This window comes from Nocardia sp. CA-135953 (genome assembly GCF_050955735.1).
GTDB lineage: Bacteria > Actinomycetota > Actinomycetes > Mycobacteriales > Mycobacteriaceae > Nocardia.
The window spans coordinates 1,026,917-1,142,259 of record NZ_CP192082.1; the positions used below are offsets into that span (position 1 = coordinate 1,026,917).

Here is a 115,343-nt window from a genome sequence, read left to right on the forward strand (position 1 = left end):
CTCGGGTTGGCGCGACACGAAGGCCGCGTACATCAACATCGCCGGGTTCGTGGCGATGCTTTTCAACCTCTTCATCATCAACATCGTGATCAGCGGCCTGCACTCGTACGCGGGGCTGAACTAAAGGGATTTAGCAGCGGAAATGGGGCGGTGCGCGACACGCCCCGCAGCCTGAACGCGCCGGGCCGGTATCCCACCTATGCTTGCCAGTTATTAGCTATGTGGGTCCGTTCATGCGATTTCGCCGCCGCTGATGTACATCCGATTCGAAACGGGATCAGATATGCGCCCTCGATTCGTCGTTATCGCGACCGGTGTGGTCGCGGCCGTCGTGGCTGTGTTCGTGTGGCCCGGCGCCGAGCCGAGCCGAGCCCAACCACCCGGTGCTGACGTATCCGGTGCCGGGATTCATGTGACGACATCGGTGGAGAACGTCAGAGTGGACCCCCCGGGCGACCGGATGCCGAACTTTCTCATGACGTTCGCGCATGCCGCGCAGCTATCCGGCAATTACGCGCTGAACGTGGAGGGCGATGGAGTAGTGTCCGGCCAGGCCGTCGCGGGGTTCCTCCTCGGCTGCGCGCTCACGCTGGACAACGGCTTCACCGTCGGAATCGATCCGAATCAAGGGCTGTTGGCGAGTATTTCCCCCCAATTCAGCCAGTCGAATGTTGCCGCCAGACTGCCGAGTACGGCAGCGAAGCCGGTGTCCACACCGCAGCTTGCCAGCACCACCTCCCGGAGCGCCGCGACGACCTCTCGGAGTGTCGCGCCCAGCTCTCACATTGCTGCGACGACCTCCCCGAGTGCCGTGCCCACCTCTCAGAGTGCTGCGACGACCTCACAGACTGTCGTGCCTACCTCTCAGAGTGCTGCGACGACCTCCCCGAGTGCCGTGCCCACCTCTCAGAGTGCTGCGACGACCTCACAGACTGTCGTGCCTACCTCTCAGAGTGCCGCCACGACCTCCCCGAGCGTCGAGCCCACGACTCCGAGCGTCGAGCCCACGACTCCGAGCGTCGAGCCCACGACTCCGAGCGTCGAGCCCACGACCCCGAGCGTCGAGCCCACGACCCCGAGTGCTCCCAGCGCGAGCCTCGGACCGACCGTCGGCGGGACCCTGGGCTTGACAGAGGTCCTGGAAGCCACCTTGGCGCCGGGCCAGATCACCACCGTCACGACAGTGACGACCAACCTGGACAACAAGACCGTGTTCCCGTACCACTTCATTTTCAACAACGCCGCGTTGAACGTCGGCCAGTGTGCCTCACCGGTATCGGCCGTCCCCTTCGTCACGGCCACGGTGAGTACCGCGTTGGAGACGGTGCAGACCTCCGCCTACGGCACCCAGTTCACCTTCTGATCCGACTACGGACCCTCGGCGCTCGATCGCCGAATGGTGCGACTTACAAGCGGTGCACGCAGACTACGAATTGGCGTTGCTGGTAGACGATTCCGCGGTCACTGGAGGAGCAGACGTTCACGTTTGTGGTGTTCAGTTTGACGTCCATGACGCGGACGGCGCTGGGGACGCCCTTGGTGTTGCATTCGAGGCGTTTGGGGCCGTCTTTGTTCGGGTCCATGCAGCCGCCGATCACCCAATCGATGTCCATGCAGAGGGCGGCGCGGTTGATGCCGTGCAGGGTGTCGTTGAGGGAGCGGTCGGCGTCGGTCGGGCAGGCGGCGTTCACGGGCGCCTTGTCGATGACCTTGTAGTTTGAGGTCGCGCTGCCGCAGGTGGCCTTGCCGAGGGTGGGATTGTCACCGCTGCCGCCGATTTCGACGCAGTCGCCGACCTCGACCTTCAGGCCGCCCGCGATTTTGTCGAAGGTGCTGCGGATGGCGGAGGTGGTCGGTGGGGCCTCGGGGGTGGTCACCGGCAGCTCGGGGAACGACGGTTCCGACGCGGTGGTCGGCGCGGCGTCGTTCTGGGCCGCGGGCGATGGGCTGCTCGTCGTGGACTTGTCGTTGCTGAGCGACATCGCCGCCACCGCCACGACGGCTGCGGCCAGCGCGGTTACAGCTATGAAGACGGTCAAGGTGAGACCCGCACGGATACGTTGACGCGACACCTGTGACGTCCTCCAGGGCTGTTCGAACTCGCGCGCCGAGATACGAAGTTGAAAGTTGCAATAGTGAGAGATCACGTCATGCCTACACCATCGGGTGTGTGCGCGTCGAGTCGCCTATTTTCGAGGATAAAAAGGATACTTGTGTGAAAAGATCATAGGTCGAATGGTGCAAATAACAATCGAATAACGATGGCTATTTGAGGTTTCCCAAATGTCGTGCGGGGCAACAAGCTACGTGGCGCTAGACGCGTCAACCGGCTACCGGGGCCGGTGCTTGTCAGAAGGAAACCTTGATGAAGTTCGGCACGTTCGCCGTCACTCTCGTGTCCATCGCCGCCGTGGGAATCGCCGCGGGAACCGCGAATGCGAAGCCAGCGGAAGTTGCCGAAGAGGTGTCGGCCTCCGGCGTCGAGCAGGGAATCGGTTACCACACAGTGGCTTCCGAAATCTCGGATGGGCACCGGGATCGCGTTCTCACCACCGAGGTCGACAGCGGCAAGTTCGAACTCGCCGACAATGGCACCAAGGTCTTGCTGAAGTCCGATGCCGGTGCCGTGGTGACGGAAGTCCCCTTGACCTACGAGCTCTCCGGCACGAAGGTCGCGGTCGACCAGACGATCTCCGATAACGGCCGAACCCTCGCTCTCACACCGAAATTGAGCGCGAAGAACATCGGCGAGATGCAGCCGGTCAATTCCATGGCCCGCCTGACCGACGAAATCAACAAGAACATCGTCGGCGTGGTCCTCGGCGGCGTCCTCGGCCTCATCATCGGCGCCATTGTCGGCGTCTTCTTCTTCAGCATCATCACCGGCCCGATCGGCGCGGTAATCGGCGCGATCGCCGGCGGCTACATCATGGGCGGCCAGTCGTTCATGGACGCCCTCATGGCCGTCATCAACGGCGAGCCGTGATCGTTTGAGTTCTCGCATCCCTGGCGACTACTTCGCACAGCTCTACCTTGTGCGAGGTAGTCGCTGAGCTGCGTGAACGCCACTGCTGGTGCGCGAGTGGGGATTCGGCCGGTCTCCCGGAAACCTCCCGGTGAACCGAGCGAACGCTCAGCGCTCGGCGGGCCCGTCACCGTCGCGATGCTGCCGCGAAAGGCGCCAGAGGAATTCGGGGTCGTCGTCGGGCCCCATGATGCGCTTGCGCTGCGGCGAACGCGTGGGCGGTCCGGCTGTCTTGTCGGGGCCGAACGCCTTCCAGCACAACACCGCGACTGCCACAACTGCGATGAGTGCCAACAGGTACGTCACGTCGCTCACCTCCTGCTAACGAGGGTAGTCGCGTGCGTAGCCTTCGAACACAGCAGACACGAAATTGGTGGGTGCGGGCCCCTAGACACGAAGATCGAACTCACGGCTACAGGCCCGCGGACCGGGCTCAGCGTGCGGTGGCCTCGGTGGTGAGCGACTGGAGCAGCTGAAGTACTTCGGATTCGCGGAACCGGCGATGCCCGCCCGGTGTGCGCAGTGATCCCAGGCGCCCGGCGTGGGCCCAGCGGGTAACGGTCTTCGGATCGACGTGGAACATGGCGGCGACTTGGCCCGGTGTCAGCAGGGTGTCCTGGCCGCCGACGGTGATCGCAGTCATAGCAAACCTCTCCGTTCTCGACAGTTCCCTCATCAGATGGCGCCATCGTTGCACTGCAACCCCTAGGTACTCGAACCACCTACAGTTGGTAAAGGGGAAGTAATAGACAAAACGGATATGAGCCCTGGTCAGGCGCGGTCGGACGTAGTCCGCCTCCTCGACCGGAGGTATCGCCGAGGGTGCGCCATAGCGTCGCATAGGCTGGACGACGTGAGTGACGCAACTGCACCGAAGGGTGAACCAGCACAGCAAACCGCTGGCGTCGGCGCGCGGCTGGCCCGCAATCTGGCGCTGTACACGCTCGCCAGGCTGGCGCTGGTCGTCGTCATCGCCGCAGCGATCATCGGCATCGCCCGGCTCGTCTCGGTGGATGTCCCGTGGTTGGTCGCCGCGCTGTTCGCGTTGATCATCGCGATGCCGCTGTCGCTGACGCTGTTCAAGAAATTGCGCGCTCGGGTCAACGAGGACATCGCGGTCGTCGATGCGAAGCGTCGCCAGGACAAGGCGCAGCTGCGCGCCCGGCTGCGTGGTGACGACGACCCGACCGGTGCTGCCTCGTGAAGTACTGCGACCGTAGTGCGCCGCGCGCTTGGGTAGACAATGCCGTGCGACTCATCGAGGCCGACACCCAGCGCAGCGCCGACACCCATCTGATCCGGTACCCGCTGCCCGCCGCCTGGCAGGTCCAGCTGTATCTGAAGGACGAGTCGACCCACATCACCGGTAGCCTCAAGCATCGGCTGGCGCGGTCGCTGTTCCTGTACGCGATCTGCAACGGCTGGGTCACCGAGGGCACCACGGTGGTCGAGGCGTCATCCGGTTCGACCGCGGTCAGCGAGGCGTATTTCGCCAAATTGCTCGGTCTGGATTTCGTCGCGGTGATGCCGGCGAGCACCTCGCCGCAGAAGATCGAGTTGATCGAAGCCCAGGGCGGCCGTTGCCATTTCGTGCAGCGTGCACCGGATATGTACACCGAGGCGGCGCGGCTGGCCGCCGAATGCGGCGGCCACTTCATGGATCAGTTCACCCATGCCGAGCGTGCCACCGACTGGCGCGGCAATAACAACATCGCCGAATCCATCTTCCAGCAAATGGAATTGGAGGCGCATCCGGTGCCGGACTGGGTCGTGGTCGGCGCGGGTACCGGCGGCACCAGTGCCACCATCGGCCGCTATATCCGCTATCACCGCTACCCGTCGAAACTGGCCGTGGTCGACCCGGAGAACTCCGCGTTCTACGGCGGCTACGAAACCGCCGATGTCGGATATCAGACCGAAATGCCTTCACGTATAGAGGGAATCGGCCGACCGCGCGTCGAGCCGTCGTTCATCGGTCAGGTGGTGGACCGGATGATCGAGGTGCCCGATGTCGCATCGATCGCCACCGCCCGGCTCGCGAGCCGGGTAATCGGCCGCCGCGTGGGCGGCTCCACCGGAACCAATCTATGGGGTGCGTTCGCACTCATCGCCGAAATGATCTCCGCTGGTCGTTCGGGCAGTGTGGTGACGCTGCTCTGTGACGGCGGAGATCGTTACGCCGGAACGTATTTCGATGACTCATGGGTCGAGGCGCAGGGCATGAACCTCGCCGAACCCGCCGCGATCCTGGAGAAGTTCGCCGCGACCGGAATCTGGTCCGGCTAGTACGCGATATCGCAACCCCGGCCGCGGCGCCGGGGTTTTCTCTTGCCACGAAACCTCGTCAATTTTCGTTGACAACTGCGGAGTTCGTCAATCAAAATTGACGACATGACTGAAGCGACCACACTGGCGGCCGCCGCAGGCAGTTCGGACCCCAAGGTCGGGCTGCGCGCGGTGCTCGCACTGCGTCGGCTGCTCGAACGGCTGGAGGCGATCCAGGTGACCAATGCCCGCGAACAGGGCTGGTCCTGGCAGGCGATCGCGGAGGCGCTCGAGGTCAGCAAGCAAGCGGTCCACCAGAAATACAACCGGAGAGGCGGGCACCGCTGATGTTCGAACGGTTCAGCAGGTCGGCGCGGACGGCGATCGTCATCGCTCAGGAAGACGCGCGGGAACTGCGCGCACCCAAGATCGAGGTGGAGCATGTCCTGCTCGGTCTGTTGGCACAGGGCGAGCCGGATTTGAAGTTACTGCTCGAGGAAGCGGGGCTCACCCACCGAGCGGTGCTCGATTCCCTCGGCCAAGAGGCCGAAGACCAGCCGCTCGGTGCGGAGGACGCCGAGGCGCTGCGCTCGATCGGCATCGATCTGGATGCGGTGCGCGAGAGTCTGGAGGCCACCTTCGGCGAGGATGCGTTGGAACGGGCCGTGCCCGAGGAACGATCCCGATTCGGCCACGGCCGCGATCGGAACTGGGGCCACATCCCGTTCACGAGGGAAGCCAAGAAGGTGTTGGAGCTGGGACTGCGCGAAGCACTGGCCCGTAAGGACAGGTCCATCGAATCCGGGCACCTGCTGCTCGGCATTCTGCGCGCGCCCAATGCGACCACCACCCGCATCCTCGGCGGTTCGGAAGCCATCGATGCGCTCCGGCCGAAGGTGCACGCGCTACTCGACCGTGCCGCGTGAGGGTCGGGCATGTGCGCCCACTCGATTCGGGTTTTGTGGCAGCACATGCCCGCCCATCAGGCCTAGCATTGGCGCATGCAGCTTCTGATTCGGTTGATCATCAACGCGGTGGCCATCTGGCTGGCCGCCGCTTGGGTCGACAAGATCGAAATTCTCAGTCCCGCGGACAAGGGCAACGGCGGCAAAGTCATTGTCATCCTGGTCGTCGCGGTGGTCTTCACCGTGGTGAACGCCGTGATCAAACCGATTGTGAAACTTCTATCGCTACCGCTGGTCATCGTGACCCTCGGCCTGTTCCTGCTGGTGATCAACGCGCTGATGCTGTGGATCACGGCGAAGATCAGCGAAACCACCGACTACGGCCTGCGCGTCGACGGCGTATGGGCCGCCGTCTGGGGCGGCATCATCGTCGCGGTGGTCAACTGGCTACTCGGCATCCTGGTCCTGGACGGCGACGACTGAAAACCGCGGCGCGGGCGACCCTCCTGGTCGCCCGCGCGCTACTAACCGGCGATACCCAGCGCCAACGCGGTGACCGCAGACCACGCCAACAGCGCCAACCCCGAATCGCGAAGCGCCGGAATCAATTCCAGCCCACCCTTACCGGAGCGCACCGGTGCATTGGCGCGCACCGCCAATGGCACGGCGACCAGTCCGACCAGCGCCCACGGTGTGCGGACGACCAACAGCAGAGTCGCGATGAACGGCACGGCGAGCAGCGCCAGGTGCAGTGTCCGAGTCCGCGGATCGCCGAGTTTGACCGCGAGGGTGACCTTTCCGGATTCGGTATCGGTCGGGATATCGCGCAGGTTATTGGCGACCAGCACCGCGCTGGAGAACGCTCCGACCCCGATCGCCAGCACCAGGCCCGCCCATTCGATCCGCTCGGCCTGCACGAATTCGGTGCCGAGCACCCCGATCAGACCGAAGAAGACGAAGACCGCGAACTCACCGAACCCGCTGTAGCCGTAGGGCTTGCTGCCGCCGGTATAGAACCAGGCACCGGCCAGGCAGGCCGCGCCGACCAGCAGCAACCACCACGCCGTAGCGATGACGAGCACCAGCCCGAAGACCGCGCCGATGGCCAGGCTGATGATCGCGGCATTCTTGACCGCGGCGGGCGAGGCGAGCTGCTGCCCGACCAGCCGCAGCGGGCCGATACGTACGTCATCGGTACCGCGGATGCCATCGGAGTAGTCGTTGGCGAAATTCACCCCGATGATCAAGGCCAGCGAAACCAGCAGCGCGAGAACCGCTTTCCACCACACCGTGCCATCGATGGAGGCGGCGGCGCCGGTTCCGGCGAGGACAGGGGCGATCGCGTTCGGCAGGGTACGGGGCCGTGCGCCCTCGATCCATTGCGCTGCAGTAGCCATGTCCGCAGCCTAATGCGCGGCCGCGGTTCGGACCGCTCGGGCGGTTCAGTTGGCTTCGGCGGCGGTTTTCAGTCGGTCCAGGCCCTTTTCGAAGTCCTTGCCGATCATATTGTCGATCGGGAACACCTTCCCGAGCACGCCCATCAGGCCCTTGTGCTCGCCTCTCATCCGCCAGACCACCTCGGTGCGGGGTTCTCCTCCTTCGAGGGCCGAGACCGGGTTCAGCTCGAAGGTCGTTTTATTGGTGGCCTTGAACGGCTTCTCGAAGGCGAGCCGGATACCGATTTCCTGTTCGTCACTGGAGGTGATCTCCATGCTGCCGCGACCGGCCTTGCGGTTGCCGTCCCAGGCGTACTTGGCGCCGACGCCGGCGTCCGGCCCGGAGTACTTCCGCTGCAGGTGCGGATCGACGTCCTCCCATGGCGACCACTTGGTCCACTCGTGGAAGTTATGGATCAACCCATGAATGCGCGCGGGCTCGGCCGTGATCACAGCCTGCCGAACGATTTCGAACTCAGCCATGCGCACAGCGTAGGCGATTTACCGGTCCGAACGGGGGCGAAAAACCATGTCAGCCTGGCAGGCGGTATTCGATTGCGGCACTCCCGGGTCCCTCCGCGGTCACGCTGCGCTACCGTCTCCGGACCCGTCGCTCGCGTCGGCGCTCGCATACGATAACCACGGAATGTTTCCCGATCAGAGCGGCCCGAACGGCCGAAGTCAAATCCTGACGACGCCCGCAGGCGAATCGGTCGTAGTGGCCCTGCTGGGCGAAATCGCGCTACGCCGAGACGGCACGCTCGCAGCGCTACCCGGGGCACGGTCGCGACTGCTGCTCGCCGCGCTGGCCCTGCGGCCCGGCCGCAGCCGCGGTGCCCAGGCGCTGATCGACGAGGTGTGGGGTGAGCAGCCGCCGCGCGCGCCGATGAACGCGCTGCACACCCAGGTGTCGCGACTGCGCGCGGCGCTGCCGGATGCGGCGCTGGAGATCGGTCCGGCGGGCTACCGTCTCATGCTGACCGCTGATCAGGTCGATTTGACCCTGGCGGACGACCTGGTGCGGTCGGCCCGCGCTAAACAAGGCAACGGCGACCATGCCGGATGTCTAGAGGTGTTGACCCAGGCCAGATCGCTCTGGCGTGGCGAGCCCGGTGCCGACCTCCCCGCGGGCGACCTCGCCGACGAATTGCGCGCCGCGGCCGCGCACCGCTGGTCCGAACTGGAGGCGATCGAGGTCGGCGCCCGGGTCGCCTGCGGTGATCTCGACGGTGCGGTGGCGATCACCCGCCGAACCGCGGCTGCCAAACCGCTCGACGAGGCCGCGCACGCCACCTTGATGCGGTTGCTCGCCGCGGCCGGTCGGCCCAACGAAGCACTCGATGTCTTCGCATCGATCCGTGGCCGACTCGTCGAAGAACTCGGCGCGGACCCGGGGCCGGTACTGGTCGAGCTGAATACCGCGATCCTGCGGGGTGATCCGGTGCCCGGATTCGCATCGCGGACCGATCATGGCAAGCCGACACCCGCCGTGAATTCGGTCACACCAGCTGATCCGACAGTATCGGCCGCGGTAGCGGATTCGGCCGCACGGGATTCCGCGGCGCGAGACGCGATGGCACTGGATTCGATTGGACGAGTTTCGGATTCGGCCGCTGCCGTGCCGCCGAGTGCCCGCTCCGCGATCGGCCTGCGCGCGGCTCCCAATGCCCTGCTCGGACGTGCCGCCGATCTGGACGCGCTCGAGCAACTGCTGTACCGCTCCCGGGTGACCACCGTCCTCGGCCCCGGCGGCACCGGAAAGACCAGGGTGGCCAACGAATTGGGCGCACGGGTCGCGCACAGCGGATCCGTGGTGCTGGTCGAGTTGGCGTCGGTGCGGGCCGATCCGGCCGCCGACGCCGATCCGCGCGCCGATGTCGAGGCCGCGATCAGCACCACGCTCGGTCTCGGCGAGATCGTCCGGGAGACGGCGTGGCGGCGCTCCACCGGCTACAGCGATGCCGGTCGCCGACTGCGCGATGCGCTCGCCGCTCGCCCGACGCTATTGATCTTGGACAACTGCGAGCATCTGATCGACGCGGTCGCCGAAGTGGTCGCCGATCTGGTCGGCAGCTGCGACCAGCTCAGCGTGCTCACCACCAGCCGAGCGCCGCTGGCGATCACCGCGGAAACGGTTTATCCGCTGGCGCCCTTGGCGATCGACGCGGCCGGATCGCCCGCCACCGAGCTGTTCATGGCCAGAGCCCGAGCAGTGCGGCCGACCGTCCGTCTGGATCCCGAGATGGTGGCCAGGCTGTGCACCACACTCGACGGGCTGCCGCTGGCCATCGAACTCGCGGCCGCACGGGTGCGGACCATGAGCGTCGAGGAAATCGAAACCCGCCTGGAACACCGATTCGCCTTGCTGCGCAGCGGAGATCGCTCCTCGCCGGAACGTCATCGGACCTTGCACGCGGTGATCGCATGGAGCTGGAATCTGCTCGAAGAGCCGCAACAGATCGCCTTGCGCAGGCTGTGCCGCTTTCCGGCCGGGTTCACCCTCGATGCCGCCGAAGTGGTGGCGGGCGGCCCCGATGTCGACGATGTCGCCACGGCCGTTGACGGACTGGTCGGCCAGTCCCTGCTGACCGTCCTGGACGACGATGAGGGCCTGATCGGCACCCGCTACCGAATGCTGGAAACCGTTCGCGAATTCGGGGAGGAACAGCTCGCGCTGACCGGATCCGATGCGGCGGCGGGTATTTCGGGAGCGGTCGACGAGCGTCCCGTTGTGATGGATCGCATGTCGCGCTGGGCCCGTGATTATTCGATCGCCGCGGTGCACCGCTATCTGTCCGACGAGCAGGTGGCCACCGTGCTCTCGGTCGGCGCGGAGCTCGACAACCTGGTCGCGGTGCTGCGATATGCGTTGGACCGCAGGGACGCCCGCACGGTGTACCGGGTCTTCCCGGTCGCAGGCACGCTATGGGTGATGCGCGGTGCGCATATGGAGCTGAGCGGTTGGGCGCGCCGGATTCTGACCCTGCCGCCCGAACCCGGTCCGGTGCGCGGTCCGGTCGCCGATCTGCAGATGCTCGCGCACCTGCAGATCGGCATGCACCTCGTGTTCCTCGGCGCCGACCCGCGCGAGGTGGCGACCACGCGGGTCAGGATCCGTCGATTGCTCAGCACCGCAATCGATCTCAATGGTGGAGCGCGCTTGCTCGGCGCGATGGCCTGCGGGAATGCCTCGGGCTCGGACATGCCGAGGCAGTTCGCGGACGGCGCCCGGTCGCCGGACCCCGTGGTGCGTGGCGCGGCGGTGTTCATGCGCGCGAATATCCGGGAGAACGCGGGCGATGTCTACGGTTCCAACCGGGACGCGAAGGCTGGCTTGCAGCTGATCGAGGGCCGCGATGTCTGGGGCACGGCGATGGTCACCCAGCACCTCGGGCAGCTCGCCGGACAGACGGCGCACTATGCCGATGCGGTGGAGTACTACCGCCGGGCGGCGGAGCTGTTGCGGGAGTTGCGCGCCCACGAAGAAGCCGTCGAAATATCCAGTTATCTCGCGGTGTCGTTGATCGGCGCAGGCCGGCTCGACGAGGCGCGGCGGGAGTTGGGCTTCGCGCTCGGCGCCGCGGATGGCGATCCGGCACACGGTACGCCGATCGATGACCCACACGTCCGACGTAACCACCGCCTGGCGCCGGTCGTCGTCGGAATGGCGGAACTCGAACTGGCCGAGGGCGATATCGACACCGGGCTGCGCTATTACCGGCGGGCCCTGGACCTGCACGGCTGGCCCGATGACGCCCCGATGGTCGGCCCGGGCGTGCTGATGACCGCGAGCGGGGTCGTGGACGCGTACGTGCTGCACGGGCGGGCGGAGGAGGCCGCCGATATCGCGTGGACGCTGCTGCGCATCGCGGCCGGTCGGCTCGGGCAGTTCCCCGACCTGCCGCAGATCGGGGCGGTCGGCAATGCCGTCGGAACATTCTGTCTCGCGGTCGGACGCGATTCGGAGGTCGGCTTGGAGTTGCTCTCGCTGTCTACCAAAGTGCTGGGGCGACAGGATAGTCCGTCGGCCGAATTGCGGCGGCATGCGGAACTGCACCGAACAACGGTGGGGGAAGAGCGCTTCGACGAAGCACTGACCCGTGCCGCAGGCATGCGTCGGCGGCGAGCGGCGGACAGGATCCTCGAACTCCTGCGGGAACTGTCCTGCGACAACGAAAATCGCGGTGGGTGACACACCCACCGCGATTTTCCGTGCATCACGCCCGGCGCATGTACGCCTTGATACTCAGCGGCGCGAAAATCATGATCACGATCACCGAGCCGATCAGCGACCAGGCCAGATCGGTGCCGTAGACATTGCCGTTCATCAGTGCTCGGGCCGCATTCACCATGTAGTACACCGGATTCACGTGATTGAGCCCCTGCATCCAGCCCGGCATGGTGCTCACCTGAGCGAACGCGCCGGACATGAAGGTCAGCGGGAACATCACCATCATCGAAATGCCCTGCACGCCTGCGGCACTCTTACCGGTGACGCCGACCAGCGCCCAGATCCAGCTCACCGCGAACGAGCAGACCACGATGACCAGACCGGCCACCACGACACCGGCCACACCGCCCTCGGGCCGGTAGCCGATGGCCAGGCCGACCACGATGGTCAGCGTCGTCGCCAGTGCGTAGCGCACCATGTCGGCGATCAACGCACCCGCCAGCACCGAAATGCGGGCGATGGGCAGGGATTTGAACCGGTCGAAGACGCCCTTGTCCATATCCTCGCGCAACTGGGTGCCGGTGACGACCGAGGTCAGGATCACGGTCTGCACCAGAATGCCGGGAATCAAGACCGGCAGATAGTTCGACACGCTCCCGCCGATCGCCCCGCCGAAGATGTAGGCGAACAGCGCGGTGAACAGGATCGGCTGAATCGTCACATCGAACAGTTGCTCGGGATTGTGCTTGATTTTCAGGATGCCCCGGTAGGCCATGGTGAGCGAGGTCGACACGGTCTGTCGCAGGCTGATCTTATTGGTGACGTCGGGAATCGAGGTCGGTGCCGCATGCCGCGCTGCGGTGCTTTCGGCGGTGATGGTCGTCATGCCGCGCTCCGTTCGGAATCGTTGTCGTCGGCCGGGTGGCCGGTGATGGTGAGGAAGACCTCGTCGAGGCTGGGTTTGGTGACGGTGATCTCGTCGATCGCGATCTCCCACTCGCGCAGGCGGATCAGCAGATCGGCCGTCATGCCCGCGTCCGCGAGCGGCGCGGTGAGCCGACCGGCCTCCGGCGTGATCTGGGCGTCGACGCCGAGGAAGTCACCGACAACCCGGCGGGCCTCCTCGAGCTGGGCCCGGTCGACCAGGGTCAGATGCAGTGAGGAGCCGCCGATCGACGCCTTGAGTTCGTCGGCGGTGCCGTCGGCGATCACCTTGCCGTGGTCGATGACGGCGATCCGGTCCGCGAGCTGATCGGCCTCGTCCAGGTACTGCGTGGTGAGCAGCACCGTCGCGCCCTCGCGGACCAGGCGGCGAATGGTCTCCCACATCTGCGCGCGGGTGCGCGGATCGAGGCCGGTCGTCGGCTCGTCCAGGAACAGCAGCGGCGGTGTCGCGATCAGGCTGGCGGCCAGATCGAGACGGCGTCGCATACCGCCGGAGAAGTTCTTCAGCGGCTTGTTCGCCGCCTCGGTGAGGTCGAACTCCTCCAGCAGTTCGACCGACTTGCGCCTGGCATCGATCTTGCTGAGGCCGAGCAGGCGGGAGAAGATGATCAGATTTTCGGTGGCCGTCAGGTCCTCGTCGACCGAGGCGTACTGCCCGGTGACGCCGACCAGCGACCGGACCGCCGTCGGTTCCGCGACGACGTCATGGCCGAAGATGCGGGCGCTGCCGCCGTCCGGGCGCAACAGGGTGGCCAACATGCGGATGGTCGTGGTCTTGCCCGCGCCGTTCGGCCCGAGCACACCGTAGACCGAGCCCTGCGGAACCGCCAGGCTCACACCGTCGACGGCGCGCTGTTCCCCGAACACCTTGACCAGGCTGTCCGCCTCGACGGCGAGCGCTGAAGTGGGTGTGTATGAAGTCATGCACAAGACTTTGGGGTCGCCGTCTTGCACGGCCCTTGCATCACGATGTCGCGCAATCTTGCATCACGATGTCGCGCAACCTTGCATCACGATCGCGTGCTCATACCGCTGGGTCAACGGGGAAACGTAACAACTGATTTCGGGAGAACATGGGTAATTCATCGGGTACGGGCTGACTCGGTAACGATGTCACCGCCGGTCGCCGACGCAACTGTGGTCGCGCCTGGGTCTGGCGCCTAAATACGCGGAGAGGCGGACAAGCGCTCGCGGAGTTTGGCGCGGTCCGGCTTGCCGGGGCCGCGCAGCGGAAGCTCGTTCAGCAGCGCCAGCTCGCGCGGTGCGGCGATGGAATCGAGTTCGCGTACGACGTGATCGCGCAGTTCCTCGAGGGTTGGGGTGGCACCAGGGGCGGGGACCACCGCGACCGCGACCCGCTGGCCGAGCCGATCGTCGGGCAGACCGAGCACCACGCATTCGCTGATGGTGGGGTGCGTGATGAGCACGGCCTCGACGACCTGCGGGATAACGAGCAGACCGCCGGTCATGATGGCCTCGTCGAGCCGTCCGCTGATGCTGAGCACGCCGTTCTCATAGGTGCCCGCGTCGTCGGTGCGGAACCAGCCGGGTTCGGCGAACGCAGGATGGTCGGGCTGGCCGCGGTAGCCGATGGCGATCATCGCGCCGCCGAGCAGCACGCGACCGTCCTCGATGCGAATCTCGGCGCCGTCGAGCGGAACTCCGTCGTACACGCAGCCACCGCAGGTTTCGCTCATGCCGTAGGTGCGAACGACGTTGATACCGGCCGCTTTCGCGCGTTCGTAGACCGGTGCCGGAGTGGCCGACCCGCCGACGAGCACGCCGTCCAACTGGGCAAGTGCTGCCGCGACGGTGGGCGCCTCCAGCGCCTTGATGAGCTGGGTCGGCACCAGCGCGGTATAGCGGCGCTCACCGCGCATACCGGAAATCGCGCCGACCAGCGCCTCGGGGAGGAAGCCGCCGGAAACGTCGAGCACACTGGGTTCGGTGCCGGCCAGAATGCTGCGCAGCAGCACCTGAATGCCCGCGATGTGATGGGTCGGCAGGGCCAGTAGCCAGGTGCCGGGACCACCGAGTCGATCGTGTGTCGCGGTCCCGCTGGCCCGCAGCGCGGCAGAGCTGAGCATGGCGCCCTTCGGCACACCGGTGGTGCCGGAGGTGGTCACGACCAGTGCCGCCTCGTCATCGATCAGTTCGCCGGGCGAGAGTGCATCGCTCAGTCGCCGGGCCTCCCGACGGTCGCTGGTCGGTATCGGCAACCACGCGGGGCCGTTGCCCTCCAACACTTCTCGCAGATGCGGCATGACATCGCCGAGCCCGGATCCGCTCGGCATCGGCAGCGTCCGCAGGGTGCGACTCACGATTTCGCCCCTGTCATGCGCGACCGCACGTCACTGGTGCTCGGCGCCGTCGTGCGCAGGCGCGCTGTGTTCATGGTTCGCTCGCTGCGCTCCCTCACGAGTCTGATCGTGTCATGTCGACACGACCGCGCGTGGCACGGGTCGGTTTGCTGGGGCGGCGCGCTGGGAGTTCGGCCGCGTCAGGGGGAAAGAAGTCGGGTACGCCGGACATCGAGACTGCGATTCACTCGGAGGACGGTACTCAGCGGTGCTCACCCGGACGTCGGCGGTCGGGCGGTCATCCGTGGTTATCGTCCTCGCCGGGGTCGGCATTGGCAACTCGAGCCGGAGCGGCCGCGCCGCCGCTGTCGGCGTGATCAGTCCGGTGACCAGCGCGAATCCCGCCGAATCGGATGCTCGGCGGGAACTTCGACCAGAACGATCGGCACACCGTCGGGATCGCGCACCCACATTTCGATCAGTCCCCACGGCTCGCGCACCGGCTCGCGCTCGATGCGGATCCCCTTCAGCGCGAGCTCCGCCGCCGCGTCCGAAATGTCGCGAACCTGCAGCCAGAGCGCGCCTTCGAAGGTGGTCGATTTGCCCGATCCGCCGTGCGCGGCCACCTCGACCAGCGACTGTCCAGCGAAGAAAACCGTGCCGCCCGGATACTCGCGCGCGATGGCCAAGCCGAGTCCGTCGCGGTAGAACGCGAGGGTCATCTGGTAGTCGGCGGGCCGCAGGATGACCCGGCTGCTGAGGATGTCCATGTCAGAAGTACCAGGGGTAGGGGGTCCAGTCCGGCTTGCGCTTTTCCAGGAAGGCGTCGCGGCCTTCGACCGCCTCATCGGTCATATACGCCATCCGGGTGGCCTCGCCCGCGAAGAGCTGCTGACCGACCAGACCATCGTCGAGCAGATTGAACGCGTACTTCAACATGCGCTGGGCCTGTGGGGATTTGCCGTTGATATCGGCGGTCCACTCCAGTGCGACACTTTCCAGTTCGGCGTGATCGACGACCTTGTTCACCGCGCCCATCTGATGCATTTCCTCGGCGGTGTAGGGGCGGCCGAGGAAGAAGATTTCCCGCGCGAATTTCTGGCCGACCATTTTCGCGAGATAGGCGCTGCCGTAACCGCCGTCGAAGCTGCCGACATCGGCGTCGGTCTGCTTGAACCTGGCATGCTCGCGGCTGGCCAGGGTCAGATCGCAGACCACGTGCAGACTGTGCCCGCCGCCCGCGGCCCAGCCGTTGACCAGTGCGATGACCACCTTCGGCATGAACCGGATCAGCCGCTGCACCTCGAGGATGTGCAGGCGGCCCGCGCGCGCCTGGTCGACAGTGTCCGCGGTGTCGCCATCGGCGTACTGGTAGCCGCTGCGGCCGCGAATGCGCTGGTCGCCGCCCGAGCAGAAGGCCCAGCCGCCGTCCTTGGGGCTGGGACCGTTGCCGGTGAGCAGCACCGCGCCGACGTCCGGGGTCATCCTGGCGTGATCGAGCGCGCGATAGAGCTCGTCGACCGTGTGCGGGCGGAACGCATTGCGCACCTCCGGCCGATCGAAGGCCACCCGGACGGTGCCCTGCTCGATATGCCGGTGATAGGTGATGTCGGTCAGGTTCTCGAACCCTGGAACGGGCCGCCACAGCTTCGGATTGAACGTCACCCCAGTGATTATCGCTCCCACTGATGTTTCGGATGCCAGCGACTTCCATGCGAACTTCTACGGTGCCGATTCCATTACTCGACGGTACGACTTGACGGTGTATAACAACGCGATACCGTGCAAGCATGGACAGAGCATCGCGTAGCGATTCGATGAGGGGCGGCGGTCCTGCGGCGGCCGGGCGTGAGGCAGTGAAACGGGTTCCAGAGCAGGTCGTCGGGCGGTCCGGTCCGCGTATCGACAACAGCGCGGTCGACGAATCCAGGTACGAGAAGCACGGCGGCTTCCCCAAGGTCTCCCGCGCGCGAGTCGGCGCCGACTTCGGCGCGTTCGTCGAGGCCATGCGCACGCTGCAGGATCTGGTCGTCTCCGTGGACGCCCCCGACGAGATCTACGGCGCGGCACTCGACCGGACGCGCGAACTCATCGATCTGCTCGAGCCGTATCGCGCACCCGAACTGCAGGGCCCGGCGGGCCGCGCGGTCGAATTGCCCGGGCGCGGCAGCCTTTTGCTGCTGCCGTGGCAGGTGATCGAGGCCGGACCCGACGGCATCGTGATGGCCGGTGAATTCCGTCGCTTCCATCTCGGCGGCAACGGCGCGGTACACGGCGGCGTGCTCCCACTGCTCTTCGACGATCTGCTCGGCATGATCGTGCATTACGCCGGAAGGCCGATCAGCCGCACCGCCTACCTCGATGTGAACTACCGCAAAATCACTCCGTTGCAGACACCGCTGACCGTGCGGGGGCGCGTCGATCGCATCGAAGGGCGCAAAACGTACATAACCGCGGAACTGGCCGATGAGCAGGGCAATGTCCTCGCCGATTGTGAAGGATTGATGGTCCAATTGCTGCCGTGGCAGCCGTAGCCGGACGAGTGCCGTGTGGCTCTGCGCACCAGTGCGTATAGTGACGTGCGCTCGTTCATCGACATCGATCCCGGAGGAACCTGAAAGTGGTTGCAGCACTGTCTGAATCCCTGCTCGACGACGCAAAGCGCACGGCCTTCCTTGCCGATGCCAAGGAAGTTCTGGACGCCGAGGTGTCGGACAAGGGTGGTGCGTCGGGTCTGGCCGTCAAGGGTGGCTACGCGGCGGTCAAGAAGATCAGCCCGTCCATCGTGCCGGACGCGCTGGAGTCCTTGGCGCCCAAGCTCGTCTCGCAGCTGGAGCCGTTCTGGCAGGAATACGCGGCGACGGGGTCCGGCCAGTTCGCCGACCTGCTGGTCGCCAAGTCGGACGAGGTCGCCGAGGCATTGCTCGCGGTGACCGACGCGCGTGCCGACGCCTCGACGCGTCCGGCACTGAGGAAGGTCTACTCGTCGATGCGTTCCTCGGCCAAGAAGAACGTCATCGAGGCCCTGCCCCGGCTGGGCGACCTCGTGCAGCGGCACGCCTGAGTTGGATTGCGGCGCCACGGCGCCGCTTATCGCGCTCATGCCTGCGCCTCGCTAGCGCTCGGCTACGGCATGACCGCATGGGCGGCTGTGTTTTTTGTCGCTCACTACGTTCGCGCATGGGACTCGCTCCGCGGTGGGTGCGCCGGCGACGCTCATTGTCGCGCACGGCGATTCGGCCGACCACGGGCGCTGAGCGCCCCGCGTCCGGTGGTGGACGCGGGGCGAGTTTTCCGCCGACCCGGACAGCGTGAGGGAGCGCAGCGAGCGAACCAACGGCACTGCGCCCTCTGGGCACACCCTCTCTGGGCACAATGGTGCCGAGCGCTAGCGAGGTGCCATTGTGAGCAGGGTGACGAAGACGTCGAAGCAACTGTTCTGAGAGGCTGGAGATGTGAATCCGTCTACAGCACAGGCGCAAGTGGTCGTCGACGAGCTCGCGCGCGGGGGTGTGCGGGACGTCGTTCTGTGCCCGGGGTCGAGAAACGCGCCCCTGGCATTCGCACTGCAGGCGGCTGATGCGGCAGGCCGACTCCGCCTGCATATGCGCATCGATGAGCGAACCGCGGGCTTTCTGGCCATCGGACTCGCCATCGCCAGTCGACTGCCGGTGCCGGTCGTGATGACCTCGGGTACCGCGGTCGCCAATCTCGGCCCCGCCGTGCTGGAGGCGAACTACGCCCGCGTACCGCTGGTGGTGCTGAGCGCCAACCGGCCCTACGAGATGCTCGGTTCCGGCGCCAATCAGACCGTCGAGCAGTTCGGGCTGTTCGGTAGCCAGGTCCGCGCCTCGATCAGCCTCGGACTCGCCGAGGAAGAGTCGGACACCGATGGCGGCATGCCCTACGGCCAGCAGAACAGTCAATGGCGTTCGGCCGTCTGCCGGGTACTCGCGGCGGCCCGTGGCACCCGTTCCGGCAATGCCGGCCCGGTGCATTTCGATATTCCGCTGCGCGAGCCGCTGGTGCCCGATCACACGCCGGACGAGTGGGCGCCGCAGGGCCGCCCCGGCGGCGAGGCGTGGACGTGCAGCCGGTACGCGACGCTCGATGTGCCGCTCGACCTCGACCTGACGCCCGATACGGTCGTCATCTCCGGCCATGGCGCCGGCTTGCGGCCGGAACTGGCCGAGCTGCCGACAGTGGCCGAACCCACCGCCCCGATGCACGGTCCCGCCCTGCATCCGCTGGCCCTGCCGCTGCTGAAGCCGCGGCAGGCGATCATCACCGGGCGGCCGACGCTGCATCGCCAGGTCGCGAAGGTGCTCGCGGATCCGGCAGTGACCGTCTACGCGCTCACCACCGGTCCGCGCTGGCCCGATGTCTCCGGCAATGTGGTCGGCACCGGAACCCGGGCGGTGACCACGGGTGCGCCGAGTGCGGACTGGCTCGCGTACTGCCGCGAACTCGATGCGAAGGCCGTTCAGGTCGTTCGCGCCGAACTGGCCAACCACCCGAAGCCGACCGGACTGCACGTCGCCGCGGTGGTGATGGACGCGTTGCGCGAGGGCGATCAGCTGCTGCTCGGGGCGTCCAATCCGGTGCGTGACGCGGCCCTGGTCTCGCCGCCGCGGCCGGGTGTCCGAGTGCTGTCCAATCGTGGCGTGGCCGGTATCGACGGCACCGTTTCCACGGCCCTCGGCGCGGCGCTGCACCACACCGGCCGCACCATCGCGCTGATCGGTGACCTCACCTTCCTACACGACGCCTCTGGCCTGCTCATCGGCCGCGGCGAACCCCGCCCCGCCGATCTGACCATCGTGGTCGCCAACGACGACGGCGGCGGCATCTTCGAACTCCTGGAACAGGGCGATCCGCAGTACGCCGGTGTTTTCGAGCGCGTCTTCGGCACGCCGCACGGAATGGATTTGGCCGCGTTGTGTGCCGCCTACCGGATTCCGCACAAGCAGGTCGATACCGAGCAGTTGACGGTCGAGTTGGCCGGGCACGCGCACGGGTTGCGGGTGCTCGAAGTCGCGACCGAGCGTTCCGGTCTGCGCGAGCTGCACGCGAGGGTGCGGGCCAAGATCGTGCCGTAAAGCCGACGGGCCGATCAGTACTCCGGCTCGGAATCGCGATCGTCGTCGAGCGGCACCGGGATCGACTGTTCCACGACATCGGCTGGATTGGCTTCGAAGGCATCTCGATCGACCGCTGCCGCGAGTTCGCGGTCGGAGCTGTCGTCGGTGTCATCGACGATCTCGGGATAGGCGGGGACGTTCTGCTCGACGTAGTCGGCTTCCGAAACCGGGGACGTGCTTGGATCGGTCATCGTTCATTCCTCTCCGCGCGTGCTTTTCGGCTGGGTACCCGATGCTCTGCCGAGCGAACTCCAGATGCTGCGGAAATCACAGCGCAGGCGGACAACCAGTCCAACACTGTCGAGAATGCTCCAAGTCCGTTCGCGCGGCAACCCACCCGCAATTCGCCCTCAACTGGCTGCTGCGCCGGCCAACGGTGTCGACCGTCATCGTCGGCGCACGTAATGCGGAGCAGTTGCGCCAGAACCTCGGCGCAGTCGGCTGGGAACTCGACGCCGAGCAGATCGCGCGTCTCGACAAGGCAGGCGCGACGACCCCGGCGTATCCCTACTACCCGTACTACCGGCTGCCGGACTTTGCGCGGCTGAGTGCTCCCGCGGTGTGAGAGGGATCAGCCACGGCGGCCATTCCTCCGCAGAACCCGCGGGATCGGGCGCTGAGGCAATCACCCTCAGTACACGTCGCGAACGTATCGCTTCTCGGCAACCAACTGCTTCCGGAACGCCAGCGCCCCGTCCTCGTCGAGTTTGCCGTGGATCCTGGCAATGGTCAGCAGGGTGTTATCGACATCCTTGGCCATGCGCGCCGCATCACCGCACACATAGACGTGCGCGCCGTCGCGCAGCCAGGACCACAGCTCGGCGCCGTGCTCGATCATCCGGTGCTGCACGTAGATCCGCTCGCGCTGGTCGCGGGAGAAGGCCAGATCGAGTCGGGTGAGGAAGCCCGAGCGGAACATATCCTCCAATTCCGCTCGGTAGTAGAAATTCTGGGCGGCATGCTGATCGCCGAAGAACAACCAATTGCGGCCGATGCAGCCGAGGGCACGGCGTTCCTGCAGGAAGCCGCGGAAGGGCGCGATGCCGGTGCCGGGGCCGATCATGATCATCGGTGTGGTCGGATCGAGCGGCGGCCGGAAGTGCGGTGCGCGCTGCAGGAAGATCGGCACCGCGGATTCGGCGGCGTCGGCGCGGTCGGCGAGGAAGGTCGAGCACACCCCACCGCGCCGCGCCACGGATCCGGTCGCGGCCGGATCGCCGTACCGGACGACACCCACGGTGAGCTGCACCTCGTCGGGACTGACCAGCGGACTCGACGAAATCGAATACTGGCGCGGCTGCAGCTTTTTCAGCGTGCCGAGCCATTCCACGAGATCGGCGCGCACCGGGAAATCGCGCAGCACATCGACCGCCTGCCGATCCCACAGGTAGTTGTCGAGTTCGTTGCGATTGTCGCGGCGCAGCAGTTTCGCCAGCCGGTTGTTGGGATTGCGTTCGGCGATGAAGGTGAGCAGATCGTGGCTGACCTTCGTGATGTCGAAGCGGGTCCGCAGCGCCTGGGCCAACGACAATTCCTGGTTGTCGAGTTCGATGATCCGACGGCCGTCCAAACCGGTCGCCCCGAGCCATTCGGCCACCATCGACTCGGCGTTCGTCGGCCAAACCCCGAGCGAATCACCGACCTCGTAATTCGCTTTCAGTCCGCGCAGGTCGAAGCCGAACTGGCGCACTTCCTTCGGCGATCCGGCATGCGACAGCGGCTCATTGCGCACCAGCGGTGCGGTCACCGGGGCATTGCGGGTGAACGACGCCGGTCCGGCGGTCTGGGTCCCGACGGCCGGTGCGGTGCGGGTCAGCACCATCGTGCCGCCGGAGGACCGTTCGGGCATCCGAGTTCCGCGGGGACCGGCAGGACTCGTCTCGGGCGCACCGCCGTCCAACGCGGCGAGCACCTCGTCGAGCCAGCGCGCCGCCGCTTCCTCGTAATCGGGCTCGCTGTCGACGCGTGCGAGCAGACGGGTGGCCCCGCGTTCGGTCAGTTTCGCGTCCAGTTTGCGACCGTGGCCGCAGAAGTCGTCATAGGAGGAGTCGCCCAGTGCGAACACCGCGTACCGCATGCCGGTCAAGCGGATCACGCTGTCGTCCAGGCGTTCCCAGAAGTCGGTGCCATTATCCGGCGGTCCGCCGTCGCCGAAGGTGCTGCTGATCACCAGCACATCGCCGGTGAGTTCGTGGAGTTCGCACGAGTCCATATCGAGCAGCCGCGGCGCGAAACCGGACTCGGCCAGGCGGGCGGCCGTCGTCGCCGCGAACTCTTCGGCCGTGCCGGTCTGTGAGGCCCAGAGTACGGTGACCGGCCGGGTCGGTTCGTCGGGAACATCGTCGGTGGACGCGGATTCTGTTGTCGCGCTTCGCGAATACATACCGGCGAGCAGTCCGTCGATCCACAGCCGACTGTTCTTGGCCAACGGCGCGGATTCGGGCAGCACCGGCTGGCCGGTCACCGGAAGGGATTGCAGCGCCGAGAGATATCCGGCGAGATAGATCCGTTCGGTCTCACCGAGCGTCGGCGCCGTGCCCGTGTCGAGCCCCAGCATGACCGCCAGCGGGTGCGAGCCATGGTTCGTGGCGGTTTCCGGCACTCCCGCCGAAGGGGTTTCGGCCGCTTTCGGCATCACCGCGACCCGCCGCAACGACACCGCGCACGCCTTGAATTCGGGCTGCAACGAGTCCGGATCCACCGCGTCATTGGTCACGGCATTGATCGTCAGATATTCGCCCTGCTCGTCGTTCCAATGGAACGGCGCGAAGCAATCACCGGGCCGCACCCGGTCGCTGATCTGCACCGGCAGCACCGCTCTACCGCGTCGGGAGGCGATTTCGAGCTGGTCACCGGCCTCGACTCCGAGCCGCTCGGCATCCTCGGGATGCACCTCGACGAACGGCCGGCCGGTCAATTTGGCCAGCTTGTCGATCTTGCCGGTCTTGGTCATGGTGTGCCACTGATGCTGCAGGCGGCCGGTATTGAGCATGAACGGGTAGTCGTCGTCGGGCATTTCCGCCGGCACCAGATGCGGGCGCGGCCAGAACACCGCGCGACGGCTCGGCGTCGCGAAGGCCAACCGGGGCTGGTGCCCGGCATCGTCGACGAAAAGTTCCTGGCTGACGCCGTCATTGCGGTAGCGGATCGGGTTGCGCGCGCGGTCGGGCTCGGCGCACGGCCACTGCATCGGCCTCTCGCGCAACCGCTCGTAGCTCATGCCACGCAGGTCGTATCCGGTGGCCGGATTGGCGAATTGCTTGATCTCGTCGAAAACCTCGGCACTGGAGGAGTATTCGAAACCCGCGAAGCCCATCGCGGTGGCGACCTGCGCGATCAGCAGCCAGTCCGGACGGGCGTCGCCGATCGGATCCACCGAGCGCTGCAGCAACGTGACATTGCGCTCCGAATTCACCATCACCGCATCGGCTTCGGCCCACAGCGTGGCGGGCAGCAGTATGTCGGCGTAGGAGTTGGTGGCCGTATCGGTGTAGGCGTCCTGCACGATGACCAGCTCGGCTGCCTCCAGGCCGCCGATCACCGTCTTCCGGTTGGCTACGGTGGCAACGGGATTGGTGCAGATGATCCAGGCCGCCTTGATCTGCCCCTCCGACAGCTCGCGGAACATCTCGATCGTGCCCGGTCCGGCTTCGGTGCGCAGCGTGCCCGGCTCGACGCCCCACGCGGTCTCCACGAAACTGCGGTCGGTGGGGGAGAGCAGACTGCGCTGCCCGGGCAGACCCGGACCCATATAACCCATTTCGCGCCCGCCCATGGCATTCGGCTGACCGGTCAGCGAGAACGGTCCGCTGCCAGGACGACAAACAGCCCCGGTGGCCAGGTGCAGGTTGCAGAGCGCGTTGGTGTTCCAGGTGCCGTGGGTGGACTGGTTGAGTCCCATGGTCCACAGCGACATCCATTCACCGGCTTCGCCGATCCAGCGCGCTGCGGTTCGGATATCGTCCTCGGCCAGCCCGGTGATCGCGGCGACCTGGTCCGGCGGGTAGTCGGCGAGGAATTCGGGCATCGCCGCCCACCCCTCGGTGTGCTCGGCGATGAAGTCCGCGTCGATAGCACCGTTTTCGACGAGCAGGTGCAGTAGCCCGTTCAGCAAGGCGAGATCGGTACCCGGCGCGATCTGCAGGAACAGATCGGCCCGCGCCGCGGTATCGGTGCGCCGCGGATCCACCACGATCAGCTTCGCCCCCGCCTTGACCCGGTCGATCATGCGCAGATAGAGGATCGGATGGCAGTCGGCCATATTCGCGCCGGTCACGAAGAACAGATCGGCATGTTCGAAGTCGTCGTAGGAGCCGGGCGGCCCGTCCGCGCCGAGCGACTGCTTGTAGCCGGTCCCGGCGCTGGCCATGCACAGCCGGGAATTGGCCTCGATGTGCTTGGTCCGCAGATACCCCTTGGCCAACTTGGTCGCCAGGTATTGCGCCTCGAGCGACATCTGCCCGGAGACATACAGCGCGATGGCGTCCGGTCCGTGTTCGTCCAGGATCGCCCGCAGCCGGGCGGCCACCTCGTGCACCGCCTCGTCGACGGGCACCGGCACCGGCACCTGCCCGCGCTCGGGCCGCCGGTACGCGGTCTCCATCCGCCCCGGCGCCGCCATCAATTCCTGGTGGGTCGCGCCCTTCGTGCACAGCCGGCCCGCATTCGTCGGATGCAGTTTGTCACCGCGAACCTTGGCGATGACCGGCGCCCCGTCCGCGCCCGGGCGGGTCTCGACGACGATGCCGCAGCCGACGCCGCAGTACGAGCACGCCGTTCTGGCGGTGCTCGCATGATCGGTGCCTGCATCGGTCATGCCACCGATCATGCGCACCGCCGATTGCGGCCGATTTACCCAACGTTATCGACAGATGACAATTGACCTCACCGCAGCAAATTGCCCCCGTGAGGTGTGGCGCACGCCACGAAAATCTGCCGCGACCAGGAGCTCCGTCCGATTTGCCGGTCAGCCCAATTTGTACGCGCGGTGTAGTGCGACGATGCCGCCGGTCAGATTGCGCCATTTCACCGACGACCAGCCCGCATCCGCGATCCGCAGCGCCAACTGCCGCTGATTCGGCCAGGCCCGGATGGATTCGGCGAGGTAGACGTAGGCATCCGGATTACTGCTCACCGCCACCGCGACCTTCGGCAGCGCCTTCATCAGGTACTCCAGATAGATGGTGCTGAAGATCGGCACGACCGGCGTGGAGAACTCGCAGATCACCATCCGCCCGCCCGGTTTGGTGACTCGCAGCATCTCGCGCAGCGCGGCATCGGTCTCGGAGATATTGCGCAGACCGTAGGAGATGGTCACCGCGTCGAACGAATCGTCGGCGAAGGGCAGTGCGGTCGCATCGGCGGCCACCATCGGCACATTGCGGAATTTGCCCGCGGCGAGCATGCCCTGGGAGAAGTCGGCCGCCAGGCACCAGGCACCGGATTTTGCCAGGTCCAGTGTCGAAATGCCGGTACCCGCTGCGAGGTCGAGCACGCGCTCACCCGGCCGCGGCGCCACTGCCTTGCGCACCGCCCAGCGCCAGTATCGATCCTGTCCCAAGGAGATGACGGTGTTGGTCAGGTCGTACCGCTTCGCGACCCCGTCGAACATCGACGCGACCTCGTGCGGCTGCTTGTCCAGCGAAGCCCGAACCGGTTCCCGCTGCTCTGTTTTCGCCACGTCCCCGAACCTACCGCGCGCAGCGCATACCCGGCGAGACTCCCGCGCCGAACTGGCCCAGACAATTCGCGTCGTTATCGGACGCGCCGGTCTTTTCCATGGTCACATCCCCGTAATCGGCATTCGGAGGTCGCGAAACTCACAAACGAGTTACGCCGTGTGCGGCAACTGGGTCCGAATCCCCGTGACGGCGGCGTAGTGACCCATCAGTTCGGTGCAGATGGCGGGCCAGGTCCGCTGCAGCACCGACTTGCGAGCAGCCGCGCCGAATCGCGCCCGCAGTACCGGATCACGAAGCGCCGCAACCGCACTGGGCAGGAGCTCGGTGAAGCGATCCACCGGTAGTAGGTAGCCGTTGCGGCAGTGCGCGATCAGATCGCGCGGTCCGCCCGCATCCGGACCGATCACCGGAACCCCGGCGGCCAGCGCCTCCTGCACCCCCTGACAGAAAGTCTCGTGCTCACCCGCGTGCACCATCACGTCCAGGCTCGCATACGCCTGCGCCAGCTCCTCGCCGCCGAGCTCACCGGTGAAGACCGCAGTGGGCATCATCCGAGCCAACCGACCCCGCTCCGGTCCGTCCCCGACGATCACCAGCTGAATCGCCGGATCGCTCGCCAGCACCGCCAGCCGGTCCACATGCTTCTCCGGGGCCAGCCGCCCGACGAACCCAACCAGCAGTTTGTCCTGCCCACGCAACCAGGACGCCCGCAGCTCCGGTCGCTTCGCCGACGGTGTGAACCGGGCGATATCGACACCGCGTCCCCAGCGGTGCACCCGGGGGATACCGTGCCGCTCCAGATCCTCGGCCGCCGCGCGCGACGGCGCCAGCGTCCGTGTCGCGCCCTCGTGAATCCGTCGCGTCCAGGCCCAGGCCGCCCGAGTGGCCAGCCGCAGCCCGTAACTCTTCGCGAACCCGGCCACATCGGTCTGATAGATCGCGACCGTCGGCAGATCCAACCGCATCGCCGCACCGAGACCACCCGCGCCGAGCAGGAAGGGCGAGGCCAGATGCACCACATCGGCGTCGAATTCATCGATCGCGGCGGTGATCCCGGGCTGCGGCAGGCCCACCGGCAGCGAACTGACCTTCGGCACCATCACCGCTGGTACCAGATGTACCGGGAATCTTTTGTAGACCCGTGGCGCGGCGGGCAGCCCGTGCGGCGTATCCGGCGCGATCACCAGCGCCTCGTGCCCGTGCTGGTCCAGGTGGTCCAGCACCCGGAGCACGGAATTGACGACGCCGTTCATATTCGGCAGGAACGACTCCGAAACGATGGCTACTCGCACCATCCCAGGTTGACCCGTGCAACGCGCCACGCCGTCACGTCGAAATGACCGATACGCAAAGATCCGGCGAACTGTCGGGGCCGCTCGGCTCAGGCGGCGCCGGCGGCCGCGCGGGATCCGTTCACCGGGCCAGGCGTACGGCGCTGTGCCCGCAGCAGCAGCCACATCGTGGGCAGCGCGACCGCCCACACCAGCAGAATCACCGACAGCGCGGGCTGAATCGCGACCCGCACGTCACGTCCGGCCACCCGGACCAGATCCGGATCCTTGCGGCTGTACTCCACATTGATCCGTTCGCCCGCGGTGAGGTTGGTCGGGTAGAGCACACCGACCTTCGGATTGTGCGTCTTCCCGTCCGGTGTGACATAGATGACCGCCGAGCGCAGCCGCCCGGCCGAGAGCACCTCGGCGGAGGTCACACCCTTGTCGGAGCTGATCAGACAGTCGTTGCGCCAAGCGGCCAGCACCAGCAGCACGACGAGGGCGCTGAGGAAGACGGCCGCCGTCAGCACCCCGACCCTGGCCCGCCGCAGGCGGTTCGAACGCCTTTCGGACTGGCTGGTTTCCGACACCACAACAGGCTACTTGCCGCCTCCGATACCGTTTGCGGCCATGTCCCGAAAATTCAGCTTCACCGTGCCCTACGCCGTCCCGGTCGAAGATCTTCACCGGGCACTCACCACCGACGACGTCTGGCAGTCCCGGTTCGCCGGCGCGCAGACCGCCACACTCGATCTCTCGCATCCGCAGGGTATGGGCACCATCCGTATACATATGACCGAAAAGGCAAGCGATGACAGGGTTCCCGGCATCGTGAGCAAGGTACTCGCGAGCGAACTGGTGCTCTCGCGCACCGACAACTGGCAGGCATTGGACGGCGAAATCGCCAAGGGCACCTTCGAGGGCGTCACCGGCGGCATCAGCAGCGAAATGTCGGGCACTTATGAACTGCGACCGACCGTGGAGGGGTCCGAGATCGAGGTCGTGGGCACCGTGCGGGTCAAGGTGCCGCTGGTCGGCGGTGCGATCGAACCGCTGGCCGAACAGCTGCATCATCGGGTGCTCGAGAGCGAGCGCAAACATATCGAGAAATGGGTCGCCGCGCAGCCGAGCGCCTGACCCGTTCCGAACGCCCCGGCGAAAACCGGGGCGTGCCGGGCTCATCGGCTAGGCGGAATCTCCCGGGCTGAATTCCTTGGGGCTGAATTCCTTGGGCTCCACCAGCACCAGCCAGTTGCCGGAGTTGTCCCGGATGATCGCCTCGGTGCCATAGGGCCGTTCGGCGGGCGGCTGGATGAACTCCACGCCCCTGGCGGTCAATTCCTCGAAGGTCTTCTGGCAGTCGTCGGTCTTCAGACCGAGCGCGCCGTTGGTGCCGTTGGCCAGGGCCCGGCGGATGGCGTCGGCGAGATTGTCATCCAGTGGCGGTCCCGGAATCATCAGGGTGATTTCGAGTTCGGGATGATCGGGATGTGCCACGCTGACCCAGCGGAATCCATTGTCGCCCATCGTCACATCGCTGGTCTCGACGAACCCCAGCTTTTCGGTGTACCACTGCTTGGCCGCGTCCTGGTCGGTGACGTACACGGTGACCAGCGAGACATTCGTAATAGTCATGCCCAAAGGCTAGGAGGGGCGTCGACCTGGGCGCTTCTCCGAAATTGCTGAGTTGCGCGAACCGCTGAGCACTCAGCCCCGCGGCTTGCGATCCGACAGCCCGTGCATGAACACATAACAGCCGGGAATCCGTGGCGCGCCGTCCGCGAATTTGGCCTGATACTCCGACGGCGTCACCCCGACCAATTGCCGGAACTTACTGCTGAACGACCCGAGACTGCTGTATCCGACAAGCATGCAGACCTCGGTCACGGTGAGGTTGGTGGCCCGCAGATAGTCCTGTGCCCGCTCGATTCGTCGCTCCGCCAGATACGCCGCGGGCGTCACGCCGTATACGGCCGCGAACGCGCGCAGGAAGTGATACTTCGAAACCCCTGCGGCGGCGGCCAATTCGTCCAGATTCAACGGCTCGGCATAGTTCCGGTCCGCAAGATCGCGCGCCCGTCGCAGATGCGGAAGTAGGTAGAGCGCGGGTAATCCGGTCATCTCAGGTGAAGGGTGCGAGTTCGTCGAAGCGGTAGGACGCCCGGCCCGCGGCCCGCCAGGCCCTTGCCGTCAGATCCAGATCCTCGTCGGTGACCAGATTGCCCATCACCCGAACCGCGGTGCGCTGCAGATACTTCGACCGCATCACCGGCGGGCCGCCCATCGGCACCATCCTGGGGTGAGTCGCCAGACCGGCGATCCGTCGCGCCACGGAGAACGTCCGACCGTAGCGGGTACGCAAGAGTTCCGGCCAGACCTTCGTGAGATCCGGTTCGTCCAGCAGTTCGGCGAGCATGTGCCCGCCCTCCAGTCCGTAATCGATGCCCTCGCCGTTGAGCGGATTCACACAGCCCGCGGCATCGCCGATCAATACCCAATTGCGCCCCGCGACATTCGACACCGCCCCACCCATCGGCAGCAGCGCGGACGCGACCGCCCGCAGCGAACCGTCGAACTGCCACTCCTCGCGGCGCAACGAGGTGTAGTGCGCCAGCAGCGGTTTCAGCGCGATATGCGAAGGCCGCCGCTCGGTGGCCAGCGAGCCGACGCCGATATTCACCTCGCCATTGCCCAGCGGGAACACCCAGCCGTAGCCGGGCACCAAGTCGCCGTCGGCGTTGCGCAGTTCCAGATGTGAAGTGATCCACTGGTCGTCGCTGCGCGCGGACTTGATGTAGGCGCGGGCCGCGGTGCCATAGGCGTACTGCCGATGCCACGTGCGCCCGAGCAGTTTGCCGATCGGGGAGCGGACACCGTCGGCGACGACGAGCGTCCTGCATCCGATCGCACGGGTGCCCTCCGCCGTCTGCACCGTCACACCCGTGACGCGAACACCCTCCCGGATGACATCGATCACTTTCGTGCCGTCCAGCATCCTGGCCCCGGACTTCACAGCTGTCTCACGCAGCTTGTCGTCGAGTTCGGTTCGGGGAACGGCACTTCCATACGTTGGGAAGGAGCCGCCCGGCCACGGCAACAGCGCCTCGCGGCCGAAACCCGTCAGCCGCAGGCCGTGGTTCACGGTGTGCGCGCGCAGCCAATCGCCGAGTCCGAGGTGCTCCAATTCGGCGGTCGCGCGCGGAGTGAGTCCGTCGCCGCAGGTCTTGTCACGTGGGAAGACAGCGGAATCGATGAGCAGGACATCGCGACCGGCCCGCGCGGCCCAGGTGGCGGCGGCCGATCCGGCCGGCCCGGCACCGACCACGAGCACTTCGGTCTGTGTGGGAATCGCGCTCTGCGTCTCCCCGTCCCCGCCGGCGGGGGTGACATCCGGTGAACCCATGCGCTCAATACTCGCAGGAGCATTCGGTTCGTGTCGATGGAGCCCGCCCCTGGCGCAGACCATGCGATCGATGAGGTCGGTAAACCATATGGAAAAGTGTCTGATACACCGCATAGTGACGGTGTTGATGGGCCGTGCGGCGGGGACACGCTAGGTTCTCTACCGTGGGGTCGGACGCATCGCTGGGAGAAGAGATGAGCACATCGGCTGTGAGTGATGAGAGCACGGTGGTGGCCGGAGTCGATCTCGGTGATACCGAGCTCGCGGAGACCGTGCGCAATGGCCTCATCGATGTCGAAAAACTCCTGATCGATGAGCTGTCCGACGGCGAGCTGTTCCTACAGGAGGCGGCGCTGCATCTGGCCAAGGCCGGAGGCAAGCGATTCCGCCCGCTGTTCACCATCCTCACCGGCCAGCTCGGTCCGCGCCCCACTGATCCGGCGCTGATCACTGCGGGCACCGTGGTCGAGCTGGTGCACCTGGCGACGCTGTACCACGACGACGTCATGGACGAGGCCACGATGCGCCGCGGCGCCCCGAGCGTGAATTCACGCTGGGGCAACAGCATCGCCATCCTCGCCGGCGACTATCTCTTCGCGCACGCGTCACGGCTGACCTCGACTCTCGGTCCCGATGCCGTGCGGATCATCGCCGAAACCTTCGCCGAACTGGTCACCGGCCAGATGCGGGAAACCATGGGCGCGCGCGAATCCCAGGATCCGGTCGAGCATTACCTGCGCGTGGTCTGGGAGAAGACCGGCTCGCTGATCGCCGCCGCCGGACGCTTCGGCGGCACCTTCTCCGGCGCCGATGCCGAACACGTCGAGCGGCTGGCTCGGCTCGGCGATGCGGTCGGCACGGCCTTCCAGATCTCCGACGACATCATCGACATCTCCTCGGCCGCCGAACAATCCGGTAAAACGCCGGGCACCGACCTGCGCGAGGGCGTGCACACCCTGCCGGTGCTGTACGCGCTGCGCGACGAGGGCGCCGAGGGCGACCGCCTGCGCAAACTGCTGGCCCACCCGCTGCAGACCGACGACGAGGTCGAGGAGGCGCTGTCCCTGCTCGCCCGCTCGCGCGGCATGGTGCTGGCCAAGGACAAGCTGCAGAGCTACGCCGATATCGCGCACGCCGAACTCTCCGTGCTGCCGTCGGGCCCGGCCAACGACGCCCTGGAGCACTTGGTCCGCTACACCATCGAACGCGTCGGTTAGGTGGCACGTAGCTCACATTTCGATCAGGAACCTTCGCTCGGCCCCCTGCGTTGACCTGGTGTAATCCAATCGGTGAGGTCGTGGCAACCGCGACGACCGATTTCGTGAGTACATCGGTAACCCGCCGGTACGCCCAGAACCCACCAGGCACTCGACACAGGACCGGTGACCGGGTCTCGCGGCACTGACTTGTACGGCCTGAATACGCGGAGAGGCGGACATGCACGGGTATGCGAATGGGCTGAAGACGTTCGGGCTCATGGTCGGCCTCTCGGCCCTGATCGTGTTCGTCGGGGCGATGTTCCGCAGCCCGATGATTCTCTTCCTGGCGATCCTGCTCGCCGTAGGCATGAATGCCTACGCCTATTTCTACAGCGATAAGATCGCGCTCGAGGCCATGCACGCCCAGCCGGTCAGCGAGCTGGAGGCCCCGGTCATCTATCGCATCGTGCGCGAGCTCGCGACCACGGCGCGTCAGCCGATGCCGCAGCTCTACATCAGCCCGACCAACGCCCCCAACGCCTTCGCGACCGGACGCAATCCGCGCCACGCCGCGGTCTGCTGCACCAGCGGTATCCTGCAGATCCTCGACGAACGCGAACTACGCGCGGTGCTCGGCCATGAGCTATCGCACGTCTACAACCGCGACATCCTGATCTCCTCGATCGCGGGCGCACTGGCCGCGGTCATCTCCGGCGTGGCCAACCTGGCCTTCTCCGCCTCGATATTCGGCGGCAACCGCAATGGTGAGGGCCCCAATATCCTCGGCGTGATCCTGGTGACGCTGCTCGGCCCGATCGCCGCGACCCTGGTCAAGTTGGCGGTCTCCCGCTCCCGTGAATATCAAGCCGACCAATCCGGCGCCGAACTCACCGGCGATCCGCTCGCCCTGGCCTCGGCGCTGCGCAAGCTGGAGCGCGGCGTGCAGGCCGCCCCGCTGCCCCCTGAGCCGCAGCTGACGGCCCAGTCGCACCTGATGATCGCCAACCCCTTCCGCGCCGGTGAGCGTGCGGCACGCCTGTTCTCCACTCACCCCCCGATGGCCGATCGCATCGCCCGTCTCGAGGAAATGGCGGGCGGGCCCCGCAACTACTGATCGGCGGACCCGACGCGCTCAATCGTGTTCGGTCGCGAGTTCCTGTTCGGGAACGCGCATCTTCTCGGCCCGCCCCACCACCCGTGGCATGAGCAGCAGCAGACTCCGAAAGCCTTCGTCCACCCGATGCCACGCGCACCCGCTGACATCCCGCACACCTCCACAAAGTATTTGTTTGCCAAGCAAAATCTAATCTCTGGCAAGGCTAGTGCCCGGCGCTCGGCGATCCGGAAGGACGCGGCAAATGCCCCGCGCGCCGCCACCGACGACCACCTGCGGACGGTGCACAAGCAATCGCGGCGCGATCTCGTGACGGTTCGCACGCAACTCGACCAGCTTCAGGATGGGGGTGAAATCCCAAGCCTGCCAATGGATCTGCGCGGCCACTGTGTCGCGTTCGGTGGCGCGCTGCATGAGCATCACACATTCGCGCTGCATGAGCATCACACATTGCGGACGGTGTCTTTCCGGCGCTGGTCCGCCGGCATCCCGAATCGGCTCCGGCGGTCGAGCGGCTGCGGCGTGAGCACGGTCTGGTCGCCACGCCAATCGCCGAATTGCAACAGTTGCCGAACAGCACCGCCGCGGCGAATGAGAAACCCCCGTCGATCATGATGATCGACGGGGGTTTTCGGTGGCAGGTGTAGGATTCGAACCTACGTAGGCTTTCACCGACAGATTTACAGTCTGCTCCCATTGGCCGCTCGGGCAACCTGCCGTCGCGCTTCTCGGCGCGCAGAGCAGCTTACAACGAACCTGCACCCTGAACGCAAACCGGCTGGCCATCGGCCATGTGGCGGGACTAGGGTCGCGCTCCGGGGTAGAACTGACGGTGACTGGATCATCTGGTCGCCGGCGACTGCTTGCAGGTCGCTCGAAAGGGTCAGCTGGGACCCGTTGGACCGCCAGGACAGGAGCGAAGTGTGGCCGATTCGTCTTTCGATGTTGTCAGCAAGGTCGACCGTCAGGAGGTCGACAACGCGCTGCATCAGGCGGAGAAGGAGCTGAACACCCGCTACGACTTCCGTGGCACCGGCGCGAGTATCGAATGGTCCGGCGAGGACAAGATCGTGCTCGGTGCCGAGGCCGAGGAGCGGGTCAAGGCGGCGCTCGACGTATTCAAGGAAAAGCTGATTCGCCGCGATATCTCGCTCAAGGCCTTCGATGCCGGTGAGCCCGTGGCCTCCGGCAAGACCTACAAAATCACCGGCACGCTGGTGCAGGGCATCGACGCCGAGCATGCGAAGAAAATTTCCAAGAAGATCCGCGACGAGGGGCCCAAGGGCGTCAAGGCGCAGATCCAGGGTGACGAACTACGCGTCTCCAGTAAGAAGCGCGACGATCTGCAGGCGGTGATCGCATTGCTGAAAGGTGAGGACTTCGGCATCGCGCTGCAGTTCGTCAATTACCGGTAGGTGTCGTGGCCGATCTTTTCGAGCGACCGGCGAGCGGTCGCTGGCGGCTCGCCGCGTGTGGCCGCAAAAACCGCTCTGACCACTCGGTTTGGAGGTGCGACCGGTGAGTGTGTAATCTCGTTCAAGACTTCGCCGCGCCGGAGTCCTGAAAGTGGGTCACGGTGCGGAGCTAGTCATGCCCCCTTAGCTCAGTCGGCAGAGCGTTTCCATGGTAAGGAAAAGGTCAACGGTTCGATTCCGTTAGGGGGCTCGCCGGATTGCCGGTGGTGACCGACTCGGCATCGCTACAACCTCCACTCTGTGGGGCCGGGCGCGGCATCACCAAGCAATGCGACCCCGTGGCGGTGTAGCTCAGTCGGTAGAGCAAACGACTCATAATCGTTGTGTCGCCGGTTCAAGTCCGGCCATCGCTACCAAAAACCGATCAGACCATCTGGTTGACCCGAAAGAAGGAATATCGTGGCCGCGAAGTCCACCGATGTCCGGCCAAAGATCACCTTGGCCTGCGAGCAGTGCAAGCACCGCAACTACATCACCAAGAAGAACCGGCGCAACGACCCGGATCGGCTGGAGCTGAAGAAGTTCTGCCCGAACTGTGGCACCCACCGGGCGCACCGCGAATCCCGCTAGTCCACCACGCGTGCCGCTGCCGCGTTGATTGGCTTCCGGGTCGGTCCCGGATTCTCGGGTCGTGACACTTGCGAGGGCCGGACATATGTCCGGCCCTATCGTGTTTTACGAATCGAGTGCGGTGGGCGTTGCGAGCGAAGCGAGTAACCGATCGACACAGCCGCCAAGCGGGCACGACGGAGCCGAGCGCTAGCGAGGCGCAGTCGTGAACGCTCCGTCGACTCCGGGGCTCGGGGTCAGATAGGTACAGTCCTCCCGTGACAATCAACACCGGTACAGACGAAGCGGTCGCAGCGGACGAAGAACTCGATCCCGCGGCGCACGCCGCGGCGATGGTCGGTCATCATTACCGCGTCGACGACTACTACGAGGTCGGCCGCGAGAAGGTGCGTGAATACGCGCGCGCTGTGCAGGATTATCACCCGGTGCACTGGGATGAAGACGCCGCGCAGGATTACGGCTACGACAGCCTGCTCGCCCCGGTCACCTTCATCTCCCTGGTCGGAATTCTGGCCCAGCGCAAACTCTTCGAGCAGATCGTCACGGGCTACGACCTGAGCCAGATCATGCAGACCGATCAGATCCTGGAATTCCACCGGCCGATCAAGGTCGGCGATCAGCTGGTCTGCGATGTCTACCTGCACTCGTTCCGGCAGGCCTTCGGTGGCGACATCATCGTCACCAAGAACATCGTCACCGCACAGGACGAGGTGGTGCTCACCACCTACACCACGCTGATCGGGCGCAGCGGCGGCGATATCGATCCGAACCTGCAGGGCGCGGTCCGCAATGTGCTCATGCACGGTATCGGCGAGGACGCGCCGAGCCACCGTCCGCGCACCGGTGCCGCCGCCGATGCACTCGCGGCGCCCGCACCCGTGGTGCCTGCGATCGTGCCGAGCAAGCACGCGATCGACTTCGAGGACGTCGCCGTCGGCGACGAGCTGCCCCCGCGTACCGTTCGGCTGACCCGCGGCGATCTGGTGAACTACGCGGGCGTCTCCGGCGACGCGAATCCGATCCACTGGAGTGACGAGGTCGTCAAGCTGGTCGGCCTGGACAACGTGGTCGCGCACGGCATGCTCACCATGGGCCTCGGCGGCGGTTTCGTCACCTCCTGGCTCGGCGATCCCGGCGCGGTCAAGGAGTACAACGTCCGCTTCACCAGCCCGGTCTACGTGGGCTCCGAGGAGCCTGCGGAGGTCGAGTTCACGGGTAAGGTGAAGTCGGTGGATCCGGAGACCCGGACCGCGGTCGTCGCCATCGTGGCGAAGTCGGCGGGCAAGAAGATCTTCGGACGCGCCACCGCGACGGTCCAACTGGCCTGACCTGGTCGAGCGACCCTGATTGGCATATGCCGCAGGCGGTAACGTACACTCAGATTTCTGGGGTCACCAGCCGCTGCGCGCTGCTCTGCAAGGGCTGGTTCCAGGTGAGTCCGCACGGATTCGCCGACGGGGCCGGCAACTGCCGGAGTGGCGCGCGTGTTGTGTGAAACCAGATGGAAGAACGACAACTGAACACAGAACAGTGGTTGGACAGCTGGATCGTCCAACCGAAGGGGCGTAGCTCAACTGGCAGAGCAGCGGTCTCCAAAACCGCAGGTTGCAGGTTCAAGTCCTGTCGCCCCTGCCCTGGATGCCAGCGACGAAAGGATCGACGTGAGCGAGCGTAGCGAGCGAGCCATTGGCACAGCGCGCATCGCGCACGGCGGCGCCGAGCGTAGCGAGGTGACGGCGTGAGCGACGAGCGGGACAATCGCCACGGCGCGCATGCCGAGGACGACGACACCTCCGCGGTGGCTCGGCCGAGCGGTAAGAGGTCCGCGCGGCGCAGTCGCAATGCCGATTCGGGCTCGGTCGCCACGATCGATCGGCCCACGTCGGGCAAGGCAGCCAAGACCGATCGGGCCGAACGCAAGAAGACGGGTAACCCGTTCAAGCGTTTGATCAAGTTCCTGCGCGAAGTAGTCGCGGAACTGCGCAAGGTGATCTGGCCCAACCGGAAGCAGATGGTCACCTATACGAGCGTTGTTCTGGTGTTCGTGATTTTCATGGTCGCGTTCATCAGCGGGTTGGATCTGGCGTTCATCAAGGGTGTCAACTGGCTGTTCGGCTAGCTGATCGCCGCCGACGCCGGTAGCCGACCCCGAGCCGGCGCGTTACAGCGCGCCAGGCCCGGTACGCAAAGGATGTACGTGACGACACAGGAAGCGAGTGCCCCAGTGAGCACCCCGGAGAACGACACAACCGACGAGTTCCCGGTCGACGAAGCGGTGCAGACCGTCGAGGAGTCCGCGGCCGTCGAGGAAGCTGTTGTCGACGAATCCGACGCCGCTGACGCCGAAGTTGTCGAGGCCGCTCCTGTCGATGCCGAACCCGCCGACCCGGTTGCCGAGATGAAGGCCGCGCTGCGGCGCGCCCCGGGCGATTGGTACGTAATTCACTCGTACGCCGGTTACGAGAACAAAGTGAAGGCCAACCTCGAGACCCGCGTGCAGAACCTGGACCTCGAGGATTACATCTTCCAGGTCGAGGTGCCGACCGAAGAGGTCACCGAGATCAAGAACGGTCAGCGCAAGCACGTCAACCGCAAGGTGCTGCCCGGTTACATCCTGGTCCGGATGGAACTCAACGACGAGTCGTGGGGCGCGGTGCGCAACACCCCCGGTGTGACCGGTTTCGTCGGTGCCACCTCGCGGCCGTCACCGCTTTCCATCGACGACGTGGTGAAGTTCCTGGTCCCGGCCGCGCAGCAGCAGAAGAAGCCCGCTGCCGAGGCCGCCGCGGCGGCTTCGACCGCCACCGATCTCGCGCCCAAGCCGGTCATCGAGGTCGACTTCGAGGTCGGCGAGTCGGTGACCGTGATGGACGGCCCGTTCGCGACGCTGCCCGCCAGCATCTCCGAGGTCAATGCCGAGCAGCAGAAGCTGAAGGTGCTCGTGTCGATCTTCGGGCGCGAGACGCCGGTCGAGCTGGCGTTCACCCAGGTCGCGAAGATCTAGGACCCCCGAATCTTGCAAAGAGCAAGGACACAAAAACCCTAGGAAAGAAAGATGCCCCCCAAGAAGAAGAAGCTCGCCGGGATCATCAAGCTTCAGATCCAGGCCGGCCAGGCGAACCCGGCCCCTCCGGTCGGCCCCGCGCTCGGTCAGCACGGCGTCAACATCATGGAGTTCTGCAAGGCGTACAACGCCGCGACCGAGTCGCAGCGTGGCAACGTCATTCCGGTCGAGATCTCGGTATACGAGGACCGGACCTTCGACTTCAAGCTGAAGACCCCGCCCGCCGCCAAGCTGCTGCTCAAGGCCGCCGGTGTGCAGAAGGGCTCGGCCGAGCCGCACAAGACCAAGGTCGCGAAGGTCACCATGGACCAGGTCCGGGAGATCGCCAAGACCAAGCAGGAAGATCTGAACGCCAAGGACATCGACCAGGCGGCCAAGATCATCGCGGGTACCGCGCGTTCGATGGGTATCACCGTCGAGGCGTGAGTTCGCACTCGCAATCCCGGTGGGAGGGTCGGCCAGACCCGATAACCACTTCTGAACCAGATTAAGGACAGAAAATCATGGCAAAACGAAGCAAGGCGTATCTCGCCGCGGCCGAGAAGGTCGATCGCACTCAGCTCTACGCCCCGCTGGCCGCCGCGCGGCTGGCGAAGGCGACCGCAACCACCAAGACCGACGCGACCGTCGAGGTCGCCGTTCGTCTCGGTGTGGATCCCCGCAAGGCCGACCAGATGGTCCGCGGCACGGTCAACCTGCCGCACGGCACCGGTAAGACCGCCCGCGTCATCGTGTTCGCGGCCGGTGAGAAGGCCGCCGAGGCCGAGGCCGCCGGTGCGGACGCCGTCGGCGCCGAGGATCTGATCGAGCGGATCCAGGGCGGCTGGCTGGACTTCGACGCCGCGATCGCCACCCCGGACCAGATGGCCAAGGTCGGCCGGATCGCGCGTGTCCTTGGCCCGCGCGGCCTGATGCCGAACCCGAAGACGGGCACGGTCACCAACGATGTGACCAAGGCCGTCAACGACATCAAGGGCGGCAAGATCAACTTCCGCGTCGACAAGCAGGCCAACCTGCACTTCGTCATCGGCAAGGCGTCCTTCGACGATGCCAAACTGGTGGAGAACTATGGCGCGGCGCTGGACGAGATCCTGCGTGCCAAGCCGTCGACCGCCAAGGGCCGCTACGTCAAGAAGGTGACGGTCTCGACGAACACCGGACCGGGCATCCCGGTGGACCCGAACCGCACCCGCAACCTCCTCGAGGAGGATGCGTAAGTAGCACCCGGCTCTTCGGAAGCTGTGTATTACCGGCAAGGGCGGGAACGCGAATCGCGTTCCCGCCCTTGCGGTGTATTCGGCTGATTCTCCTGGGGTGGCGGCGGAGTGTGCTGGTGCGGTGGATGCACCGCGAACCGGACTAATTCGTGCGCGGCGGTGGTTGCCCCTGAGGTGACAGCCGTTCTGCTGATTTCCGGGAGCACACGTAGTGCTTCGACCAATACCGCCGCACTGCGCACTGTCGCGGCGATCGCGCCCGAGGGGATCGAGACCTTCTGGTACGAAGGCCTCGCCGAACTTCCCGCGTTCAGTCCCGATGATGACGGGACCGGCCATCCGTCGGTTGTCGCACTGCACGAACACATTTCGCGCGCCGACGCGGTACTGCTCTGCACTCCGGAGTACGCGGGCACCCTTCCCGGCAGCTTCAAGAATCTGCTCGATTGGACCGTCGGCACGGCCGACCTCTACGAAAAGCCAACGGCCTTCCTCAACGTCGCCGCTCAGGGGCGTGGCGAAGGTGCGGCCACCACGCTGACCACAGTGCTGGGTTATGTCGGTGCCATCGTCGACCGAGCCAACTGTGCCCGCCTCCCGGTAGCTCGCGACGCCGTTGATGCCAACGGCCTGGTCACCACCCCCGAATTCCGCACCGGCGCACTAACCGTTCTCACCCGCCTGGTCCACCAGAGCACCCCGGTCTGAGCACCCCGCCGAGGTGAGTCGAATGGTGGCGTTCGGACCGAGTCCGAGCCACCATTCGACTCACCCCGATAATCAGCTGGTAGGAAGATGGCGACGACCGCGCCCGCGTTTTGGCAGATGGGGGTGGATTCGGCTACTCTGGACCGAAGTAATCGACGAGTTCGATGACTACCCAATCCGTTCTACCGAAGACCGTTGGTCGCTGCGCCCGTTCGGGCGTGGTCGAAGGTCCGGCATCGAGCCGGCGGCCCACGCAGGGAGGACCGAGGCTGGGATTCGATCTGGGCCATGCCCGGGTCGATCACCTATTGCGCCCCGGAACGCTCTGCGTTCGGGGCGTTTGCTTTTCGCCGGCCCCTGGTACTCGGCAGTTCGAATACGAACCGACATCCAGAGAGGAGGCGAAGTATGGCAAAACCCGAGAAGGTCACCGCGGTCGAGGAGATCACGGAGCAGTTCAAGAGCTCGTCGGCCACCGTCATCACGGAATACCGTGGTCTGTCGGTCGGTAAGCTCACCGATCTGCGGCGCGCGCTCGGCGAAGGCGCTAGCTACTCCGTCGCCAAGAACACCCTGGTCAAGCGGGCGGCTGCGGAAGCGGGCGTCGTTGGCCTGGACGACTTGTTCGTCGGACCGACCGCCATCGCCTTCATCAAGGGCGAGCCGGTCGACGCGGCGAAGGCCATCAAGACCTTCGCCAAGGAGAACAAGGCGCTCATCATCAAGGGCGGGTACATGGACGGCGCCGCGCTGTCCGTTGCCGAGGTCGAGAAGATCGCCGACCTGGAGTCCCGCGAGGTGCTGCTGGCCAAGCTGGCCGGCGCGATGAAGGGCAACCTGGCGAAGGCTGCCGGTCTGTTCAACGCTCCCGCTTCGCAGGTGGCCCGCCTGGCCGCCGCGTTGCAGGAGAAGAAGCAGGCCGAAGAAGGCGGAGCTGCCGCCGAGTAACACCCCCGGGTGGATCGCGTGCGGCTCGCCCACATAGACAACCAACTACCGAAAGGAAACAACAATGGCCAACGTTGACGAACTGCTCGAGACCTTCGGCAACATGACCCTGCTCGAGCTGTCGGACTTCGTCAAGAAGTTCGAGGAGAAGTTCGAGGTCACCGCGGCTGCCCCGGTCGCCGTCGCCGCCGTCGGTGGCGCTGCCGCTCCGGCCGAAGCCGCCGAGGAGCAGGACGAGTTCGACGTTATCCTCGAGGGTGCCGGCGACAAGAAGATCCAGGTCATCAAGGTGGTCCGTGAGATCGTCTCGGGCCTGGGCCTGAAGGAAGCCAAGGACCTCGTCGAGAGCGCCCCGAAGCCGATCCTGGAGAAGGTCGCCAAGGACGCCGCCGAGGCTGCCAAGGCGAAGCTGGAAGAGGCCGGCGCCAAGGTTTCCGTGAAGTAATTCGCGAGTACCTCGTCGAACGGGCGGTTCCCATTGGGGGCCGCCCGTTTGCGTTGTCATGACGCGTGCGACGGTAATGCGAATATTGCGAGTGATTCGGGGTTACTCTTCGGTCAGGTAAGGCTGTGCCGCGTCATGATCATGGGATACAGTGACCGCACCCACTGTGATGCGACACACCGTGATACACCGAATAGCGCGGTTCGCCGGTGGGTGGCTCGCAGAGAATTTGTGGAGGTTGGCGTGGGCGTCGAGGTCAGGACCGAGGGTGTTACCAAGTCCTTCGGTTCACAGCGAATTTGGCAGGACGTCTCACTGACGCTGCCCTCGGGTGAGGTCAGCGCGCTGCTCGGCCCCTCGGGTACCGGTAAGTCCGTCTTTTTGAAATCGCTGATCGGTCTGCTGCGTCCGGAGCGCGGTTCGATCTTCATCGACGGCACTGATATCACCACCTGCTCCAATAAGGAACTCTACGAAATCCGCAAGCTGTTCGGTGTGCTGTTCCAGGACGGCGCGCTGTTCGGGTCGATGAACCTGTTCGACAACGTCGCGTTCCCGTTGCGTGAGCACACGAAGAAGTCCGAATCGGACATCAAGAAGATCGTGATGGAGAAGCTCGAGCTGACCGGTCTGCTCGGCGCGGAAGGCAAGCTGCCCGGTGAGATCTCCGGTGGTATGCGCAAGCGTGCCGGTCTGGCCCGCGCGCTGGTGCTGGACCCGCAGATCATCCTGGTCGACGAGCCCGACTCCGGTCTGGACCCGGTACGTACCTCGTATCTGTCGCAGCTGCTGATCGATATCAACGCGCAGATCGACGCGACGATCCTGATCGTGACCCACAACATCAACCTGGCGCGCACCGTGCCCGACAACATCGGGATGCTGTTCCGTCGCTCGCTGGTGATGTTCGGTCCGCGTGAGGTGTTGTTGACCTCGGAAGAGCCGGTGGTCAAGCAGTTCCTCAACGGTCGCATGATCGGTCCGATCGGTATGTCGGAGGAGAAGGACGAGGCGCAGATGGCCCGCGAGCAAGCCCTCGTCGACGCCGGGCACCATCACGGTGGCGCCGAAGAGGTCGAGGGCATCATCCCGCAGATGCGGGCCACTCCGGGCATGCCGGTGCGTCAGGCGGTGCTTCGCCGTCAGGCGCGCGTCCGCGAGATCATGCACACCCTGCCGCATGCGGCCCAGGCGGCTATCCGTGAGTCACTTGAGCAGAACGACGACACACAAGTCATGGCGTACCAGAACAGCGAGCTGGGCGGATACGAGGGTGGGTCATTCGATACCACCGTGCGCCACAACACAACTAACGGGTAACATCTGCGATCGTGAATTCCACCCTGGCGCGATTGCGGACTCCAATGGAGTCGGGGTTTGGCCAGGCCGGCAACATCTTTGCGCTGTTCATCGACGTGATGCGCAAGACGTTCAAACGGCCTTTCCAGTTGCGCGAATTCATCGAGCAGTCGTGGTTCATCGCGAGTGTCTCGATCTTGCCGAGCGCACTGGTTGCCATCCCGTTCGGTGCGGTTGTCGCGCTGCAGACCGGCTCTCTGATCAAACAACTAGGCGCCGAATCGTTTACCGGCGCAACCAGCGTCCTGGCGACCGTCCAGCAGGCCGCCCCCGTCGTCACCGCGTTGATCATCGCGGGCGCGGCCGGATCGGCGGTAGCCGCCGATCTCGGCTCGCGCACCATCCGTGAGGAGATCGACGCACTCGAGGTGCTCGGCGTCGATCCGGTGCAGAAGCTCGTGGTGCCGCGCGTACTCGGCATGATGCTGGTCGCGCTGCTGCTCAACGGTTTGGTATCGGTGGTCGGCATCGCCGGCGGCTATTTCTTCAATGTCGGGCTGCAGGGCGGTACGCCCGGCGCCTACCTCGCTTCGTTCTCCGCGCTGGCCCAATTGCCGGACCTGTGGATCGGCGAGATCAAGGCCTTGGTATTCGGTCTGATCGCAGGCGTGATCGCCGCGTATAAGGGGTTGCATCCCAAAGGGGGCCCGAAAGGAGTCGGAGACGCGGTGAACCAATCCGTGGTTATCACCTTCATGGTTCTGTTCTTCGTGAACTTGATCCTGACACTCGTGTATTTGCAGGTCGTCCCCGCCAAGGGCGCCTGACCCGTGGCCACCTCGTACCGTCCCCCGGTCCTGGCGAAATCCGCCCGCCGGGTCCGTGAGATCGCGCGCATGCCGGTGAATGTCGTCGATCGCGCCGGCGATCAGATGTCGTTCTATTCCAAGGCCATCGCCTGGATACCGCGCACCGCGGTGCACTACCGCAAGGAGGTCATGCGGCTGCTCGCCGAGGTGACCTTCGGCAGTGGTGCGCTGGCCGTCATCGGCGGCACCATCGGTGTCATCGTGTTCATGTCCGGCTCGGTCGGCGTCGTCGTCGGCCTGCAGGGCTTCAAGGCGTTGGATTCGCTCGGCAGCTCGGTGCTGACCGGCTTCCTTACCGCGTACATCAACACCCGCGAGATCGCGCCGCTGGTCGCGGCGCTCGCGCTATCGGCAACGGTGGGTTGCGGTTTCACCGCCCAGCTCGGCGCGATGCGTATCTCCGAGGAGATCGATGCGCTCGAGGTGATGGCGGTGCCGGGTGTGCCGTTCCTGGTCACCACCCGGGTGATCGCAGGATTCCTCGCGGTCATCCCGCTCTACATCGTGGGCCTGCTGGGCACATTCCTGGCGTCGCGAATGATCAGCATCTGGTTCAACGGACAATCCAGTGGTTCCTATGACCACTATTTCAGTCTGTTCCTGCCACCAGAAGACGTCTTGTATTCATTCGTCAAAGTATTGGTCTTCGCATTCGTAATCATCATGGTGCATTGCTATTACGGCTTCAACGCCACCGGCGGACCGGCCGGTGTCGGCGTTGCGGTGGGTCGCGCGGTGCGCGCGGCGATCGTGCTCGTGAATGTGCTCGATTTCTTCCTGAGCCTCGCAATCTGGGGAACTACTACGACAGTGCGGGTTGCTGGATGAGCGCGCGGATAATCGAATTGGGAGCGACGGTGAGGTGCCGTCATGAGTAATCGCGTGCAGATGTGGCGCGCGACGGAGAAATTGCGCGTCCGGCTGCTCGGAATCGCATTCTTCGTGGTCTGCGCACTATTCCTGGTCACTACGGTCGCGATCTACAACAAGGCATTCGTCGATACCGTCCGGGTCGAACTGATCACCGACAGCGTGGGAAATGCGTTGACCCGCAATGCCGATGTGAAGGTGCGCGGCGTCAATGTCGGCGAGGTCAGGTCCAGCCGGTCCGAGGGCGGCAAGGTGACCCTCGACCTCGCGCTCGATCCCGGTAAGGCCGAGCAGATTCCGGTCAATGCGACGGCCCGGCTGCTGCCGAAGACGCTGTTCGGCGAGCGGTATGTAGATCTGGTCATCCCGGACGAGCCGAGTAAGCAGCACCTGACCGAGGGCGTGACCCTGCATCAGGACACCAGCGGCAATGCCATCGAGATCAGCAAGCTGCTCGATGATGTGCTGCCACTGCTGCAGGCGATTCCACCGCAGGATCTCGCCTCGACGCTCGGCGCACTGTCCCAAGCGCTTTCGGGTCAGGGACTGGCGCTCGGTGAGACGGTGGAGAAGTTGGATCACATCTTCCGTGAGGTCAACGGGGTCATGCCGGATCTGAAGCAGGATCTGGTGAGCTTCGCCGACGTTGCCGCCACCTATTCCGATGCGCTGCCGCAACTGGTCGACGCATTCGACAATCTGCGTACCACCAACGCGACCATCGTGCAGCGTCGTCCGCAGATCGATACCCTGCTGGCCACGCTGAATCCGACCGCCGCCACCACCGCGGACTTCCTGATCGCCAACCGCGACAACATCATCGATGTGGCCGCCGACTCGCGGCCCGCGCTGGAACAGCTGGCGACCTACTCGCCGACCTACGCCTGCGCAATAGCGAACTTCGCCAAGATGAAGCCGCGCATCGACCAGCTCATGGGTATGGGCACGAAGCGGCCCGGCTCGCGAGTCACCATCGAGCTGACCAACACCCGTGGCAAGTACCTGCCCAACCAGGACGAGCCGCGCTGGCTGGACACCCGCGGGCCTTGGTGCGTGCCGGAATACCCGGTCTTCACCGATCCGGGTCAGTACACCGGAGGACCGATCAACGATGGTTCCTACCAGGTGCCGAGCCGCAATCCGGGCGACCAGGACAGCGGCAGGCTGCCAGTGCCGCAGTTCGGCGTGTACCCGGCCGCGAATGTGCCGACCACGGCCGGCTCGCCCGCCGAACAGCAGACCCTCGGCACGATCTACGGTGCGGCGAACGGTGTTTCGCCCGACCAGGTGCCCAGCTGGGTCACCAGGATCGGTGCACCCGCATTCCGTGGCAGCGAAGTGAGCGTGCGATGAAGGAAACGATGCGCGGACTCGGTGGGCCGCTGACCAAACTCGTCATCTTCGTCGTCGTCACCCTGTTGGCGACGACGATCCTCGGGCTCTCGATCGCCAACTACACCGGCGGCGGCACCGCGTTCAAGGCGCGCTTCTCCGATGTCACCTCGCTCAATAAAGGTGACGAGGTGCGTATCGCCGGTGTCCGGGTCGGCAAGGTCACCAGCGTCGAGATCGTGGACAAGCGCCAGGCCGAGGTCGGATTCGAACTGACCGACCGCGATTGGCTGCCCGCGTCGACGACGGCGACCATCAAGTACCGCAACCTGGTCGGCCAGCGCTATATCGCGCTCGAGCAGGGCACGGGCGAGCAGGGCCGCAAACTCAACAAGGGTGCGACCATCGGGCTCGAGCACACCAGGCCCGCACTGAACCTGACCACACTGTTCAACGGCTTCCGTCCGCTGTTCCAGACGCTGACCGCCGATGACGTGAACAAGCTGTCCTACGAGATCATCCAGGTCTTCCAAGGCGAACAGGGCACCATCCACGATCTGGTGGCGACCACCGCGAACCTGACGAACAAGATCGCCGACAAGGACGCGGTCATCGGTGATCTGGTGCGCAACCTGACGGCCGTACTCAATGCGGTCAACGAACGCGAGGGCCAGTTCGATCAGCTGATCGTCAATACCGAGGCACTGGTCAGCGGGCTGGCCGCCGAACGCGACACCATCGGCAGCTCGGTCACCTCGCTCGCCGATCTGGCCTCGGCCACCGCGGATCTGCTGGTTCCGACCCGCCCGACGCTGCAGGGCTCGATCGCCGGGCTCAGCCAGCTCACCGGCACCCTCGACGAGCGCAAGGACGAAGTGAATACGGCGCTGACAAATCTGCCGATCAAGATGGAGAAGCTCGGCCGCGCCGGCAGTTACGGCTCCTGGTTCCAGTTCTATCTGTGCGGTATCGACATTGTGGTCGGTCCGGGCGCGGTAGATGCGCCGCAGCTCAACCTCCCCGCCGGTTTGCCGACGGTCAACCAGCCGCTCTACACCAATGCCGCACCGCGCTGCCAGGGGAAGGGTGGTCACTGATGGACGACCGGATCCTGCTCGGCAAGCGCAGCCCCGCGTTCCTGGGTGTGCTCGGACTGGCCATGGTGCTGCTCGTGACGATCTCCGCGTTCTTCCTGGACAGGTTGCCGATCATCGGCGCGGGCACCAAATACACCGCGCAGTTCTCCGAGGCCGCGGGCCTCAAGAAGGGCAATGAGGTTCGCATCGCCGGTGTGAAGGTCGGTGCGGTGTCGAATGTTCGGCTCGACGGCAATAAGGTGCTCGTCGACTTCCGCACCCAGGACGCGTGGGTCGGCAACGAGACCACCGCCTCCATTCAGATCAAGACCGTGCTCGGCCAGAAGTACCTGGCACTGGATCCGAAGGGCTCCGAGCCCGCCGATCCGAGCAAAGTGATTCCGCTGTCGCGGACGGTATCTCCGTACGACGTGGTGGACGCGTTCAGCGATGCGGCCAAGAACATCGACCAGATCGACACCGCGCAGCTGGCCACCAGCATGCGGGTGCTCTCGGAGGCATTCGAGACCACCCCGCCGGAGATCCGCAACTCCATCGACGGCGTGGCCCGGCTCTCGGAAACCCTCGGCAAGCGCGATGAGGAGCTCAAGAAGCTGTTCGTGGCGACCAGGCAGACCACCGGTGTGCTCGCCGACCGCAATCAGCAGTTCGAGCGGCTGCTCGCCAACGGCGGACAATTGCTGGCCGAGTTGAACATTCGCCAGCAGTCCATCGCGCAGCTGCTCACCGGCGCCAAGACGGTGTCGGCCGAACTGAGCGCGCTGGTCGCCGATAACGAGAAGCAGATGGGGCCGGCGTTGACCAACCTCGCGGCCTCCATCGACCTGCTGAACAAGAATCAGCAGAACATTTCCAAGACGCTGGAACTCGCGGCGCCGTTCTACGGCCTCTACGCGAATGTGCTCGGTACCGGGCGCTGGTTCGACGCGGTGATCGTGAACCTGCTCCCGCCCGGCCTGCCGGAGATTCCTGGCGATCGGCCGCCGGTGCGCACCATGGGAGGTAACTGACATGGGGGTGAACTGGCCTCGTAAGGAGCCGCTCACCGCGCTGCGGACCTCGCGTCGCGGCACCAAGGCGACCATCGCGATCGGCGTGATCGCGGCGCTGGTCCTGGCCGGCGCCCTCTGGTGGCTTTTCGATCGGATGACCACGACCAAGATCACCGCGTACTTCGACCGCTCCGTGGGCATCTACGAGGGTTCGGATGTGCGCGTCCTCGGTGTGCCGGTGGGCAAGGTGGATTCCGTCGAGCCGCAAGGCGAGCAGGTCAAGGTGGTGATGAGTGTCGACCGCAGCATCGACGTGCCCGCCGATGCCAAGGCCGCGCAGATCACGCCGTCGATCGTGTCCGACCGCTACATCCAGCTGACCCCGGCCTACACCGGCGGACCGAAAATGGCGCGCAACGCGACCATTCCGCGCGATCGCACGGTCACCCCGGTCGAGGTCGATCAGCTGTACAAGAGCATCACCGAACTCTCGGATGCGTTGGGCCCCGACGGCGCCAACGCCCAGGGCGCGGTGAACCAACTGGTGCGCACCTCGGCCGCGAATCTGGCGGGCAACGGAGATGCGTTGGCCAACAGCATCACTCAGCTCTCGCGCGCGGCGCGGTACCTCGGCGATGCTCGCGGCGACATCTTCGACACCGTCAAGAATCTGCAGACCTTCGTCACCATGCTGGCCCAGAACGACCAGCAGGTGCGGCAATTCAATGCCCAGCTCGCGGATCTGTCGACCTTCCTCGCGGGGGAACGCCAGGATCTCGGCGCGGCGCTGAACCTGCTGTCGGTCGCACTCGGCGATGTCGCCCGATTCATCGACGAGAACCGGGATCTGATCCAGCAGAATGCCCAGGGCCTGACCACGCTCACCGCGACGCTCGCCAAGCAGCGCGACGATCTGGCCGCGGCACTGCCGGTGCTGCCGCTGGCGCTGAGCAATCTGATCAATATCCACAATGCCGAATCCGGCACCCTCGATATGCGCGCCAACTTCACCGATCTGCAGGATCCGTTCGGTGCGGTGTGCAAGATGCTGGATCTGAGCAAGTTGATGCCGGGTGATCCGAAGTTCGAGGCGCTCGGCAAGCAGATGCGCCCGATTCTGGATCACTGCAAGGAGATCACCGATCAGATCACCGCCGGTGTGAAGACGCCGACGCTGATCCTGCCGTTCGGCATCCTCAGCAATGACAATCAGCAGCGCGACCCGGTGCCCGGCACGGTTCCCGGCACTCCGTCCGATCAACTTCCGCCCTCGCAGGGAGGTGGCCAACGATGAACAAGCGAATCCGTTCCGTGGCCAGCGCGGTACTGGTGGTGGGTATGAGCACGGTCCTGGTGACCTCGTGCTCGTCCGAGGGTATCTACGCGGTGCCGCTGCCCGGCGGCGCCGATGTCGGCGACCATCCGATGACCATCGATATCCGGTTCGACGATGTGCTCGATCTGGTGCCGCAGTCCGCGATCAAGGTCGAGGGTGTGGCGGTCGGCCGCGTCGAGAAAATCGCCCTTGCTCCGGACGGCTGGACGGCCAGCGTGCGCGCGCTGGTGAACTCCTCGGTCGACCTGCCCGCCAATGCGCGGGCCGAGGTGCGGCAGTCGAATCTGCTCGGCGAGAAGTTCGTCGAACTGTCCAAGCCGGCCGAGGAACCCGACAGCAAGAAGCTCGCCGATGGGTCGGTCATCCCGGTCGACCACACCCGGCACGCGACCGAGATCGAACAGGTGCTCGGCGCGCTGTCCTTGCTGCTCAACGGTGGCGGCGTCGCGCAGCTGCAGCCCATCGTCACGGAGCTGAACAAGACGCTCGGCGGCCGCGAGGAGCGGGTGCGCTCGCTGCTGGATCAGGCCGATACCCTGATCGGCGGGCTGAACGAGCAGGTCGACGACATCACAAGGGCCATCGACGGACTCGCCACGCTGAGCGGTCGGGTGAGCACGCAGACCGATCAGATCAGCAAGATCATCGATGAGCTGCCGCGAGGCATCAAGATCCTGGACGAGCAACGGCCACAATTGATTTCGCTGTTGCAGCAGCTGGATCGGGTGGGTCAGGCCGGCTTCGACGTGTTGAACCACTCGAAGGACGACCTGATCACGGATCTGACCTCGCTGCGTCCGACACTGCAGGAACTCGGCAAGGCCGCACCGGATCTGGTCACCGCGCTGCCGCTGATACCGACCTATCCGTTCCCGGACTCGACGCTGGAGGGCACCTTCGGCGGCCAGGTGAACACCTGGCTCTCGGTGGACCAGCAGATCGGTGTCACGCTCGGCAATCTCGGTGTCGGCAAGGGTGACCCGGTCTATATCCCACCGCCCTACGGCCCCGAGGTGCCGGTGAATCCGACCAATCCGTACTACGGCGGCAATGGTCCGCGCCCGGGTTGGCCGACGGTATCGCTGCTGCCGCTGCCGCCCAATATTCCGCGCTACCCCGCCGGCCTGCCGCAGCTGCCTGCCGATCCGCTCGGGGCGATTCTCGACCAGATCGGAGGTGGTCAGCGATGACCCGTCTGGTGCGCTACCAGCTGGTCGCGTTCGCCCTGATCGCGGTGCTCGGCGTGGTTTTCGTCGGCGCCAAATACGTTCGGCTCGATCACATGCTCGGCATCGGCGAGTACAACGTGAAGGTCGACGCGAAGCAGACCGGCGGCATCTACAAGGGCGCCGAGGTGACCTACCGCGGTGTCCCGGTCGGCCGGGTCGGCAATCTGGAACTCACCGACAAGGGTGTGGCTATCGGCCTGGTGCTCGATTCGAGTGCGCCCAAGATTCCGGAGTCGGCAAAGGCGGTAATCGCCAACCGTTCGGCCATCGGTGAGCAGTACGTCGATCTGCAGCCCGATTCCGATAAGGGCCCGTATCTGCGCGATGGTTCGATCATCACCTCGGCGACGACTCCGATTTCCGTCGAGCAGCTGGTCCAGAGCGTGGATACCTTCACTCGCTCGGTCGATCTCACCGCGCTGAACACCACCGTCACCGAACTCGGCAAGGCCTTCGACGGCAAGGGCGACGACCTCGAGGTCTTCGTCGATTCGCTGAACAAGTTCACCGCCACGTTCAACGACAGCCTGCCGCAGACGATCCAGTTGATCCGCGACGGCCGCATCGCACTGGGCACCCAGGCCGAGCAGTCGGGCTACATCCGGCAGTTCAGCCAGGGCCTCGACCAACTCACCGCCCAACTGCGTTCGAGCGATCCGGATATCCGGCGGCTCATCGGCACCGGCACCGATGCCGGCCAGCAGATCACCGCGCTGCTGAACGAGAGCGGCGGCGCGCTCACCGAGGATCTGACCAACCTGCGTCAGCTGCTGCTGACCATCTCGCCGAAGTTCTACGCGCTGCGTCCGCTGCTGCAGATGCTGCCGGGGCTGTCCATCGGCGCGTCCTCCACCGCGCCCGGCGACGGCACGAGCCATTTCGGCTTGGTGCTCGAGGCGAACAACCCGCCCGCGTGCACCCAGGGCTACGAGGGCACCAAGGCGATCCTCGACCAGATGAAGCGGGAGAATCCGGACTTCGACGACACCCGCGACGAGTTCCCGTTCAACAAGGACGCGAAATGCACTGTGCCGTTCGGTAATCCGACCGCGGTGCGCGGCGGAATGCGCGCAGATCTGGCGGATCCGAGCATTGTGCAGCCCTGGGATGCGAACCCCAAGACCGATCCCGAGAAGCTGAATCTGAACCCGATCGCCGTACAGATGGCCACCCTGTTGGGGGTCACGCCCAAGCGGTGAACAGGACCTACGCGGCTACGCCGCAGTAACAAAAGTTAGGGTGGCTGGCCGTGAGTGAGCGAAGCGAACGAACCGAGAACACTGCGCCCATGATGGGCACGACCGTGCCGAGCGCAAGCGAGGTACGGTCGTGAGCATCGACATGTCCAAAGAAACGTCGGCGGTAACCGGCTCCGATTCCACGGAAGCCGATGCCGCAGCGCATGACGCGACGGCAACCGATCCCGTGCGCCCGGCGGTCGCGTCCGCGGACGCATCCCGCGGCCGACTCGCGGTCACCATGGTCGCGGCCGCCACGCTGGTCGTCGCGCTGATAGTCGCGGTCTGGTTCGGCACCGGCTGGGTACGCGCGGCCTTCTTCACCGACGGTCCGCGCGTCGAGGCGCGCGATACCGCGCTCGCCGATGCCAGGCAGGCCGCGATCAACCTGATGTCGCTGGATCCCAATGATGTCGACGGTTCGATAAAGCTGATCCAGTCGTCGATGACGGGATCGCTGCTCGACGATGCCACCAAGACCCAGGAGCAGTTCCGCGAGCAGGCCACGCAGGCCAAGACCAGGCTGGAGTCCAAGGTCGTCGGGTCCTCGCTGACCGCGCTGAACTCCGAGCGCGACCACGCCTCCGCGCTCATCGTGCTGCAGACCACCAGGACCGTCCCGGACGTCGCGCCGTACTCCTACCGTCAGACCTGGGCCCTTGATCTGGTCAAGCAGGGGGAGGTCTGGAAGGCCGAGAAGGCGAGTCCGTTGAGTCAGCCGATCCCCTTGAATCAGCCGACTGCCGCACAGCCCGGTGCCACGCCCGCGCCCAAGCCCGGATCGTAGGAGAACCCGTCATGGCATCTCGTCGACCAGTCAATCGGGTCACTCCCCGCAACCGTCCCACCGTCGGCCGCACGGCGGCGAACACCGGTTCCGTCACCGCACGCCGCAGCACCCGCGCGGCCGACGAAACGACCACGAAGCGCCGGACGAAGGTCGCCGGTAGCGCGGAACCGGCCCGACCGGCTCCGCGGTCCGCCGAACCGTCGCGGCCGTGGTCGCAGCGGTTGCGTCCGGGCGCGGGGTGGGGCGTGGTCGCGGCCCTTCTCCTCGTCGCTGTGCTGCTCGGCGGCTTCGCCGCGGTTGCGGCGTTCCGTCCCGGCATCGACGATTCCAACGAGGCCTACGTGGACACCAAGGCCACCGAAGAGGTGACCGCGGCCGCCTCGCACGCGTTGAAGACCATCTACGCCTATGACGTGAACAAGCTCGACGGCTACAAGGATGCGGTGCACGGTGTCGTCACCGGGCAGATGCTCGCCGACTTCGACAAGTACGCCGATACCAATCTCGCCGCCCTGAAACAGGCGCAGACCAGCGCCGATGCCCTCGCTGACCCGATCGGGGTGACCTTGCTCACCCAGGACAGGGCCGAGTTGCTGGTGAACTTCGTGGTCAGTGCGAACAAGAACGGCGTCGCCCAGCAGAGCGCCTCCGGCCCGATCGTGCTGAAAATGCAGAAGGTGGACGGCAAGTGGCTGGCCGCGGCCATCGTCGACCAGTGATTTCGGCGGCATAAGCCCAGCAGGGCAGGGGATCTGGCTGATCACCGGGTCGGGCCCGCCACTTGACGAGTTTCGCCGGACACGTCACGCTATTCACAACAGCGGCAGCTGTCACAGTGGCTCCTCGCGCCCCGCGGTTCCCGACGCAGCCAGCGATTCGGACCCGGAATCCGGCCATAACGGTCACGGCGTGCCGCCACACGGAGGCTTGTTCGGGTGGTACTTTGACACCACCTTGCGTATGGGTGTACGGTTGGACGTTGCGCTGGCTGCCTCCTGTCCATACCTCGATTTGCACACGTAAGTTCCACCTTCCGGTGTTACTTCCGTTGTTGCCTGTTCGGGTTTCGTTCGGGTTGTATCCAGCGGAATTCGTAGCAGACAAGCGACGGTCGCGGACCACCACGCGACGCGCGTGAGGTGCTGGAAGGACGCATCTTGGCAGTCTCCACCCAGACCAAGGCAGTTGCCGGAATCCCCGGAGCCCCGTTGCGGGTGTCTTTCGCGAAGATCCGTGAACCCTTGGAGGTGCCCGGACTTCTCGATCTACAGACCGACTCATTTGCATGGTTGATCGGCTCGCCCTCGTGGCGGGAGAAAGCCGCGGCTCGCGGCGACGGCGGACTAACGGGCGGTCTGGAGGAGGTGCTCGAGGAGCTCTCGCCGATCGAGGACTTCTCCGGGTCGATGTCCCTTTCTTTCTCTGATCCTCGTTTCGAGGAGGTCAAGGCCTCCATCGACGAGTGCAAAGACAAGGACATGACCTACGCGGCGCCGTTGTTCGTGACCGCCGAGTTCATCAACAACAACACCGGTGAGATCAAGAGCCAGACGGTCTTCATGGGTGATTTCCCGATGATGACCGATAAGGGCACGTTCATCATCAACGGCACCGAGCGTGTCGTCGTCTCGCAGCTGGTGCGTTCGCCGGGTGTGTATTTCGATCACAGCGTCGACAAGGGCACCGAGAAGGATCTGCACAGTGTGCGGGTCATTCCGTCGCGTGGCGCTTGGCTGGAGTTCGATGTCGACAAGCGCGACACCGTCGGTGTGCGCATCGACCGCAAGCGTCGTCAGCCGGTCACCGTGCTGCTGAAGGCACTGGGTTGGACCACCGAGGAGATCGTCGAGCGCTTCGGCTTCTCCGAGATCATGATGTCGACCATGGAGAAGGACAACACCGCCGGTCAGGACGAGGCGCTGCTGGACATCTACCGCAAGCTGCGGCCGGGCGAGCCGCCGACCAAGGAGTCCGCGCAGACCCTGCTGGAGAACCTGTTCTTCAAGGAGAAGCGCTACGACCTGGCGCGCGTCGGTCGCTACAAGATCAACAAAAAGCTCGGCATCCACCTCGGTGAGCCGATCACCGCATCGGTGCTCACCAAGGAAGACATCGTCACCACGATCGAGTACCTGGTGCGTCTGCACGCCGGTGATCGGGCGATGACCGCGCCGGGCGGCGAAGAGGTGCCGGTCGAGGTCGACGACATCGACCACTTCGGCAACCGTCGCCTGCGCACCGTCGGCGAGCTGATCCAGAACCAGATCCGGGTCGGCCTCTCCCGCATGGAGCGCGTGGTCCGCGAGCGGATGACCACCCAGGACGTCGAGGCCATCACGCCGCAGACCCTGATCAACATCCGTCCCGTCGTGGCCGCGATCAAGGAGTTCTTCGGAACCTCGCAGCTGTCGCAGTTCATGGACCAGAACAACCCGCTGTCGGGTCTGACCCACAAGCGTCGCCTCTCGGCGCTCGGCCCGGGTGGTCTGTCCCGTGAGCGCGCCGGTCTGGAAGTCCGCGACGTGCACACCTCGCACTACGGCCGCATGTGCCCGATCGAGACCCCGGAAGGCCCGAACATCGGCCTGATCGGTTCGCTGTCGGTGTACGCGCGGGTGAACCCGTTCGGCTTCATCGAGACGCCGTACCGCAAGGTGGTCGACGGCAGGGTGACCGATGAGGTCAAGTACCTCACCGCCGACGAAGAGGACCGCCACGTCCGTGCGCAGGCCAACTCGCCGGTCGACACCGACGGCCGCTTCCTCGACGAGCGCGTGCTCTGCCGCCGGGGCAACGACGAGAACGAACTCGTCCCCGCCGACGAGGTCGACTACATGGATGTTTCGCCGCGCCAGATGGTTTCGGTCGCGACCGCGATGATTCCGTTCCTCGAGCACGACGACGCCAACCGTGCCCTCATGGGTGCGAACATGCAGCGCCAGGCCGTGCCGCTGATCCGTTCCGAATCCCCGATCGTGGGTACCGGTATGGAGCTGCGCGCCGCGGTCGACGCCGGTGACGTCGTGGTGAACGAGAAGTCCGGTGTGGTGGAAGAGGTTTCGGCCGATTACGTCACTGTGATGGCCGATGACGGCACCCGCAAGAGCTACCGGATGCGCAAGTTCGCCCGCTCGAACCAGGGCACCTGCGCGAACCAGCGGCCGATCGTGGACGAGGGGCAGCGCGTCGAGTTCGGTCAGGTGCTCGCCGATGGTCCCTGCACCGAGAACGGTGAGATGGCCCTCGGCAAGAACCTGCTCGTGGCGATCATGCCGTGGGAGGGCCACAACTACGAGGACGCGATCATCCTGTCGCAGCGCCTCGTGGAAGAGGACGTGCTCACCTCGATCCACATCGAAGAGCACGAAATCGATGCCCGCGACACCAAGCTCGGCGCCGAGGAGATCACCCGGGACATCCCGAACGTCTCCGACGAGGTTCTCGCGGACCTGGACGAGCGCGGCATCGTGCGCATCGGCGCCGAAGTTCGCGACGGCGACATCCTGGTCGGCAAGGTCACCCCGAAGGGTGAGACCGAGCTGACCCCGGAGGAGCGGCTGCTGCGCGCGATCTTCGGTGAGAAGGCGCGCGAAGTGCGCGACACCTCGCTGAAGGTGCCGCACGGTGAGTCCGGCAAGGTCATCGGCATCCGCGTGTTCTCGCGCGAGGACGACGACGATCTGCCTCCGGGCGTCAACGAGCTGGTCCGGGTGTACGTGGCGCAGAAGCGCAAGATCCAGGACGGCGACAAGCTGGCCGGCCGCCACGGCAACAAGGGTGTCATCGGCAAGATCCTCGCGACCGAGGACATGCCGTTCATGCCCGATGGCACCCCGGTGGACATCATCCTGAACACCCACGGTGTGCCGCGTCGTATGAACATCGGCCAGATCTTGGAGACCCACCTCGGGTGGATCGGCAAGGCGGGCTGGGATGTCGGCGCCGGTGCGGACGGCAATTCCCGTCCGGACTGGGCCAAGGCACTGCCGGAGGAGATGCTGGCGGCTCCGGCCGAGTCCAACATCGCCACCCCGGTGTTCGACGGCGCTCGTGAAGAGGAGCTGACCGGTCTGCTCGCCTCGACCCTGCCGAACCGCGACGGTGAGCGCATGGTCGACGACAACGGTAAGGCGACGCTGTTCGACGGACGTTCCGGTGAGCCCTTCCCGTACCCGGTGGCCGTCGGCTACATGTACATCCTGAAGCTGCACCACCTGGTCGACGACAAGATCCACGCCCGTTCGACCGGTCCGTACTCGATGATCACCCAGCAGCCGCTCGGTGGTAAGGCGCAGTTCGGTGGTCAGCGCTTCGGTGAGATGGAGTGCTGGGCCATGCAGGCCTACGGCGCCGCTTACACGCTGCAGGAGCTGCTCACCATCAAGTCCGACGACGTGGTCGGTCGCGTGAAGGTGTACGAGGCGATCGTCAAGGGTGAGAACATTCCGGAGCCGGGCATTCCGGAGTCGTTCAAGGTGCTCCTGAAGGAACTCCAGTCGCTGTGCCTCAATGTCGAGGTGCTGTCTTCGGACGGCGCGGCGATCGAGATGCGCGATGGCGACGACGAGGATCTGGAGCGCGCGGCCGCGAACCTGGGCATCAACCTGTCCAGGAACGAAGCCGCCACCGTCGACGATCTGGCGAACTAGGCGGTAGGTCGAATGCCGTTCCCCGCGAACGGCATTCGGCTCCGCGTTACACCAACTAGTGAACTTTTGCTCGAATTCGACCCGAATAGGGGAAAGGAAGTTACGTGCTAGACGTCAACTTCTTCGATGAACTCCGGATCGGCCTTGCCACCGCCGAGGACATTCGGCAGTGGTCCTTCGGTGAGGTCAAGAAGCCGGAGACCATCAACTACCGCACGCTCAAGCCGGAGAAGGACGGCTTGTTCTGCGAGAAGATCTTCGGTCCGACCCGGGACTGGGAGTGCTATTGCGGTAAGTACAAGCGCGTCCGCTTCAAGGGCATCATCTGTGAGCGCTGTGGCGTCGAGGTGACTCGCGCCAAGGTGCGCCGTGAGCGGATGGGGCACATCGAGCTGGCCGCTCCGGTTACCCACATCTGGTACTTCAAGGGCGTGCCTTCGCGCCTCGGGTACCTGCTCGACCTGGCGCCGAAGGATCTGGAAAAGATCATCTACTTCGCCGCCTACGTCATCGTCGGTGTCGACGAGGAACTGCGTCACAACGAGCTCTCCACGCTCGAGGCCGAGATGGAGGTCGAGAAGAAGGCCGTCGCCGATCAGCGCGATGCCGACCTGGAGGCCCGCGCCCAGAAGCTCGAGGCCGATCTGGCCGAGCTCGAGGCCGAGGGTGCCAAGTCCGATGTGCGCCGCAAGGTCAAGGACGGCGGCGAGCGCGAGATGCGTCAGCTCCGCGACCGGGCCCAGCGTGAGCTGGACCGGCTCGAGGAGATCTGGAGCACCTTCACCAAGCTGTCGGTCAAGCAGCTCATCGTGGACGAGATCCTCTACCGCGAGCTGATCGACCGCTACGGCGAGTACTTCACCGGCGCCATGGGTGCGGAGTCCATCCAGAAGCTGATGGAGAACTTCGACATCGCCGCCGAGGCCGAGTCGCTGCGCGAGACCATCCGGTCCGGCAAGGGCCAGAAGAAGCTGCGCGCGCTCAAGCGGCTCAAGGTTGTCGCGGCCTTCCAGACCAACGGCAACTCGCCGATGGGCATGGTGCTCGACGCCGTTCCGGTGATCCCGCCGGAGCTGCGCCCGATGGTTCAGCTCGACGGTGGCCGTTTCGCCACCTCCGACCTGAACGACCTGTACCGCCGCGTGATCAACCGCAACAACCGCCTCAAGCGACTGATCGATCTGGGTGCGCCCGAGATCATCGTCAACAACGAGAAGCGGATGCTGCAGGAGTCCGTGGACGCGCTGTTCGACAACGGCCGCCGCGGCCGTCCGGTCACCGGTCCGGGTAACCGCCCGCTGAAGTCGCTGAGCGATCTGCTCAAGGGTAAGCAGGGTCGTTTCCGCCAGAACCTGCTCGGTAAGCGCGTCGACTACTCGGGCCGTTCGGTCATTGTCGTCGGTCCGCAGCTGAAGCTGCACCAGTGCGGTCTGCCCAAGCTGATGGCGCTGGAGCTGTTCAAGCCGTTCGTGATGAAGCGTCTGGTCGATCTGAACCACGCGCAGAACATCAAGTCCGCCAAGCGGATGGTCGAGCGGCAGCGTCCTCAGGTGTGGGATGTCCTCGAAGAGGTCATCGCCGAGCACCCGGTGCTGCTGAACCGTGCGCCCACCCTGCACCGCCTCGGCATCCAGGCCTTCGAGCCGCAGCTGGTGGAGGGCAAGGCCATCCAGCTGCACCCGCTGGTCTGTGAGGCGTTCAACGCCGACTTCGACGGTGACCAGATGGCCGTGCACCTGCCGCTGTCCGCGGAGGCGCAGGCCGAGGCCCGCATCCTGATGCTGTCCTCGAACAACATCCTGTCGCCTGCCTCGGGTCGTCCGCTGGCCATGCCGCGTCTGGATATGGTGACCGGTCTCTACTACCTGACCCGCCTGGAAGAGGGCGCGAAGGGCGAGTACCACGCGGCCACCAAGGACGCACCGGAGCAGGGCGTGTACTCCTCGCCCGCCGAGGCGCAGATGGCGGTGGACCGCGCTGAGCTCACCGTGCGCTCGCTGATCAAGGTGCGCCTCACCGACCAGCGTCCGCCGAAGGCAATCGAGGCGGAGCTGTTCCCGGACGGCTGGAACCGCGGCGACGCGTGGATCGCCGAGACCACCCTCGGTCGCGTGCTGTTCAACGAGCTGCTCCCGGCGGACTACGCGTTCATCAACGAGCAGATGCCGAAGAAGCGTCAGGCCACGATCATCAACGATCTGGCCGAGCGCTACCCGATGATCGTGGTCGCGCAGACCGTCGACAAGCTGAAGGACGCGGGCTTCTACTGGGCCACCCGTTCCGGCGTGACGGTCTCGATGTCGGACGTGCTCGTTCCGCCGGAGAAGACCGAGATCATGGAGCGCTACGAGGCGCAGTCCGATCAGATCGAGAAGAAGTACCAGCGTGGTGCGCTCGATCACCAGGAGCGCAACAACGCGCTGGTCAAGATCTGGCAGGAAGCGACCGAAGAGGTCGGTAAGGCGCTGCGTTCGCACTACCCGGCCGACAACCCGATCATCACGATCGTCGACTCGGGCGCGACCGGTAACTTCACCCAGACTCGTACCCTCGCCGGTATGAAGGGCCTGGTTACCAACCCGAAGGGTGAGTTCATCCCGCGGCCGATCAAGTCCTCCTTCCGTGAGGGCCTGACGGTGCTGGAGTACTTCATCAACACCCACGGTGCTCGTAAGGGTCTGGCCGACACCGCGCTTCGTACCGCCGACTCGGGTTACCTGACCCGTCGTCTGGTGGACGTCTCGCAGGATGTCATCGTGCGCGAGCACGACTGTGGCACCGAGCGCGGCATCCTGGTGCCGATCGCGGAGAAGCAGCTCGACGGCTCGCTGATCCGGGACGCGCACGTGGAGACCAGTGCCTACGCCCGTACCCTCGCGGCGGACGCGCTGGATGCCAAGGGCAACGTGGTCGTGGGTAAGGGCGCCGATCTCGGTGACCCGGCCATCGAGGCGCTGCTGGATGCGGGGATCACCGATGTGAAGGTCCGCTCCGTGCTGACCTGCACCACCGGCACCGGCGTCTGCGCGACCTGCTACGGCCGCTCCATGGCGACCGGCAAGCTGGTCGACATCGGTGAGGCCGTCGGTATCGTCGCCGCGCAGTCCATCGGTGAGCCCGGTACCCAGCTGACCATGCGTACCTTCCACCAGGGTGGTGTCGCGGGTGACGACATCACCGGCGGTCTGCCCCGTGTGCAGGAGCTTTTCGAGGCTCGTGTGCCCAAGGGGAAGGCGCCGATCGCGGAGGTCTCGGGTCGGGTGCGGCTCGAGGACGACGATCGCTTCTACAAGATCACCATCATCCCGGATGACGGTGGCGAAGAGGTTGTCTACGACAAGCTCTCGAAGCGTCAGCGTCTGCGTGTGTTCAAGCACGACGACGGCACCGAGCGTCTGCTCTCCGACGGTGACCACGTCGAGGTCGGCCAGCAGTTGCTGGAAGGCGCGGCGGATCCGCATGAGGTGCTGCGCGTGATGGGCCCCCGTCAGGTGCAGATCCACCTGGTCCACGAGGTCCAGGAGGTCTACCGCTCGCAGGGTGTGTCGATCCACGACAAGCACATCGAGGTCATCGTGCGCCAGATGCTGCGTCGCGTGACGATCATCGATTCGGGTGCAACGGAGTTCCTGCCCGGTTCGCTCACCGAGCGTTCCGAGTTCGAGGCCTCCAACCGTCGCGTCGTCGCCGAGGGCAATGAGCCCGCGGCGGGTCGCCCGGTGCTGATGGGAATCACGAAGGCGTCGCTGGCGACCGATTCGTGGCTGTCGGCGGCATCCTTCCAGGAGACCACCCGAGTCCTGACCGATGCGGCCATCAACTGCCGCTCGGACAAGCTCATCGGCCTCAAGGAAAACGTGATCATCGGCAAGCTGATCCCGGCCGGTACCGGTATCAACCGCTACCGCAACATCCAGGTCCAGCCGACCGAAGAGGCTCGTGCTGCGGCGTACGCGGTGCCGTCCTACGACGACACCTACTACAGCCCGGACAGCTTCGGCACCACCACCGGTGCCGCGGTTCCGCTCGACGATTACGGTTTCAGCGACTACCGCTGACCTCGGTAGCGCCGTAACAGAATTCGGCCCCTGCTCCCTTCCAGGAGCGGGGGCCGTTCGCATTCTGGCGCATTGCCGGAGAAATACGTCGCGGCCGCAGCGTCTTTCGGCGCGAATATGCTGTCACCGGTACACGGCAGTCCGCAGGACGGCACGGTCGAGGATCCTGGCTACGCGGCGTTCACGACCGCCGAACTGATCCGTGCCGCACACGAGCGCGGCATGACGGTGGTGCCGTGGACGGTCGACGATCGTCCCACCATGACCGCGCTGATCGATCTCGGCGTGGGCGGCCTGATCAGCAACCGCCCGGACCTACTGCGCACCATCCTCGCCGAACGCGGCTACCGGCTGCCAACGATGTATCACCGATGACGTACTCGCGGACAGGTTTTGCCTGCGATGTGGCACTTTTCCTCGAACCTCGCCGGTAGCCAGTTACCTGATTGCAAGAGCGGATGGCTCGGGAACTGAGTGTGTGCCGCCAGTGCGAAAATCAGTACGGCCCATGGGCTTTGGACTTGGAGGAGATGTGGATTGCCGTTTCGGTCCGGATAACGGCAGATCAGTCGGTCGGGGCCGGGCATATCCACCATTTCCAGACCCGACCAATGCACCGAGAACGAGTGATCGGCGTTGTAGCAGTACATCCGCCGGTCCGAAACCATTACCGAGCCGGGACGTTCGGCTACCCAGCACGGGCGCAGTCCGGCCTCGGCCTGGCGGCGTCGCGAGCGGTTCGCCATGGCATTGCCGAGATGGGCCGCCGCCACGAAGGACAGCGTGCCGACTGCCGTCACGCTATTGCGATTCCAGGTTCCGTCGCCGACCGCCCGCCACTGAAACCAGACGGCAGGGCCCTCGGCCAGGCATATTTCGTCGGATTCGGTCCGGACCATGGTGGCTCTGGTCGGCAGTTCGGCAAGCCGGTCGTGCAGCAGGAAGTCGATGACACCGCAGGTGTACAACAGATGGTCGTCAGCCGTGGACCAACCCACCTGCTGCTCGATGATCCGATCGATATCGGAGGTCGGGTCGTACATCGGCCCTACCGCCCGATCGGCCGCAGACACATCGGCTTTCCCTCTGCTTTCCGCGCCAACGCCGTCATGCAATATCCAATCGCGATAGACATGCCACCGTTGTCAATTGTGCCCAAGCCGAGCCGATCGCGCGATCATCGGCCATGGTGCAAGGTTGTGTTCGTAGGCTGGTACCGCCGAAATGCCCGGCCCGGCCGCCGACTTCGAGACGGGATCCCCACCCATGACATATGGACAACAGCCCGGCTATGGCTACCCGCCGGCCCAGCCGCAGTTCGAACCACCGGCACATCTGGGCTTCGCGGTCGTCGCCACGATTATCGGCACACTGACCTGCCTGGTAGGAACGGCGGTCGGGCTGGTCGCGATCATCTTCGGTACCCAGGTGCACTCGAAGTGGATCGCGGGCGACGTCGCGGGCGCGGTCGACGCGTCCAAGAAGGCGCGTGGCTGGGCAATCGGAGCCATGGTGGCGAATGTGCTGTGCGTAGTACTCGGACTCGGCTACCTGGTGGTCACGCTCACCCGATCTTCTTCCTGACCCCGGTGGACAACCGCTGTCCCGCCGGGGCATGAAATCAGAACACGTTTCAGTCCGCGCCGATATTGCGGCGCGGGTCGATGTCGAGCTGGAGGTCCCGGTGGATATAACCGATAGCACCGGAAAGTCCGTTGCCGCATCGGCATTCACGGCGGTCATTCGGCCATGGCGGAAGTGATCGATCGACCCGGTCGGGAGGGCGGCCTGAGCGCGCGCCCTCCCGTAAACCACGTCAGCGCTCGCTGTCCAGCAGCGCCATCTGCGCTGCCGCATACCGCTCACCCGCGATCTGATCCGCGGGCACGGCGGCCTCGATGGTCGCCAGTTCGTCGGCGCCGAGCTGGATATCCACGGCCCCAAGGGATTCCGACCAGCGCTGACGAGTGCGCGCGCCGAGGATCGGCACGATATCCGTGCCCCGGGTCAGTACCCAGGCAATGGCCAGTTGTGCGATCACGCGCCGCCCGGGCGCGAGGTGGCCGATAGGCATGTCGCTCCGGGGATCATGCACGTGCTGGCCAAGCTGGACGACACCGCGGCCACCGTCATCACCGACCTCGGCGAGGTCCTGGTGCAGAACCGGATGCACACCCTGCTGGTCGGCGACCACGCGAATCGGCGTGGCTGGGACCGGTTCTACGCGTGGCGCTGGTTCACCGATCCACAGGGGCGATCGCTGTTCCCAGAGGAAGACTGGGATAGGTTGGGCCGCAACCACGTCGCGGATCTGCGCGCCACCGCCGCGCGCCGATCCGGCGACGCCGACGTCACCGAATTCGTGAGCCGATTGCGTACCGCGAGTACGGAATTCGAGCAGCTGTGGCACGAACACGAAGTGGCGGTGCGGACTTCGGATATCAAGCGGATCCTGCACCCCGAGGTGGGCGAGATCGATACGATCTGCGAAACCCTGCTGACCCCGAACGCGGCACAGCGGCTACTGGTCTATATGCCGCGCCCGGGCACCGATGCCGCGCAGAAGCTGGATCTATTGCGCGTCATCGGGACCCAGCGCCTGCTGCCGCACGACGATATCGGCTCGCTCAGGGATTGAGATCGAAGTAATCCATCGCTGCCTGAACCGCCGGTTCACCACCACCGGCGGACAGACCGGCGAACGCACCGATGGCCCCGCCGACCACGGTCGTGATCGGGACGGTGACGAAGTCGAAGACGAAGAGACCGAGCGGGAAACCGAGGACGAATCCGATGGCCGCACCGATCGCGGCACCGGTCAGCACCTGCGGCATGGACTTCTCGACCTGATCGAAGAAGCGCTGCTCGGTGCTCACCTCCCGCACCGGACCATCGGTCGTGCTGATCGGGGTGAGCGAAAGCCGGGAGCCCGCCTCATCGATGGCAGGCACCAGATCGATCCGATGTCCGGCGATCTTCACCGCGGTCGGCAGCGCGGCGACCACCTGTCCGTTGGCATCGGACAGCGAGATGACCTTGTTGTCACGAACCAGATCCCAGCGTCCCTCGGAAATCGTCGTCACCACGGCGTGGCGATTCTCGGTCGCCGCGACGTGGTAGCCGATGTGCTGGAAGAAACCCTGCAGGTCGAGTGGGACGTCGGCGGTCGAATTCGGCACGGGCGGTGCGGGTTCCGCGTGTACGACGCCGGTTCCGATCGTGGTGGCCGCGAGTGCAAGCAGTGCCGTCGCGGTGATTTTGGAGATCCTCATCCTGCTCTTTCATCCGACCACCGGCGCGGAATGTCCGGCTTCTTCTAAACGAAGATACCGTTTCGTGATCGGATGTTGAAGGGTTTCCGTCCCGAATTTCAACGCATTGGAGAAAGACCCGATTGTTTTGTGGTGCTTCGGATTCAGCTCCTGGCCGAACCCATGCGACGTTTACGGGGCTTCAGATGCAGACCGGGCAGGGGCGGAGCCGGAATGCGCTGTTCCGGTGTGTGGCCCGCGATATCGGCGAAACGCTCGACAACGTGTTTCTCCCAATCGTTTCGGGCCTCGATGATGTCCTCGTGGCTGCGGCCGACGAAGTTCCACCACATGACCAATTCCTCGCCGAACGGCGCGCCGCCGATGAGCGCGAAATGCGCGCCTTCGGCGCTGCTGAGCTGCAACTCCTCGCGTCCGGTGCCCAGGTAGAGCAGTGGGCCGGCGGCGATTTCGGTGCCATCGGCTGTGACACTGCCCTCGATCACCATGAGTGCGTGCTCGAAATCGGGATCCAGGGCGATGGGGGTGTCGGTGCCCGGTTCGATTCGCACATCCGCGCCGACGATCGGCGTGTACGCCTCGGCGGGCGAGGTGAGTCCGGCGAACGTCCCGATCAGCACGATCGCTCGCACCCCGGGTGCCTCGTAGACCGGCAGCTCGCGATGCTGTTCGAAATGCGGATCGATTCCGAGGCTGTTGCCGGGCAATGCGATCCACAGTTGCAGCCCGTGCCCGGCGTGCGCCCCCGCGACGCCGTATTCGGAATGCGCGATGCCGCGACCGGAGGTCATCAGATTCAGCTGTCCCGGCTCGATCTCCACATCGGAGCCGATCGAATCGCGGTGGCGAATGCGTCCGTCGAACGGCCAGGTCACGGTCTGCAGTCCGATATGCGGATGCGGATCGATATCCGGTGACGCACCCGTCTTGGTAATCGTGGGCGAGCCGAAATGATCGAGGAAGCACCAGGCGCCGACGGTCGGCAGATCACGTTGCGGCAGTACGCGTTCCACATAAACACCGCGCACCCCGCCGAGCGGGACCTCACGCGCCGGATAGAGCTCCGCGACCGGACCGGGACCCGGTGTGGCCTCGCACACCGCTTCCTCCGGATGCGGATCCAAATCGCTCATGCCCGCGCCTCGCCGGCGCTCGGCTCCGGCATGACCGATTTTATCGGCTGTGCTGATGTTCCCTCGCTGCGCTCGCTCATCGGGTGACGCCCTTGCCGACCACATGCTCGTCGTATTGCGAATGCTTCTCCAGGTAGGCCTTGATGAACGGGCACAGCGGCCGGATCACCCGGCCGCGGGCGATCGCATCCTCGATCGCATTCTTGGCCAGGACGGTGCCGAGGCCCTTACCGGAAAACGCGCCATCGATCTCGGTGTGGATGAACACCGTCTCGTCGTCGCGCTCCTCGTAGTCGGCGAATCCGGCCAGTTCGCCGCCGTAGAACACCTCGTAGCGCTTCTTCTCGTCGTTGCGGGCGACCTTGCTCTCGGGCGTCGATTCGGTCATGGTCGACTTCTCCTTCGTCGGACGGACCGGGTGCTTGCTCAGGATCGACACGCGGTTGAACGCGCCGATCGTGGTGGCGACCCACAGGATCGCCGAGACCTGCTCATCGGATAAATGCTCGCGTGCCAGAGCGTACTCACGATCCAGCGTGGCCTCGTCCGGCAGCGTGGTGGTGAGTTCGGCGAGTGCCAGCGCCGCCCGCTCCAGCGGCGTGTAAAGCGCGGTCCGCTGCCACGCGGACAGCACGGCGAGTTCACGCTCGGTGGTACCGGCCGCGACGGCGGCGCGATGGTGTACGTCAAGGCAGTAGGCGCAGCCGTTGATCTGCGAGACGCGCACGTTGATCAGTTCGATGAGCCTGCGGTCGAGTCCGGCCGCGGCACCGGCCGCGCGGACCGCGCTTGCCACGGTGTTCAGCGCTCGAAACGCCTCGGGTGTCTGCTGATCGATGAACACGCGTCTGCCGGAGGACTCCATGGTCCGGGATAGTAGAGGCGGTGAGCGCCGAGTTCGGCGGCGGTGGGGACCGTGCTGCGCTCGACATCTCTGGAGAACAGCGACCATTCGGACTGCACGACCGCGATCGGATGCACCGCATGGGCCGCGCGCGGCTCCTTGCCGGTCACCTCGGACAGGCCGAGTGCCCGAACTTTGCCCTGCGCGACGAGTTCCGCCATCGCACCGACTGATTCCTCGTTCGGGACCGCCGGATCGCGGCGGTGCATGTAGTACAGGTCGATGGTGTCGATGCCGAGGCGGCGCAGGCTGGCATCGACCGCGTTGCGGATGTATTCGGGCGAGTTGTCGATACCGCGGTAGGTGGGATCGTCGGCTTTGCGGACGATGCCGAACTTGGTGGCGAGGACCACCTCGTCGCGGTTGGTGCGCACGAAATCGCTCAGGAATTCCTCGTTGTGATCCGTTCGCATGGTTTTGTGAGTGCGGCCGGTTTGACGGCGACGGTCTTGCCCTCGTACAGGTCGATCTTGTAATCGAGTACGGCCAGCGTCTGACGGAGTTCATCGATCTTGGCGAGCACCTCCGAGCGGGTATTGCGGAACATCTGCAGCCGCTCGTACACAGTGGAATCCCCCTCCCGCACCAATTCGGCGTAGCGGACCATGTCCGCCACCGACATCCCGGTGGTGCGCAACCTGCCGATCAACGCCAACCACTCCAGATCGCGATTGCTGAACCGCCGCTTCCCGGCGTGATCGCGCCCGATGTAGTTCATCAGCCCGATCCGCTCGTACCAGCGCAGTGTGTCGCGACTCAGTCCCGACCGATCGGCGGCCTCGCCGATCGAATACTGCGGCTTCTCCCGATCCACATCGACGATTTGCTGAGCACCGACAACCTGACCTACGGCTCCACCCACTGCACTCGCCCTTCTCGATGAACGCAACCGACGTTAGCTACCTGGAGCGCACTCCAAGCAAGCCCCTATTCTGCCGAAATTCGCAATCGCTTGCCGCTGGTTGTGCACCTTGCGTGGGAAACTGCAGCCGACCAGGGGCGGGCGAGCTGAGGAGCGAGCGTGACGGCACTTCCTGAGCCATGGCGGCTGTTGACCATCACCGAGTATGAAGCGCTCGGTGAGGATGATCTGTATCGCCAGTGAGCCTGCTCGCCTTCGGTCTTACCGACGAACTCGGCTACGTCGACAATGATGAGGTCACGGGTACCTTCACGACGAATTCGCCGTGCCTTCTCACGATTCGGCTCGATCAGCTGGGCTGACGCGTCCGACCGACGAGCCGTATCGCGGACTCAGTCGCGCTTGGGCAGCTCCTGCACCGCCCATTTGTTGCCGTCGGGGTCGGTGAAGAAGGTGAACAGGCCCCAGCCCATATCCACCACCGGCGACGCGTCCACACCCGCCGCGACCAGCTGCTGGTACGCGTCCTCGGCGCTCGCGACGACCACCTGCATGCCTTCGACGCTGCCCGGTGCGGCATCGGTGATGCCCTCACCGATGCAGATGGAACAGCGGGAGCCCGGTGGGGTCAGTTGGACGAAGCGCAGGGTCTCGTCGACGCGGTGGTCGTGGTCGGCGTTGAAGCCGATCTTGGTGTAGAAGTCCTTGGCGCGGTCCACGTCGGTCACCGGAATCGCGACCAGTTCGATTTTCCAATCCATCCGGAGAGCATCCCATCAGCTCGACGGCGAGAACGCGTTTTCGCACCTACCCTGGTGACATGCCAGGTAAGGACATCGACCGGATCAGGGCCCGCTCGGCCTGGGCCACGGTCAAGGAAAGCCCCGTGATCACCGCCATCGCGGTGGCGCCGTTCGTGCTGGCGCTCGGCGTCGTGTGGTGGCTGCTCGGCGGATTCGCCGCGTTCGTGCTGCTCGTCGTCCTCGGCGTCGTCGTGGTCGTCGGCGGCAAACTACTGCACTGACGTCGCTATCAGCGCGGAATGTGGAAGCGCACCAGATCGCCGGTGCCCTCGTCCACCTGCGCCCACGGCCGGTCGAATTCGAGCACCGCCAGCGCCGACGTGGGGAATTTCCGGCTGAGCTCGATCGCCGGATCGGAGTCGCGATTGCTCGCCAACTCCCATGCCGTCCACGGCATTCCGGGCGCATGTCCGATGACCAGCAGGGTCGTGACATCGTCATCGCTGAGCTGGACCAATTCGATGAGCGTGCGCGGCGACGCCTCGTAGATGCCCGCCTCGTAGACCACCGGCGCGGTAACTCCGGTCGCGACCAGCGTTTCCCGCGTGCGGGTGGCGGTCGAGCACCGGACCGCATCGATCGGCGGCTGGGTCTCGCGTAACCACTGACCGGCAAGTCCGGCCTCGCGCTGACCACGCGGAGCGAGCGGGCGTTCGTGATCGGAGATACCGTCGGGATAGGACGACTTACCGTGCCGCATGAGGATCAAAGTCCGCACCATGGAGATACCGTAAGCCCTCCGGAGGAGAGGTCTCGAACACACTCGAGGCAAACTGAAAGCGGCATCACAATCACGGCGCCTCATGGGGCACCCCCGCCGGCACCGTGACGATGACGCTCCCGACCACTCCCGACCCCCTTGGGTAGCTATTAGCCCAGGTACATTTTCGAGGAACTGCACAAATGGCCTACGTAATCACGCAGCGTTGTTGCAACGACGCAAGCTGCGTCACTGAGTGCCCGGTCGATTGCATCCGTCCCACCCCGGACCAGCCGGAATTCGCGACGACCGAGATGCTCTACATCGACCCCGACACCTGTATCGACTGCGGTGCCTGCGTCGACGCGTGCCCGGTGGAGGCCATCTTCTCCGAGGATGATCTGACCGCGTCGCTCGCCAGGTTCCGTGACATCAACGCCGCCTACTTCCAGCGGCATCCACTCGAATCGAACTTCGATCCGATCGTCACGCCCGCGCGTCCGCCCAAGGATCTCGGCACGCTGCGCGTCGCGATCGTGGGCGCGGGACCCGCGGCCTGTTACGCGGCCGACGAGCTGCTGCGCCTCTGCGATGTCGAGGTCGAGATATTCGATCGGCTGCCGACTCCGTGGGGGCTGGTGCGCGCGGGCGTCGCCCCCGACCACCCGGGCACCAAGACGGTCTCCGGGCTGTTCGAGTCGGCATTCCGGCGCGAGACGCTGCAGTACTACCTCAATGTGGAGGTCGGCACGCACATCAGCCACGAGGAACTGCTCGCTCACCACCACGCGGTCATCTACGCCGTCGGCGCATCCTCCGACCGTCGTTTGGGCGTGCCGGGCGAGGATCTGCCGGGCAGCCATTCCGCGACCGAATTCGTCGCCTGGTACAACGGTCATCCGGACTACGCGGATCGCAAGTTCGACCTGTCCGGTGAGCGCGCGGTGATCGTCGGCAACGGCAATGTCGCCCTCGATGTCGCCCGCGTGCTGACGGTGGACCCGGACGAACTCGCCGCGACCGATATCGCCGATCACGCCCTGGATGTGCTGCGCGGCAGCAATATCCGCGAGGTCGTCGTGCTCGGTCGGCGCGGTCCGCTGCAGGCGGCCTACACCTCGCCGGAGTTCCTGGCGCTGACGCATATGAAGGGCGTCGATGTCATCGTCGAGGAGGCCGACCTGACGCTCGACCCGGGCAGTCAGGCGCTGGTGGACGATCCGGAGGTCGAGCCGTCGCTGGAGCTGAAGTACACCCTCGCCAAGGAATACGCGGCGGGGCGGCGCGATCCGGCCAATAAGCGGATCGTCTTCCGCTACCTGGTCTCGCCGACGGCATTGCACGGTGCCGATCACGTCGAGTCGGTGGAGTTCGCGCACAACGAATTGGTCAGCGAGAACGGCCAATTGGTGGCGCGCACGACCGATCGCAGCGAAGCCCTGGACGCCGGACTGGTTTTGCGTTCCATCGGCTACAAGGGCGAAGCGATCAAGGATCTGCCGTTCGACGAGCGCCGCGCGGTCGTTCCCAACGAGCACGGCCGCGTCATCGGCGAGGACGGTCTTCCGGTGCCCGGTGTGTACGTGAGCGGCTGGATCAAGCGTGGTCCGCGCGGTGTCATCGGCTCCAACCGCATCGACTCCGAGGAGACCGTCGAGCACCTGCTCGCCGACTTCATCGCGGGCAAACTCGGTGTGCCACAGGCCGATCGGGCCGCGCTGAAGGCGCTGATCGGACAGCGGCAGGCCGATCTGGTCGACCGTGAGGGCTGGAAGGCGATCGATACGGCCGAGAAGTCCGCGGGTAAGGCGTCAGGCCGGCCGCGGGTCAAGCTCACTACCCGTGAGGATCTGCTCAAGGCCGCGCGCGGCTGAACAGTGACCGGCTCCGTTCCCAGCGAACGGAGCCGGTTTTCTTTACAGCGGCATGATGCGCACGACGGTCGTGGTGGTCCCGCCGACCACGAACCACAACCGCAGCACCGGCCGTCCGGAGCGGTCGCCCGGTTCGTAGCGGCTGCGCACGGTGACATGCTGACGAGCCAGCACCGGCGCGACATACTCGATCACCGCGCGGTGCGGCCCCGCGACCAGCTTGGGGTATTCGACCAGGAACTGTTCCACCGCCTGCCAGTAACAGGCATTGTTGACGTGGTTGTACTGGTCGATATCGGTGGCGCGCACCGGGAACGGCATATCGGTATCCGATTCCGGCGGGGTGGCTTCGGTGAGATAGGGCCGCCAGCGCAGGCGGTGCTCATTGGTGGTCTGCGCCAGGTAGGACAGGCCCTCGTCGCTGATCCTGGCGGGCATATTGTTGGACTCGCTGATATTGATCCAGAAGCCCTCGGTCTCGATCAATCCGCCGTTCGCGCTGGTGATGCGCACCCGCATATTCGTCCACCGGGTGGACATGCTCGAACACCACCGCAGCAGCCGCACCTGGTCGGGCCACAGGATCGGCCGGATGACGTCGATGACCGTGCGACGCACGATCCAGCTCGGATCGGTCGTATGCAGATTCGTCTGTTGCAGTTGTTCCCAGGCGATATCCTGCAGATAACGTGCGACGGCGTCGAACCGCAAGCGGTTGTACGGATCGACATCGCCTGCCCGGATGGGCCACGCCGAAGCAAACCCCATGCCCTCCTGGGGAAGCGGGGCGAGTGGCTGATCGAGTGACACTGGTGCTCCTCGCGCTGCACGGTGTGCCGCGTTCTCTTACGCTGCTGTTCTGAGACGACTTTACGGGGCGTACGCCACACACTCGCGTCGAGCCGCCTCTACTCAAAGTTGTCGGTCCTGCGGGGCAGTATGGGGCCATGCCCGACTCCGCCCTTCCCGTCGAACTCGGCAAACCGGCCGAACGTGCCCTGGCCGCCGCCGGAATCCATCGCCTGGCCGACCTGACCGCATGGACCGAACGTGATCTCGCCGCACTGCACGGCGTCGGTCCCACCGCCATCGCGAAACTCCGCGCCGCCCTCGCCGACCGCGGCCAGAGCTTCGCCTGAGCGCTCCACCGCGCGGTGATCACCTCGGTACTATGCCTGGGAGGACCGAGGGGAGGGTCGGGGGTTGAAACCGCTGGGACCGCATGATCCGCGCATGGCGGGTCGCCACCGCTTGATCGCCGTAATCGGGCAGGGGGCGATGGGGCGGGTGCTACTCGGTCGATCGCCGGACGGACGCCTCGTCGCGGTCAAAATGATTCACCGTCACCTGGCGCAGAACCCAGAATTCCGCGCCCGCTTCCGCCTCGAGGTCCAGGCATCACAGCGCGTCACCGGCGCATATACAGCCGCGGTCATGGATGCCGATCCCGACGCCGCCGAGCCATGGCTGGCCTCGGTGTTCGTCCCGGGCCCATCGCTACGCGCCGCCGTCGACCAATTCGGCCCGATGCCATTGGGCGGACTCCGTTTGCTCACAGCGGGTCTGGCCTCAGCACTAATGGAGATCCACCGCGCGGGCATGGTGCACCGCGACCTCAAACCGACCAATGTGGTGCTCGCCGAGGACGGTCCGCGGGTCATCGACTTCGGTATCGCCTGGGCACTGGAAGGCGACATTCAGCTCACCAGCACCGGATCGCTCATCGGGTCCCCCGCCTTCATGTCGCCTGAGCAGGCCGAAGGGCGTCAGCTCACCGCTGCCAGCGACGTGTTCTCCGTGGGTGCCTTGCTGTTGCTCGCCGCGACCGGACAGAGTCCGTTTCTCGGGGCATCGACGCCGCAGACTCTGTACAACGTGGTGCACAACCGGGCCGACACGAGCCGGGTGCCGACGAAACTGCGTCCGGTGCTGGATGCGTGCCTCGATAAGCGCCCCGCCTATCGCCCTACGCCCGCTCAGCTGCTCGAATCGGTCGACGCTGTGACCGCTCAGGCCAGCTGGCCGGGCGGGGTGCGGCAGCAGATCGCGCAGGCGCGAGCCGACGCCGAACGGTGGGTGACACTGGACGGGCGGACTCCCGATCCCGAAAAGCGGCGTCCGGCTCGATGGGCGATCATCGCGGCCGCAGTGATCCTGCTGGTGGCGGGTGGGACCACAGCGGTGTTGCTCACGCACACTGAAACCCCGCCGGATCCGCTGACGAACAAGACTCTCGATTTATCCGATGATCAACTGCGGCTGGTGGATTCGTGCAAACTGCTAGGCGCCGATGTAGTCGGTACGCTCGGTCAACCGATCAAATCCAAGCTGACGAATTCCTCGGTTTGTAGTACGCAATTCGCGACGGCTGACGGCAAGAAGCCCGAGATGACGGTTAGCGTTGGGACCGTACTCGCGGGATCGCGCAACGAAACCGGGCACTCGGTCGCAGGCAAATCGGTCCTCGATACAACAACTGAAACGCAGTCGTGCGCCCGCGGGATCGCGCTGCGCGCCAAACCATTCGTCGGTGTCGAGCTGAAGATCAGCCTGGCCGAAGGGGATGTCTGTGGGTTGGCGACGCAGGCGCTGAAAGCCGTTACCACGCGATTGGTGATCGATCCGCCGCGCGTCAGTCCGCCGAAGCAATCGGTTGTGCCGCTGGATCCCTGTACATCGGTCGATCCAACGGTCATCGAATCAACGATGGGGTCGACAGGCGAGTCTTCGCTGGAAAATGTACACACGTGTACCTGGAAGGGCTCCCAATTCGGTCTGATCACTGTCCGGACGGATGAAGAGATACGGGTCGACAGCATTTCGAGGTACACCAATCTTGTGGTGGACGGGGGCAAGCTGGGCGGTCTCTCCTCGACGCGCATCACCACGAGCAGCGGCGTCTGCACAACGGTTCACTTGGTCCGCCCGACCATCGAAGATCGAGGGGAACTGATCACCGTGATGGTCGTACCCGCGGATCGGACGGCCGTCGAGTCAGCCTGTGCCGCAACGGAATCGATACTCCGTGGAGTTGTCGACAGATTGAGGAAGTCCTGATGGTGACGCAGCTTCAGCCCGGTGACCCCGCCCGCATCGGCAGATACCGACTACTGGCTCAGCTCGGTGCCGGTGGCATGGGACGAGTGCTACTCGGCGTCGGACCCGATGGCCGCCTGGTCGCGATCAAACAGGTGCACGCGCACCTGATCAGCGAAGAGGACTTCCTGCCGCGGTTCCGACGCGAGGTGCAAACCTCCGCGCGCGTATCGGGCGCTTTCACCGCGGCCGTGATCGACTTCGATGTAGAATGCGAAACACCTTGGCTTGCTTCGGCTTTCGTGCCAGGTGTACCCTTGGACAAGGCGGTGCACGACCACGGGCCGCTGCCGTACGAGCAAGTACGGACCTTGGCGGTCGGCCTCGCCTCCGCTTTGCATGCGATTCACGGCGTCGGGTTGATCCATCGAGATCTCAAGCCGGCCAACGTTATCCTTGCCGACGATGGTCCGCGCGTAATCGACTTCGGTATCGCTCGCGCCGTCGAAGGTCGCTCCGAACTGACCCACACCGGCTCGATCATCGGCTCACCTGCCTTCATGTCGCCCGAACAGGCACAATCCGAGCCGCTGTCGCCCGCCAGTGACATCTTCTCGCTCGGTGCCGTACTCGCCATGGCGGCGGGCGGCAAAAGTCCCTTCGCCGGATCTTCCCTGCCGCACACGCTCTACAACATCGTGCACACCCAGCCTGACCTCGGCGGCCTTCCGTCGGAGGTGCGCCACCTCGTCGAGCCGTGTCTGCGCAAGGATCCGAAAACCCGTCCCACTACCACCGAAATCCTCGACTTCCTGGGACCTCTTCCGCGCCAGGCCCACCCATGGTCCGTTGCGGTCCAGGAGGCGATCCGCGCACAGGGTGCGGAACTGTCCGCGCTGCTTACCGATCCGGAAGCGACGCAGATCGTCGGCGCCGACGACACCACCACCCCTGGGGCCGGTCCGAGCTTCGATGAGAAACTCCGGCAGCTCGAGGCACGGGCGCAGGACCAATCGGATCGACGCAAACGCAAGCGGTTCTTGATCGGCGCGCTCACGGGAGTGGTGGTTGTGCTCGGCGCGGCCGTGGCCGGCGCGGTCGCGCTCAGCGGCGGTGGGATGGACACCGATAGACCGAACCCGCTCGCCGGGTTCAACATGACCAAGCTGCGGTCGATCGACGTGTGCGCGGCCATGAACGATCCGTTGGTCGAGTCCTTGGGGGAGTGGGAGCGGAAACCGGCCTTCGGCGAGTGGGGATCCTGCAATGCGACCGTGGGTGGGTTTTCGTTCACCGTAGCCGTTGAGCGGATCGACGGATTTCGAGACCGCGGCAGGAAAGTCAGCGGAGTTCCGGTGCTCGAAAACCCTGCGGCGGCGGTCGATCAGTGTGATCGTGCGCTGTTGCCCGCTGCCGCCGACCCGCAGTTCGGAATCGTCGTTCGGGTGGCGGCCGCGCACCAGGCATCGGCCGACGAACTTTGCCGAATCTCGGACGAAGCCGCGGCACAGTTGGCTCGTAATCTCATTGTCGGAGTGCCGCAGCTGCAGAACTTTCGTGGTTCGCTGGCACGCCATGACCCCTGTGCGGTGGTCGACACCATCACGTTGAAACTATCGATCGGCGAACTCGTTCATGGGACCCCGGACTTGCTGCATACCTGTAAGTGGATGTCCGCTAACACTGTCACCGTGTACCTCTGGACGCACACTCCGCCCAACGAGCAGAAGCCGATTCATTTCGATTTCGGTGGCGGGAATGTGGTCGATGCCGACGAGGCCGAGATGAAGTCGACCTCATGCACTCGGCACGGGATATACCGCCCTGCCACCGATGGGCGTCCCGCCGAGGTGGTGACGGTTTCGGTCGAGAGTTCCTCGGTCGGTGAACACCCTGAGATGCGGTGCCTCGGCGCGCAGCAGATCATGCAGAACATTCTGGACAATCTGCCCAAGGCGAGCCGATGATGCGCGGCCGGATGTTTTCAGTGATGCGCACGGTCGTCGTGCTTGCCGCCGTTGTCGTCGTATCCGGATGCGGTGCGACCGTGCATGGCACGAGTGTCGCCGCCGAAATCGATGTGCGCACACTCGATGTCGGCACATCGCCGACGTCGCCCCCCAAACTATCGTCGCGTCTGAGCGACCTCGGATACCGGCGCCTCGAGGCCGCCCGGATGTCGGATGCGGTGCTGAGCCCGCATGAGGTGGATGGTAAGTACACCGGTGGTGCCGCGGCGTTCGCACACACCGAGGCGAAGTCGGTGACCTTCTACTTGGCCGATGCCGTCGTACCGGTACTGCAGAAATACGACTTCGTCGTGGGGTTCTCGACTGGATCTGCCGACGACTCCCGCCCGCTGACCAAAGCCACGCATGGTAGTCACGAGCGGGAGGGCCTGGTGATAACGGTGCTACGGTTTCCGGATGCGACGGCCGCGCGGGCCGCGGCCAAGGAACTCGATACCGTGGATTTCGGGCTCAATCCCGAGAATGTTACGGTCACGCTGCCCAAATATCCGACATCCAGCGCGCACTGGCGACCGTCGGTTCCTACGCTCGGCAGTACGACCGCGCACGGGGTCTACGTGGTGAGCGTCCTTGCCGACGCCCGGACAACGGATCTCACTCGGTTGACCGAGATGACGCAGAAATACCTCGACGCCGAACTTCCGGAACTGGACAAATTCGTACCGACTCCGATCGGCAAATTCAATGCCCTCCGGCAGGATCCGGACAGCATCCTCATTCGTGCCCTGCATGCTGGTGGAGTCGTTCCGGAGCCCGATGGTCAAGGCGAGGTCGTCTACACCGCGCGTGGTTATCTGAACTACATCCTCGATCAGGGCGGACGATTCCCGGTGTTGCAGCGCGCCGGTGTGGATCGGGTCGCGATGACGCCGAGCGTCCTGGTATTCCGAACCCGAGACGACGCGGCCGCAACCGAATTCGTCGCTGAGTCGGTGGAATTGGGTGCGGCGGTTGATCGCCGGGCAGTCGATCCACCGGAGGATGTTCCGAATACGTTCTGTGTCCAGGACTATTCGGCGCAAATCTCCGACGCGCAGTTCCGATGTTTCGTCGCCTACCGGCGCTACGCCGCATTGCTCCTGGGCCGTCGATTGTGGGAAACCCAGCAGAGGGCAGCGGCAGAGTACGCATTGTTCGCCAACAGTCGATGACGCTTTGTTCACTCGAGGTCAGTAACCGCGGTATGCGCCACCGGAATTGACCGCCGCGACACCTGGCACACTGCCGAGTGATCCGTATGTGTCGATCGAATACCGAACCCCGGCGATGATGTTGTCGACCGGATTCCAGATATCGTCGTGGCCGGGCGCTTTGTAGGCATTGAAAGTGCTGTCGATGGTCTGCATGAGTCCTTTGGAAGGATGCCCGGCCACCCAGTTACTGTCCCAGCGGTTTTCGGCGTACGGGTCGCCGGCCGACTCGTGCTGGATGATCAATGCGATCGCGTTCTCATCGATATCTTTCGGGTCGTAACCCATCGCGATGAGCGCCTTCTTCGCGTCCTCGATCCACTTGGCCACGTCGCCGCTCGGCTTCGCCCCGGTCGGTGCGCTCGAGCCGACACTGCCGGAATACAGGGAGCTCGAGGGGGATCCGGAGCCGCTGCCGTTGTGGTTGCTCGACACATAGCTGGGCTTGCTCGTGTTGGAGGTGGGCGTAGTCGAGGTCGGTGTCGTGCTGGTGTTCTGTGTCTGCGACACACCGAGATTCGGGTCGCCGAGATCGTTGAAGGCCGCCTGCAATTTCCCGACAGCAGCACGGATCCGGTCGCGGGCGGTGTTCGCGGCTGTCTCCGCAGCTTGCAATGCGAGGACGATTTCCCACTGTCGACGTGCGGCTTCGAGTTGTTCGGACACGATCGCGGTTTCCGAGTTGCCCCGGCCGTCCGCCTCGGCTCGGCGGATTTCAGCGATGCGTGGACCGGCGCTGACGGTTCCATCGGCGGACACCTCGAAGGGCGGATTCTGGTTTATGGCGTCGTTGCGCAGGCGCAGCACGGTGTCTTTTGCGCTCTGCAGAATCTGTACCTGCTCGTTGAACGCGGTTTGGAGCGCGTGCAATTCGGTGCTCACCTTGCTGGCTCGGGATTTCTCGGTTTCCATCCGAGTGTTCGCGGCCTGGCCGGCGGCCCCGGACCAAGCCTTGGTGTCCTCGAGCCCTTTGGTATCGGTAACGCCCTGGCCGACGACGCCATCGAGGCCGTCCGCGACCTTCTCGGCTTGCTCGCCCGCGTCACCAAGCTTTTCCGGATGCCAGTTGCTGACATCGTCGATGGTGAGTGTCATGGCAGCTGCAGCCCGATCGTCTTCAGCTTGTTCGCGAACTCGTCCTCGGCCAACTCGTACTTGCCCGCCGCGTTCTTCGTATTGTCGGCAAGCGTGGTCAGCCGGTCGCCGATGCGCTGCATGCAGCGATTCACCGTGTCGGTGACTTCCGGTATGACGGATCCGAAGTCGGTACCGGGCAATGCCGCAGCCGCCACCGCGAAGCCTTCACCGGCATTGAGCTTGCCGATATCGCCCGCCTCGGTGCGCAGGTTGTCCGCGAATTTCTGTAGCGCGCCCGCATCGACCCGCAACGTGCCCGGGTCCATCTGGTCTACCACGAAAGAATCCCCCTTCGTCCCCACCTCAGGTCGCGGTCAGCATAGCAAAAACGGGTGGTGTGGACAGGGCGGTGACGGTCCGTGATTAGGTTGGTCGGGGCATCGGTGATGATGTGAGTGTCGCCGAATGGACAGAGAGGTCGGCATATGCGCGCAGCCCAGGTCAGCAAGCTGGAGGGTCCGGAGGCGATCGAGGTCGTCGAGATTCCGGAGCCCACGGCGTATCCCGGGGGTGTGGTCATCGACGTGCATGCGGCCGGGGTGGCGTTTCCCGATGTGCTGATGACGCGGGGTCTGTACCAGATGAAGCCGGAGCTGCCGTTCGTCGTCGGTGGCGAGGTTGCCGGGATCGTGCGCGAGGCTCCGGAGGATGCGCACATAAAGGCGGGGGATCGGGTGGTCGCGCTGACGCTGCTCGGCAATGCCCTCGCCGAGGTTGCCGTGGTGCCGTCGCAGATGGTTTTCCGGTTGCCGGACAACGTATCTCTGCAGGCCGGGGCCGGCATCCTGTTCAACGATCTGACCGTGCACTTCTGCCTGCGCAACCGCGGCAGGTTGGCCGCGGGGGAGACCGTGCTGGTGCACGGCGCCGCGGGCGGCGTCGGCACCTCGACGCTGCGGATGGCGGTCGCGCTGGGTGCGAGCCGGGTCATCGCGGTGGTGAGCACCGAGGAGAAGGCGGCGGTCGCGCGTGCCAACGGCGCCACCGATGTGGTGCTGACCGACGGCTGGCTCGCGGCCGTCAAGGAGCTGACCGGTGGTCGCGGTGTGGATATCGTGCTCGATCCGGTCGGCGGCGACCGGTTCACCGACAGCATCCGCAGCCTCGCTCCGGCGGGCCGTCTGCTGGTGGTCGGCTTCACCGCCGGTGAGATCCCGACGGTCAAGGTGAATCGACTGCTGCTCAAGAACGTCGAGGTGATCGGCGCGGCCTGGGGCGAATGGGTGATGACCCATCCGGGCTACCTGACCGAGCAGTGGGAAGAGGTCGAGCCCCTGCTCGCCGCGGGCAAGATCGCGTCGCCTGAACCGGTGCTCTACCCGCTGGACCGCGCCGCCGAGGCGGTGGCATCCCTCGACAATCGCACCGCCGCAGGCAAGGTCGTCGTCACCCTGCGCTGACCATGAGCCGCCGCGCGCGAATTCTCTCACTGCCCGATGTCCGGCGCGGTGAACGGTGCGCGCCGGTACGGTGATCTGATCATGGAGCTATCCAATCGGGTACTGAATCGGACTTTGCTGGCACGCCAGCATCTGCTGGAGCGTTCGGCGTTGACCGTGCCGCAGATGTGTGACCATCTGGTGGGTTTGCAGGCCCAGGATTCGCCGCCGCCGTTCGTCGGATTGTGGAGCCGCATAGTGGATTTCGATCCCGCGACGGTTTCGGCGGGTCTGGACGATCGCTCGCTGGTGCGAATCACCTTGATGCGCGGCACGATTCATATGGTCACGCCGCCGGATGCGTTGCGCATCGCACCGCATATCCAGCCAGAGCTCGAAAAAGTACCCTTCCGAAAAGGTTTCAACTACGGCGCGATGGTCGGGTTGGATCCGGACGAGGTGCGCGCGCACGGTGAGGCCGCGCTCGGTGACGAGCCGATGTCGGCGGCGGACCTGCGCGCCAAGGCCGCGGCGATCTACCCGGATCGCGATGCCGGCGCGGTACTGCAGACCTGGCTGTACCAACTGCCCGTATTGCAGACTCCGCCGCGCGGCAGGTGGAAAGACAACAGCAGGCCGGTCTGGTCCCGCGTCGAACCCTGGCTCGGGGCACCGCTCGAACCTGGTTATCCATTGGCGGAGCTGGTCTTTCGTTACCTGCGTGCCTTCGGTCCGGCCAGCACCATGGATATGCAGACCTGGTCGAAGCTGACCGGCATGAAGGCCGCCGTCGAACAACTCGGCGACCGCCTGCGCACCTACACCGACGAACGCGGCCGCACCCTCTACGACATCGCCGAGGGCGAACTCGCAGACCCCGACCTGCCCGCACCGGTCCGCCTGCTCGGCTGGTACGACAATGCGGTCCTCTCGCACCAGGACCGAACCAGGATCGTCCCCGACGGCACGGCCCCGCCCCTGCGCGCATTCGCCACCGCGGTATCCCCGGTCCTGGTCGACGGCTTTCTCGCGGGCTTCTACAAGATCTTTCTGGAAAAGGGTGTCGCCCGCCTGCGCATCACCCCGGCCCGGAAGTGGTCGAGCACGGATTACGCGGCGGTGGACGCCGAAGCCAATGCGCTGGTCGCATTCCTGGAGGCCGACAAGCGCCCGAGTGTCGAAATCCTCGACGTGAACGGGGATCTGCGTCCCTGAAAACCGGCGGCGTTATCGCGAACGGAGGCGTCCGACGCGCACCGCGGGCAGTGGCCGACCGGGTGCGGCCACCAGTTGCTCGACGATATTCGCGGTTACCAGCACGGCCGCGGTCAGCGCCACCACGACGATGGCGGGCAGCAGCGACGAGGTCAGCGCGATGGCGATCAATGCGATGGCCGGTACAACGCGTGTGGTCGCCACATTGCCGAGCATGCGCCACCGATTGACCACCAGTGCCACCATGAACAGCGCGGCGCCACCCGGCGCCAGCGCTGCGGCCACGCCGTGCGCGGTATGGCCGGGGTCGGCGACCGAATGTCCGAGTCCGACGGCAACCGCCACCAGACCGGTCACCAGCGCGAAATGTCCGTAGCTCAACACATCTCGTACGATCAGCCCGGGTGAGGGCATGGTGGACAGTGCATGTTCGATCAGCCGCGCGGATCGATGGAAGTAGATCCACCACAGTCCGAGGCCGACCATGAAGGCGAGCACCAGCGTGGTCACCACCGCCGGACCGAGGCCGGTCGCGGACGCCTGCGCACCCGCATCCACCACGGATTCGCCCAGCGCGATGATGATGAACAGGCCGAACCGCTCGGCGAGATGGGAAACCCCGATCGTCCGGTTGCGCACCGCCCTGCTGTACAGCAGCGGCGCGCCCAGCTGCACCACGAGCGCCCCGGTCCAGACCCAGATGCGCGAATGCTCCGGCAGCGGCGCGCTCGCGAAAATCGCTATGCCGGTGACCAATCCGATGCTGAAGGGGTTGATGGTGGTCGCGAACCCGTTCGTCCGGGTGACGGCGACGAATAAGACGATCCGCAGCAAAAGATGCGCACCCGCGAAAACCATTGCGGCCCCGCGTGGTTGGTCCAGCGCGGCGGGCGCGGCCACCGCCATCAGGAAGATGCACAGCCCGGACCCGAACAGCACCAGGCGCTGAGCGTTGTTCTCCTCCACGGTATTCACCAGGATGGTGACCCCCACCCACCCCCACCACAGCGGTGCCAACAGCGCCAGCGCGTGGCCGAGCGTGCCGATCGAGGTGTGGTGGCCGAGCACATGCGCGGTCTGGGTGACCGCGAAGACGAGGACCAGATCGAAGAACAGTTCCGCCCAGGTGGCGCGGGCATGGGGTGTTGCGGTGGTGGATTCGGCAGGCTCGCTCATCGAAATCTCGCACTCGGTGACACAGGAAGTACGAGCCTAGATGGAATCAGCGCTCCGGGTTGTCCCGGTAGGCGGGCGCTTTCGTCGTTCCGGTCGGTGTGAGTGTGCGCAACAGCGGCAGTGTCCGGTGCGCGACCACCGTCGACAGCACGATCACACTGTGCGAGCGCACCACCGAACTCGTCCGGTCGATGCTCAACAACACCGCCTGCAACCCGGCATGTGAATCCGCGCCGATCCGGCACAGCACATCGCCGGAGCCGGTGGTCGCATATGCCTCCAGCACACCGGGAATCGCGTCGAGTTCGGCCGCCACCGCATCCAGCGCGCCTTGTGCGATCTCCAAGGTGACGAAGGCCTGCACATCGAAACCCGCTGCGGTGACATCGATCTGCGGATCATAGGAGGAGATGACGCCCGACTCCTCCATCCGCGCGATGCGCGACTGGACGGTGGCCCTGGCGACCCGGGTGCGCCGGGACAGCTCGAGAATGCCCGCCTTCTGATACTCGTGCATCGCGGTGAGGATGGCGAGATCGAGTTCATCCAGTTTCGCGGGCGTGCGCGGCATGACGGCCTCCGTTCGGGGCGCGACCGGCGTGGTGCGGGTCACTTGCGGTGCTATTCAAATTGTCCAGCATCAGGGGCGGCTTGCTAGCCGATTTCGCCATAGTGTCTAACCGAAATCGGTGATGTTGCCTATCCGATGGGGCGGCGATTTCCTTGGATCATGACCATCGAGCATCTGCGGAATGCCCAGCGACCGAGCGGCCCGCTGCCCACCGACGGTGAGTTGCGCCGCCTGGTCGGGCTGGTCGATCACGACGACAGCATCGATCCGTTCCCGGTCATCGGCTGGGACGCGCTGGTCTGGGTGGTCGGCAACGCGACCCAGACCGCGCACTTCCTGGAATCCGCCTTCGGCATGCGGCTGGAGGCCTACTCGGGGCCGGAGACCGGCAACCGCGATCACAAGGCCTATGTGCTGCGCAGCGGTGCGGCCAGATTCGTCGTCACCGGCGCGGTCGCCCCGGACAGCCCGCTGGTCGCGCACCACGATCGGCACGGCGACGGCATTGTCGACATCGCTCTGGAGGTCCCGGATGTGGACCGCTGCATCGAATGGGCACGGACGCACGGCGCGACGGTCCTGGTCGAACCACATGACGACACAGACGAATTCGGCACGGTCCGCTCGGCCGTCCTGGCCACCTACGGCGAGACCAGGCATACGCTGATCGACCGCTCCGAATACTACGGGCCGTATCTGCCCGGATATGTCGCCCGCCGCTCCGGATATCAGCCGCGCGTCGGCACTCCGACCAGGCTGTTCCAGGCCATCGACCATGTCGTCGGCAATGTCGAGCTCGGCATGATGGACGAGTGGGTCGAGTTCTACCGCCGCGTCATGGGATTCACGAATATGGCCGAATTCGTCGGCGGCGATATCGCCACCGAATACTCGGCGCTGATGAGCAAGGTGGTGGCCAATGGCAATCACCGGGTGAAGTTCCCGCTCAACGAACCCGCGATGGGCAAGAAGCGCTCCCAGATCGACGAATACCTGGAGTTCTACGGCGGTCCAGGCGTGCAGCACATCGCGCTGGCCACCAGCGACATCCTCGAATGCGTCGACGTATTGCGCCGCGAGGGTGTCGAATTCCTCGAAACGCCGGACACCTACTATTCCGATCCCGAACTGCGCGCTCGCATCGGCCACGTTCGCGTCCCGGTGCGTGAGCTGCAGCGCCGCGGCATCCTGGTCGACCGTGACGAAGACGGCTACCTGCTGCAGATCTTCACCAAACCGCTCACCGACCGCCCGACCGTCTTCTTCGAACTCATCGAGCGCCACGGCTCACTCGGTTTCGGCAAGGGCAACTTCAAGGCTCTGTTCCAGGCGATCGAGCGCGAACAGCAGGCGCGCGGCAATCTGTAGGGCTCGAGGCACTGTTCCGAGCTATGGCTGTGGTACCTGGCGAAGCGAGCGGATCAGGGCTCTCCGGGCATCAGGAGTGCGTACCTGCCGTCAGAAAGTTGCTGGCAGAAGAAGCGATCTTGTAGTTGGATAACCCGGCATCTTCTCCAACCCTGGCCCGGTGGATTTCAGTCGAAGCGATGGCCTTCGGCGTCGACAGCGGACAGCTTTGCGACCGGCCCGTCTTCGCCGGATGGCAACGCGAACAAGATGCACGCAAAGTCTTGATGTGCAAGCTGCTAATTTGCGTAAAGGTTGTAAACCTCTACGCCATTGATCACCGTTGGCTCGCAATGGGCATGTGGATTCCCATTCCGTTGCTGTTGGTTCGCGGCATCGAGGCAGTCGTTCAGCCAGTAGTAGCGGCCGAGGAAGTTCCCTCCGGCGGAAGCTGTCCCGGCGAGGGCGCCCGACAACCCCGCGACGATCAAGACGGCAACAGTCAACCTCTTCGACATGGTTCCCTCCCAATGACCAACGTAGTCAAGCAGTTTCAGCGTAGCGGGTCCGGGCGTGCGGTGACACCCCGGCGAGGTCGGAGCCCGTGCCTGGCGGACGTGTCGGTCTTGGTGGGTAGAGTTCAAGGCATGCGGATCCCGTCGGCAATCGTCATCGGCACCTCCCTGGCGTTGGTGTTGTCGGCATGCGGTTCGGGCGGCGACTCCGATTCATCGGGTCCGTCGCTGCGTCCCCCGCCGAAGGTCGCGTCGCTAGGTCCGTTTGCTGGCGAGTGTGGCCATGTCACCGATGACGAGGTCCGCGCCATCGCGGGACTGCCGCAGATATCGCGGGCATTCAAGAACTCGGTCGGATGTAATTGGCAATCGGCTGGTCAAGGTTCGTCCAGCGTCACCTTCGCTTCTTATCGGGGGAGCCCCATCGACCGCGAGCGAGCGTGGGTGACCACCCAGGGGCGTGGCCCCGAGAAGATCGAAGTCGGTGGCCGCACTGGATTCCAGGCACTCGAGCCCAGCGGTCAAGTGTGCGATCTCGCTGTGCAACTCGATGACGACTTCTTCGAATGGTCTATGTCGTTCGGGTTCTTCGCCGCATCTGGAAATCCGTGTGATCGAATGCGTAAATTGGCTGAGTTGACCGTGCAGCGGCTGCAATGAGGGACGACAGCATGAGTTCACGATCAGGCATTCGGGCCGCCGCCATCGCTCTCACCGTGCTCGCGATAGCCGTATCCACCGCGGGTTGCGGGAAGACGGTCAAGGGTACGGCGCACCCAGTCGGGGAAAGCGGAAGCACGACGGTCAACACGAATTTCGACAAGTTGCTGCGAGAATGCGATGCGGTGGCGGTGGATCAGATCGGTGCGGCCGTAGGTGACGGTGCCTTCCCCGAAGCGTCGTTCTACGGGGCCGTCTGCATGTGGGATGTGGACAGTGCGCCCGGCGGAAACGCCATGGTGACACTCAACTGGTACGAGGAAGGCTCGCTGAATACCGAGAAGTCCAATAACGACAAGCTCGGCTACAACACCGAGAACATCACCGTGCAGGGGCGGCGCGGTCTGAAGACGACGCGTCCGAACGATCCCGACTCGTGCGGGGTGAGTGCGGGCGCTGCCGACACCGGCGTCATCGGCTGGTGGATCAACTACCACCCCGGCGGCCATCCCGATCCGTGCGCGGGTGCGCAGAAATTGGTCGAGTTGACGCTGAATCTGGCGCGGTAGCCTGGCAGGTGGTAGTTGCCCGTAGGGCGTGATGACCGACCCCACTTTGACCCTGTGTCGCGGTCACGAGTATCGTGGATCGCTGTGCCCGGAAGCATGCGGGCAAGTTCGTGCGCAAACGTAAGCCAGCGAAAGCGGCTGACCTTTCCGGCGTGCCCGGAATTCGGGATATGTCTTGCGTGCGACACGCCCGACCTCGGGACGCGAGAAACGCGGCCGGACGTGCGAGTGAAAGCTCGATGACCGCAGCGTGAACGACGGACCCGGAGGCGGTAGCTTGCGTGACCACGGAGGGTCCCGAGAGCGCTGCTAATTGAACACAGACATGAAGTTCCAGACACCGCGTTAACTAATTAAGGAAAGCCGGTCTATGCCAACCATCAACCAGCTGGTCCGCAAGGGTCGTCGTGACAAGGTCGCCAAGACCAAGACCGCGGCCCTCAAGGGGAGCCCGCAGCGCCGTGGCGTGTGCACCCGCGTGTACACCACCACCCCGAAGAAGCCGAACTCCGCGCTGCGCAAGGTCGCGCGTGTTCGCCTGACCAGCGCGGTCGAGGTCACGGCGTACATCCCGGGTGAGGGCCACAACTTGCAGGAGCACTCGATGGTGCTCGTTCGCGGCGGTCGTGTGAAGGACCTTCCGGGTGTCCGCTACAAGATCATCCGTGGCTCGCTCGACACCCAGGGTGTGAAGAACCGCAAGCAGGCCCGCAGCCGTTACGGCGCCAAGAAGGAGAAGAGCTGATATGCCACGCAAGGGCCCCGCACCCAAGCGTCCGCTGATCAACGACCCGGTCTACGGTTCGCCGCTGGTTACTCAGCTGGTCAACAAGATCCTGCTGGACGGCAAGAAGTCCACCGCAGAGCGCATCGTCTACGGCGCGCTGGAGCAGGCGCGCGAGAAGACCGGCACCGATCCGGTCGTCACCCTCAAGCGCGCGCTCGACAACGTCAAGCCGTCCCTCGAGGTGAAGCCCCGCCGCGTCGGTGGTGCCACCTACCAGGTGCCGGTCGAGGTTCGCCCCGGCCGTGCCAACACCCTGGCGCTGCGCTGGCTGGTGAACTTCTCGCGCGCCCGTCGGGAGAAGACCATGGTCGAGCGCCTCGCCAACGAGCTGCTCGACGCCAGCAACGGCCTGGGCGCTTCGGTGAAGCGTCGTGAGGACACCCACAAGATGGCCGAGTCCAACCGGGCCTTCGCGCACTACCGCTGGTGACGTCTGCCCGGCCCGTCGTTTTCCGGGTCGGGAGGCACAGTCGGAAAGCGGCACTTACCTGTCGCTTCCGGCGTTGACATAGAGACGACCACAGGGTCGTCCCCGAAAATCCCAACTAGCTACGAGCGGGGAAGATTTCCGTGGCACAGGACGTGCTCACCGACCTGAACAAGGTCCGCAACATCGGCATCATGGCCCACATTGATGCGGGCAAGACGACCACAACTGAACGCATCCTCTTCTACACCGGCATCACCTACAAGATCGGTGAAGTCCACGATGGCGCCGCCACCATGGACTGGATGGAGCAGGAGCAGGAGCGTGGTATCACCATCACCTCCGCGGCCACCACATGCTTCTGGAACGACAACCAGATCAACATCATCGACACCCCCGGGCACGTCGACTTCACCGTCGAGGTGGAGCGGTCGCTGCGCGTGCTCGACGGCGCCGTTGCGGTGTTCGACGGCAAGGAAGGCGTCGAGCCGCAGTCCGAGCAGGTGTGGCGTCAGGCCGATAAGTACGGCGTGCCTCGGATCTGCTTCGTCAACAAGATGGACAAGCTCGGTGCGGACTTCTACTTCACCGTGCAGACCATCAAGGACCGTCTCGGCGCCAAGCCGTTGGTCGTCCAGCTGCCGATCGGCGCCGAGGACACCTTCGAGGGCATCGTCGACCTGGTCGAGATGCACGCCAAGGTCTGGAAGGGCGAGACCAAGCTCGGCGAGAAGTACGAGATCGAAGAGATCCCGGCCGATCTGAAGGAGAAGGCCGAGCAGTACCGCCAGGAGCTGCTCGAGACCGTCGCCGAATCCGATGAGGCGCTGCTGGAGAAGTTCTTCGGCGGCGAGGAGCTCTCGATCGAGGAGATCAAGGGCGCCATCCGCAAGATGACGGTCAACTCCGAGCTGTACCCGATCCTGTGCGGTTCGGCGTTCAAGAACAAGGGCGTGCAGCCCATGCTCGACGCCGTGATCGACTACCTGCCGACCCCGCTGGACGACGGTGGCACCGACGGCCACGTCCCGGGCAAGGAAGAGGAGATCATCCACCGCGACGCGAACACCAGCGAGCCGTTCTCGGCGCTGGCGTTCAAGATCGCCGTGCACCCCTTCTTCGGCAAACTGACCTACGTCCGGGTGTACTCGGGCAAGGTCGACTCCGGTGCCCAGGTCATCAACTCGACCAAGGGCAAGAAGGAGCGTCTGGGCAAGCTGTTCCAGATGCACTCCAACAAGGAGAACCCGGTCACCGAGGCCGTCGCGGGCCACATCTACGCGGTCATCGGCCTGAAGGACACCACCACCGGTGACACCCTGTGCGATCCGCAGAACCAGATCGTGCTCGAGTCCATGACCTTCCCGGACCCGGTCATCGAGGTCTCGATCGAGCCCAAGACCAAGTCCGACCAGGAGAAGCTGGGCACCGCGATCCAGCGTCTTTCCGAAGAGGACCCGACCTTCTCGGTCAAGCTCGACCAGGAGACCGGCCAGACCGTCATCGGCGGCATGGGCGAGTTGCACCTCGACATCCTCGTGGACCGCATGCGGCGCGAGTTCAAGGTCGAGGCGAACGTCGGCAAGCCGCAGGTGGCCTACCGCGAGACGATCACCAAGCCGGTCGAGAAGCTCGAGTTCACCCACAAGAAGCAGACGGGTGGCTCCGGCCAGTTCGCGAAGGTCATCATCGCCGTGGAGCCGTTCGTCGGCGAGGACGGCGCGACCTACGAGTTCGAGAACAAGGTCACCGGTGGCCGCGTGCCCCGCGAATACATCCCTTCGGTGGACGCGGGTGCGCAGGATGCCATGCAGTACGGTGTGCTCGCGGGCTACCCGCTGGTGAACCTGAAGGTCACGCTGCTCGACGGCGCTTACCACGACGTCGACTCCTCGGAAATGGCCTTCAAGATCGCCGGCTCGCAGGCCCTGAAAGAAGCGGCCCGTAAGGCCGGTCCGGTGATCCTCGAGCCGCTGATGGCGGTCGAGGTCATCACGCCCGAGGATTACATGGGCGATGTGATCGGCGACCTGAATTCCCGCCGTGGCCAGATCCAGGCCATGGAGGAACGCAGTGGTGCCCGTGTCGTCAAGGCGCTGGTTCCGCTCTCGGAGATGTTCGGTTACATCGGTGATCTGCGGTCGAAGACCCAGGGCCGGGCGAACTACTCCATGGTGTTCGATTCGTACGCGGAGGTTCCGGCCAACGTGTCGAAGGAGATCATCGCCAAGGCGACCGGCGAATAAGTCGATGGGGGCAGGTGCAAGACTTGCCCCTATCAGCCGGGAGTCATGCACGACCCCCAATATGTAAACCGCACTGCTGCAACTGCACGCACCAACAAGTCCAGGAGGACACCAAGTGGCGAAGGCGAAGTTCGAGCGGACGAAGCCGCACGTCAACATCGGCACCATCGGTCACGTCGACCACGGCAAGACCACGCTGACCGCAGCGATCACCAAGGTGCTGGCTGACAAGTACCCGGATCTGAACGAGAGCTTTGCCTTCGATCAGATCGACAAGGCGCCGGAGGAGAAGGCTCGTGGTATCACGATCAACATCTCCCACGTCGAGTACCAGACGGAGAAGCGCCACTACGCACACGTCGACGCGCCGGGTCACGCCGACTACATCAAGAACATGATCACCGGTGCGGCGCAGATGGACGGTGCCATCCTCGTGGTCGCCGCGACCGACGGCCCGATGCCGCAGACCCGTGAGCACGTGCTGCTCGCTCGTCAGGTCGGCGTGCCCTACATCCTGGTCGCGCTGAACAAGTCGGACATGGTCGACGACGAGGAAATCCTCGAACTCGTCGAGATGGAGGTCCGCGAGCTGCTGGCCGCCCAGGAGTTCGACGAGGAAGCGCCGGTCGTGCGGGTTTCCGGTCTGAAGGCGCTCGAGGGCGACCCGAAGTGGACCGAGGCGATCGTCGAGCTGATGAACGCGGTCGACGAGTCCATCCCGGACCCGGTTCGTGAGACCGACAAGCCGTTCCTGATGCCGGTCGAGGACGTTTTCACGATCACCGGTCGTGGCACCGTCGTCACCGGTCGTGTCGAGCGCGGTGTGATCAACGTGAACGAGGAAGTCGAGATCGTCGGCATCCGCGAGAAGAGCACCAAGACCACCGTCACCGGTATCGAGATGTTCCGCAAGCTGCTCGACCAGGGCCAGGCCGGTGACAACGTCGGTCTGCTGGTTCGTGGTATCAAGCGCGAAGATGTCGAGCGTGGCCAGGTCGTCGTGAAGCCGGGCACCACCACCCCGCACACCGAGTTCGAGGGTCAGGCCTACATCCTGTCCAAGGACGAGGGTGGCCGCCACACCCCGTTCTTCAACAACTACCGTCCGCAGTTCTACTTCCGTACCACGGACGTGACGGGCGTTGTGACCCTGCCCGAGGGCACTGAGATGGTCATGCCCGGTGACAACACCGAGATGTCCGTCAAGCTGATCCAGCCGGTCGCCATGGACGAGGGTCTGCGCTTCGCGATCCGCGAGGGTGGCCGCACCGTCGGCGCCGGTCGCGTCACGAAGATCATCAAGTGATTCCCTGAATCGCTTTCGAACGGCGTCGCTCCGAAAGGGGCGGCGCCGTTCGGCATTTCGGGGGCGAGCCGCCATCGCCACTTTGGTTAACGTCGGGCAAAAGGGGGTAAAGACCGGTTGATCGGAGGATGCGATGAGGAGTTCGGCGCTGGCCAGCGCGCTCGACGTCACCGAGGGCACGTTGGTGCACGGTATGCCGTATCTCGCGCTCGGAGCCGGGCGGCCACTGGTATTCCTGCGATGGTTCACCCCGGATCACGCCAATCCGACCGGGTGGATGCGGCAGTCCGAAATCAAGACGTTGGCACCGCTCGCGGCGCATTTTCGGGTGTATGCGGTGAACCGCGCGCCCGGTATGGCCGAGGGCACGACGATGGCCGATATCGCCGCCGAGCACGCGGACGCGCTGCGGGCCGAATTCGGTACGCCCGTCGATGTTCTCGGTGTCTCCTCGGGTGGATCGCTTGCGCTGCAACTAGCGGCGGATCGACCTGCCGCAGTACGCAGGCTGATCATCGCCTCATCTGGCTACACCCTGGAAAACACCACTCGCGCGGCGCAACTGGCCTACGGCGAGGCGGCCTACGCGGGTAGGCGCGCACTGCACCATATGGCCGCCGTCAGCTCCAACTCGCCGATCGCGCAGCGCATTGCCGCGGCGGGTATGTGGTTGGCCGATCCCTTTGCGCGCCCGAAGAATCCGGCGGACACACTGGCTTTCATCCGTGCCGAGGATGCTTTCGACCTCGCCGGTCGGCTCGGCGATATCACCGCGCCGACGCTCGTCCTCGGCGGCGACCGCGACGACGCCTACAGCACCGAGACCTTCCGTCGTACCGCGGACGGAATCCCGGACTCGCACTTGATCATCTACCCGGAAACAACCCATATCGGGGTCGTGAAGCGGTTCGTTCCCGACGTCGTCGCCTTTCTCGCCGACTAGCAGTTGCTCGGCGCCGGTTCGCCGCGGAAGCGCGCGGCAAGCCAGGACAGCACCGAGGGAATGCCGAGGATGGCGGCACTCAGGTGTTCGGGGGCGCAGGTGAGTTCTGGCCGCCGAGCCGGGCCGCACCGTAGGGGAACTTGTATCGCGCACCGTGGACTCGTATTGAGAACACGAGTCTTTCAGATTTCGGTGCTCAGCCGAGTTGGGTCATACCCGCCGCGACCACCTGGGCGACATTGCAGATTTCATCCGCTGTCGGCAGCGGCAGTCCATCGAGCGCATGCAGCCGATCGCTGCTGGCAATTGCGAACATCGCCGAAACCCAGGCTGCGGCACACGCGCGCAAGGTGCCGGGCTGGACCGGGCCGGGCGCGCTGGCCTGCAACACCCGGGCGGTGACGTCGAGCAGTTGATCGCGCAGGCGGCGCAATTGCCGGCGCACGTCGGGATGGGTATCGGCCTCGCGCCACATGATCACGCGCAGCACCGACGAATGGTGATCGCGCAGATTGAGCGCGGCATCGAGATTGATCAGACTGGCCGCCGGATCGCCCGGTGTGACCACGGTGCCGATATCGGCGATCGGCTGGGCGGGCACCCGCTCGGCCATCAGTGCGGACAGGATCGAATCCTTGGTGGGGAAGTAATAGAAGACCAGACCCTTGGGGACACCGGCGCCCTCGGCGATGGCCGCTGTCGCGGTCGCGTCGAATCCCTGTGCCGCGAAGAGTCGTTCCGCGGCATCGAGAATGAGCTGACGGGCGTCGCCGTCGACTTTCGCGCTACGACGACGCCCGCCCCGCCGGGCTTTCGGCATCTGCATCAGTGATGCGGCGCCATGTCGTGCAACCGGCCCGACACCGTCGGCAGCGCCGCCACCGCGACCACTACCGTCACTACGCCCACTACCCACGCGGTCCAGGATGCGCCGCGGTAGTCGGTGTAGTCCATCGCCCACGGGGAGATGAACAGCAACGCGCCGAACAGGCCCATCGCGTAGTCGGCGGCCGTCAGGCTCGCTCGGTACATCTGCGCCAGGCCGGTGAGGGCGATGAGTACGCCGAGCACGATCAGCGTCCACATGGCGTTGTCGTTGTGGGTCACCCACAGGGGTGACAGCGCGGTAAAGACGCCCAGCACAACGGCCAGGAAGTCCTGCGCGCGACTTTCGGTGAACATGGGTGCCTCCTCAGGCTCTGAATTGTTCTCCCTACTCAGATCTAACCCTGATTGACCGCCCGATCAATATAGGTATGGACACGATTGCGCACCGATAGGTGGGGTAGAGCGGAGTGACGGTCATCACGGCGATTCGCGCAGAGCGAAGGTTAGGGTTAGCTGTGTCACCAAAATGTCAACTCGACCCGGTGCCTGCCGGGCACTACCGAAGGGAGGCCGTGCGCGTGAGTGAGCGCAGCGAGCGAACCATGAACACAGCCGGGTGCCCGGTCATACCGGAGCCGAGCGACGGCGTGGTGGCGGCATGAACGGGCCGATCGTAATCATCGGAGCTGGTCTTGCCGGTTTGCGCACGGCGGAGGAATTGCGCAGGGCCGGGTACGAGGGTGAGTTGCTCCTCGTCGGCGAGGAGTCGCGGCTGCCCTATGATCGCCCGCCGCTGTCCAAGCAGTTCGTGCGTGGCGAAACCGACGACACCACCCTGCGCCCCGCCGAATTCTTCGACGAGAAGCAGATCGACCTGCGGCTGAATACCGAGGCGGTCGGCGTCGACACCGCCGCGCGCCAGGTGCGCCTGGCCGACGGCGGCACGCTCGACTACGACCAGCTGATCATCGCGACCGGTCTGCGGCCGCGCCGTCTGCCCGGGCTGCCCGATCTGAAGGGCGTGCATGTCCTGCGCGGCTATGCCGACGCCGCCGCACTGCGCGACGAATTGTCCGGTGCGGGTACCGCTCTGGTGGTCGGGGCCGGATTCATCGGTTGTGAACTCGCGGCGAGCTTCCGGGCCAGTGGCGTCGAGGTCGTATTGGTCGAACCGCAGCCGACGCCGCTGGCCTCGGTGCTCGGCGCGGAGATCGGTGCGCTGGTCGCGCGCATGCATCGTGACGAGGGCGTGGATCTGCGCTGCGAAACCGGCCTGGACACCTTCCTCTCTGTTGACGATCGAGTGCGCGGCGCCCGGCTCTCCGACGGCAGCGAGGTAGCCGCCGATCTGGTGGTCGTCGGCGTCGGCTCGCGGCCGGTGACCGAATGGCTCGCCGATTCCGGTATCGCACTCGCCGAACCATCGGCCGGTGGTGGCGTACTCGCGGACGAGGTGGGACGCACCTCGGTCGAGGGTGTGTGGGCGGTCGGCGATGTGTCGGCCTGGCTGCACGAGACCGGGCAGCGCAAGCGCGTCGAGCACTGGACCAATGCCGGAGAGCAGGCGCGGTTGCTGGCGTGTGCGCTGCTGGGCGCGGAACCGCCGACCGCGGCACGGGTGCCGTACTTCTGGAGCGATCAGTACGACGTGAAGATCCAGGCGCTCGGCACCCCGAGCGCTGATGACGAGATCCACATCGTCTCCGACGACGGCCGCAAATTTCTCGCGTACTACTCGCAGCACGGCAATCTGACCGGTGTGGTCGGCGCAGGCATGACCGCTCAGGTGATGAAGGTCCGCGCGAAGATCGCCGGCGGTGCGCCGGTCGCGGACCTGCTCGAGGCCGCCCAGGCGTAGCGATTGTGCCGTTGTAATACGGTGGTCGGGTGATCGTCGCGCTCATCGATTCCGGCCTGGGGTTGCTGCCCACGGCCGCCTGGCTGCGCAAGCTGCGGCCCGATGTCGACCTGCTACTCCAGTTGGACCCCGATGGCGCGCCGTGGGGGCCCAAGCCGGAACAGTGGGTGACCGACCGGGTAGTCGACGCCGCGCGGAGCTCGGTGCGGCTCGGTGCGGAAGTGCTCGTGCTGCCGTGCAATACGGCCAGCGTCACCGCCCTGGACGAGGTGCGCGCCGAGGTCGGGCCGGGTATACCGGTGGTCGGCACGGTCCCCGCGATCAAACCCGCCGCGGCGGTATGCAAATCGGTCGCGGTGTGGGCGACCGCGGCGACCACGGCCAGCCGCTATCAGGCCGATCTGATCGCCCGCTTCGGCGGCGATGCGAAGGTCGTCGGCATCGCCTGCCATGGTCTGGCGGATTCGATCGATCGCGGTGATCTGGCCGCTGCTCGTGATTCGATTTCGCGCGCGGCCGAACAGACGCCCGACGATGTGGAAGGTGTGGTGCTCGGCTGCACCCACTATCCCTTGGTCATCGATGCCATTGTGGCCGCACTGCCGGACGGCGTGCGATTGTTCGACAGTGCGCAAGCCGTTGCGGCGCAGACGATTCGGCGGATGGAGGCACTCGACCGGCCGACGACCGGCAACGGTGAGGTGCGGGTGCTGAACAGCGGTCGGCCGGGTGAATTGCCCAGCAGCGCGGCGGCTTTCGAGTCGGGGCGGATTCTGGGTGCCCAGGGGTAGCGCGGCACTGCCGACCGCCGCCGATGTGCATGCGGCGCTGGCCGAGGTCGCCGACCCGGCCGATGCCAGTCATCTGCAACGGTTCTTCAAGACCGGGCCCGGTGAGTACGGCGAGGGCGATGTCTTCCTCGGTGTGCGCGTACCCGTGACGCGATCGATCGCGAAACGCTTTGCGGCACTTCCGCTCGACGAGATCGACACACTGCTGAACAGTGCCGTGCACGAGGACCGCCTGGCCGCGCTGATCATCCTCGATGCCAGATTCGCCGAGGCGGCCCAACCACGCACGCTCGATATCGATGCGCAGGCGGCGATGGTCGAGTTCTACCTCGCCGCGGTGCGCCGAGGCCGGGTGAACAACTGGGATCTGGTCGACGTGTCCGCCGAAAACATCATCGGCCCTTGGCTACTCGATCGACCCCGCGACCTGCTCTTCGAACTCGCGGGCGCGGACTCGCTCTGGGAGCGCCGGGTAGCGCTGCTGACCACCTTCGCGTTCATCAAGGCGGGCGATGCCTCGACCACCTTCGAACTCGGTGAACGGTTACTCGACGACCGCCGCGACCTGATCCAGAAGGCACTCGGCTGGATGTTGCGCGAAGTCGGCAAGCGCGTCGACGAGCAACTGCTCACCGGCTTCCTCGACAAGCACGCGGCGCAAATGGGCCGCACCGCACTGAGTTACGCGACCGAACGCCTCGATCCCGCCTTACGCGTCCACTATCGCGAACTGTAAACCCCTACCGGGGCTCAGAATTGGATGCGCAGGTGATCGGTGACCGGATGCGCCTGGCAGCCGAGGATATAGCCGTTCTCGATATCCTCCGGATCGAGGATTTCGGCATTGTCCATTTCGACCTTGCCCTCGAGTACCGTGCACGCACAGGAACCGCATTCGCCCTCCTGGCAGGAGTACGGCACATCCAGACCCTTCGACAGCATGATGTCGACCAGAGTCTGCTTGCGCGGCCACTTCAGCTCGTGCACCTCGCCGTCGAGTTCGACCTCGACGGTGGCCGCATCGGCGGCCTCCTCGTCGGTCACCGCGACCGGCGCCTGATCCGCGAACGGGTCTCCGGCAAGGGAATTGAACACTTCGGCGTGGGTCCGTGAGCGCGGCACGTCGAGCTGGGCGAGTGCGTCGTGGACCCGGTCCATGAACGGCTTGGGCCCGCACATGAACGCGTGGTAGCTCGTGTACGGCTCGACCAGGGCGGCCAAACCGTCGGCGGTCGGCAGTCCCTGCAGGTGCTCGAGCCAGTGGATCACGGTGAGCCGCTGCGGATGCTTCTCGGCCAATTCGCGCAGCTCGCCGGCGAAGATCACCGACTCGTGATCGCGATTGGCGTAGATCAATACGATTCGGCCGCCGCCGCGCGCCAGCGCAGACTTCAAGATCGACATCACCGGCGTGATGCCGCTGCCCGCGCCGAACAGCAGCAGATCGTCATCGAGATCCTTCGGCGTGAAAACGCCGGAGGGCGGCAGCACTTCGATCGCGTCGCCCGCTTTGACGTTGTCGCACACCCAGTTCGACCCGTAGCCGCCCACGGTGCGCTTCACGGTCACCTTGGGCTTGTCGTCGGTGTACGGCGAGCTGGCCAGCGAGTAGCACCGGGCCACCGAACCGGTCAGATCGCTCGGGATGCGCAGGGTGAGGAACTGCCCTGGCTGATAGCTGAAACGCGCACGCTGGTCGTCGGGCACATCGAAGACCAGCGAACAGGTGTCCGGCGTCTCGGTGATGACCGCGGCTACCCGCAGCACGACCGAACGCGAACCGTGTGGAACCTCGACGGTGGTCATGACCGAGCCTCGCTGACGCTCGGCTCAGCCATACCCACCGAAGGTGCTGTGTCGATTGTTCGCTCGCTGCGCTCGCTCACGCCTGTCGTCCTTTCGAACCGAACCAAAACTAGAACGTGTTTCAGTTTCATCGTACGTCGGGGTCGGGCTGACGGACAAGCTGGGCCTCGAGACCGGCGATCAGTACCTCCATGCCGAAGTCGTAGGCGTACTTTCCGCGCAGGTCGGGCATGTATTTGGTGGCTCGTGCCACCGATTCGGGCAGTGCGATATCCGCCAGCGGCTGCGGCTCCCGCGGATTCACCCGGCGGCGGCCGAACAGGTAGGTGTGGATCGTCGCGTACCCGGCGAGCACATTGCGATCATTGAAACCCGCCTCGAGCAGGATCTCCATGATCGCGGCGATCAGGTCGAGCTGTTTGCCGAGCATCTGTTCGATCAGCACATCGCCGAGTCCGGGATGCTTGCGCAGCTTCTCATCGATCTGGTCGATCAGATCGCGCAGCCGCTGCTGCCACGGTCCGGAATCGGCCGGTGGTTTGCGAACTCCGGTCAGCGCCGCGGTGGCGACGAGATCGAGCAACTCGCGTTTATCCGCGACGTAGTAGTACGGCGCCATCGGCGAAACGCCGAGCTCACGGGAGAGCCGTCGCATCGACAGCTTCTCCACACCGTCCGCACGTACCACCCGCAGCGCGGCCTCGACGATTTCGGACTCCGACAGTGTTCGATTCGCGGTGCTCCCAGGCCCTACGTGGTTACGCATGCTGCCGCCTCCGGCCCTCGAGCTCGCACCGCGGGGTCCGATTCGCGGTGCTCCCAGGGCCTACGTGGTTACGCATGCTGCCGCCTCCGGCCCTCGAGCTCGCACCGCGGGGTTCGATTGGCGGTGCTCCCAGGGCCTACGTGGTTACGCATGCTGCCGCCTCCGGCCCTCGAGTTCGCACCGCGGGGGCTCGTCTGCATTCGTCCGACTCCCATGCCACCTCTACCACTGCGGGTCGAATCGCCCGTCACGTCCTGTTCAGCTGCTTGCCACCCGCAGTCTAGAGCGCGCGGCCGTGAGTAGGTCGGTGTGCGTCCGCGCGGGCGTTGAGCGGGAGCTACGCATTCCCTGTTCCATTTTGTCAGCTCGTGACGTTATTGTGTGATGACGGCTACACCAGTCGCCGCGGAACCCGGTCACAATCTCGGAGGTAGGCATGCCGGAGTACGGATCCATCGGACACACCGATACCGACAACACCGGACGGATAGGGGCGGCCGAGTCCCGTTCGATCGAGGAGCCGCCGCTGGTCGAGGAGACCCTCATCGAAGAGGTTTCCATCGACGGTATGTGCGGCGTCTACTGACGGGCGCCGCGACCATGCTCGATCTCGATACCCGATGGGAGCTGCATCCGCGGGTGGCGCTGCGGCCGGAGTCCTTCGGCGCGCTGCTCTACCACTTCGGCACCCGCAAGCTCTCGTTTCTGAAGAGTCCCCGGATACTCGAGATCGTGCGGTCGCTGCCCGCGCATATCTCGGCACGCGCGGCCCTGCATGCGGCGGGCGTCACGGATGACCAAGCCGGACAGTATGTCCGGGCATTGGATCAGCTGGCCGACTCCGACATGATCAGGCAGGCCGCGCCGGGCAGTGCGCCGATCCCCGCGGTCGCGCCGCTGCCGCTCGCGGGGCAGCCGTCGGCCGTCACCGGTGGGCGACTGATCGATAAGTTCGAAAACGGTTTGGCCGCACCGATCTGCCTGACGTGGGAGTTGACCTACGCCTGCAATCTGTCCTGCGTGCACTGCCTGTCGTCCTCGGGCCGCCGCGATCCGCGCGAGCTGAGCACCGAGCAGTGCAAGGCGCTTATCGACGAGTTCGAGCGCATGCAGATCTTCTATGTGAATATCGGCGGCGGGGAACCGACTGTGCGCCCGGACTTTTGGGAGCTCGTCGACTACGCGACCGCGCACCATGTCGGAGTGAAGTTCTCCACCAACGGAGTTCGGATCACGCCCGAGGTCGCCGCGCGCTTGGCCGCCAGTGACTATGTGGACGTACAGATTTCGTTGGACGGCGCGGACGCCGAGGTCAACGATGCGGTGCGCGGACCGGGTTCCTACGCCATGGCGATCAGAGCGCTGGAGAATCTGGCGGCCGCGGGATTCGCGGACGCGAAACTCTCCGTGGTCGCGACCCGGCACAATATCGCCCAGCTCGACGAGTTCAAGGCGATCGCCGACAAGTACGGCGCCACACTGCGTTTGACTCGGCTGCGGCCTTCGGGACGCGGCGCCGATGTCTGGGACGAACTGCATCCGCTGCCGGAACAGCAACGAGTGCTTTACGACTGGCTGGTGCGCAACGGCGAGGGCGTGCTCACCGGCGACTCGTTCTTCCATCTCTCCGCCTTCGGTTCGGCGCTGCCCGGATTGAATATGTGCGGCGCGGGCCGGGTGGTCTGCCTGGTGGATCCGCTCGGCGATGTCTATGCCTGTCCCTTCGCCATCCACGACAAGTTCCTCGCCGGAAATGTGGTGGCGGACGGTGGTTTCCGCACCGTCTGGCAGGAATCGGACCTCTTCGCCGAACTGCGCGAGCCGAGCGGCGGCGGTGCGTGCTCCGGCTGCGCGCACTACGACTCCTGCCGTGGTGGCTGCATGGCGGCGAAGTTCTTCACCGGCCTGCCCGCCGACGGACCGGATCCGGAATGCGTCCAGGGCTACGGCGAGGCGGCGCTGGCCGATGCCGGGCGGATGATTCCGCGTTCGTCGGTGGACCACTCCCGGCGAATTGCGCCGAGCCGACCCGGCTCGCGTAAGTCGGGACCGATTCCGCTGACACTGTCGGTATCTCGGCCCGCCTCCGATCGCCTTTCGCCGGAGCTGCGGCCCGCGCGGGCCTGCAATGAAAGTCCGCTGAACTGATGTCGCGCGATAGCTAGTTATGCGCTATCTCGTTGATCGACGATGGCTATCGAGTGGCAAATTGATGATTGCCCTCGCGTTGCCAGCTGTCATCGGCGAGTCGCTTGCGACCCGCCGAAGACACGATTCGCCGGGAGTTCTTGCGCCACACGGGCGGATTCGTGCGGAATTCCGTCCTTTTTTCCGGACTGATGGTGCCAATGCGCGAATCACCGCCTAACATGCCAGGAATGCGCCACGATCGCCTACCCGACGGATTCGGGGTGCGGATCGATCCACGGGTACGCGCATACTCCGGGGGACGCATCCTGATCGGGGGTTCACCCGCCCGGTTGCTGCGACTTGCCCCGGAGGCCGCCGAGATGATCGGCGACGGGTACCTCGAGGTCACCGGCCCGAAGTCCGCCGTTGTTGCCAGACGGCTGCTCGACTCCGGCGTCGGTAATCCGCGCCCCCGTTTGCTGCCGTCCCTCGACGATGTGACCGTGATCGTGCCGCTGCACAACAATGCCGACGGCCTCGCCCGATTGCTCGCGGCATTGCGCGGACACAATGTGATCGTCGTCGACGACGGTTCGGATCAGCCTGTCGAGATCCCGCGCAACCGCGGCACCCACTGCCGGGTGACCGTGCTGCGCCACGACCGCAGACACGGCCCGGCCGCCGCGCGCAATGCCGGGTTGCGGGCCGCGACAACCGACTTCGTCGCCTTCCTCGACTCCGATGTGGTCCCGCGCAGCGGCTGGCTCGAGGTGATGCTCGGCCACTTCAGCGATCCGGAAGTCGCGCTGGTCGCGCCGCGGATCGTCGCGCTGGATCCGGAGTCGAACGCCCTCGCCCGCTATGAGCACACCCGATCCTCGCTCGATCTCGGACGGCGCGAATCGGCCGTGCAGTCGCGCGGACTGGTCTCGTATGTGCCGAGCGCGGCCATGCTGGTGCGCCGCCGGGCGCTGCTCGCGCAGGACGGATTCGACGAGACGATGCAGGTGGCCGAGGACGTCGATCTGTGCTGGCGGCTGGAGCAGGCGGGCTGGCGGCTGCGCTATGAGCCTGCGGCGCACGTCGCGCACGATCATCGAATCTCGTTCCGCGCCTGGTTCGGTCGCAAGCTGTTCTACGGCACCGGTGCCGCGCAGCTGGGCGAGCGGCATGCGGGCATGGTCACGCCGCTGTCGGTGCCGTTCTGGACGGTGGTCGCGACCATGCTGTTCGCCACGCTGACGAAGTGGGGACTGCTCGGCGGGCTCATCACCCTGGTGACCGCGCTGGCCCGACTACGCCGGGTCTTCACCGGGCTGGACAACCCGACCCGGATCGCGGCGATCTATCTGGCGCGCGGCTATTTCGCGGGTATCTGGCGACTGGCCTCGGCGATGTGCCGGCACTATTGGCCGGTCACCATGTTGGCGATGATTCTTTCCCGGCGCGTCCGGCGCATCGCGGTCACCATGGCGGTGGCGGACGGTCTGGCCGACTGGTTCACCCATCGCGACGCGGGCGGGCTCGACCCGTTCCGCTATGTGGCCTACAAGCGGGTGGACGATATCGCCTACGGAACGGGCTTGTGGCTCGGCGCATTCCGCGCGCGCAGCCTGGAATCGCTCAAGCCGAGTAGGCCCCGGAGCTGAATCGAACGTGTAATGGCTGTACCACCCGATGGGCTGATGTAGATGATCGACACACTGATCATCGGTGGTGGCTCGGCCGGGTGTGTGCTTGCGGCCCGGCTGAGCGCGGACCCGGAGCATCGGGTGCGGCTGCTGGAGGCGGGGCCGGTGTCGGCCGATCCGGCGGTACTGCTCGATGCGACTCGAATGCCGATCGGGCCCGAATCACCGTGGGTGTGGCGATATCCCGTCACGTTGGCAGGCGCGGTCACCGGGAATATCGTGCGCGGCAAGGTGATCGGCGGATCGGGTGCGGTCAACGGCGGCTACTTCGTGCGGGCGACGGCCGCGGATTTCGCCGCGTGGAGTAAGGAGCTCGACAGCTGGTCCTTCGATGCGGTGCTGCCCGCCTATCGTCGACTCGAGCGCGACCACGACTTCGGTGACCAGCCGGGACACGGTGCGACAGGCCCGATACCGGTGCGTCGCACCGCTGTTCCCGCACCCCTGAGCTGCGAATTCGCCTCGGCATGTACGGCACTCGGCCTGCCGCTCATACCTGACCTGAACGCACTGCCCGGCACAGATCCGGCCAATGGTTTCGGGCCGGTGCCGTGGAATATCGAGGACGGTAGGCGCGCCGACACCGGATCGGCATATCTCGCACCCGCGCTGGCGCGACCGAATCTCACGGTGACCGGCGCCGTACTGGTGACGCGCATCCGTTTCCACGGCACGCGCGCCATCGGGGTGGACTATGTGCACGAGGGTAAGCCGGGTGCACTCGACGCGGATCGCATCGTGTTGTGCGCGGGCGCGATCGAATCCGCGGCGCTGCTGCTGCGCTCGGGTATCGGCGATCCGGAACAACTTCGAGCGCTCGATATTCCGGTGGTGCATCCCGCGCCCGTCGGCGCCGCGTTCAGCGATCACCCCGAGATCGGCATCGACTACCGCTCGGATCCGTCGCACTCGACTGTCGCGGGCATCCCGCTGGAATATGTGCTGGAACTCGACGATGTCGAAATCCGTCCGTACGCCGTAACGTTTACCCCGTATACCCAACGTTTGGGTGTGGCGCTCATGCGCCCGCATTCCGAAGGTGTGCTCCGGCTCCGCTGCGCCGATCCAGCCGTGCCGCCGCACATCGATTACCGCTACTTATCGGAGTCGGCGGATCGGATTCGATTACGAGAGGCGGTAACCGTGGCGCGTGAGATATTGCACGCGATACCGATGGCGCGCCCGCCGGAATCGATACCGGATGACGCGTGGCTGCACGCGAATCTGGCTACTTCGCAACATCTGTCGGGCACCTGCCGAATGGGCGGTGCGTACGATGAGCGCGCGGTGGTCGATGAGCAGTGCCGCGTGCACGGCACGACCGGTCTATCCGTGGTGGATCTCTCCGTTGTCCCGGTGCCGCTGGGTCGCGGTCCGCAGGCGACGACGGTGCTGGTTGCCGAACGCGTCGCCGAATACCTCACCCAGGGGGTCTGGAAGATGGGTAGGTCACATTTGCGCGAGGTCTGAATGTGGTGTGACCTGGCGGACAAACGAAGGCAACCGCCCTTGTCCGAGTTGTGCGCGCCGGTACAGTTCGGGGCGGAAAGAAAGGCAAATGGTCAGCAATCTTGCAGGTGGGCGGCCCCCACGGCACGGCGTCGAACCTGGCACTCAGCTCGGCGCACTGGAAGCCTATGCCGCACAAGCACACGGATACCTCAGCGCGGGTGGCGAGCAGCTGTCGCAGCTTGCCGGTCTGCTGCGTCCCGTCGTGCTCGACTCCTGGTTGCGCAGTGTGCGCGGCGGCGTCGACCCGATGGATCCGCTCGACGGGCGCGGCCTGCGCGGTGCGGATCTACAGCGCTACCGCGACGCGCATCCGATTGCCGCATTGATGCCGCTGATCGACAAATTGCTCGTACAGGACACGGCCAGAACGGGTTTGATCGTCGCGGTCGCCGATCAGTTCGGCCGGGTGCTGTCGGTGCACGGCAATCCCGATCAGATCGATGCCGCCGCCGAAATCGGTCTGCGCGCGGGCGATGATCTCAGCGAACGCCGCATCGGCACGAATGCCGTCGGCCTGGTGGTGCGCACCGGACGGGCCGCGTGGATCCACGGGCCCGAACACTTTCTGCACCGGATGCATCAGATCACCGGTGCCGCGGCGCCGGTGCACGATCCCGACGGCAGGCTGGTCGGGGTGCTGATGATCGCCGGAGGCGTGCGGGTGGCGAAGCCGGAGATTCTGGCCTTGGTGAAGGCGACCTCGACCGCGGCCGAAATGGATCTGTTGCTGACCGCGATGCGTGCTGGTCAGCGCGGGGCGGTGAGTTCGACCGGCGACATCGCGGCGGCGCGGATGGGTCTGGATGCGCTCGGGCTCGGACAGCCGCTGCTGACCGTCGCGGGTGATCGAGTTCCGTTGTCGCAGCGGCACGCCGAGATTCTGCTGCTGCTCGCCGAACATCCGGAGGGGCTGGGCGCGGATCATCTCGCTCTGCTGCTCGACGACACGGATCTGGACAACGGCACCATTCGCGCCGCCATGTCGCGGTTGCGGGCGGTGGTCGGCCCGAACGTATTCGGTTCGCGCCCCTATCGGTTGCGGGTGCATATCGCAACCGATATCGAGGCGCTGCGGGCCGCGCTCGATTCCGGTGACGTCGATACCGCATTACGCCTGTACGCGGGTCCGGTGCTGCCGCGCTCTACCGCGCCGGGAATTATCGATATCCGCGATGAACTTCGGGTTCGGTTGCGCGCCGCGGTGCTCGGCTCCGGTGATGCCGCGGTGCTGCGTCGGTGGACCGCATGCGCGGAAGGGCGCGACGATGCCGCGGCCTGGGTCGTGTACCGGGCGACCGTAGATCGCGATTCACCGCTGTATGCGCAGATCGAGGCTAAAATTCGGGTACTCGATCGGCGGCTCGGCGCGGATGCAACGCGGATGCAACGTTCTCGCTCATAGTCTGCACATCCGAAAGTGCTGTGGCTCACATCCGCGATCGAATTGTGGTCGCGAACGCAGCTTTGCCCAGCTGTGTCGGCCCGGCTGAGTACGCTGGACGGACGACCAACTTTTTTTAGTGCAAAAAGTTCCTTTTTATTAACGCAGCGCCTAGTGTTCGCAATGCGGATCACATCCGTGTGATGTAGCTGACACCGCCGCGGCGCCCGCACCGCGGCAGCGACGTTGGAGGAGTGCTCGAGAGCTAGCGCACGCGGGGCGCAATCTGTTTCGATCCGGCGCGGGTGTCGTCATGCCCCGCGCATTCGCCGAATCTTCTTGTGGTGGCGTCGAAGCCATGTGTCAACGTTGAAAAAGCGTTGCCGCAGTGGCTTATTCGTGCTGCCTGAATGCGTTCGGCGTGCTTTTTTACACCGAACAAGGAGGCTCTGGTGCACGGTACGGAGTTGGGTGGGGCGCGACCGGACGGGGCGGCGCGCCTGGCGAGCGACTGCTTACCGGATGCTCCGGACAACCGGCCGTTCCCGCTCGCACCGGCGCAGCTAGGGGTCTGGTACGCGCAGTTGCTCGATCCCGAAGTGCCGATCAATGTGGCCCAATACGTCGACGTGCCCGGCGTGCTGGATCTCGCGATCCTGCAAGAGGTTTCGGTCATCGCGGCGCGGGAGTACGAGTCGGTGCTGCTGCGCCTCGGCGAATCCGCCGGGGTGCCGAATCAGTGTGTAGACCAGACGAATTCGGTCGATATCCAGGCAATCGACCTGCGCGAGTACGCCGATCCGGTGGCCGCGGCGCACGAATGGATGCGGGCGGATGCGGGCGCGCCGGTCGACATACTGACCGATCGGCTGTTCGCGGGCGCCGTGCTGCGGGTCGCGGACCAGCGGTGCTTCTGGTACCTGCGGGCGCATCACATCGTGCTCGACGGGTTCGGCGCGCTGACCAATACGCAGCGGGTGGCGCAGTTGTATACCGCCAGGGTGCTCGGCACCGGGCCGCAGGCGATCCAGCCGGGGGCGATGGCCGAATTGGTCGAGGGTGAGCTCGCCTACCGGGATAGTTCGCGTTTCGAGACCGACCGGGCGCATTGGGCCGGGCGGATCGCGGGGCTCGACGGCGCGACCAGTCTGGACGGGCGGACCGCACCGCGCGCGGCGACCAATCTGGTGCTGGGGCGGGTATTGCCCGATGCGCTCGTCGATCGGATGAATATGCTTGCGGCGAACCAGGATTCGACGCTCGCGGTGGTACTGCTCGCGGCCTTCGCCGGATACCTCGGTCGGCTCACCGATCGGGGCGAGGCGGTGCTGAGTCTGCCGGTGACGGCGCGCACCACCGCGCTCATGCGGCGGTCGGCCGGAATGCTGTCGAATATCGTGCCGCTGCGGCTCGCGGTCGACGGCACCTGGGGGGATCTGCTGCGGGCGGCGCGCGTCGAGGTGGCGGGCGCGTTGCGGCACCAGCGGTATCGGCACGAGGACATCCGCCGCGATGCCGAGCACGACGGGCGGCCCGCGCGCCGCGCGCTGTTCGGACCGCTGGCCAACATCATGCTCTTCGGTAGCGAGCTGACGCTGGGCGATACGGTCGGCCGGTACCACGTGTTGTCCACCGGGCCGGTGGAGGATCTGAGCCTCAACGTCTATTACGGCGAGCGCGACAGCGTGCACGTCGATTTCGAGGCGAATCCGAATCTCTATGCCGCCGATGACATTGCGCGCCATCAGCGGCGGTTCGTGCGGTATCTGGAGCGGCTGGTGGCCATCGAGGTCGATACGCCGATGGCGGCGGTGGCGGTGGCGACCGAGCTGGAACTCGAGGTCAGCACCCGGATCTGGAATGCGACCGGATTCGACGTGCCCGCGGCGATCGCCGGTGCGCCCACGCTGGTTTCGCTGTTCGAGGCGCAGGTCGCACGGACGCCGGATGCGGTCGCGGTGCTGTTCGCGGGTGTGCCGGACCTGACCTATCGGGAGCTCGCGGCGCGCAGCAATCGGCTGGCGCGGCATTTGATCGGACTCGGCGTCGGGCCGGAGACGCTGATCGCGCTCGACATCCGCCGGTCACCGGAGCTGGTAGTCGCCATGTACGCCGTGCTCGCCGCGGGAGCGGCGTATGTGCCGCTGGATCCTGATCATCCGGCCGAGCGCACCACGCACATTCTGGCCACCGCGCGACCGGCATATGTACTGACAACTGAAGCCACGGAGTTTTCCGGAGTAACGGTGATCCGTCTCGATGAGCGGGATCTCGCGGAATATCCGGATGGTCCGGTCTGGGATCGGGAACGCACCGCCGCGCTGCGGCCGGGGCAGCCCGCGTACGTGATCTTCACTTCGGGGTCGACCGGGCTGCCGAAGGGGGTGGCCGTCACACACGAGGCGATCGTAAATCGGCTGGTGTGGATGCAGCAGCAGTATCGGCTGTCGGCGGATGATGTCGTACTGCAGAAGACGCCCGCAACCTTCGATGTCTCGGTGTGGGAGTTGTTCTGGCCGTTGCAGATCGGCGCGCGGCTGGTACTCGCCGAGCACGACGGTCATCGCGATCCGGTCTACTTGCGCGCGACGATAGACGAATACGGCGTGACGACAGCACATTTCGTGCCGTCGATGCTGGAAGTCTTTCTGGCACAGTCAGAGTTCGCCGGTGGTACCGCGCTGCGTACGGTCTTCACGTCCGGTGAAGCGCTGCCCGCGGCGCCGGCGCAGCGGCTGCGGGCGCTGACCGGGGTGCGGCTGCACAACCTGTACGGTCCCACGGAGGCGGCGGTGGACGTCACCTTCCATGAAGTGACCGATACCGATACCCTCTCGGTGCCGATCGGCGCGCCGGTCTTCAACACCCGGCTCTACGTGCTCGATTCGCGGTTGCGGCCGGTACCGGTCGGGGCTGCGGGCGAGCTGTATCTGTCGGGGGTACAGCTCGCCCGTGGTTATGTCGGGCGCCCCGGGCTCACCGCCGATCGGTTCGTCGCGAACCCGTTCGGGGCGGATCTGTTCGGGTCGGATCTGTTCGGGGCGGCCACCCGGATGTATCGCACCGGCGACCTGGTGCGCTGGACCACCCACGGTGAGCTGGAGTACCTGGGCCGCACCGACTTTCAGGTGAAGTTGCGCGGGCTGCGGATCGAGCTCGGTGAAATCGAAGCCGTGCTCGGGGCCGTCGATTCGGTGGTGCGCGCGGTGGTCTCGGTGCGCGATGACGGAGTGGGCGAGCAGTTGGTTGCCTATGCGGTTGAAGCCGAGCCCGGCTCGGTGTCTCCCGCCGAACTGCGCACCGCGGCACTGCGCGCGCTGCCCGCGTATATGGTGCCCGCCGCGTTCGTGGTGATGGATGCGCTGCCGGTCAATGCCTCCGGCAAATTGGATCGTGCCGCGCTGCCCGCACCCGAGCGGATCTCGACCGAATACGCCGAGGTCGCGACGCCGGTGGAGGCCACGGTCGCGCGGGTGTTCGGTGCGGTGCTCGGGCACGATCGGGTCGGGCGCGACGACGATTTCTTCGCGCTCGGCGGCAACAGTTTGGTGGCCACCCAGGTCGCGGCGCGGTTGGGCGCCGAACTGGGCTGCCGGCTCGGGGTTCGCGAACTGTTCACCGCTACCACGGTGTCCGCACTCGCCGAACTCATCGAGCGGGCGGGTGGATCCAGTGGCGTGCCGGTGCTCGCGCAGCTGCGGGCGCGGCACCGGCCGCCACTGGTTCCGCTATCTCCGGCGCAGCAGCGGATCTGGTTCCTCAACCGGTTCGAGACTTCCAGCGCCGGTTACAACATGCCGTTCGTGGTGCGATTGCGCGGTGCGGTCGATATTTCCGCACTGCGGCTGGCCTTGGCCGATCTGGTCGACAGGCATGAGGTGCTGCGCACGATCTTTCCCGCGGTATCGGCTGGAGTGGCGGCCCAGCAGGTCGTGTTGTCCGCGGACAAGGTTGTCGTCGCAGGCGAGCCGGAGTCGATCGGTGCGGACGAACTGGACGACGAGCTGGCTCGGTTCGCGGCGCTCGGATTCGATCTGGAGCGTGAGGTACCGATTCGGGCCCGGATTTTCGTGGTCGATGACGAGAGCTGCGCGCTGGCGCTGGTGCTGCACCACATTGCCGCGGATGGCGTGTCGTTGCGGGTGTTGGCGCGAGATGTGATGTCCGCGTACCGATCTCGGCACGCGGGCGATGTACTGGAATGGCTGCCGCTTTCGGTGCAGTACGCGGATTACAGCCTCTGGCAGCACGAATTGCTCGGCTCGGCCGAGGATCCCGATGCCGCGTCGGCCCGGCAGCGGGAGTTCTGGACGGCCACGCTCGCCGGTGCGCCCGATCTGATCGAGCTGCCCGCCGATCGGTCCCGGCCTGCCGTCGCATCCGGGCGGGGTGCGGTGTTCGGTTTCGAAATTCCGGGCGATGTACACGCCGAGGTGGTGAAACTTGCGCGTGCCCATGGTGTTTCGAACTTCATGGTGTTGCATGCCGCGCTCGCTGTGCTGTTGTCGCGGCTGTCCGGTAGCGATGACATCGTGATCGGCACGCCGGTGGCCGGCCGTGGTGAACGTGCGCTGGACGATCTCATCGGCATGTTCGTCAACACCCTGGTGCTGCGGACCGTGGTAGCTGCCGCCGCCCCCTTCTCGTCGCTGCTGGCACGGGTGCGCGAGACCGATCTCGCTGCCTTCGGCCATGCCGAATTGCCATTCGAGCAGCTGGTCGATGCCATCAACCCGCCGCGCTCGCAGGCGCGGCATCCGCTGTTCCAGGTATTGCTCGCTTTCGACAATGCCGCGGACATCGCCTTCGAACTCCCCGATTTATCGGTCTGCACCAGTACCCTGGACACCGGAGTGACCAAGTTCGATCTCCAGCTCACGGTCACCGAAGGCTTCGCCGGTGCCGGACTCAGGGAAGGTTCGGCACCGGCGGGAGTCTGTGCGGAATTCACGTACGCCACAGATCTATTCGACGAATCCACCATCGCGGACTATGCGCAGTGGTTGGTTCGGTTGCTGCGCGCGATCGTGGTCGATGCCGAGCTGGCGGTGGGTGATCTACCGCTGCTGGATGCGGCGAGTCGGCAGCGTGTGATCGAGTGCGGAATCGCGGAGTCGTCGAGCCGTGTCGCGACGCTGCCCGCCGCGTTCGAGACGCAGGTGCGGCGAACACCCGATGCTGTCGCGCTGGTGGACGCGTATGGCGCGCTGACGTATACGGAGTTCTCGCGGCTGGTGAATCGGCTTGCTCGTCGGCTGATCGCCGCCGGTGTCGGGCCCGAGACGCTGGTCGTGCTGGGTATGCGGCGGTCGGTGGAATTCGTTGTCGCGGCCTATGCCGTATTGACCGCGGGCGGCGGGTATGTGCCGGTGGATCCGGATCAACCGGCGGCGCGGCGTGCGCAGGTCGTTGCCTCGGCTCGGCCGGTGTGTGTGCTGACTCGGACCGGGGAAGGGTGGTCGACCGGACCCTCGGTCCTGGTGGTCGATGCGCTGGACTGCTCCGGTTATTCGGATGCGCCGGTGCGGGATTCGGATCGGCTGCGTCCGTTGCGGGCGACCAACACCGCGTACGTCATCTTCACCTCCGGCTCCACGGGCTTGCCGAAAGGTGTTGCGGTACAGCATGCCTCGGTGGTCAACCAGATCGACTGGATTGCCGACGAATACGGCATCGGGACCGACGATGTGGTTCTGTTCAAGACTCCGGCGACCTTCGATGTGTCGGTGTGGGAGCTGTTCGCGCCATTGACGCGCGGCGCGCGCATGGTGGTCGCCGAGCACGACGGGCATCGGGACAGTGCCTATCTGGCTGCGACCATTACGGCGCACCGGGTGACGATGACCTCGTTCGTGCCGTCGATGCTGACGGTATTCGCCGATGCCACCGGTATTGCCGAGATCGCCTCGTTGCGTACGGTTTTCGTGGCAGGTGAAGCGATGACCGGTGCAGCCGCGGCCCGCTTCGCTGCCGTGTGCCGAGCCGAACTGCACAATCTCTACGGCCCAACGGAATTTACCGTGCACGCCACCTATGCGCCCGTCGATCCGACCGTGCCGGGGGCAGTGCCGATCGGTCGGCCGGTGCGTTCGAGTCAGGTGCTGGTGCTCGACGCGCGGTTGCGGCCGGTGCCGGACCTGGTCGTCGGCGAACTCTACCTTTCCGGCGTTCAGTCGGCGCGCGGATACCACGGGCGGACGGAATTGACCGCCGAGCGGTTCGTGGCCAATCCGTACGGACCGGCCGGAGCCCGGATGTATCGGACCGGTGATCTGGTGCGGCGCAATCGGGCCGGTGAGCTGGAGTACCTGGGGCGCAGTGACTTTCAGGTAAAGCTGCGTGGGCAGCGGATCGAGCTCGGTGAGATCGAGGCGGCGCTGGTCGCTGCCGACGATGTGCGTGCCGCGGTTGTTCGGGTGTTCGCGCACGCGGCGGGTGAGCTGCTGGTCGCCTACGTGGTCACGGATATGCCAGCGGCGGAGCAGGCCGAGGTGCTGGGGCAGCGGCTGCGCGCCGTGCTGCCGTCGTACATGGTGCCGACGGCCTATGTCGGATTGGTGGAAATGCCGCTGACCAGCTCGGGCAAGGTGGATCGGAAGGGATTGCCCGATCCGGTGCTGACCGCGAAGACGTTTCGTGCACCAGTCACGTCTGCCGAGCATGCGGTGGCCGAGGTGTTCGCGGCGGTGCTCGGTGTCGATCGGGTCGGGTTGGACGACGACTTCTTCGCACTCGGCGGAAACTCCCTGGTGGCCACGCAGATTGCCGCGCGAATCGGCGCGGCCGTCGATGTCGATATTCCGGTCCGGCTGTTGTTCGAGCATTCGACCGTGGCGGCATTGGCCGCGCATCTGCCCGGTTCGGGGTCTGCGCGACGGGCGTTGGTCGCGCAGGCTCGACCCGATATCGTGCCGCTCTCCTATGCACAGCAGCGGATGTGGTTCCTCAATCAGTTCGATGCCGCCTCGGTGGCGAATAATCTGACGGCCGCGGTGCGACTGGTCGGCGCGCTCGATCTCGGCGCGCTGACGGATGCGGTCGCCGATGTCATCGGCAGGCATGAGGCGCTGCGCACCAGATATCCAGCCGTCGACGGTGTGCCGCGGCAGGAAGTGTTGCCGGTGGATGCGGTGGCGCTGGTGCCGGAGCCGGTCGAGGCTACGGAGTTGGCTGATCGGGTTCGAGCGCTGGCGGCAATGCCTTTCGCGGTCGATCGGGAGGCACCGGTTCGACTCACACTGCTGCGCACTGGGACCGAGCACGTACTGGTTGTCTCCATCCATCACATCAGTGCGGACGGTTGGTCCATCGCGCCCCTTACTCGGGATTTGATGGTCGCTTACGCCGCACGTTGCGTGGGCTCGGAGCCGAATTGGGTGTCGCTGCCGGTGCAGTATGCCGACTACACGCTGTGGCAGCGGGAAAGGCTCGGTGCGGAGGACGATCCGGAATCGCTGATCGCCCGGCAGATCCGCTATTGGTCGACCGAATTGGCCGATCTGCCGGATGTGCTGGCACTGCCGGGGGATCGGCCGCGTCCGGCGGTCGTGTCGGGTCATGGTGCGCGCTATGCCTTCACCATCGATGTCGCGACCCATCGTCGGTTGCGTGCTGTGGCGGAGGGCGCGAACGCGTCGCTGTTCATGGTGCTGCACGCGGCATTCGCCACGCTGCTGGCGAAACTCGCCGGGCAGCGCGATATCGCGATCGGGACCCCCGTCGCCGGTCGCGGCGCCGCCGAGTTGGACGGGCTCGTCGGGATGTTCGTCAACACCCTGGTGCTGCGGGCCGATGTGCGGCCCGAACTGACTTTTGCCGACTTGATCGCGGTGGTCCGCGATGGTGATCTGCGCGCCCTCGCACATGCCGATGTGCCGTTCGAGCGGCTGGTCGAGGTAGTGAATCCGGAGCGTTCCGCGGCCCGGCATCCGCTGTTCCAGGTCATGCTCGACTTCCAGCACACCGCGCAGACCAGTTTGGAGTTGGCCGGGCTCGAGGCCTCGATGCTCGATATCGACACGCGGACAGCGAAATTCGATCTGCAATTGACATTGACCGAATCTGTCGGCGCAGCCGGTATCGCAGCGATTTTCGAGTACGCCACCGACATGTTCGACGCGCGGACGGTCGCCTCGTTCGCGACTCGGCTCCAGCGCGTGCTCGATGCGGTCGCCGATCCACACGTGCGGATCGGTGATATCGATCTGCTCGCCGATGACGAGCGGGCACTGATCCTCGACACCTGGAATGCGACGGCATATCCGGTGGATGCCGAAGCGACGCTGGTATCGCTGTTCGAGGCGCAGGCAGCGCGGACTCCGGATGCCGTTGCGGTCACCTTCGAGGGCGAGTCGCCGGCCCACCCGTCACCCGACCACCACCCCTCAACGAGTCGCCACGCGACGCTCACATATGCGGAATTCGCCGGTCGGGTGAACAGGCTCGCGCGGCTGTTGGTGTCGATCGGGGTTCGTCCGGATACCACGGTGGCCATCGGCATGCGGCGATCGGTGGATCAGGTCGTGGCCATGTACGCCGTGCTCACGGCGGGCGGTGCGTATGTCCCGGTGGATCCAGAGCATCCGGTCGAGCGGATCACCCGGGCGCTGCGGTCGGCGCGCCCGGTGTGCGTGCTGACCCGCTCGGCGGATGGGCTGGTTCTCGACACCGACGAGCGCTCGTGCGCGTGGGCGGTGCTCGATGTGGATTTGTTCGACACTTCCGACTATTCGGATGCCCCGGTCACCGATGACGATCGGCTCGGCTCCTTGGTGCCGGGCAATGCCGCGTACGTGATCTTCACCTCCGGCTCGACGGGGCGGCCGAAGGGAGTCGCGGTTTCGCATGCGGCGATCGTCAATCGTCTGGTGTGGATGCAGGACACTTACTCGCTGACCAGCGATGATGTCGTGCTGCATAAGACGCCCGCCACCTTCGATGTGTCGGTGTGGGAGTTCTTCTGGCCGTTGCAGGTCGGGGCGCGTTTGGTGGTGGCGCGGCCGGATGGGCATCGTGATCCGGCGTACTTGGCGCGGGTCATCCGCCGCGAAGGAGTCAGTGTCGCGCATTTCGTGCCGTCGATGTTGGTGGTGTTCGTCGCGGAACCGGCAGCGGCTGAATGTGATTCGCTGCGGATGGTATTCGCGTCGGGGGAGGCATTGGCGCCGAAGCCGGCGCATCGGCTGCGTGAGCTGACCGGTGCGGCTGTACACAACCTGTACGGCCCGACCGAGGCGGCAGTGGATGTCACCAGCCATGAGGTCACCGATGCCGATGTGGATTCCGTGCCGATCGGTGCGCCGGTATTCAACACCCAGGTCTGTGTGCTCGATGCGCGGTTGCGTCCGGTGCCGGTGGGGGTTGCCGGCGAGTTGTATTTGGCCGGTGCGCAATTGGCGCGCGGGTTTATCGGGCGGCCGGATCTGACCAGCGATCGGTTTGTCGCGAATCCGTTCGGCGATGGTGCGCGGATGTATCGGACGGGAGATCTCGTGACCTGGCGCGCGGATGGGGCGCTCGAGTATTCGGGGCGCACCGATTTCCAGGTCAAGCTGCGTGGTCTGCGGATCGAGCTCGGTGATATCGAAACCGCGATCACCGGTTTGGATTCGATTGCGCAGGCGGTGGTGGTGCTGGGGGACGGGCAGCAACTGGTCGCGTATGTCGTCGCGGCGACCGAGGTCGATACCGATGCCATGAAATCCGCTCTGAGCAGGCAACTGCCCGCGTATATGGTGCCGTCCGCGTTCGTCGTGCTCGATGAATTTCCGCTCAATGCTTCCGGCAAGCTGGATCGGAAGGCCCTGCCGGCACCCGTATTCGAGGCGGCGGTTTTCCGTGCTCCCGTCACGGCCACCCAGGAAATCGTTGCGCGGACCTTTGCCGAGGTGCTGAATGTCGAGCTGGTCGGTCTCGACGATGATTTCTTCGCACTCGGTGGAAACTCACTCAACGCCAGCCAGGTCGTGGCCAGGTTGGGGGCGGCACTGGACATGCGGCTGCCGGTGCGGATGCTGTTCGAGGCGCCCACGGTCGCCGCATTGGCGGCCGCGACGCAGGCGCATGAGGGACGCGGCTACATCGCGTTGAGCGCGCGCCCGCGCCCGGCGCGGATTCCGCTCTCACCGGCTCAGCAGCGCATGTGGTTCCTCAACCGGTTCCTTGCCGATTCCGCCGGTCCGGGCGATGCCGTGGACAACATCCCATTGGCGCTGCGGCTCACCGGCGATCTGGATGTGGCCGCACTGTCCGCCGCGCTGGCGGATGTGGTCGCTCGGCACGAGACGCTGCGGACGGTCTATCCCGACGGAACCGATGGCGCGGAGCAGGTGATCATCACTGCGGCTGTGCCGCCATTGCAACCGGAGCTGATCACCGGAGCCGAACTCGGGGCGCACCTTTCCGCATTCGCGGCGATCACCTTCGATCTGACCACAGACGTGCCACTGCGGGCCCGACTGTTCACCGATGGCCACGAACACGTGCTAGCACTTGTGCTGCACCATATTTCGGCCGACGGATTCTCGCTCGGACCGCTCGCGCGCGATCTCATGACCGCCTATGCCGCGCGTCGAGATGGCATCGTGCCCGCATGGGCTGCATTGCCCGTGCAGTATGCCGATTACACGCTCTGGCAGGCCGAAACACAGGGTGACGATGCGGATGCGGAGTCGCAGGCACACCGGCAACTCGCATTCTGGCGGCGCGTGCTGGCGGGTCTGCCCGAACAACTGGAGCTTCCCACCGACCGGCCGCGACCGGCCGTCTCGTCGTATCGCGGTGAAACCCACCGGCTCCACATCGACTCCGATTTGCACAGTGAACTGCGCGAACTGGCCCGCAAGCGGGAAACGACGCTGTTCAGCACGATGCATGCGGCGCTGGCCGTCTTGTTGTCGCGCTTGTCGGTGAGTGAGGACATCGCGATCGGTACGCCGGTCGCGGGTCGCGGTGATGCCGCGCTGGATGGGCTCGTCGGGATGTTCGTCAACACCCTGGTGTTGCGCACCCGGATCGACACCAGGGCACGCTTCGAGACGGTGCTGGACACCGTGCGCGCACAGGATATCGAGGCGCTGTCGCATGCGGACGTACCGTTCGAGCGGCTCGTCGAGGTCATCGCGCCGACACGGGCACAGAATCGGAATCCGCTGTTCCAGGTGGCATTGACTTTCCAGAATTTCACGCTGCCACCGCTCGAACTCGCCGATCTCGTGGTGCGTCCGGTCGAATTCGACGCGGCGGCAGCCAAATTCGATTTGCAGTTCACGGTGGTCGAATCCGATGACGCCGATGGCCGTGCCGATGGCATGGAAATCGAGATCACCTATGCGACAGATCTTTTCGACGCGGACACGATCGCGGTGCTCGGTCGCCGGTGCACTCAGGTGTTGGCCGCCATCGCCGCCGATGCGACGGTCGTGGTCGGGGATATTCAATTGCTCAGCGCCGAG

General features: G+C 65.3%; 104 protein-coding genes, 4 tRNA genes and 3 pseudogenes (2 of these 111 running past the window's edge). 71 read left to right on the forward strand and 40 right to left on the reverse strand.

Annotated features, from left to right (window positions below; translation table 11 throughout):
* Positions 1-124, forward strand: partial view of a c-type cytochrome biogenesis protein CcsB gene (gene ccsB, locus ACQPXH_RS04890; protein WP_433601150.1) — the 3' portion only. Its footprint begins 845 nt before the window's first position; only the last 124 of its 969 coding nucleotides appear in the window; its start codon lies beyond the left edge, outside the window; its stop codon occupies positions 122-124.
* A gap of 159 nt (positions 125-283) precedes the next feature.
* Positions 284-1,363: an MspA family porin gene (locus ACQPXH_RS04895; RefSeq protein WP_433601151.1), complete on the forward strand. Its 1,080-nt coding sequence runs from the start codon at positions 284-286 to the stop codon at positions 1,361-1,363.
* Between the two features lie 43 nt (positions 1,364-1,406).
* Here ACQPXH_RS04895 and lppU read toward each other — a convergent pair whose 3' ends face one another.
* On the reverse strand, positions 1,407-2,072 hold the full coding sequence (lppU, locus tag ACQPXH_RS04900; protein WP_433601152.1) for an LppU family putative lipoprotein: 666 nt from the start codon (positions 2,070-2,072) through the stop codon (positions 1,407-1,409).
* Positions 2,073-2,365: 293 nt separating this feature from the next.
* On the opposite strand from lppU, the gene ACQPXH_RS04905 reads away from it, so the two are divergent.
* Positions 2,366-2,986, forward strand: a complete 621-nt coding sequence (locus ACQPXH_RS04905) for a hypothetical protein (RefSeq protein WP_433601153.1) — start codon at positions 2,366-2,368, stop codon at positions 2,984-2,986.
* A gap of 147 nt (positions 2,987-3,133) precedes the next feature.
* On the opposite strand, the gene ACQPXH_RS04910 is transcribed toward ACQPXH_RS04905, so the two are convergent.
* Both ACQPXH_RS04910 and ACQPXH_RS04915 read right to left on the reverse strand, forming a co-directional pair.
* Complete coding sequence (locus ACQPXH_RS04910; RefSeq protein WP_433601154.1) at positions 3,134-3,331, reverse strand: hypothetical protein; 198 nt, start codon at positions 3,329-3,331, stop codon at positions 3,134-3,136.
* A gap of 127 nt (positions 3,332-3,458) precedes the next feature.
* Positions 3,459-3,668: a BldC family transcriptional regulator gene (locus tag ACQPXH_RS04915; RefSeq protein ID WP_040696172.1), complete on the reverse strand. Its 210-nt coding sequence runs from the start codon at positions 3,666-3,668 to the stop codon at positions 3,459-3,461.
* Positions 3,669-3,878: 210 nt separating this feature from the next.
* Here ACQPXH_RS04915 and ACQPXH_RS04920 point away from each other — a divergent pair, with 210 nt between their 5' ends.
* The 5 genes from ACQPXH_RS04920 to ACQPXH_RS04940 all read left to right on the forward strand — a co-directional run bounded on the left by ACQPXH_RS04920 (position 3,879) and on the right by ACQPXH_RS04940 (position 6,678).
* A complete protein-coding gene (locus ACQPXH_RS04920; protein WP_433601155.1) occupies positions 3,879-4,229 on the forward strand; it encodes a DUF4229 domain-containing protein in 351 nt (116 codons plus the stop codon).
* Positions 4,226-5,311, forward strand: a complete 1,086-nt coding sequence (locus ACQPXH_RS04925) for a PLP-dependent cysteine synthase family protein (RefSeq protein ID WP_433601156.1) — start codon at positions 4,226-4,228, stop codon at positions 5,309-5,311. The genes ACQPXH_RS04920 and ACQPXH_RS04925 overlap by 4 nt, the downstream gene beginning before the upstream one ends.
* A gap of 105 nt (positions 5,312-5,416) precedes the next feature.
* A complete protein-coding gene (locus tag ACQPXH_RS04930) occupies positions 5,417-5,638 on the forward strand; it encodes a helix-turn-helix domain-containing protein (RefSeq protein WP_433601157.1) in 222 nt (73 codons plus the stop codon).
* Positions 5,638-6,216, forward strand: coding sequence for a Clp protease N-terminal domain-containing protein (locus tag ACQPXH_RS04935; protein WP_433601158.1), 579 nt, complete (start codon positions 5,638-5,640; stop codon positions 6,214-6,216). The genes ACQPXH_RS04930 and ACQPXH_RS04935 overlap by 1 nt, the downstream gene beginning before the upstream one ends.
* A gap of 75 nt (positions 6,217-6,291) precedes the next feature.
* Complete coding sequence (locus tag ACQPXH_RS04940; RefSeq protein ID WP_433601159.1) at positions 6,292-6,678, forward strand: phage holin family protein; 387 nt, start codon at positions 6,292-6,294, stop codon at positions 6,676-6,678.
* A 41-nt stretch (positions 6,679-6,719) separates the two neighbouring features.
* Here ACQPXH_RS04940 and ACQPXH_RS04945 read toward each other — a convergent pair whose 3' ends face one another.
* The gene (locus tag ACQPXH_RS04945) at positions 6,720-7,592 is read right to left on the reverse strand and encodes a 1,4-dihydroxy-2-naphthoate polyprenyltransferase (protein ID WP_433601160.1); all 873 of its coding nucleotides are present in this window, start codon (positions 7,590-7,592) and stop codon (positions 6,720-6,722) included.
* A gap of 45 nt (positions 7,593-7,637) precedes the next feature.
* Complete coding sequence (locus ACQPXH_RS04950; RefSeq protein ID WP_433601161.1) at positions 7,638-8,114, reverse strand: SRPBCC family protein; 477 nt, start codon at positions 8,112-8,114, stop codon at positions 7,638-7,640.
* Positions 8,115-8,277: 163 nt separating this feature from the next.
* Between ACQPXH_RS04950 and ACQPXH_RS04955 the strand changes: the two genes are divergently transcribed.
* Positions 8,278-11,823, forward strand: coding sequence for an AfsR/SARP family transcriptional regulator (locus ACQPXH_RS04955; protein WP_433601162.1), 3,546 nt, complete (start codon positions 8,278-8,280; stop codon positions 11,821-11,823).
* A gap of 25 nt (positions 11,824-11,848) precedes the next feature.
* Here the strand turns inward: ACQPXH_RS04955 and ACQPXH_RS04960 are convergent, their stop codons facing one another.
* The 5 genes from ACQPXH_RS04960 to ACQPXH_RS04980 form a co-directional block, all read right to left on the reverse strand.
* Positions 11,849-12,688, reverse strand: a complete 840-nt coding sequence (locus ACQPXH_RS04960; protein WP_433601163.1) for an ABC transporter permease — start codon at positions 12,686-12,688, stop codon at positions 11,849-11,851.
* Entirely contained in the window at positions 12,685-13,671 is a 987-nt protein-coding gene (locus ACQPXH_RS04965; protein WP_433601164.1) for an ATP-binding cassette domain-containing protein, read from the reverse strand. The genes ACQPXH_RS04960 and ACQPXH_RS04965 overlap by 4 nt, the downstream gene beginning before the upstream one ends.
* Positions 13,672-13,907: 236 nt before the next feature.
* The gene (gene menE, locus ACQPXH_RS04970; protein WP_433603307.1) at positions 13,908-15,041 is read right to left on the reverse strand and encodes an o-succinylbenzoate--CoA ligase; all 1,134 of its coding nucleotides are present in this window, start codon (positions 15,039-15,041) and stop codon (positions 13,908-13,910) included.
* A gap of 383 nt (positions 15,042-15,424) precedes the next feature.
* Positions 15,425-15,817: a VOC family protein gene (locus ACQPXH_RS04975; RefSeq protein WP_433601165.1), complete on the reverse strand. Its 393-nt coding sequence runs from the start codon at positions 15,815-15,817 to the stop codon at positions 15,425-15,427.
* Between the two features lies 1 nt (position 15,818).
* Positions 15,819-16,712, reverse strand: coding sequence for a 1,4-dihydroxy-2-naphthoyl-CoA synthase (locus tag ACQPXH_RS04980; RefSeq protein ID WP_433601166.1), 894 nt, complete (start codon positions 16,710-16,712; stop codon positions 15,819-15,821).
* 125 nt (positions 16,713-16,837) lie between these two features.
* Between ACQPXH_RS04980 and ACQPXH_RS04985 the strand changes: the two genes are divergently transcribed.
* From ACQPXH_RS04985 to menD, 3 genes are all read left to right on the forward strand, one after another.
* The gene (locus ACQPXH_RS04985; RefSeq protein ID WP_433601167.1) at positions 16,838-17,581 is read left to right on the forward strand and encodes a PaaI family thioesterase; all 744 of its coding nucleotides are present in this window, start codon (positions 16,838-16,840) and stop codon (positions 17,579-17,581) included.
* An 86-nt stretch (positions 17,582-17,667) separates the two neighbouring features.
* Positions 17,668-18,111: a DUF6918 family protein gene (locus ACQPXH_RS04990; protein ID WP_433601168.1), complete on the forward strand. Its 444-nt coding sequence runs from the start codon at positions 17,668-17,670 to the stop codon at positions 18,109-18,111.
* A gap of 391 nt (positions 18,112-18,502) precedes the next feature.
* Positions 18,503-20,146, forward strand: a complete 1,644-nt coding sequence (gene menD / locus ACQPXH_RS04995; RefSeq protein ID WP_433601169.1) for a 2-succinyl-5-enolpyruvyl-6-hydroxy-3-cyclohexene-1-carboxylic-acid synthase — start codon at positions 18,503-18,505, stop codon at positions 20,144-20,146.
* 14 nt (positions 20,147-20,160) lie between these two features.
* Here menD and ACQPXH_RS05000 read toward each other — a convergent pair whose 3' ends face one another.
* Positions 20,161-20,379: a hypothetical protein gene (locus ACQPXH_RS05000; RefSeq protein WP_433601170.1), complete on the reverse strand. Its 219-nt coding sequence runs from the start codon at positions 20,377-20,379 to the stop codon at positions 20,161-20,163.
* Positions 20,380-20,420: 41 nt separating this feature from the next.
* On the opposite strand from ACQPXH_RS05000, the gene ACQPXH_RS05005 reads away from it, so the two are divergent.
* Positions 20,421-20,753 carry an aldo/keto reductase gene (locus ACQPXH_RS05005; RefSeq protein ID WP_433601171.1) on the forward strand — a complete coding sequence of 111 codons (333 nt, stop codon included), beginning with the start codon at positions 20,421-20,423 and terminating at the stop codon, positions 20,751-20,753.
* A 66-nt stretch (positions 20,754-20,819) separates the two neighbouring features.
* Here ACQPXH_RS05005 and ACQPXH_RS05010 read toward each other — a convergent pair whose 3' ends face one another.
* The 4 genes from ACQPXH_RS05010 to ACQPXH_RS05025 form a co-directional block, all read right to left on the reverse strand.
* A complete protein-coding gene (locus ACQPXH_RS05010) occupies positions 20,820-25,004 on the reverse strand; it encodes a molybdopterin-dependent oxidoreductase (protein ID WP_433601172.1) in 4,185 nt (1,394 codons plus the stop codon).
* Positions 25,005-25,154: 150 nt separating this feature from the next.
* On the reverse strand, positions 25,155-25,868 hold the full coding sequence (locus tag ACQPXH_RS05015; RefSeq protein WP_433601173.1) for a demethylmenaquinone methyltransferase: 714 nt from the start codon (positions 25,866-25,868) through the stop codon (positions 25,155-25,157).
* Between the two features lie 150 nt (positions 25,869-26,018).
* Positions 26,019-27,161 (reverse strand): glycosyltransferase family 4 protein, encoded by a 1,143-nt coding sequence (locus ACQPXH_RS05020; RefSeq protein ID WP_433603308.1) that lies wholly within the window; start codon positions 27,159-27,161, stop codon positions 26,019-26,021.
* An 89-nt stretch (positions 27,162-27,250) separates the two neighbouring features.
* Entirely contained in the window at positions 27,251-27,733 is a 483-nt protein-coding gene (locus tag ACQPXH_RS05025; RefSeq protein ID WP_433601174.1) for a DUF3592 domain-containing protein, read from the reverse strand.
* Positions 27,734-27,773: 40 nt separating this feature from the next.
* Here ACQPXH_RS05025 and ACQPXH_RS05030 point away from each other — a divergent pair, with 40 nt between their 5' ends.
* Positions 27,774-28,280: a DUF2505 domain-containing protein gene (locus tag ACQPXH_RS05030; protein ID WP_433601175.1), complete on the forward strand. Its 507-nt coding sequence runs from the start codon at positions 27,774-27,776 to the stop codon at positions 28,278-28,280.
* 48 nt (positions 28,281-28,328) lie between these two features.
* Here the strand turns inward: ACQPXH_RS05030 and ACQPXH_RS05035 are convergent, their stop codons facing one another.
* The 3 genes from ACQPXH_RS05035 to ACQPXH_RS05045 form a co-directional block, all read right to left on the reverse strand.
* Positions 28,329-28,778 (reverse strand): VOC family protein, encoded by a 450-nt coding sequence (locus tag ACQPXH_RS05035; RefSeq protein WP_433601176.1) that lies wholly within the window; start codon positions 28,776-28,778, stop codon positions 28,329-28,331.
* Positions 28,779-28,850: 72 nt separating this feature from the next.
* Positions 28,851-29,264, reverse strand: a complete 414-nt coding sequence (locus ACQPXH_RS05040; RefSeq protein ID WP_433601177.1) for a helix-turn-helix transcriptional regulator — start codon at positions 29,262-29,264, stop codon at positions 28,851-28,853.
* A gap of 1 nt (position 29,265) precedes the next feature.
* Positions 29,266-30,546, reverse strand: a complete 1,281-nt coding sequence (locus ACQPXH_RS05045; RefSeq protein WP_433601178.1) for a geranylgeranyl reductase family protein — start codon at positions 30,544-30,546, stop codon at positions 29,266-29,268.
* Positions 30,547-30,740: 194 nt separating this feature from the next.
* Between ACQPXH_RS05045 and ACQPXH_RS05050 the strand changes: the two genes are divergently transcribed.
* Together ACQPXH_RS05050 and htpX are read left to right on the forward strand one after the other, a co-directional pair.
* Positions 30,741-31,763 (forward strand): polyprenyl synthetase family protein, encoded by a 1,023-nt coding sequence (locus ACQPXH_RS05050; protein ID WP_433601179.1) that lies wholly within the window; start codon positions 30,741-30,743, stop codon positions 31,761-31,763.
* A gap of 220 nt (positions 31,764-31,983) precedes the next feature.
* Complete coding sequence (gene htpX, locus ACQPXH_RS05055) at positions 31,984-32,859, forward strand: zinc metalloprotease HtpX (RefSeq protein ID WP_433601180.1); 876 nt, start codon at positions 31,984-31,986, stop codon at positions 32,857-32,859.
* 18 nt (positions 32,860-32,877) lie between these two features.
* On the opposite strand, the gene ACQPXH_RS05060 is transcribed toward htpX, so the two are convergent.
* From ACQPXH_RS05060 to ACQPXH_RS05070, 3 genes are all read right to left on the reverse strand, one after another.
* Positions 32,878-33,015 carry a hypothetical protein gene (locus ACQPXH_RS05060; protein ID WP_433601181.1) on the reverse strand — a complete coding sequence of 46 codons (138 nt, stop codon included), beginning with the start codon at positions 33,013-33,015 and terminating at the stop codon, positions 32,878-32,880.
* A 33-nt stretch (positions 33,016-33,048) separates the two neighbouring features.
* On the reverse strand, positions 33,049-33,297 hold the full coding sequence (locus ACQPXH_RS05065) for a hypothetical protein (RefSeq protein WP_433601182.1): 249 nt from the start codon (positions 33,295-33,297) through the stop codon (positions 33,049-33,051).
* 197 nt (positions 33,298-33,494) lie between these two features.
* Positions 33,495-33,577, reverse strand: a tRNA-Tyr gene (locus tag ACQPXH_RS05070).
* A gap of 205 nt (positions 33,578-33,782) precedes the next feature.
* Here ACQPXH_RS05070 and ACQPXH_RS05075 point away from each other — a divergent pair.
* The 27 genes from ACQPXH_RS05075 (at position 33,783) to ACQPXH_RS05205 (ending at position 61,420) form a co-directional block, all read left to right on the forward strand.
* Positions 33,783-34,274: a YajQ family cyclic di-GMP-binding protein gene (locus ACQPXH_RS05075; protein ID WP_433601183.1), complete on the forward strand. Its 492-nt coding sequence runs from the start codon at positions 33,783-33,785 to the stop codon at positions 34,272-34,274.
* Positions 34,275-34,451: 177 nt separating this feature from the next.
* Positions 34,452-34,524 (forward strand) — tRNA-Thr (locus ACQPXH_RS05080).
* 90 nt (positions 34,525-34,614) lie between these two features.
* Positions 34,615-34,690, forward strand: a tRNA-Met gene (locus ACQPXH_RS05085).
* A 43-nt stretch (positions 34,691-34,733) separates the two neighbouring features.
* A complete protein-coding gene (gene rpmG, locus ACQPXH_RS05090; RefSeq protein WP_011211653.1) occupies positions 34,734-34,904 on the forward strand; it encodes a 50S ribosomal protein L33 in 171 nt (56 codons plus the stop codon).
* A gap of 263 nt (positions 34,905-35,167) precedes the next feature.
* Complete coding sequence (locus tag ACQPXH_RS05095) at positions 35,168-36,232, forward strand: fused (3R)-hydroxyacyl-ACP dehydratase subunits HadA/HadB (protein WP_433603309.1); 1,065 nt, start codon at positions 35,168-35,170, stop codon at positions 36,230-36,232.
* Positions 36,233-36,463: 231 nt separating this feature from the next.
* Positions 36,464-36,536 (forward strand) — tRNA-Trp (locus ACQPXH_RS05100).
* Positions 36,537-36,642: 106 nt separating this feature from the next.
* A complete protein-coding gene (gene secE, locus ACQPXH_RS05105) occupies positions 36,643-37,023 on the forward strand; it encodes a preprotein translocase subunit SecE (RefSeq protein ID WP_433601184.1) in 381 nt (126 codons plus the stop codon).
* A gap of 105 nt (positions 37,024-37,128) precedes the next feature.
* Positions 37,129-37,908 carry a transcription termination/antitermination protein NusG gene (nusG, locus tag ACQPXH_RS05110; RefSeq protein WP_433603310.1) on the forward strand — a complete coding sequence of 260 codons (780 nt, stop codon included), beginning with the start codon at positions 37,129-37,131 and terminating at the stop codon, positions 37,906-37,908.
* Positions 37,909-37,959: 51 nt separating this feature from the next.
* Positions 37,960-38,394: a 50S ribosomal protein L11 gene (rplK, locus tag ACQPXH_RS05115; RefSeq protein WP_040696015.1), complete on the forward strand. Its 435-nt coding sequence runs from the start codon at positions 37,960-37,962 to the stop codon at positions 38,392-38,394.
* Positions 38,395-38,471: 77 nt separating this feature from the next.
* Positions 38,472-39,185 (forward strand): 50S ribosomal protein L1, encoded by a 714-nt coding sequence (rplA, locus tag ACQPXH_RS05120; RefSeq protein ID WP_433601185.1) that lies wholly within the window; start codon positions 38,472-38,474, stop codon positions 39,183-39,185.
* A 174-nt stretch (positions 39,186-39,359) separates the two neighbouring features.
* Entirely contained in the window at positions 39,360-39,893 is a 534-nt protein-coding gene (locus ACQPXH_RS05125; protein ID WP_433601186.1) for an NADPH-dependent FMN reductase, read from the forward strand.
* A 408-nt stretch (positions 39,894-40,301) separates the two neighbouring features.
* Entirely contained in the window at positions 40,302-40,841 is a 540-nt protein-coding gene (gene rplJ / locus ACQPXH_RS05130) for a 50S ribosomal protein L10 (RefSeq protein WP_433601187.1), read from the forward strand.
* Positions 40,842-40,905: 64 nt separating this feature from the next.
* On the forward strand, positions 40,906-41,286 hold the full coding sequence (rplL, locus tag ACQPXH_RS05135; RefSeq protein WP_040696004.1) for a 50S ribosomal protein L7/L12: 381 nt from the start codon (positions 40,906-40,908) through the stop codon (positions 41,284-41,286).
* A 243-nt stretch (positions 41,287-41,529) separates the two neighbouring features.
* A complete protein-coding gene (locus tag ACQPXH_RS05140; RefSeq protein WP_174566289.1) occupies positions 41,530-42,606 on the forward strand; it encodes an ABC transporter ATP-binding protein in 1,077 nt (358 codons plus the stop codon).
* 44 nt (positions 42,607-42,650) lie between these two features.
* Positions 42,651-43,412, forward strand: a complete 762-nt coding sequence (locus tag ACQPXH_RS05145) for an MlaE family ABC transporter permease (RefSeq protein ID WP_063045457.1) — start codon at positions 42,651-42,653, stop codon at positions 43,410-43,412.
* A 69-nt stretch (positions 43,413-43,481) separates the two neighbouring features.
* Positions 43,482-44,282, forward strand: coding sequence for an MlaE family ABC transporter permease (locus ACQPXH_RS05150; RefSeq protein ID WP_063045471.1), 801 nt, complete (start codon positions 43,482-43,484; stop codon positions 44,280-44,282).
* A gap of 42 nt (positions 44,283-44,324) precedes the next feature.
* Entirely contained in the window at positions 44,325-45,677 is a 1,353-nt protein-coding gene (locus ACQPXH_RS05155; protein WP_433601188.1) for an MCE family protein, read from the forward strand.
* A gap of 8 nt (positions 45,678-45,685) precedes the next feature.
* A complete protein-coding gene (locus ACQPXH_RS05160) occupies positions 45,686-46,753 on the forward strand; it encodes an MCE family protein (RefSeq protein ID WP_433603311.1) in 1,068 nt (355 codons plus the stop codon).
* Entirely contained in the window at positions 46,753-47,763 is a 1,011-nt protein-coding gene (locus tag ACQPXH_RS05165; RefSeq protein WP_433601189.1) for an MCE family protein, read from the forward strand. The genes ACQPXH_RS05160 and ACQPXH_RS05165 overlap by 1 nt, the downstream gene beginning before the upstream one ends.
* A 1-nt stretch (position 47,764) precedes the next feature.
* On the forward strand, positions 47,765-49,039 hold the full coding sequence (locus ACQPXH_RS05170; protein ID WP_433601190.1) for an MCE family protein: 1,275 nt from the start codon (positions 47,765-47,767) through the stop codon (positions 49,037-49,039).
* Complete coding sequence (locus ACQPXH_RS05175) at positions 49,036-50,271, forward strand: MCE family protein (protein ID WP_433601191.1); 1,236 nt, start codon at positions 49,036-49,038, stop codon at positions 50,269-50,271. Before ACQPXH_RS05170 ends, ACQPXH_RS05175 begins: the two co-directional genes overlap by 4 nt.
* On the forward strand, positions 50,268-51,509 hold the full coding sequence (locus ACQPXH_RS05180; protein ID WP_433601192.1) for an MCE family protein: 1,242 nt from the start codon (positions 50,268-50,270) through the stop codon (positions 51,507-51,509). Before ACQPXH_RS05175 ends, ACQPXH_RS05180 begins: the two co-directional genes overlap by 4 nt.
* A gap of 142 nt (positions 51,510-51,651) precedes the next feature.
* Positions 51,652-52,335, forward strand: a complete 684-nt coding sequence (locus tag ACQPXH_RS05185; protein ID WP_433601193.1) for a hypothetical protein — start codon at positions 51,652-51,654, stop codon at positions 52,333-52,335.
* Between the two features lie 11 nt (positions 52,336-52,346).
* On the forward strand, positions 52,347-53,057 hold the full coding sequence (locus ACQPXH_RS05190; RefSeq protein ID WP_433601194.1) for a hypothetical protein: 711 nt from the start codon (positions 52,347-52,349) through the stop codon (positions 53,055-53,057).
* Positions 53,058-53,477: 420 nt separating this feature from the next.
* Positions 53,478-56,987 carry a DNA-directed RNA polymerase subunit beta gene (locus tag ACQPXH_RS05195; protein ID WP_433601195.1) on the forward strand — a complete coding sequence of 1,170 codons (3,510 nt, stop codon included), beginning with the start codon at positions 53,478-53,480 and terminating at the stop codon, positions 56,985-56,987.
* Between the two features lie 104 nt (positions 56,988-57,091).
* Positions 57,092-61,045 (forward strand): DNA-directed RNA polymerase subunit beta', encoded by a 3,954-nt coding sequence (locus ACQPXH_RS05200; RefSeq protein WP_433601196.1) that lies wholly within the window; start codon positions 57,092-57,094, stop codon positions 61,043-61,045.
* Between the two features lie 72 nt (positions 61,046-61,117).
* Entirely contained in the window at positions 61,118-61,420 is a 303-nt protein-coding gene (locus ACQPXH_RS05205; RefSeq protein ID WP_433601197.1) for a glycerophosphodiester phosphodiesterase, read from the forward strand.
* Here ACQPXH_RS05205 and ACQPXH_RS05210 read toward each other — a convergent pair.
* Positions 61,411-62,118, reverse strand: a complete 708-nt coding sequence (locus ACQPXH_RS05210) for a hypothetical protein (RefSeq protein ID WP_433601198.1) — start codon at positions 62,116-62,118, stop codon at positions 61,411-61,413. The two genes, ACQPXH_RS05205 and ACQPXH_RS05210, sit on opposite strands and share 10 nt — an antisense overlap.
* A gap of 193 nt (positions 62,119-62,311) precedes the next feature.
* Between ACQPXH_RS05210 and ACQPXH_RS05215 the strand changes: the two genes are divergently transcribed.
* The gene (locus ACQPXH_RS05215; RefSeq protein ID WP_433601199.1) at positions 62,312-62,629 is read left to right on the forward strand and encodes a CD225/dispanin family protein; all 318 of its coding nucleotides are present in this window, start codon (positions 62,312-62,314) and stop codon (positions 62,627-62,629) included.
* Between the two features lie 232 nt (positions 62,630-62,861).
* Here the strand turns inward: ACQPXH_RS05215 and ACQPXH_RS05220 are convergent.
* Positions 62,862-63,083 (reverse strand): annotated as a pseudogene (locus ACQPXH_RS05220) (aldo/keto reductase); the annotation flags it as partial.
* 21 nt (positions 63,084-63,104) lie between these two features.
* On the opposite strand from ACQPXH_RS05220, the gene ACQPXH_RS05225 reads away from it, so the two are divergent.
* Positions 63,105-63,683 carry a hypothetical protein gene (locus tag ACQPXH_RS05225; RefSeq protein WP_433601200.1) on the forward strand — a complete coding sequence of 193 codons (579 nt, stop codon included), beginning with the start codon at positions 63,105-63,107 and terminating at the stop codon, positions 63,681-63,683.
* Here the strand turns inward: ACQPXH_RS05225 and ACQPXH_RS05230 are convergent.
* The 6 genes and pseudogenes from ACQPXH_RS05230 to ACQPXH_RS05255 form a co-directional block, all read right to left on the reverse strand.
* Positions 63,673-64,317: a hypothetical protein gene (locus ACQPXH_RS05230; RefSeq protein WP_433601201.1), complete on the reverse strand. Its 645-nt coding sequence runs from the start codon at positions 64,315-64,317 to the stop codon at positions 63,673-63,675. The two genes, ACQPXH_RS05225 and ACQPXH_RS05230, sit on opposite strands and share 11 nt — an antisense overlap.
* 143 nt (positions 64,318-64,460) lie before the next feature.
* A complete protein-coding gene (locus tag ACQPXH_RS05235) occupies positions 64,461-65,450 on the reverse strand; it encodes a pirin family protein (protein ID WP_433601202.1) in 990 nt (329 codons plus the stop codon).
* A 76-nt stretch (positions 65,451-65,526) separates the two neighbouring features.
* Positions 65,527-65,838 carry a GNAT family N-acetyltransferase gene (locus tag ACQPXH_RS05240; protein ID WP_433603312.1) on the reverse strand — a complete coding sequence of 104 codons (312 nt, stop codon included), beginning with the start codon at positions 65,836-65,838 and terminating at the stop codon, positions 65,527-65,529.
* A gap of 18 nt (positions 65,839-65,856) precedes the next feature.
* Positions 65,857-66,315, reverse strand: a pseudogene (locus ACQPXH_RS05245) (carboxymuconolactone decarboxylase family protein); the annotation flags it as partial.
* A pseudogene (locus ACQPXH_RS05250) lies at positions 66,306-66,752 on the reverse strand (aldo/keto reductase); the annotation flags it as partial. The pseudogenes ACQPXH_RS05245 and ACQPXH_RS05250, both read right to left, overlap by 10 nt.
* Positions 66,737-67,216, reverse strand: a complete 480-nt coding sequence (locus tag ACQPXH_RS05255; RefSeq protein WP_433601203.1) for a MerR family transcriptional regulator — start codon at positions 67,214-67,216, stop codon at positions 66,737-66,739. The gene ACQPXH_RS05255 and the pseudogene ACQPXH_RS05250, both read right to left, overlap by 16 nt.
* Before the next feature lie 239 nt (positions 67,217-67,455).
* On the opposite strand from ACQPXH_RS05255, the gene ACQPXH_RS05260 reads away from it, so the two are divergent.
* Positions 67,456-67,578: a hypothetical protein gene (locus ACQPXH_RS05260; RefSeq protein WP_433601204.1), complete on the forward strand. Its 123-nt coding sequence runs from the start codon at positions 67,456-67,458 to the stop codon at positions 67,576-67,578.
* Positions 67,579-67,608: 30 nt separating this feature from the next.
* Here the strand turns inward: ACQPXH_RS05260 and ACQPXH_RS05265 are convergent, their stop codons facing one another.
* Positions 67,609-67,977 carry a VOC family protein gene (locus ACQPXH_RS05265; protein WP_433601205.1) on the reverse strand — a complete coding sequence of 123 codons (369 nt, stop codon included), beginning with the start codon at positions 67,975-67,977 and terminating at the stop codon, positions 67,609-67,611.
* Positions 67,978-68,036: 59 nt separating this feature from the next.
* Here ACQPXH_RS05265 and ACQPXH_RS05270 point away from each other — a divergent pair, with 59 nt between their 5' ends.
* Positions 68,037-68,240, forward strand: coding sequence for a hypothetical protein (locus ACQPXH_RS05270; RefSeq protein WP_062983850.1), 204 nt, complete (start codon positions 68,037-68,039; stop codon positions 68,238-68,240).
* An 8-nt stretch (positions 68,241-68,248) separates the two neighbouring features.
* Here ACQPXH_RS05270 and ACQPXH_RS05275 read toward each other — a convergent pair whose 3' ends face one another.
* Complete coding sequence (locus tag ACQPXH_RS05275) at positions 68,249-68,740, reverse strand: SixA phosphatase family protein (protein WP_433601206.1); 492 nt, start codon at positions 68,738-68,740, stop codon at positions 68,249-68,251.
* A 182-nt stretch (positions 68,741-68,922) separates the two neighbouring features.
* Between ACQPXH_RS05275 and ACQPXH_RS05280 the strand changes: the two genes are divergently transcribed.
* Positions 68,923-70,593, forward strand: coding sequence for an FAD-dependent oxidoreductase (locus tag ACQPXH_RS05280; protein ID WP_433601207.1), 1,671 nt, complete (start codon positions 68,923-68,925; stop codon positions 70,591-70,593).
* 42 nt (positions 70,594-70,635) lie between these two features.
* Here the strand turns inward: ACQPXH_RS05280 and ACQPXH_RS05285 are convergent, their stop codons facing one another.
* On the reverse strand, positions 70,636-71,403 hold the full coding sequence (locus ACQPXH_RS05285) for an acyl-[acyl-carrier-protein] thioesterase (protein ID WP_433601208.1): 768 nt from the start codon (positions 71,401-71,403) through the stop codon (positions 70,636-70,638).
* 137 nt (positions 71,404-71,540) lie between these two features.
* Here ACQPXH_RS05285 and ACQPXH_RS05290 point away from each other — a divergent pair, with 137 nt between their 5' ends.
* The 4 genes from ACQPXH_RS05290 to ACQPXH_RS05305 all read left to right on the forward strand — a co-directional run bounded on the left by ACQPXH_RS05290 (position 71,541) and on the right by ACQPXH_RS05305 (position 76,810).
* The gene (locus tag ACQPXH_RS05290; RefSeq protein ID WP_433601209.1) at positions 71,541-71,732 is read left to right on the forward strand and encodes a DNA-binding protein; all 192 of its coding nucleotides are present in this window, start codon (positions 71,541-71,543) and stop codon (positions 71,730-71,732) included.
* Positions 71,733-71,796: 64 nt separating this feature from the next.
* Positions 71,797-73,650: a serine/threonine-protein kinase gene (locus ACQPXH_RS05295; protein WP_433601210.1), complete on the forward strand. Its 1,854-nt coding sequence runs from the start codon at positions 71,797-71,799 to the stop codon at positions 73,648-73,650.
* A complete protein-coding gene (locus ACQPXH_RS05300; protein ID WP_433601211.1) occupies positions 73,650-75,596 on the forward strand; it encodes a serine/threonine-protein kinase in 1,947 nt (648 codons plus the stop codon). The genes ACQPXH_RS05295 and ACQPXH_RS05300 overlap by 1 nt, the downstream gene beginning before the upstream one ends.
* 23 nt (positions 75,597-75,619) lie before the next feature.
* On the forward strand, positions 75,620-76,810 hold the full coding sequence (locus ACQPXH_RS05305) for a DUF7373 family lipoprotein (protein WP_433601212.1): 1,191 nt from the start codon (positions 75,620-75,622) through the stop codon (positions 76,808-76,810).
* Positions 76,811-76,828: 18 nt separating this feature from the next.
* Here ACQPXH_RS05305 and ACQPXH_RS05310 read toward each other — a convergent pair whose 3' ends face one another.
* Both ACQPXH_RS05310 and ACQPXH_RS05315 read right to left on the reverse strand, forming a co-directional pair.
* Positions 76,829-77,944, reverse strand: a complete 1,116-nt coding sequence (locus tag ACQPXH_RS05310) for a transglycosylase SLT domain-containing protein (RefSeq protein WP_433601213.1) — start codon at positions 77,942-77,944, stop codon at positions 76,829-76,831.
* Positions 77,941-78,264, reverse strand: coding sequence for a type VII secretion target (locus ACQPXH_RS05315; protein WP_433601214.1), 324 nt, complete (start codon positions 78,262-78,264; stop codon positions 77,941-77,943). The genes ACQPXH_RS05310 and ACQPXH_RS05315 overlap by 4 nt, the downstream gene beginning before the upstream one ends.
* Positions 78,265-78,411: 147 nt before the next feature.
* On the opposite strand from ACQPXH_RS05315, the gene ACQPXH_RS05320 reads away from it, so the two are divergent.
* Both ACQPXH_RS05320 and ACQPXH_RS05325 read left to right on the forward strand, forming a co-directional pair.
* Positions 78,412-79,386 carry an NADPH:quinone oxidoreductase family protein gene (locus ACQPXH_RS05320; RefSeq protein ID WP_433601215.1) on the forward strand — a complete coding sequence of 325 codons (975 nt, stop codon included), beginning with the start codon at positions 78,412-78,414 and terminating at the stop codon, positions 79,384-79,386.
* Positions 79,387-79,467: 81 nt separating this feature from the next.
* Positions 79,468-80,580, forward strand: a complete 1,113-nt coding sequence (locus ACQPXH_RS05325; protein ID WP_433601216.1) for a winged helix DNA-binding domain-containing protein — start codon at positions 79,468-79,470, stop codon at positions 80,578-80,580.
* A 12-nt stretch (positions 80,581-80,592) separates the two neighbouring features.
* Here the strand turns inward: ACQPXH_RS05325 and ACQPXH_RS05330 are convergent, their stop codons facing one another.
* Complete coding sequence (locus ACQPXH_RS05330; protein ID WP_433601217.1) at positions 80,593-81,756, reverse strand: low temperature requirement protein A; 1,164 nt, start codon at positions 81,754-81,756, stop codon at positions 80,593-80,595.
* A gap of 46 nt (positions 81,757-81,802) precedes the next feature.
* The gene (locus tag ACQPXH_RS05335) at positions 81,803-82,327 is read right to left on the reverse strand and encodes an Lrp/AsnC family transcriptional regulator (RefSeq protein ID WP_433603313.1); all 525 of its coding nucleotides are present in this window, start codon (positions 82,325-82,327) and stop codon (positions 81,803-81,805) included.
* Positions 82,328-82,486: 159 nt separating this feature from the next.
* Here ACQPXH_RS05335 and hppD point away from each other — a divergent pair, with 159 nt between their 5' ends.
* The 8 genes from hppD (at position 82,487) to ACQPXH_RS05375 (ending at position 91,127) form a co-directional block, all read left to right on the forward strand.
* On the forward strand, positions 82,487-83,695 hold the full coding sequence (gene hppD / locus ACQPXH_RS05340; protein WP_433601218.1) for a 4-hydroxyphenylpyruvate dioxygenase: 1,209 nt from the start codon (positions 82,487-82,489) through the stop codon (positions 83,693-83,695).
* A 125-nt stretch (positions 83,696-83,820) separates the two neighbouring features.
* Entirely contained in the window at positions 83,821-84,849 is a 1,029-nt protein-coding gene (locus ACQPXH_RS05345) for a DUF3558 domain-containing protein (protein ID WP_433601219.1), read from the forward strand.
* Between the two features lie 11 nt (positions 84,850-84,860).
* Positions 84,861-85,418 carry a DUF3558 domain-containing protein gene (locus ACQPXH_RS05350; protein WP_433601220.1) on the forward strand — a complete coding sequence of 186 codons (558 nt, stop codon included), beginning with the start codon at positions 84,861-84,863 and terminating at the stop codon, positions 85,416-85,418.
* 370 nt (positions 85,419-85,788) lie between these two features.
* On the forward strand, positions 85,789-86,163 hold the full coding sequence (gene rpsL, locus ACQPXH_RS05355) for a 30S ribosomal protein S12 (protein ID WP_014353064.1): 375 nt from the start codon (positions 85,789-85,791) through the stop codon (positions 86,161-86,163).
* A gap of 1 nt (position 86,164) precedes the next feature.
* Positions 86,165-86,635 (forward strand): 30S ribosomal protein S7, encoded by a 471-nt coding sequence (gene rpsG, locus ACQPXH_RS05360; protein ID WP_014353063.1) that lies wholly within the window; start codon positions 86,165-86,167, stop codon positions 86,633-86,635.
* Between the two features lie 140 nt (positions 86,636-86,775).
* Positions 86,776-88,878: an elongation factor G gene (gene fusA, locus ACQPXH_RS05365; RefSeq protein ID WP_433601221.1), complete on the forward strand. Its 2,103-nt coding sequence runs from the start codon at positions 86,776-86,778 to the stop codon at positions 88,876-88,878.
* A gap of 115 nt (positions 88,879-88,993) precedes the next feature.
* Positions 88,994-90,184 (forward strand): elongation factor Tu, encoded by a 1,191-nt coding sequence (gene tuf / locus ACQPXH_RS05370; RefSeq protein WP_040695832.1) that lies wholly within the window; start codon positions 88,994-88,996, stop codon positions 90,182-90,184.
* A gap of 133 nt (positions 90,185-90,317) precedes the next feature.
* Entirely contained in the window at positions 90,318-91,127 is an 810-nt protein-coding gene (locus ACQPXH_RS05375; protein ID WP_433601222.1) for an alpha/beta fold hydrolase, read from the forward strand.
* A 196-nt stretch (positions 91,128-91,323) separates the two neighbouring features.
* Here the strand turns inward: ACQPXH_RS05375 and ACQPXH_RS05380 are convergent, their stop codons facing one another.
* Together ACQPXH_RS05380 and ACQPXH_RS05385 are read right to left on the reverse strand one after the other, a co-directional pair.
* Complete coding sequence (locus ACQPXH_RS05380) at positions 91,324-91,953, reverse strand: TetR/AcrR family transcriptional regulator (protein ID WP_357471437.1); 630 nt, start codon at positions 91,951-91,953, stop codon at positions 91,324-91,326.
* Positions 91,953-92,309 (reverse strand): SPW repeat domain-containing protein, encoded by a 357-nt coding sequence (locus ACQPXH_RS05385; protein ID WP_063037083.1) that lies wholly within the window; start codon positions 92,307-92,309, stop codon positions 91,953-91,955. Before ACQPXH_RS05385 ends, ACQPXH_RS05380 begins: the two co-directional genes overlap by 1 nt.
* A gap of 304 nt (positions 92,310-92,613) precedes the next feature.
* Between ACQPXH_RS05385 and ACQPXH_RS05390 the strand changes: the two genes are divergently transcribed.
* The 3 genes from ACQPXH_RS05390 to ACQPXH_RS05400 are packed head-to-tail and all read left to right on the forward strand — an operon-like array spanning position 92,614 to position 95,340.
* Positions 92,614-93,813, forward strand: coding sequence for an NAD(P)/FAD-dependent oxidoreductase (locus tag ACQPXH_RS05390; RefSeq protein ID WP_433601223.1), 1,200 nt, complete (start codon positions 92,614-92,616; stop codon positions 93,811-93,813).
* 29 nt (positions 93,814-93,842) lie between these two features.
* The gene (locus ACQPXH_RS05395) at positions 93,843-94,604 is read left to right on the forward strand and encodes a glutamate racemase (RefSeq protein WP_433601224.1); all 762 of its coding nucleotides are present in this window, start codon (positions 93,843-93,845) and stop codon (positions 94,602-94,604) included.
* Entirely contained in the window at positions 94,591-95,340 is a 750-nt protein-coding gene (locus ACQPXH_RS05400) for a DNA alkylation repair protein (RefSeq protein ID WP_433601225.1), read from the forward strand. The genes ACQPXH_RS05395 and ACQPXH_RS05400 overlap by 14 nt, the downstream gene beginning before the upstream one ends.
* 14 nt (positions 95,341-95,354) lie before the next feature.
* Here the strand turns inward: ACQPXH_RS05400 and ACQPXH_RS05405 are convergent, their stop codons facing one another.
* Both ACQPXH_RS05405 and mftR2 read right to left on the reverse strand, forming a co-directional pair.
* Positions 95,355-96,410: a 2Fe-2S iron-sulfur cluster-binding protein gene (locus ACQPXH_RS05405; RefSeq protein ID WP_433601226.1), complete on the reverse strand. Its 1,056-nt coding sequence runs from the start codon at positions 96,408-96,410 to the stop codon at positions 95,355-95,357.
* A gap of 127 nt (positions 96,411-96,537) precedes the next feature.
* Complete coding sequence (gene mftR2 / locus ACQPXH_RS05410; protein WP_433601227.1) at positions 96,538-97,176, reverse strand: mycofactocin system transcriptional regulator MftR2; 639 nt, start codon at positions 97,174-97,176, stop codon at positions 96,538-96,540.
* Between the two features lie 511 nt (positions 97,177-97,687).
* On the opposite strand from mftR2, the gene mftA reads away from it, so the two are divergent.
* The 6 genes from mftA to ACQPXH_RS05440 form a co-directional block, all read left to right on the forward strand.
* A complete protein-coding gene (gene mftA, locus ACQPXH_RS05415; RefSeq protein ID WP_433603314.1) occupies positions 97,688-97,762 on the forward strand; it encodes a mycofactocin precursor MftA in 75 nt (24 codons plus the stop codon).
* A 14-nt stretch (positions 97,763-97,776) separates the two neighbouring features.
* Complete coding sequence (gene mftC, locus ACQPXH_RS05420) at positions 97,777-99,324, forward strand: mycofactocin radical SAM maturase (RefSeq protein ID WP_433603315.1); 1,548 nt, start codon at positions 97,777-97,779, stop codon at positions 99,322-99,324.
* A gap of 230 nt (positions 99,325-99,554) precedes the next feature.
* Positions 99,555-100,955, forward strand: coding sequence for a mycofactocin biosynthesis glycosyltransferase MftF (mftF, locus tag ACQPXH_RS05425; RefSeq protein ID WP_433601228.1), 1,401 nt, complete (start codon positions 99,555-99,557; stop codon positions 100,953-100,955).
* Between the two features lie 42 nt (positions 100,956-100,997).
* Entirely contained in the window at positions 100,998-102,467 is a 1,470-nt protein-coding gene (gene mftG / locus ACQPXH_RS05430; protein WP_433601229.1) for a mycofactocin dehydrogenase MftG, read from the forward strand.
* An 88-nt stretch (positions 102,468-102,555) separates the two neighbouring features.
* Positions 102,556-103,911 (forward strand): GAF domain-containing protein, encoded by a 1,356-nt coding sequence (locus ACQPXH_RS05435; RefSeq protein WP_433601230.1) that lies wholly within the window; start codon positions 102,556-102,558, stop codon positions 103,909-103,911.
* Between the two features lie 431 nt (positions 103,912-104,342).
* Positions 104,343-115,343, forward strand: partial view of a non-ribosomal peptide synthase/polyketide synthase gene (locus ACQPXH_RS05440; protein WP_433601231.1) — the 5' portion only. The gene runs 6,711 nt beyond the window's last position; only the first 11,001 of its 17,712 coding nucleotides appear in the window; it begins with the start codon at positions 104,343-104,345; its stop codon lies beyond the right edge, outside the window.

What these genes read in the sequence shown, in the direction of transcription:
- ACQPXH_RS04895 (WP_433601151.1), top strand. Translation starts at nt 284, where the DNA reads ATGCGCCCTCGATTCGTCGTTATCGCGACCGGTGTGGTCGCGGCCGTC.
- ACQPXH_RS04905 (WP_433601153.1), top strand. Translation starts at nt 2,366, where the DNA reads ATGAAGTTCGGCACGTTCGCCGTCACTCTCGTGTCCATCGCCGCCGTG.
- ACQPXH_RS04915 (WP_040696172.1), bottom strand. Translation starts at nt 3,668, where the DNA reads ATGACTGCGATCACCGTCGGCGGCCAGGACACCCTGCTGACACCGGGC.
- ACQPXH_RS04930 (WP_433601157.1), top strand. Translation starts at nt 5,417, where the DNA reads ATGACTGAAGCGACCACACTGGCGGCCGCCGCAGGCAGTTCGGACCCC.
- ACQPXH_RS04935 (WP_433601158.1), top strand. Translation starts at nt 5,638, where the DNA reads ATGTTCGAACGGTTCAGCAGGTCGGCGCGGACGGCGATCGTCATCGCT.
- ACQPXH_RS04940 (WP_433601159.1), top strand. Translation starts at nt 6,292, where the DNA reads ATGCAGCTTCTGATTCGGTTGATCATCAACGCGGTGGCCATCTGGCTG.
- ACQPXH_RS04945 (WP_433601160.1), bottom strand. Translation starts at nt 7,592, where the DNA reads ATGGCTACTGCAGCGCAATGGATCGAGGGCGCACGGCCCCGTACCCTG.
- ACQPXH_RS04950 (WP_433601161.1), bottom strand. Translation starts at nt 8,114, where the DNA reads ATGGCTGAGTTCGAAATCGTTCGGCAGGCTGTGATCACGGCCGAGCCC.
- ACQPXH_RS04955 (WP_433601162.1), top strand. Translation starts at nt 8,278, where the DNA reads ATGTTTCCCGATCAGAGCGGCCCGAACGGCCGAAGTCAAATCCTGACG.
- ACQPXH_RS04960 (WP_433601163.1), bottom strand. Translation starts at nt 12,688, where the DNA reads ATGACGACCATCACCGCCGAAAGCACCGCAGCGCGGCATGCGGCACCG.
- ACQPXH_RS04965 (WP_433601164.1), bottom strand. Translation starts at nt 13,671, where the DNA reads ATGACTTCATACACACCCACTTCAGCGCTCGCCGTCGAGGCGGACAGC.
- menE (WP_433603307.1), bottom strand. Translation starts at nt 15,041, where the DNA reads ATGCCGAGCGGATCCGGGCTCGGCGATGTCATGCCGCATCTGCGAGAA.
- ACQPXH_RS04975 (WP_433601165.1), bottom strand. Translation starts at nt 15,817, where the DNA reads ATGGACATCCTCAGCAGCCGGGTCATCCTGCGGCCCGCCGACTACCAG.
- ACQPXH_RS04985 (WP_433601167.1), top strand. Translation starts at nt 16,838, where the DNA reads ATGGACAGAGCATCGCGTAGCGATTCGATGAGGGGCGGCGGTCCTGCG.
- ACQPXH_RS05000 (WP_433601170.1), bottom strand. Translation starts at nt 20,379, where the DNA reads ATGACCGATCCAAGCACGTCCCCGGTTTCGGAAGCCGACTACGTCGAG.
- ACQPXH_RS05005 (WP_433601171.1), top strand. Translation starts at nt 20,421, where the DNA reads ATGCTCTGCCGAGCGAACTCCAGATGCTGCGGAAATCACAGCGCAGGC.
- ACQPXH_RS05010 (WP_433601172.1), bottom strand. Translation starts at nt 25,004, where the DNA reads ATGACCGATGCAGGCACCGATCATGCGAGCACCGCCAGAACGGCGTGC.
- ACQPXH_RS05030 (WP_433601175.1), top strand. Translation starts at nt 27,774, where the DNA reads ATGTCCCGAAAATTCAGCTTCACCGTGCCCTACGCCGTCCCGGTCGAA.
- ACQPXH_RS05035 (WP_433601176.1), bottom strand. Translation starts at nt 28,778, where the DNA reads ATGACTATTACGAATGTCTCGCTGGTCACCGTGTACGTCACCGACCAG.
- ACQPXH_RS05040 (WP_433601177.1), bottom strand. Translation starts at nt 29,264, where the DNA reads ATGACCGGATTACCCGCGCTCTACCTACTTCCGCATCTGCGACGGGCG.
- ACQPXH_RS05045 (WP_433601178.1), bottom strand. Translation starts at nt 30,546, where the DNA reads ATGGGTTCACCGGATGTCACCCCCGCCGGCGGGGACGGGGAGACGCAG.
- ACQPXH_RS05050 (WP_433601179.1), top strand. Translation starts at nt 30,741, where the DNA reads ATGAGCACATCGGCTGTGAGTGATGAGAGCACGGTGGTGGCCGGAGTC.
- htpX (WP_433601180.1), top strand. Translation starts at nt 31,984, where the DNA reads ATGCACGGGTATGCGAATGGGCTGAAGACGTTCGGGCTCATGGTCGGC.
- ACQPXH_RS05065 (WP_433601182.1), bottom strand. Translation starts at nt 33,297, where the DNA reads ATGCAGCGCGAATGTGTGATGCTCATGCAGCGCGCCACCGAACGCGAC.
- rplK (WP_040696015.1), top strand. Translation starts at nt 37,960, where the DNA reads ATGCCCCCCAAGAAGAAGAAGCTCGCCGGGATCATCAAGCTTCAGATC.
- rplA (WP_433601185.1), top strand. Translation starts at nt 38,472, where the DNA reads ATGGCAAAACGAAGCAAGGCGTATCTCGCCGCGGCCGAGAAGGTCGAT.
- rplJ (WP_433601187.1), top strand. Translation starts at nt 40,302, where the DNA reads ATGGCAAAACCCGAGAAGGTCACCGCGGTCGAGGAGATCACGGAGCAG.
- rplL (WP_040696004.1), top strand. Translation starts at nt 40,906, where the DNA reads ATGGCCAACGTTGACGAACTGCTCGAGACCTTCGGCAACATGACCCTG.
- ACQPXH_RS05145 (WP_063045457.1), top strand. Translation starts at nt 42,651, where the DNA reads ATGGAGTCGGGGTTTGGCCAGGCCGGCAACATCTTTGCGCTGTTCATC.
- ACQPXH_RS05150 (WP_063045471.1), top strand. Translation starts at nt 43,482, where the DNA reads ATGCCGGTGAATGTCGTCGATCGCGCCGGCGATCAGATGTCGTTCTAT.
- ACQPXH_RS05155 (WP_433601188.1), top strand. Translation starts at nt 44,325, where the DNA reads ATGAGTAATCGCGTGCAGATGTGGCGCGCGACGGAGAAATTGCGCGTC.
- ACQPXH_RS05160 (WP_433603311.1), top strand. Translation starts at nt 45,686, where the DNA reads ATGCGCGGACTCGGTGGGCCGCTGACCAAACTCGTCATCTTCGTCGTC.
- ACQPXH_RS05165 (WP_433601189.1), top strand. Translation starts at nt 46,753, where the DNA reads ATGGACGACCGGATCCTGCTCGGCAAGCGCAGCCCCGCGTTCCTGGGT.
- ACQPXH_RS05170 (WP_433601190.1), top strand. Translation starts at nt 47,765, where the DNA reads ATGGGGGTGAACTGGCCTCGTAAGGAGCCGCTCACCGCGCTGCGGACC.
- ACQPXH_RS05175 (WP_433601191.1), top strand. Translation starts at nt 49,036, where the DNA reads ATGAACAAGCGAATCCGTTCCGTGGCCAGCGCGGTACTGGTGGTGGGT.
- ACQPXH_RS05180 (WP_433601192.1), top strand. Translation starts at nt 50,268, where the DNA reads ATGACCCGTCTGGTGCGCTACCAGCTGGTCGCGTTCGCCCTGATCGCG.
- ACQPXH_RS05185 (WP_433601193.1), top strand. Translation starts at nt 51,652, where the DNA reads ATGTCCAAAGAAACGTCGGCGGTAACCGGCTCCGATTCCACGGAAGCC.
- ACQPXH_RS05190 (WP_433601194.1), top strand. Translation starts at nt 52,347, where the DNA reads ATGGCATCTCGTCGACCAGTCAATCGGGTCACTCCCCGCAACCGTCCC.
- ACQPXH_RS05215 (WP_433601199.1), top strand. Translation starts at nt 62,312, where the DNA reads ATGACATATGGACAACAGCCCGGCTATGGCTACCCGCCGGCCCAGCCG.
- ACQPXH_RS05230 (WP_433601201.1), bottom strand. Translation starts at nt 64,317, where the DNA reads ATGAGGATCTCCAAAATCACCGCGACGGCACTGCTTGCACTCGCGGCC.
- ACQPXH_RS05235 (WP_433601202.1), bottom strand. Translation starts at nt 65,450, where the DNA reads ATGAGCGATTTGGATCCGCATCCGGAGGAAGCGGTGTGCGAGGCCACA.
- ACQPXH_RS05240 (WP_433603312.1), bottom strand. Translation starts at nt 65,838, where the DNA reads ATGACCGAATCGACGCCCGAGAGCAAGGTCGCCCGCAACGACGAGAAG.
- ACQPXH_RS05265 (WP_433601205.1), bottom strand. Translation starts at nt 67,977, where the DNA reads ATGGATTGGAAAATCGAACTGGTCGCGATTCCGGTGACCGACGTGGAC.
- ACQPXH_RS05270 (WP_062983850.1), top strand. Translation starts at nt 68,037, where the DNA reads ATGCCAGGTAAGGACATCGACCGGATCAGGGCCCGCTCGGCCTGGGCC.
- ACQPXH_RS05275 (WP_433601206.1), bottom strand. Translation starts at nt 68,740, where the DNA reads ATGGTGCGGACTTTGATCCTCATGCGGCACGGTAAGTCGTCCTATCCC.
- ACQPXH_RS05280 (WP_433601207.1), top strand. Translation starts at nt 68,923, where the DNA reads ATGGCCTACGTAATCACGCAGCGTTGTTGCAACGACGCAAGCTGCGTC.
- ACQPXH_RS05290 (WP_433601209.1), top strand. Translation starts at nt 71,541, where the DNA reads ATGCCCGACTCCGCCCTTCCCGTCGAACTCGGCAAACCGGCCGAACGT.
- ACQPXH_RS05300 (WP_433601211.1), top strand. Translation starts at nt 73,650, where the DNA reads ATGGTGACGCAGCTTCAGCCCGGTGACCCCGCCCGCATCGGCAGATAC.
- ACQPXH_RS05305 (WP_433601212.1), top strand. Translation starts at nt 75,620, where the DNA reads ATGCGCACGGTCGTCGTGCTTGCCGCCGTTGTCGTCGTATCCGGATGC.
- ACQPXH_RS05310 (WP_433601213.1), bottom strand. Translation starts at nt 77,944, where the DNA reads ATGACACTCACCATCGACGATGTCAGCAACTGGCATCCGGAAAAGCTT.
- ACQPXH_RS05320 (WP_433601215.1), top strand. Translation starts at nt 78,412, where the DNA reads ATGCGCGCAGCCCAGGTCAGCAAGCTGGAGGGTCCGGAGGCGATCGAG.
- ACQPXH_RS05325 (WP_433601216.1), top strand. Translation starts at nt 79,468, where the DNA reads ATGGAGCTATCCAATCGGGTACTGAATCGGACTTTGCTGGCACGCCAG.
- ACQPXH_RS05330 (WP_433601217.1), bottom strand. Translation starts at nt 81,756, where the DNA reads ATGAGCGAGCCTGCCGAATCCACCACCGCAACACCCCATGCCCGCGCC.
- ACQPXH_RS05335 (WP_433603313.1), bottom strand. Translation starts at nt 82,327, where the DNA reads ATGCCGCGCACGCCCGCGAAACTGGATGAACTCGATCTCGCCATCCTC.
- hppD (WP_433601218.1), top strand. Translation starts at nt 82,487, where the DNA reads ATGACCATCGAGCATCTGCGGAATGCCCAGCGACCGAGCGGCCCGCTG.
- ACQPXH_RS05350 (WP_433601220.1), top strand. Translation starts at nt 84,861, where the DNA reads ATGAGTTCACGATCAGGCATTCGGGCCGCCGCCATCGCTCTCACCGTG.
- rpsL (WP_014353064.1), top strand. Translation starts at nt 85,789, where the DNA reads ATGCCAACCATCAACCAGCTGGTCCGCAAGGGTCGTCGTGACAAGGTC.
- rpsG (WP_014353063.1), top strand. Translation starts at nt 86,165, where the DNA reads ATGCCACGCAAGGGCCCCGCACCCAAGCGTCCGCTGATCAACGACCCG.
- ACQPXH_RS05375 (WP_433601222.1), top strand. Translation starts at nt 90,318, where the DNA reads ATGAGGAGTTCGGCGCTGGCCAGCGCGCTCGACGTCACCGAGGGCACG.
- ACQPXH_RS05380 (WP_357471437.1), bottom strand. Translation starts at nt 91,953, where the DNA reads ATGCAGATGCCGAAAGCCCGGCGGGGCGGGCGTCGTCGTAGCGCGAAA.
- ACQPXH_RS05385 (WP_063037083.1), bottom strand. Translation starts at nt 92,309, where the DNA reads ATGTTCACCGAAAGTCGCGCGCAGGACTTCCTGGCCGTTGTGCTGGGC.
- ACQPXH_RS05390 (WP_433601223.1), top strand. Translation starts at nt 92,614, where the DNA reads ATGAACGGGCCGATCGTAATCATCGGAGCTGGTCTTGCCGGTTTGCGC.
- ACQPXH_RS05405 (WP_433601226.1), bottom strand. Translation starts at nt 96,410, where the DNA reads ATGACCACCGTCGAGGTTCCACACGGTTCGCGTTCGGTCGTGCTGCGG.
- mftR2 (WP_433601227.1), bottom strand. Translation starts at nt 97,176, where the DNA reads ATGCGTAACCACGTAGGGCCTGGGAGCACCGCGAATCGAACACTGTCG.
- mftC (WP_433603315.1), top strand. Translation starts at nt 97,777, where the DNA reads ATGCTCGATCTCGATACCCGATGGGAGCTGCATCCGCGGGTGGCGCTG.
- mftF (WP_433601228.1), top strand. Translation starts at nt 99,555, where the DNA reads ATGCGCCACGATCGCCTACCCGACGGATTCGGGGTGCGGATCGATCCA.
- mftG (WP_433601229.1), top strand. Translation starts at nt 100,998, where the DNA reads ATGATCGACACACTGATCATCGGTGGTGGCTCGGCCGGGTGTGTGCTT.
- ACQPXH_RS05435 (WP_433601230.1), top strand. Translation starts at nt 102,556, where the DNA reads ATGGTCAGCAATCTTGCAGGTGGGCGGCCCCCACGGCACGGCGTCGAA.